Below are 83,756 nucleotides of genomic sequence, written 5' to 3'. Positions count from 1 at the left end.
CAAGTCAACCTCAATGGTACCCAAATCGACGAAAGCACTCAACTTAGTCAAAAATGGCTCTTAGTGCAGAAAATCGTCACTCAAGGTGCAAAAGGGTGGGATTTGAGTCATGTAGACTTAAGCTGTGCCAGCTTTGTGAGTGTTGACTTCACTGATGCGGATCTCACAGGCGCGAACCTAACCGGAACCCACTTCAGCAGCGTTGATCTCAGCAATGCTAAAGTCAAAGATGCCAGTTTTATCGGCTGTACAGGGTTATCAAAATCCACTAAACTTGCTCTGAAAGAACAAGGCGCAATTGTTGACGATGAGTTGATCCCCGCAGAAATGAAAGTCAATTAAACCTTAACGCAGGGCTTGTAGATCCTGCCAAGCTTGAATTAGATTTCCCTGCATCAAAGCTGCAATTCCCCTTAACGCTTGGAATTCACTTTGATCGGGGTTTAATTTAATCGCGGTTTGAATAGCTTTTTCTGCGGCTTGGGGATGCAAAGCATACAGATGAATAAAAGCCAAATAAGCATAAGCGTTTGGGTTTTGGGGATCGAGTTGGGTGACGTGTTCTAAAGCGGCGATCGCAGTGGGTGCATCTTGTTGTAAAACCGTTGCTAAAGCCAAAGCATAAGTATAATCTAAATTGTCGGGTGCAGTTTGTAAGCGATAACTTAACGTCTTTTCTGCGACAACAGTATAATCTTGAATTGGATCATATTGGTTAATCCGTCCGACTTGATCAAAGACAGGTTCGAGTCCGGGTATTCCTTGGGGTAAATTCAGCGCCAACTGACGCAGTTGAGAAACGAGATCTAATTCGGGTGCGGGTAATTTAGCTGCTTGGGGATCAATTTCAACGGTAACAGACGGAACGGCGATCGCATAGGTTTCTCCGCTTTCTCGGTTTAAATAGGTCGCTTCTAGGCGGTAAGTTCCGGGTAAAATATTTTCAGGCGGTAACATTCCCATCCGTTCGAGAACTTGAAACCCCGTTTTTTGTTGATTATTTTCTAAGCTTCCCGGATGTAATGTCCCCATGGCGATCGCATGATCATGTAACCACTCAGACGAACCTTTTGTCATTGAAGGCGTTTGCAATTTCCAGGTTAAAAGAACTAACCCCGAGTGAAGCTGTTCCCAAGAACCCGACCACACATAAATAATCGGAATCGTTGCATTGGGGGGAACTTTTGGGGATACAATCACTTGAGACAGTTGAACCTTTTCTGACGCATTGGGTTGAGGAGAAACTTCAACATAAGGAGTCTGACGGTGATAAAGATTTAAAACGGTATTATCAGGTAATAGCCAGCGTTTATGTAACTGAAATTGTCGCCCTTGTTCAATTTCTCGGACAATGGCAACTTGCGCCTCTCCAATGCGTTCAACCATTCCTTGTTGACCTGTTTTCGTCACAAACCAAGACAGGGATAAAGAGTCTTGACCAACGTGTTCTAAACGAGTTCCGACTTGACGCCCATAAACCTGTTCATCCCGCAAAGCGCCGTAATAATTGAGGTTGTGTTGATTAATATCTGGTGTTGACGGTAACACGCCCAAGGTAGACTGTAAATAGGGTTCAGTTTGAATAATTTCATCAATTACCCGTTCATGGGGCCATTGTAAACCGAGATGGGCAATGCGATCGCCTCCGGGACTCAGAAAAGCTGCCATTCGTCGCCCCCAAACGCCGCCAATCGGCCATAAATTGAGTAACATTAAAACAATGGCTAAACTGAGGGTTAGTCCTCGGACGGTTTTCCCCCAACGTTGCGGCCATAACGTCAAACCGTAGGCGAGAAAAATTGCAGAAATGGGTAATAAGGGTAAACTGTAGCGAAAGTCTTTATTAATATTCAGCGAACATAACAAATAACCCCCGATCCAAAATATTGCTAACCAACGCAAAGCTGAGAAATTAATCGGTTTTGAGAAGAATTTTGGATAGAAAAGATAGAGGAGAAACCCAACAGTGGGAACAATTAACCACAGCCAAGAAATATGATAGGGAAGTAAGTTCCAATAGTATGTCCAAGCGTCTAAGGTATTTAAGGCGGGATCACCTTCAGCTATTGCCGAGTCAAGGGTGGCGCGTTTTCCAGAGGTTAGCATGAGTAACCAGTTGGTTGTTACCCAAGGGATTAAAATTAGACCGGATAACAGTAAGGCAACGGTTAACTGAATTAAGCTTTGCCAACGTTTGTGTTTGAGACTGTCTACACTCACCCAAACTAGGGGAAAAAATAAGAAAAATAGGGCGGTTTGTTTGACAAACATTGCTAACCCAAAGGATACACCGAATGCGATCGCCCAAACCCATTTTTTTTGGCTATATTTCCACTGAGTTAGACAACAAAAACTCAACGCAACCATGACGGTCGTTGGATAGTCGGTGAGGTATTGCAGACGATAAACGTAGAGTCCGGGTAACAATGCAGAAATTATACAAGCCCAGAGTGCAATTTGTCGGTTAAACAGTTGAATCGCAATTCCATAGACCGAAGCGAGTAGAATACCACTAAAGAGTAAATGGACGAGTGTTCCTTGTGCTGTCCCTGTCCCAAACAGGTTGTAAAACGGTACCGTCAGCAGGTAAGTCAGGGGAGGAACTTTCGGAGATAGCATCCACACCTGTTCCCACCACCCGGAAGAAAACCACTGGGGATGTTGTAGCGCCCGCCAATAGTTTAACGAATTTGTTAGGTAGTCCGCCTGATCCCACGCGGGAACCGAACGATCCAATGCAAACCAAAGGCGATCGCTAATTCCCGCAAACAGCCAAATGAGCAATAATGGAACTAAGCTGCCGAATTTGTTTTTGTCCGTCACCAACTGTTACCTCTATTCCCCATTTCTCAGATGCTACACCTAAGCTGAATTCATCGTCTAGTCTATGGTTCCGTCTTCGCATCGGGAACAGAAAAAAATTTTGTCAAACTACTTGCAAGATTTAAAACAGATCTGCTATCCTAGTTAGGCAGTGAACGAAAGCCGGGATAGCTCAGTTGGTAGAGCAGAGGACTGAAAATCCTTGTGTCGGGAGTTCAAATCTCCCTCCTGGCATTTATTATAATTCCTTTTCTATATCCTTATTTCAGATTTTAATTTGTATTTTATCACTGCGGGTGTAATTCAGTGGTAGAATGTCAGCTTCCCAAGCTGAACGTCGTGGGTTCGAGTCCCATCACCCGCTTTTCAACTACTACATTTTATTTGAAATATATACATATACTCAAATTATTGTATATATTCTTGTTAGCACGGTTCAACATTTAGTCCGCCGAAATAAATATCAAAATTACGATTAAGAGCATTTTGAGTTTGCGGTTTTCAAGGAGGATAAATTGTGCAAATTATCAAATTAAAAGCTCGGGTTGATGCCGAAGGAAAAGTAATTTTACAAGTTCCTCAAGGTTTGGCGAATCAAGAGTTGGAGATTGCGATTGTCTATCAGCTTGTTTCTCCAAACCCTCCCACCCAAACCCCCGAAGAATTGGGCTGGCCTTCCGGTTTTTTTGAACAAACCGCAGGTTGTTTAGCCCAGGAGCCGTTGGTGAGATATTCCCAAGGTGAATATGAGACGAGGGAACCAATCGAGTGATTTATTTGTTGGATACGAATGTCTGTATTATTTACTTGAACCGTCGAAATTCTGGGGTGCGGCAACATTTAGAACGGTTATCTCCGGGTGATATTGCCGTTTGTTCTGTGGTCAAGGCTGAATTGTTTTATGGGGCAATGAGAAGCTCAAACCCGACTCGGACACTGGAACTACAGGAAGCTTTTTTAAGTCAATTTGTTTCTTTACCTTTTGATGATGCCGCCGCTCATATTTTTGGAAGAATTCGCACTCAATTAGCTGCTTTAGGTACGCCCATCGGCCCTTATGATTTGCAAATTGCGGCGATCGCTTTGGCGAATCATTTGGTTTTGGTGACTCATAATGTGAGTGAGTTTGGACGGGTGGAAGGGTTACAAATAGAGGACTGGGAAGCAGAGGGATGAGGTGTTATGAGTCAGGAAATAACTAAAGAGTTTTTATTATATCAATGGAGAAGCACTTTATGTTATTATCAAAGTTTGAGGGAAAAACTAGATTTGTTGGAGTTTGACCGTGAGAAGGCGATCGCATTTCTTCGCTTTCTGATTCTTAGAGTTTAGCAGCAATACTATAAAATTTTAGATTTCCAACTCCTCAAAGGCAATAAAATTGTTTATTGAAGTAATTCTTGGAATTCTGGCTGTTCTCGAATTAAAGCAAAATCTTGGTCGGTCTTGGCTTGATCCTTGTATTTTGGATTATAGGCAATAGCTTTTTCCAAATGGCTCACTGCTAATGATAAGTTTCCTTGTATTCCATAGATACAAGCCTTGTTATACCATGCCTTGTCATAATCACGCTTATACCGCAGTGCTTGATCGTAAGAAGAAATAGCTTCTTCGTATTTTCCTAAATAAGCCAAAGCAACTCCTCGATTATACCAAGCACCATAATCGTCGGGTTGATATTGTAGAGTTTGATCAAAAGAAGCAGTGGCTTCCTCGTATTTTCCTAAATGACCCAAAGCAATTCCTCGATTATTCCAAGCATCATAATCGTCGGGTTTGTATTGTAAACCCCGATCATAAGAGGCAACGGCTTCTTCGTATTTTCCTAAGTCATCCAAAGCATTTCCTCGATTATACCAAGCATCATAATCGTCGGATTTATACTGTAAACCCCGATCATAAGAGGCAACGGCTTCTTCGTATTTTCCTAAGTCATCCAAAGCATTTCCTCGATTATTCCAGGCTTCATAATCGTCGGGTTTATAGAGTAAAGCTTGATCGTAAGAGGCTATGGCTTCAGTATATTGACCCAAACTTCTTAAAACTAATCCTCGATTGTAATGTGCGTGTGAATAATAAGGGTTAATTTTAAGACTTCGATTCAAATCTTCTAGTGCTTTTTTACTCTTTCCCAAATAAAACAATGCCAGTCCTCGATTATTCCAAGCATCATAATCTTTTTTCTTGGGATCTAATTGAATAGCTTTCGTAGAATCTTTAACTACGCCTTCATAATCTTTTAAAGTTCCTCTTGCATATCCTCGTTTAACATAAGCATCTATATATTTGGGATTCAAACTAATAGCTTCAGAAAAGTCTTGAACGGCTTCCTCATATTTTTCTAGCTCTAAGTAGACCGATCCTCTGCTAAAGTAAGCGTCGTAATAATTGTTATTAATGTCGGTGGCAATGGTAAAATTTTCAAGGGCTTTTTGATTGTTTCCTTGCTCAAAATAAAGATTTCCTAATCCGATGTAAGGTTCAACTAAATTTGGATCAATATCTACGGCTTTCTGGTAATCTTGAAATGCTTTTTCTACCTGTTCTAGCTGAGAACGTGCATAGGCTCGACTAACGTAAGCCTTAGAAAAATAAGGATTAAATTGGAGGGCTTTTGTATAATTTATTATGGCATCTTCATAATTTTTTTTACTGGCTTTTTCTAAGCCAACATTTAAAAGCTGACTTTCAGGAGGTAAATTTCGGGATTGATCCGTTTGATATTCATAAAGACGAACTTCTATTCCTTTATCAATTCTTATAATAGAATCTACTTTAACTAAAGAATTATTAGAGAAAAATTCCAAATTGATATTTTGGGCGGCAGCAGGATTAATATTCGGGAGATGCACACCCCAAAAAACTATAAACAATAAACTAATTTTAACTGAGTAAATGATGGCTCGGGAAAATTGTTTAAAATAGAACATAGCTGTTATTTCTATTGACAAAAAGTACAAAGGGTAAGTTCTAAAGTCCCAACTCCTCAAAACTTTCGGTAATCACCTCAGTTTAAGAAATCGGTTTAAAAAATTATCCTATAGAGTTGTCCTAGCATCACACCATCTCAAGCCCTCTATCTGTAAATCTTAATCTATGTCATCCTAGTATTTGACAACCGATCGCGAGATGACATGAGGGAGGGCAGCAAGTACCAGCCGCTCCTGGACTATTTGCACGAATGCGACAAGGGCGAAGTGATTCTAACGTTCGCCGAAATAGAGGCATTGATGAACAATCGACTCCCGGCTTCTGCGCGAACGAAACGGGCTTGGTGGAGTAACCGCACAAAAGGGGCGTTACAGGCGGAAGCTTGGATGGAGGGGGGTTATCGGGTTGAAGATGTGGACTTGGACGAACAAAAAGTTACGTTTCGCAAAGCTAACCTCAAACCCCCCGTTCAACGGGTTGGGGATACGGTTCTTTGGAATGCAGAACTGATCAAAGCGTTACGGCGACACATGGGGTTAACTCAGGCGGAATTTGCAGAACGGTTGGGTGTGCGTCAGAAAACGGTGAGTAACTGGGAAAATGAACTATATCTGCCTCCTCGTTCAACCTGCAAACATTTAGAATTACTTGCTGATACGGTTGGATTTAGATACGAGGAGTAGCGAGAACATTTTGAATCTACTGTTGACATTTTAGTAATTTATTTCTTATATTGTCAATATAGCACAAAACAAGAACCAGCACCATAAACCTTGGCGCTGGCTACGAAATTCACTAAATTTTTCACCATGATACAACGCTTCGGAACTCCGATACCAATTACGGCGCGAGAACAACGACTGATCGAACTTTACGTTTATTGTCCCCTGGCGATGACACCCGAACAGTTTTATACCAAGTGGGATGTCAAACAAGAAGCGATCGCCGAGATCTGTTTTCGTTCGGTGTCAATGGTTCGGCGTTGGTTTGCGAGGGGACGCAGCCATTATCATCCCCACCCGAATGATCTTCGCCATCTAGCATTAATGGATTTTCTCCTCGAACATTTTGAAGAAATTCCGCCGGAACTTTGGGAACGGCTTTGTTCAACTCCCCCCCAAGATTAAACCATCAAACGACTGCAAAAGCTATCGAAATTTTATATTTCTTTTGAGCCGCCTTACTTTTAAGGTGGCTTTAGTGCGATTTAGAGAACATTAATCCGATGAAAAAATCCAAGCCGAAAAGCTACGCTCAACAACTGAGTCCCTGGTGTTTGCTGCGACTTTTTCCCGACCGAAAACCAATAATCGTCGGCCGTTTTCGCAGTTATAATGATGCCGAAGGATATTTAAAAACCTTGCGGGGTTTAATTCCAAACGCCAGTGATAAAATAATATTCGATCTCGGCGTTCAACGACAATCAACCTCAGAAGATTAAGAAAAATTCAAGAAATAGAAAATAAGCTCTACACACAAGTCTAACCAAAGGCAGTGTTTCCAGACTGAGACACAAACAATTAGTTAATATAGCATTTCTCAGACTCATAAGGTAAAGATTAAACTAATTTAACGTTGATAATACCTTTAAAAGCGATCGCTGATTCAGTTTGTGAGTATTTTAACGTTTTTGCTAAACTTCTAACTGAGACTATATGAACATAAAAAGATGAAAAAAGTATTATTCATTTGTAGTCAAAACCGCCTACGCAGCCCAACCGCAGAAGCAATATTCTCTGAATATCCTGAGTTAGAAGTAGACTCAGCCGGATTAGATCGAGACGCTGAAATGACTCTTTGTAGCGAAGCTGTTCAGTGGGCTGACATTATTTTTGTGATGGAAAAGTCTCATCGGCGTAAACTTTCTAATCAGTTTCAGCCTTGGCTAAAAAATCAGCGTGTGATTTGTTTAGATATTCCTGATGAGTATGAATATATGGAACCTGCTTTAATACAGTTATTAAAGAAAAAAGTCTTACCTTTACTGGGAATTTTTGAGTAAAGATAAGACAAATACTGAATGTTTGATGAGATTAGCGATAATTTGGAGTTTGAATATTTCTCAAACGCGCTTCAGGACGTTTAAACCGATCTAATTGTGCTTCAAAAAAGTCACGATTGGCTTGTAAATGTCGAGGGTTTGGATCATCTAAAGGATACAACAACGCCGTCCGTAATGCTTGAATGACCGCAGAAGTCACACAATACATCGAACGTTGAAAAGTATTAGCAAGCTGAATCAACATATCCTCCTCCCCCCGACAATGTTTTTGGTAATATTCTACCAAATAGGGCGGTAGGAAATGAAACATATCCTGCATTAATAATGTGGGTGGAATTCCCGCAGTTCCCACCGGAAAAATATCAGCATAAAGAATTCCATAATGAAAGTCTTTTTGATCTTGGGGAACTTCTTGGGCTTGGGCGTTGTAAGACTTCGTGCCTCGGAAGGGTGCAGTGCGATAAAACACTGCTTCGACATAGGGAAGTGCGGCTTCATACAACCACATAAACCCTTTAGATTTAGGAATAATTTCGTAGCATTCCCCATCAATATAAACGTGATGATAAATAGGGCGTCCTGCAATGGCAAAAATTCCATTGACAAGAAAGTTCATTGCTTCGGGAACAGTGGTAATTTTTCCCTCGTCATACAAGTCACTCATTTCAAAGAAAACCGGTGCCATGACTTCCCAGAATAGTCCTAAATTACTGTAATAGGAAAGCTGACGAACTTGTTCGAGAAACATATCGGGGAAAAGCTGATATAAGCTTAACATCACCGGATTATTTTTAAAGTAAGCTTTGATGGCGCGATCAGCATTGGCTTTGTATTCATCGGTATCAAGATATGGGTCAAATTTACCCCCCATTTCTCGATGCCAAAACATCGCCCGCATACAAGCTTCTGCAAACTCCATGTTAATCCGATCATGCCACAAATGATGCAGTAATTTAGGAATTTTTGACGTTTCGCCTTTTTCAATAAAAGCCAATAATTCTGGATGTACGGTTGCTTCTCCTCGCCAAATTCTTAAGTCTGCATCATCTCCTGCATAATGATTATGCAAGTCTAAATACTCTTGGGGGAGGAAGTATTTAAAAAAGGGTAAAGGGTCTAAAAAGACCCGTTCAGCGATGTACAATAAATCCCGCCAATAGAAATCCATCGGCACCGCATAGGCTTTATAAATCCCGATAATTTGCATTAAATTCTCAGGAGTATCAGGAAGCATCGCCCCTCCTGCTTCCAAACGATGAATAATCTCAGAAAATTCGTGAGTCGAAGGGGGTAACTTAGCTGATTTAGTTTGAGTTTGCATTTCGGTTGTGACCGTCATAGGATGTTCAAAATTTAGTGTTAAAAATGAGAGTTAACACAGTTAAAAATTAAGGCTCTAGGTGAATTGAAACTTGAGTTTGAGTCTGGTTTTTCAAGGTCATTACCATGGCTTCAGCCGTCGGTTCACTCCACCGCAATAACCAACTCGGTTGCACACCCAGAAAGAAAATTAAAACCGCTAAAATGAGAGCAGGAGCCTGTTCAGAAAACTTCACTTTAGGATAATAAGCTAACTCATTATTTAGCTTGCCAAAACAAGTGCGATTCAGCAGAATTACAAAATAAACAGCAGTTAAACCCGAGGCAATAATACAAAGTAAACATTGGATTGGGAAAACGGAAAATGTGCCTTGAAAGACCAAAAATTCAGCTACAAAACCGACTAATCCTGGAATTCCTGCACTTGCCATTCCAGACATAATTAACAATGCACTGACCAGGGGTAAACCCCGAATGGGGTTCATTAAACCGTTGAGAATTTGTAAGTCACGAGTTCCGACTTTGGCTTCCACCACACCCACAAGATGAAACAATATTGCCAGAATTAAACCATGAGCAACCATCTGAGAAATTGCCCCAATTAAACTGATAGAGGTTCCGGCTGCTGCTGCTACAATGATATAGCCCATGTGACCAATTGAACTGTAAGCAACCATTCGCTTAATATCTTTTTGAGCAATAGCAGTTAACGCTCCATACATCACACTAAAGACACCAATAATTGAGAGTCCAGGTGCAATTAATTCCCAGGTTTGGGGAAACAGTTGTAAGCCAAATCGAATTAAACCGTAAGTCCCTAGTTTTGCTAAAATTCCCCCTAATAAAATAGTGATTGGAGCGGAAGATTCCACATAAGCATCAGGGAGCCAAGTATGGAGAGGAACCAAAGGGATTTTGATGCCAAATCCAATTAGTAAAACCGATAACAGAATTAGTTGAGCGGTTTGAGATAAGCTTTGAGTGTTGATGACATTGTAATCAAAATTTGTTGAACCACTCAACCAAGTTATCCCCAAAAATCCTGCTAAGATTAGGATTCCTGACAACGCCGTATAAATCAAAAATTTAGTCGCGGCATAACCCCGTTTTTCACTTCCCCAAATCGCAATTAATAGATAAAGGGGAATCAGTTCTAACTCGTAAAACAGAACAAACAGTAACAAGTTCTGTGCCAAAAATGCACCCGCAATTCCCGCATTAACAAGCAGAATCAGAGAATAATACAGGCGCGGACGTTCAAGTTCAGGGCGAGTGCTAGCAATGGCAATAATCGTTAAAGTGGCATTTAATCCCATCAAGGGTAACGATAAACCATCAACTCCTAAACTGTAGGATAAACCCAATTGAGGAATCCAATCAAGATATTCAGAAAATTGAAAGTTGGGGTCACTTAAGTCAAAATCTGTGGCAAGTTTTAGGGTCAATCCTAAAATAGTAATCGCCACAATCAAAGCGACAGAGCGAACTTGACGACTGATTAACTTTCCGGGTAGTAAGCTAACCACAATTGCCCCAACAACAGGAATTAAAATGAATAAACTGAGCATAAACTACTGATTCAAAAACATTTGTAGGGTTGATCTGAAAATTGATGGGTTGCGTTTACAGGGTTTTTGTTCCTGACGAAAGTTTTTGACTCCAAAGAAATCAAACCCAAGTTTTATCCCTCTAAAAAAATGCAAAAGCAAGGAGTCCCATAATTGCGGTAACTCCAAGCACAATTGTCAGGGCATAAAACTGGGTTTGACCGGAAACATTATACCGTAAACTTTGACCGCTGAAAATTGTCGCAAAACCGACTAAATTGACGAAACCATCCACCAAATAACGGTCAACCCAAAACATCACTTTAGAAACCGAACCAACAACCGCGATAATCGTCAAACGATAGAGTTTTGCCGTGTAAAAATCGTAAGCAAAAAAGTCTTGAACTGCTTTTGAACCCAATTGAACAGGTTTTTGCCAATTGTCATTGAGATAAATCAAACAACCCAGTCCACAACCACTCAAACTAGACAATAGCAATACACCTGCAACTGTTTTGTTAATCGTGGTAAATTCGGGTAACAAATTCCAATTTGCTAACAACAGGGGAACGTGTAAACAAAACCCTGCTAAAAACATCATGGGTAAAACTAAAGCCCAAAGACCTTCAGGAGATCTAACTGTCATTTGTTGGGGCTTTCCGGCAAAAATTAAACCAAATTCTCGCGTCAAACTAAAGGCGGTTAAACCATTAACAATTAACACCGTCCAAGCAATAGCGGGTTCAGTCGTCCAGAGATTTTCAATTAATTGTTGTAACGTCCAAAACCCGCCGAAAGGAGGCATCGCAATTAAAGCAAAAACACCGACAATAAAACACAATCCTGAAATCGGACGACGTGACCACAAACCGCCATATTGGGTTAAATCTTGGGTAATATTATTGAGGATAATTCCGCCCGTACTCATCACCAATAAAGCCATTGCTACGGCGTAGGTCAATAATAAGAGTAAAGCCGTTTCCGTTTGTTCGGTGCCAACAGCAACAAATGCAATCCCCATGTAGGAACTCACCGAGTAAGAAATCGCCCGTTTAATGTCAATTTGAGCCATCGCAATTAAACTGGTGCCGACTGCTGTTGCTAGCCCAACAACAACCGCTGTTGACAGGACTGTTGGGGAGAGGGCTAAAACAGGTTCAAGCTTTACTAATATCCAGGCACCGGATGCAACGACAACTGCATTCCGTAAAATTGTACTGGGAACTGGGCCTTCCATCGCTTCATCTAACCACAAATGAAGGGGAAATTGAGCGCATTTACCCATTGGCCCGGCGAGTAATACTAAACCTAATAATGTGGCAACTTTGGGGTCAATATTGGCTGTTTGCGCCCATTGGGCTAGTTCTCCAAAGTTCCAAGTTCCTGCTAGGGGATACAACGCCACCACCCCCATTAACAAGAACAAATCCCCTACCCGTTTGGTGAGAAAGGCATCTCTAGCCCCGGTGACAACCAGTGATTGATTAAACCAAAAACCGACTAATAAATAGGTTCCCAGCGTCAAAATTTCGAGGATAATGTAGCTGTAAAAGAGGGAATCACACAGCACTAAAGCTGATAGTCCGGCTTCAAATAAACCCAGAAGACAATAAAATCTTGCCCATCCCCAATCCATTTCCATGTAACCAATGGTATAAATTTGGGCGAGTAAGTTTAACCCGGTAATTAATAGTATTGCTCCTAGAGTTAGAGTTGAGATTTCTAAGGGAATCGAAAAATCGAGATCAACAACTTGTAGATAAGGAATAATCAGTTGTTGGGCGGGTTTTTCCCAGATTATATTCAGAGCAAATAAGCCATGAAAAAAGGCAATTAGAGTCAGGAAAATATTAAGATAACCTGCGGGTCTTGGCCCTGTTTTACGGATGATTCCCGGCGACCAAGGAATTGATAATATTGCCCCAATTAAAGGATAAAGGGGTATCCACCAAATCGTTTTTAGGAAAACTTCTGACATTAATATTGCCTCGACTTTCTGCTGAAGTTGTTAAGAATTGAGTTAACTATTGAGTAAATTCCCGACACAAAACCCAGAGTATTGACTTGTTTAGGGACTCGAAAGACTAGATCTCTGTTGGATCAACCCAGTTAGTCCGAAAATTTACATAGACTTTTTAAAACAATATCATGGTTTGACATAGATTTTAATCTATAGTTGATCTTTCCGTGAACATAAGATTAAGAAATATTTCTAATGAATTAGTTAATCAAAACTTATCAAGTTCGTCTCTAGTCTGGCTTGTCGTGTCTCTGTGTCTGATCAGTAGTCGGATACAATTAAAGTTAACTGTGAGGGTAGCTGATGTGAAATACTTAAATATTTGCTACAGATGAAGGGCGGAGGAGGCGGGGGAGACGGGGGAAGTTGAGGAAATGATATGTAGCATTCTTTTTTAGATTTGATCTCAATTTGGCAACAGGCAATATTTTCTCACTTCTCTATCTCTCCAGCAATCAAATCAAAAAGCAATCAACTGAACAGTTAAAAAGTTGATCGCTATCCTAAAAAGTTATCTATTTTTCCTTTTAAAAAAGCCTTAAAAACAGACCTTTAACTATCCTTAAAAAGGAATAGGATCATAGTCTGGGTTTTCGGGGTCAGTCGGAGGCTCAAAATCCGGTTCAGATTCCACCTCCGAAGGCGCAGGCTGCATCGGTTCAGAACTCGAAGAATTACCCCCCGATGAACTCCGGTTCCGAGAACTCAAATGAACGACATTATTGGGAGTCGAAGCCGCTTCTGACATCTCCTCATCTGAAAAATCCGATGAAGAATTGGTCGTGGGAATATCTAGCATATAAATTCTTCGTGCCGTCATTTCGGCTCGTTTTTCCTTAAATCCTTCGGGTCGCTCAATCACATTCATACCCAAACGACCTTCAACAATAACATGATCGCCTTGATGGTATTTTTCATTAATTTCTTGCGCTAAATTTCCCCATCCCACGACTTTTAACACGGCAAAAGAATCATCCCTCAAGTTGGAAAACTTAACCAACATTTCTGCAATCGGAGTCTGATTATCAGCCGTGTAGCGCAGTTGAGGCGGTTGGACAATTTCTACCATTAAAATGCAATTATTCATGGATTTAATTCAATATTTTTCAGCAATTTGTCAATTAAATTTGTCAAGCTAAAGTTCCAAACAATCAGAATGATTTTTGAGTCAACCCTTTGAGTGTAGCAAACTTTAAAGGTAATGCTCATCCCCTCGATTGATTCCTTGAGATTGGTTAACAAACTCTTGTACGAGATTGCGGTATTCTCTGATAGTCGTATCTACCCAATCGCGATCGTGGCTATTGGCATAGAGATGAACAAGAGGCTCACCTGCATCGGGTAAAACCAAGATCCAGTTATCATCTTGAAAATTTAACAACTTGACTCCATCTATTAATTCTAAATTATCGGTGGTGTGAGTTTCCACCAAATGACGCATTAAAGTTCCCTTCACCGACCAGGGACAGCGGACCGTATGACAACGGTGAATAACATAAGGCAAATCCGCCCGAATTTGGGCCAGACTTCGCTCTTGAGTCGTCAGCATTTCAACCATCTTAGCGATCGCAAACATAGCATCAAACCCCGGATGAAATTGGGGAAAAATAAAACCCATCTCCCCACTTCCCCCCATGACAACATTCGGGTTGGTGTGACAAGCTTCCATCAAAGCCGTCGGATTAGCCTTAGTGCGAATCACCTTCGCATCGTGACGACGAGCAATCTGTTCAACCGCAGAAGAAGCCTGTACCGGAACCACCACCGAACTTCTCGGATTAGAAGTTAAAACCATATTCACCATCAAAGCCGTCAGCAGTTCACCACGAATCGGGCTTCCGGTTTCATCAACCAGAATAAACTGTTCACCATTGGCATAAACCTGAACCCCAAAATGCGCTCGCAGGGCTTCGACAACCCGACTCAGTTGATCGAGAAGATTTTCTCGTTCTCGGTTAGACACCGAAGTTTGACTCAAACTAGCATTGAGAACCACCGCATCACAGCCAAACTTAGACAGTAAACGGGGTAAAATAGCACCCGAAACCGCATAAACATAATCAATCACAATTTTGGCGTTACTGTGGCGCAGAGCTTCAACATTGAGATGCTTCTCAAAACTAATGCTGTAATTATCCACCACTTCCGCCGGATAGACCACGTTCCCAATTTCAGGAATTTGCGCCCGTCGTAAGTCCTCCTTAAAATAAGCCCCCTCGATTTTTTTCTCTTTCGCTTTGGTGATATTAATCCCCTTACTATCGATAATTTCAATTAAAATTTGATCGGCTCGATCTGGAGATAGACGAACGTGCAATCCTCCGGCAACATTCAGCGTGGGAATCACCGCCCGAGCTACTGGAATGGCTGTAGATTCGAGGTTAAATACATTCACACCCACCGACATTAAACCCGAAATCAGCGATCGCGTCACCATGCGAGAAATACGGCGTTGATCCCGTGAAACCACAACCGTTTCGCCCTGTTTGAGAGTCGAACCATAAGCCGCACCCAATTTCACAGCAAACTCAGGAGTAATATCAATATTGGCTAACCCCTGAACACCTCGTTGACCAAACAGATTCCGTTTAGCCGTATTTCCCCAAATCAAGTTAATGTTGAGGGTAGCGCCCGATTCAATTTTTTTGCTCGGCCAGACTCGTACACCCGGACTAATTTGTGATTCTTCGCCAACTGTCGAGAGCGATCCCACCACCGCCCCTTCTAGGATATGAGCGCGTCGATCTACCCTTGTTCCTCGGGCAATTACACAAGCCCGTAGATGAACATCATCTCCAATAATCGCCCCATTCCAAATAATTGGCCGTTTAATATTGGCATCAGCACCAATTGTAATATTATCCCCTAGCACCGATCCGGCAGCGATTTCGGCTCTCGGCCCAATCCGACAATTATGACCAATTAAAACCGGAGTTTCGATCTGAGCCGTATCATCAATGTAAGTATTTTCTCCCAACCACAAACCTGGCGATCGCTCCTCATAGGAGACATCCAGTTTAACTTTACCTAACAGGGCATCATATTGAGCTTCTCGATAAGCATCGAGATGACCGATATCACACCAATATCCGTCTGCAATATAACCGTACATGGGAATGTCTTTTTCCAGGAGTAACGGGAACAACTCTTTAGAAAAATCAGACTCTTGGTTGGGCCGAAGATACTCTAAGACTTCGGGTTCAAGAATATAGGTTCCCGTGTTCACCGTATCGGAGAAAATTTCGCTCGTGGAAGGCTTCTCTAGAAATCTGCGAATGCGATAATTTTCATCAGTAATCACCACACCAAACTCGAGAGGATTTGGCACCCGAGTTAAGACCAATGTAGCTTTGGAGTTGTGTTTGAGATGAAAATCAATCGCCGCACTGAGATCAAAATCTGTGATGCAATCACCACTGATCACCAAAAAGGTATCATCAAGGAGTTCGGCAATATTTTTTACACAACCTGCGGTTCCTAAAGGTTGATCTTCTTCGACCGCATAAGTCATTTGCACTCCAAAGTCTGTACCATCGTGAAAATATTCCCGCATAACATCTGGGAGATAATGAAGGGTGGCAATCACTTCATAAATTTGATGTCGTTTGAGTAAATTGATAATATGTTCAGCAATGGGGCGATTTAAAATAGGCACCATCGGTTTAGGGAGATCACAAGTTAACGGTCTTAGTCGTGTTCCCGATCCACCAGCCATTAACACTGCTCGCATAGATCCTCCAAAAGTTGTGTAGGTGTTCTGAAAATTAGGCCCCGCCTGCTCTCACTTTGATTGAACAGTCAGTAAGATTTTGAGGTAGAGCCAGACTCCTGAAAGCATCTCTAATTGTTCGGACAGGGAAGAAGTTCGACGTTGACCCTGTGCTTGTTAAGATCTTAAAACCTCTAAACTGACCGTGCCTTGAGCCAAAGACGCAGGAGGAAAGCTCAGGGGAAAAGCATCGACTGCACCCGCTACGCCCGCTTTCAAAGTGCTATTGCCAAGAAGCCAGAGGGCTTGTTAGTATACTATCTATCTCTATTCCTAGCGTTAATTTTATCATTTTCGTTGTACATCCCCCGTATTGGCGTACAATTGCGCTGATTCATCAACTAACTTGACAACTTTGAAGCCCAACAGAGGGAAGAAGCTCACGATTATTGAGTAAAACTGCTAACATATAGAGAATACGCAACCCTTGCTTGAATTTACACAAATATTTAGAGAGTAACTACATTATGAGTGCGCTCATCACAATTGCTTTACTGGCTCTCTACGCGGGTGGAGTCTGGAAGTTCTGGAGTGGGTTTGAGCAAACTAACTTTGTCAAAAGCTCCGGAAATCGTCTCTACCTGTCGTTGCTATGGCCTGTATTCTTCACGGCTAACCGATCATATCGGAAAAATTTTACGAAGGCATTAAAGGGATCAAAGCGGTAGGTTTATCTAGTTGGTGGCTGTTGCCGCCAGACAGACTTGCATCTCGACTATCTAATCTGGTATCCTAGCCTAGAATTTGGGAAAGTTAGTCTCGATAGCTAAGTTATTTGTTTGAGTAGGGCTGAGAAGTTCCACCTGTTCACAGTCAACCTCAAGCTGAGTCGCTGTAATTCGAGTCAGTTCGAGCCAACAGTCTGGCATCTTCCCCCCCTTTCCACTCCATTTAAGGGGTTGCTGTGATCGATAAGCTTTTACGAACCCTCAAACGGAAGTGGCCAGACGCGACAGAATTCTCCATTGTTGCGACTGTAACTTTTGTCTCGATCGTCGTGTTACTTGGAGTGATTCATCTCGGAGGACTCCAACCTTTTGAACTGGTTGTCTACGATCAAATGATGCGGTTGCGAGTAAGTTTACCGCCTGATCCCCGCATCTTAGTCGTTGCCATTACCGAAGAAGATATTCAAACCTATAACCGCTTCCCCCTTTCTGATCAACTGATCGCCTCACTCCTCGAAAAGCTATTAGAACTTCAACCCCGTGTAATTGGTCTTGACCTCTACCGCGATATTATCTACGAACCTGGACATCAACAACTGGTTGAGCAACTTAAATCCCCCAATATTATCGCGATCAAAAACTTAGGTGATCCAGATACTCAGGGTGTTCCCGCTCCTCCTGGGATTGAGCCCAGTCGGGTAGGGTTCAACGACATCCCTTTAGATTACGATAACGTTGTTCGCCGCAATTTGTTTTTTGCAGATTCATTAACAGGAACTTCATTTTCCTTTTCCCTTCAGTTGGCTCTCTACTTCTTAAAAAGTCAAGGCATCCAACCCCAAAATGATCCCGCTGATCCGGATCGAATTCGGTTAGGAAAAGCAATATTTGTCCCCTTAAAAACCGACTCGGGAGGATATCAAAATATTGATGCTAAAGGCTATCAAATCCTCTTAAACTACCGTTCAGGAATGGATGGTGTAGTTACAGTAAATGTTTCAGAAGTGTTAAATGAATCAATCGAACCGGACTGGGTGAAAGACAAAATCGTTTTAATTGGTACAACCGCCCCCAGTAGTAAAGATCTGTTTCTCACCCCCTACAGTCCCGGTAAAAAAAATAGCCCAAGAACGCCTGGTGTGATTATTCATGCCCAAATGGTCAGCCAAATTCTCGATGCTGCCACAGGAGAGCGACCCTTATTTCAATTCTGGCCGCAATGGGTTGAAATTATCTGGATCAGTAGTTGGGCAATTATCGGGGCAACTTTGGCTTGGCTGAGTCGTCATCCGTTGATTTTAGTCTTGGGGAGTCCCCTTTTACTGGGGATTTTATTTACCCTATCGTTTATGCTGTTTTTAAACGAGATCGGAAGAGCCGGTGGTGAGTCCTGGTTTGGCTTTTTTACTGACCAGTGCGACCCTTATTTCCTATCGGGCTTTCCAAGCCCAACGTCAACAACAAATCATGATGCGGCTACTGGGTCAAAATGCTTCTCCTGAAATTGCGGAGGCGTTGTGGAAAAGTCGCGATCGCTTAATTTTTGATGGCAAGTTACCGGGCCAAAAGTTAACGGCAACCATACTGTTTACCGATATTCGGAACTTTAGTACCATTTCTGAACAGATGCCCCCTGAGAACTTGCTGGAGTGGCTGAACGAATATCTCGCCATGCTTACCCAGACCATTCACAATCATCACGGCATTATCAACAAATTCACTGGAGATGGGATCATGGCAGCTTTTGGTGTACCGATGGCACGGTTCAGCGAAAACCAAATTGCCCGAGATGCTAGAGCGGCGGTTTCCTGCGCCTTGGAGATGAGTGAACAACTGCAAAAGTTAAATCTAGTCTGGCAACCGAGAGGTTTACCTGTGATTCAAATGCGGGTCGGTATTTTCACCGGGCCGATTGTTGCGGGGAGTTTGGGGGGTCGCGATCGCTTAGAATATGGTTTACTCGGAGATAGTGTTAATATTGCTTCTCGCCTCGAAAGTTGTCAGAAAGAACGTCAATCGAGTGTTTGTCGGATTTTAATTGCTTACCAAACTTTACAGTATGTTGATCATCAATTTGAAGTCGAATCTTGGGGGTTAATGCCGTTAAAAGGAAAACAGCAGATGGTTGATGTTTATCGGGTGATTCGCAAACTTTAGAACCAGATGAGATGGCTTTTAAAATTAAAAATATTGACCGATTTTTCCAGCTTGTACAGATAGGATTTGAGTCTGCTGCAACCACTGAGAATCAAAAGCACCAAGATGAGTTGTTGTAATTAAGGTTTGAAAGCGATCGCCAATGGCTTCTAAAAGTTGATTTTGACGGCTGAGATCGAGTTCGGCTAAAACATCATCTAATAGCAATAAAGGGGGTTCACCAATCACGGCTTCAATTAATTGTAGTTCTGCTAATTTTAAGGCTAAAACAAGAGTTCTCTGTTGACCGGAAGATCCATACTGACGAGCGGGTGTTTGGTTAATGGTAAAGATAATATCATCTCGATGGGGGCCAACTAGAGTTGTTCCTTGCTGTTGTTCTGCTAGAGTCCGGGTGGATATTTTTTGGAGAAAAGCTTGCTGAACGTCTTGGGGAGAGAGAGCGGATAAACGAGTATTTTCGGCTGTAATAACCTGAACATTGGGTTGATAGGTGAGGTGTAAATTCTCGGTACTTCCACTAATGAGATGATGCCAGGTTTGAGCGAGTGGAATCAACCGTTCTAAGACTCGATATCGTCGTCGAATCACACGCGCCCCAGTGACGGCAAGTTGAGCATCCCAAACCGCTAATTCTGAGTTTAAGATGGGTTTTTGGGAGTGTTCTTCCCCAGATGAATGGGATTGAGAACGAGCCGTTTTGAGTAAAGCATTTCGTTGTCGTAAAACTTGATAATATTGTTGTAAAATATAGGCATAAACAGGTTCAAGTTGTACTAATAATCGATCAATCCAACTCCGGCGGCGTTCTGGACTTCCTCGCACTAATTCTAAGTCTAAACTTGAAAATTGTACCACATTTAGAATACTGAGAAAGTCGAGTTGACGACGGAGAGACTGACTATTTAATAGCACAGTACGGCGTGCTTTACTTCGTAAGATCAGCCCCAGTTCTATGCGTCCAGTTTCTCGTTCTAGATTTCCGGTAATTTGTCCATTGTCTTGAGTGTCTAAAATCAGTTCGCGATCGCGACTGACTCGATGACTTTTTAAGGTCGAGAGCAACTCAACTGCTTCTAAAAGATTAGATTTTCCTTGAGCGTTATCACCAACAAGGATGGTTTTAGGAGCATCAAACGCTACTTTTTGATCACTATAGTTCCGAAATTGTTGGAGGTGTAGCGTTTTAAGATACATAGCAAATCAAGCCAAAAGTCAAGATCAAATAGTAAGTGTTGAATGATACACTCAATGGATCAGATTTGACAATCTATCCGATTGTTGCCCGGAGAGGATGAACAGGTCGAGTCCAACCCCTGTCAATGTAAATGAAATCTTTCAATATTGGCGACAGATGAGCGATAGGGAGGTGGGGAGGGGGGAGTTTAGGAAAAAGATGTGTAGCATTATTTTCTGTCTGTGATGTAAACAAATGTTAAAGAAGCGGGATTCAAATCCCTGATCAACGGTAAAGAGCTGGAATCCAACCTCTTTACACTTAGCGAAGTTTTAATACTCTAGAGCCGACATCTGACCCTGAAACCTTTAAGATCAAAGAGAGACTAATCGTAGCATCAGCTACACTTAATAGGTTTGTGAAAGGTTTGTCCCCAAGCGATCGCGAATCGCAGGTTGTTCAAACCGTTGTTTGAAAAAGGAGTTCCAACATTGAAAAGTGCAGCACCACAGCAGGGTCTTCCTGCAATTATCTTAGGTATTATTCTCTCCGCGGCTCTTTTAATCGGACTCAATTCATTTGTGATCATTAATCCGGGTCAGGCGGGAGTATTGAGTATCTTAGGGAAAGCCCAAGATGGCAGTCTATTAGAGGGTCTTCACTTTAAGCCCCCTCTGGTTTCTGCGGTTGATATTTATGATGTGACAGTACAAAAATTTGAAGTTCCGGCTCAAAGTTCCACAAAGGATTTACAAGAACTTTCGGCGAGTTTTGCGATTAACTTCCGTCTTGATCCGGTACAAGTGGTGAGAATTCGGCGAGAACAGGGAACGTTACAAAATGTAGTTTCTAAGGTGATCGCCCCTCAAACTCAAGAATCGTTTAAAATTGCCGCAGCCAAACGAACGATTGAAGAAGCGATTACCAAGCGCGATAACCTCAAAGCCGACTTTGATGAAGCACTCAATAGCCGACTAGATAAGTATGGCATTGTGGTATTGGATACCAGTGTCGTTGATCTAGCGTTTTCGCCTGAGTTTGCCCGAGCCGTCGAAGAAAAACAAATTGCCGAACAACGGGCGCGACGGGCGGTTTATGTGGCACGAGAAGCCGAACAACAAGCGCAAGCCGATATTAACCGAGCCAAGGGTAGAGCAGAAGCTCAACGTCTGTTAGCAGAAACCTTGAAAAATCAAGGGGGCCAGTTAGTTCTGCAAAAAGAAGCGATTGAAGCTTGGAGACAAGGCGGATCTCAGATGCCGAATGTTTTGATTCTCAATGGAGATTCTAACAGTAGTGTGCCGTTCTTGTTTAATTTGAGTGAGTTATCAGAAGATGCAATGGCTAACTAAGTTGGATTGAGATCGGGCGGGGATAATTGATCAATTATCCCTCCAATGACAGGTGATTGATCACGGTATGTTATCCTGTCCCAAATTCTGAGATGATGATAGGGCGAATATTATCGATTCTCAACTCAGAAGCTACTTTCTATGCGAGTCGCTCTTTTTACTGAAACTTTTTTACCGAAGATCGATGGCATTGTCACACGGCTATGTCACACTGTTGACCATTTGCGTCGGGCTGGTGACCAAGTTCTCATTGTTTCTCCAGAAGGAGGAATCAAAGAGTACAAAGGATGTCAAATTTTTGGGGTGGAGGGTTTTCCCTTACCCATGTATCCCGAGTTAAAGATTGCTATTCCTCATCCAGGTGTGGGTACGAAGTTAGAGGCTTTTCGACCGGATCTGATCCATGTGGCTAATCCTGCGGTTTTGGGGTTGGGTGGGTTATATTATGCTAAAAAGTTGAATTTGCCTTTGGTTGCGTCTTACCATACTCACTTACCTCAATACCTACATCACTACGGTTTGGGGATGTTGGAGGAGGTACTGTGGGGGCTGCTACGTTCGGCTCACAATCAGGCAGATTTAAACCTTTGTACTTCAACGGCGATGGTCGAAGAATTATCCTCTCATGGCATTGAGCGGGTGGATTTGTGGCAACGGGGCGTTGATACTGAACTATTTCAACCCCATCAAGCCACGGCAAAAATGCGCGATCGCTTAAGCCAAGGCCACCCGGATTGTACATTATTACTTTATGTGGGGCGTTTGGGTGCGGAAAAAGAAATTGATCGTATCAAGCCTGTTTTAGAAGCAATTCCCAATGCGCGTCTGGCACTGGTGGGTGATGGCCCAAACCGCCAAACTCTAGAAGAATATTTTGCTGGAACTCCAACTTATTTTGTAGGATATTTACGCGGACAGGAACTAGCGGATGCTTATGCTTGCGCTGATGCGTTTATTTTCCCTTCTCGGACAGAAACTTTAGGGTTAGTCTTGCTAGAGGCAATGGCGGCGGGAACTCCGGTGGTCGCGGCTCGTTCCGGGGGGATTCCCGATATTGTCACCGATGGGGGGAATGGTTATCTCTTTGATCCAGCTGATGAGGATGGGGCAATTTCTGCGACTCAACGGTTACTGTCTCACCAGCTTGAACGGGAAACCTTACGCCAAAACGCCCGTCTAGAAGCGGAACGTTGGGGATGGGCCGCAGCGACTCAACAGTTGCGACGCTACTATAGCACGGTTTTAAGCCGTCATATTCTGCCATCAGTTGCTTAGTTTGGTCTGGACGCTTAGACTGAAGACAGAGAAAATGGCAGTTGTGATCAGTAGCCCGTTGTCAGCGCGAACTCCCCTCTTGCGATTTCCAGTGAGACTTAGTTTGTAAGAGAGGAAGTTCGCAAAATAGTTAACAGTTATCAGGGACCGATCACTTATTTTCAGATCTCGATTATCAGTATTAGAGGGGTAAATGGATCAGGTGAATATCAATTTAAGCGTGAATATTTCATCAAAATCTACTCCTAAACTGTTTCCTTTTTCCTGTTGTCTGTTTTCTGTTAACGGGTTTCTGTTTACCCCAAAGCAGATCTCTGATTTGCCATCTTCGTTGAACAACTATCTCTCCCATGACCTTTTCTAATGCTGGTAGCATCCTCGCTACACTGACTCAAGTTGATCGCATGGGTTTGTTGGCAGATCGTGTCAAGAATATGCCAATTGGGGAGTTTATATGTATATTAGATTTTATCACCGCAGAGTTTCAACAATTTCTTCGAGCGATCGATCTGATCAATAATGAAGCACTCGAAATACTCCTCGAACAACTTCTGGATGCCTTCACTCTCAAAATTGGTCAGATTATTCAAGCGGATCGCACGACGATTTTCTTAATTAATCGCAGTAAAAATCAACTCTGGTACAAAACAGTTCAAGAAGAAACAGGGGAAACTCAAGAAATTCGCTTTCCGATGAATGCCGGAATTATTGGTCATGTCGCGAATACTGGCGAAACGGTAAATGTGGCGGAAATTAACACAAATTCAATGTTTGATCCAGAAGTTGATCAACCTCTAAATTATGCAGTTGAAAATATTCTCTGTATGCCAATTTTTAGCTCTCACAATACAGAGGAAATTGTTGCCGTTGTGCGTCTTTTGAATAAATCAGAAGGGGCGTTTAATGACGAAGATGAACAGCAATTTCGCTCCTTTGCTGATTCGATTGGGATTATTTTAGAAAGTTGTCAATCCTTTTATATTGCGGCTCGAAATCAACGGGGTGTTGCGGCGTTATTAGAAGCGACAAATACTTTAGGTCGAAGTTTAGATTTAGAAGATACGTTGCTTTCGGTGATGGAACAAGCTCGTCGCTTGATGCACGCTGATCGCAGTACAATATTTTTGTACAATAAAGAAACCAATGAACTGTGGACAAAAGTAGCTAAAGCCGATGGGAAAACGATGATGGAGCTGCGTATTCCAGCCAATCGTGGAATTGTTGGTTTTGTGGCTTCGACAGGTCAAGTTCTCAATATTACGGATGCTTATACTGATCCTCGTTTCGATCCTTCGATTGATCAACAAACGGGTTATCGAACTCGTAATATTCTTTGTATGCCTGTTTACAATTCTTCGGGAGAATTGATCGGAGTAACCCAGTTAATTAATAAACATAAAGGTAGTTTTATTAACTCTGATGAGGAGTTTTTACGAGCTTTTAATGCTCAAGCCGGAATTGCATTACAAAATGCTCAACTGTTTGAAAATGTGATGCTAGAAAAACAATATCAGAAGGATATTCTTCAAAGTCTTTCTGATGTCGTTATTTCTACAGATATGCAAGGGAGAATTGTCACGATTAATGATGCAGCTTTGGAACTTTTAGGGTGTCCGAGACGGAAACCGGAAAATCGAGAAATTAGGGAGTTTTGGGAATACAAACTCAAAGGCCGATTAATTTGGGAAGTGGTTCCGATTGAAAATTTAAAGTTTTGGTTAGAAAGTAGCTTACATCATGGTTCTCGTCATTTTGTTCCCGAACAAAATCTAACAGTTGGCTTGGTTAAAAAACAAGAAAAAGAATGGCAAAATGATGATGAAATTCCCGTTTTAGTGGTGCCGAATAGTCTCAATTCAACTGCTTATTTTATCTGGGGAGAATTGGATAATCATCATAGTTTTGATCTCGAACAAATTCAACCGATTGAACGGGGAATTAATTTAACCGTTAATCCTTTAACAAATCCAGAAGGCGGCGTGCGAGGGGGGTTGGTTGTTCTTGAAGATATTAGCCGCGAAAAACGGATGAAAACGACCATGTATCGTTATATGACGCCCGGTGTTGCTGAACAGGTGATGGCGTTGGGTGAAGATGGATTAATGAAGGGTGAACGCAAGGAAGTAACAATATTATTCTCGGATATTCGGGGTTATACAACCATTACCGAAAATCTCGATGCGTCTGATGTGGTTGCATTACTCAATCAATATTTTGAAACGATGGTTGAAGCGGTTTTTCACCATGAAGGAACACTGGATAAGTTTATTGGCGATGCGTTGATGGCGGTATTTGGGGCGCCGCTTCCTTTACGACAAAATCATGCTTGGATGGCGGTAAAATCAGCTTTAGATATGCGTAAGCGTTTGAAAGAATTTAATCATTCTCGTCCGAATGAACCCCAAATTAGAATTGGAATTGGGATGAGTTCGGGTGAGGTGGTTTCAGGAAATATTGGTTCACAAAAACGGATGGATTATACTGTGATTGGTGATGGCGTGAATTTAAGTTCTCGTCTAGAACAACTGACTAAAACTTACGGTTGTGATATTATTTTGAGTGAGATGACCTATCAGCTTTGTGGGGATAAAATTTGGGTGCGAGAGTTAGATAAAGTTCGGGTAAAAGGGAAAAATCAAGCTGTTAATATTTATGAGTTGATTGATGCACGTTCTGAGCCTTTGATGGCGGAAACTGAACATTTTTTAGAGGCTTATAATCGCGGTAGAGAAGCTTATCTTCAGCGTGATTTTAAACAAGCGATCCAACATTTTGAAACGGCTCAAGATATTCGTAAATCTGATCAAGTCGTACAGATTTATATTATGCGATCGCTCCAATATTTGGAAAATTATCCCCCTGAAGATTGGAATGGAATTCAAACCATGACCACGAAATAAAGACAGAGAATAAAAGTGTCTTGCTGGCGATCGCCGAGTCTGAATCTAAAACCTGATTTATTCAATTCTACGAGCCGTCATATTAATCCGATCAGAAGGCTGACCATTATTTGAATTGCGATTATTGTCTGCATTCCGATACCGTAAACGCTTCATAATCTGTTCTAAATTGCGATCGCTCATGGCTTCTTCTCGATAACGGGGATTAAGTGCGATCGCCTGTTCTAAATGTTCCATCGCTAAATCCAACTTTCCTTGAACCGCATAACAACTCGCCGTATTGTAATAAACATCAGCATATTTCGGTTGCAGTTTCATCGCTTGATTTAAACTTTCTAAAGCTTCTAAATCCCGTTTTAACTTCATCAAGGTGTACCCTTTATAGTTCCAAGCCTTCGCTGAATTGGGATCAAGTTCTGTGGCTTTCTCAAAGGAAATCGCGGCTTCATCAAACTGTTCTAACACCTGTAAAGCCATCCCTCGGTTTAACCAAGCGACTGGATCATCGGGTTTAATTTGCAACGCTCGATCAAAAGATTCATAGGCTTGTTGATGTTCCTGTAAAATCCCTAAAGCAACACCGCGATCTATCCATGCTTGACGATAATTCGGCTCAATTTCTAACGCCCGATCATAGGAAGTGACGGCTTCTTGAAAACGTTTCATTCGTCGTAAACTCATCCCCCGATTTAGCCAAGCAGTGTGACGATTGGGTTGAATTTGAACGGCTTTATCAAACATTGCAAAGGCTTGTTCAAATTGCCCGTCTGCGATCAAACTGATTCCTTGGTTTTCAAAGTCTTCTGCACTTAAGAACAACTCGGGTTGATTGGATTTGAGACGTTCAAGCTGTTCGGAAAGGGCTTGAATTTTTTCTAACATTTCTGCCACTGCGCCTTCTGCAATGGACGCGGGAGAAATATCTGCTAACTGCTTGAGGATTTTAGCTTTTTCTGCCTCTGCGTTGGCTTGTAATTCTGATAATTGTTTGAGAACTTTTTCCTGTTCAGTTTGAATATTTCCCGGCAATTGAGACAATTGTTGCAGGATTTTGTCTTTCTCGTTTTGGGCGTCGGCTTTGATTTCTTCGACTTGTTGGGCGAGGGTGGTTTCAAAGCGATCTAATCGCTCAAAGGTAGCATCTCGCCGGGTACGAATATCAGACTTAAAGGCAGAAAGTTCACTTTCCAGTTCATTTCCTGAGTTTTGAAATTGTTTGAGAAGCTGTTCTTGTTCGGCTTGTGTGGTTGATTTTGCTTGAGATAATTCTTCGATAAATTCAGAAGAAGATTGTCGTAAATTCTGAAGTTGCTGTTCTCTTTCGGTTTCGACTCCTGATTTTGACTGGGAGAGTTGTTCGACAAATTCTGTTGCTAATTGTTGGAAGTTTTGTATTTGCTGATCTTTTTGAGTTTCTACCCCTGACTGTGCTTGTTTAACCTGTTCGATAAATTCGGCTTCAAGCTGTTTGAGGGCGTTATACTTTTCTCGAACTCGCTCTTGAATTTTCCCTTGGGCTTCTGAGAGTTGCGCTTCTAGTTCTCCGCCATAGTTCTCAAAATTAGCCAGCATTTCATCGGTACGTTGTTTTGCTTTTTGTTCGGCTTGGGTGCGAATTTCAGACAATTGCGGTTCAAAATCTGACTCTAACTGACGTAAGTTTTGCAGTAAAGAATCTTGATGACTTTGGGCTGAATTTTGCAGTTCGGATAACTGAGTTGAAAAATCTGTTTCGGCTTGCTTTAAGTTCCGAACAGTTCCATCTTTTTGAGTTTGAATGTCAGCTTCATAACTCGATAGCTTTTCTGACAAATCTATCCCCAACTGATCGATATTTCTGATGACTAAATCTCGTTGTTGTTGGGCGGTTTGCTTGAGTTCGGAGAGTTGGCTGGAGTATTCGCTTTGGGAGGAATTCAAATTCTTCAGCGTTTCGTCTTGGCGGGTTTTGACTTGGTTTTGTAGTTGAGAAAACTCGGAGATCACGCCTTGACTGGAACGTTCTAAGTTTTGTAAAATCTCATCTTGTTGATGTCGGGCTTGTTGGTTCAGTTCCCCGAGTTGGGCTGCAAATTTACTTTCTAACTGTTTACGTTCTTGGATGGCTTGCTTAACTTGATGTTCTAATTCGGCGATTGTTTGTTGTTGAGAATGAGAGAGATGAGAACGCATTTCATCAACTTTTTGACGTTCTAACTCCAGTTCTTTTTGAAATTCATCGGAATGTTGATACAAATCATTGATGTGAGTATCCGTATCGCGCAGAACACTTTGAATTTTACGATTTGCACTAGAAATGCGATTTTCTAAGTCTCCCAGTTCGTTAAGGTGAGTTTCGACAATTCCCGTCACTTCATGGATAACCGAACGTCGCAACACCCACAACGCCGCTAAACCCACCCCCAATAACACCACCAAAACCCCCAACAGGAGGTTAAACAACGTCATGGTGCGGCTAAAAATGCGGTTCGCCTCGGCTTGGACACCCTCTTGAATTTCTCGTTCCCGTCGCAACTGTTCCAATTCTTGCTCTGGGGTGAGGACTTCGGTTTCCGCTTCTGTATCGCCTGTAGGTGCGGGAGACTGGGAAAAAGAGGGGCTGGCGACACCCAATAACAGTAGGATGGTTGAGAGCAAAACACCGCTTCTGTACGCTAAAGTTAAAACTGCTTGATTTTGACGGTTCATCGCAACTCCTTTTGCCCGTAATGGATGTGCCAAGGTCGATTTTGCCTCGCCAGTCCCGTTTGATGGCGACTGCAATCTCAATTTTTTCTAGTTTACCGAATCATGGTCGTAAAAAATGCGCTTTGTCGGGGGTAGAATGCCGAACTTCATCCCTCAAACCTCAAGATAAAGGAGTCTTTGGGGTTTTTCAATTGTAGCGGAAATCCCTCAAGATTGTAAATTCTCGTTTAAATTCCCGTGAATGGCTAACCAAATACAAGGGGGGTTGGTACTGGTGTATTCTACTCGATGTTTTTGATGGGCGCGAATCAGTAAATAGTCCCCCGGTTTGAGTTGAATTTGTGAACCATCGGAATCAGAAAGGGTTGCTTCTCCCTGCAAAAGCATAACCCATTCATCTTGTTCTTGATTGTACCACTCTCCCTCGGGGGTTGTTTGTCCGGTGGAAATAATCCGTTCTATTAATAGAGATTGATTTTGAATTATGGGTTCAAATTGTTCTGAGTTGGGGAGGGGTTCGGGTAGGGTGTAGATATTTTTCATTTAATTTTTTCTTGATCTAAAGGTTAGTTAATTGGTTTTCGTTGCGACTCCCATATATGTATAACTGCCAACTTTAGGAAAGTTCTCGATGTCAAATTTATCTAAGGTAATTTCCTGAAATTGTTGTTCAACTAAACGCTGAATATTGCGGTTGAGATGACAACCATCAGCGATAATTTTTTGGAGAGGAGTCAAGCGATTTTGCCAAACTTGTATTTGGGGTTGATCGCTGAGTCCATGTTCAACAAAGAAGAATTTTCCACCCGGTTTAAGAACTCGATAAATTTCTTGTAAGGCTGTTTCAACTTGGGCAATACTACAGAGTGTCCAGGTACTAACAACACTATCAAAAGTCGAGTCCGCCATCGGTAAACTTTCACTATTCAGTATCCGATTTTCTACCTTTATTTTTGAGGCTTGTATTCGCTTTTGGGCGAGTTTGTTCATACCGGAGTTGGGATCTATTGTTGTAATTTTTTCGATATGATGGGGATAATAGGAAAGGTTTAGTCCTGTCCCAAAGCCGATTTCTAGAATTTCTCCTTCGACATTGGCTAGGACTTGTTGACGATATTGGGTAAAAGCTGGATCAGCCATTGTCCAATCCAGCAAACGAGGTAAAATCACTCGGCTATAGAAACCCATTCTCTACATCTCCATATATTAGATCCTGAGATTTTAAACCTCATTGAACTAATCTATTTTACAGAATAGGTAACAAAATTTCAAATTCTGTGCCTCGTCCGACTTGGGAGATCACATTTAATTTTCCTCGGTGTTTTTCAGTAATAATTTCATGGCTGATAGACAAGCCTAAACCTGTGCCTTTATCGGGAGGTTTTGTGGTAAAAAAGGTTTCAAAAATACGTTCTAAAACAGGGGCTGGAATTCCAGGGCCATTATCACTGATCCGAATTGAAATGCAGCAAGGTAAGTGATTAGAGGGTTTTGTTTGACAGTCACAATTAGAATTCGGTGAACTGGAATGATCAAAATACTCAGCAGGATAGTCTAATCGTGTTTCCATCGGAGAATGAGAAGGAATTTTAAGCGTCTGCTTTTCGATCTCAGAACACTCTCGAACTTCTGTTTTAATCGTTATTTTTGCTAGATGTGGATGGTCTTGGCTTATATCTTCTAGAGCATCAATCGCGTTGGAAATGACATTAAGAAAAACTTGACTAAGTTGATTGGGGTAGCCATAGATTGGGGGAACTTTTTCGTATTTTTTAATCAAGTTTATTCCCGGTACAAATCGATTTTTTAAAATTAATAGGGTATTTTCTAGACAATAGTTTATCTCTACTTTTTCTGGTTTAGAACTATCAACTCGGGAAAAACATCGGAGACTGTTAACAAGGTGAGTGAGTCGTTCAGAAGAAATTTTGATGCTGTCTAAAACTTCGGGTAAGTCTTGTTGAGTAAATTCAAAATCTATTTCGTCTTTGTAGTCTTCGATAGCTTGGGAAGGTTGCGGAAATTCTTGTTCATAAGTTTCGACTAAACCCATAAAATCTTGATAATAATTAGAAAGACATTGAAGATTTCCTAAAATACAAGCAACCGGATTCCGAATTTCGTGAGAAACTCCTGCTAACATTTGACCCAAAGTTGCTAACTTTTCAGTTTGAATGAGTTGGGCTTGAGTTTTTTGACGGAGGAGTTCAGTTGCGAGTTGATGAATACAAGATTGAGCAATCAGAAGTTGTTGAACTTCCAGTAGGCGATATTCAGTAGAAGAAAGTTTGACAACAATTGGTTCATAAAGAAGATGGGGAGAACGACGGATAGCTTGTTGGGCAGCTTCCACAACGGGGGTATCTCCTGATAATAATAACAAATCGGTTTGAGCAAAATTGTAGAAAATATGAAGCGATCGCCCTAAAAACAATTCTCGGGCGTAGGGGCGACTCATCCGTTCAAAAAATCGCCGTTGAGAAATCATTCCAATGAACTTTTTTCCATCCATCAAAATCACACCGGGAATGGTGGAATCAGACTCAAAAAGTTGAGTAACAATCACTCCTCTTTGATTAATATCAACTTGAATTTCAAACAAAGAAAGATCTTCTAAAGTTGACTCTAGATGGAGATTTTGAGCAGAACGGTTGAACTCGATGGTGTGAGAGTGATCGGGGGAGTAGGTATTTAACATGGGTTAGTTGATCAAAGTTCAAGATTTTGTTAAAGTAAGCTGTGCAGATCCACCCGAAATATACGGACTCTCTTTTATTTTAAGTAAAGACGGGAATCCTTGCACAGAAGGTTTCCAAGATTAATCTCTGCTTAACTAAAGCTTAAACTTTTACATTACATTAATTTCTGTTGCTCGCTGTGGCACTCTCTGCAATGATGATAGAGCTAGAAAAAATCGGAGAATGATGCCATGACACCATCGGGGTATGAGTTTAGCAGCAGTCAAAATGAGTTAATTGGTGATTTAGCCAAAAAAATGAATTTTGTAGCGATTCTATTAATTGTGATTGGTGTGTTGGGAATTGTAGTGGGAGTTGTGAATTTATTTACGGCTCTCGCGGCTTCTGAAAAAACAGTTATTGTTCTGAATAATCTGATTCAAGGATTTTTCTCATTACTAATTGGTACCTGGACTAGAAATGCAGCAAAAGCATTCAAACAAATTGTCACAACTGCGGGAACAGATATTGAGAATTTAATGATTGCTTTGGGTGAACTTCGTAAACTTTATACTTTGCAATACTGGTTAGTGATTATTGCTTTAGTGTTCTTCGCTATCTTATTTGTTCTGGGTATAATTGCGGCAATTGCTGCTTCAACTTAATCTAATTTGCGGAGTTTAAATCGGTAGTTTAATCCTAAATTCTGTTCCTTTTCCCCGTTTAGAATGACAGAGAAGCTGTCCTTTGTGCTTTTCTACAATAATTTGATAACTAATTGATAAACCTAGACCCGTTCCTTTTCCAACGGGTTTTGTTGTGAAAAATGGATCAAAGATTTGTTCTAATATTTCGGGTTTAATCCCTGAACCATTATCAGCAATCCGAATTTCAATGTGATCATTGATCACCGTTGTACAGATATTAATTTCAGGATTGTTCACTTGATCATCTGGTTCTAAAGCATCAATTGCATTGCTGATAAGATTCATATAAACTTGATTAAGTTGACCAGGATAACAGTTCACGAGAGGCAGTTTACCATATTGTTTAATGACTTTAATTTCAGACCCTTCTGATTGAGATTTCAGGCGGCTTTGTAAAATACGAAGGGTGCTTTCAATTCCTTGATGAATATCAACCTGTTTTTGTTCAGATTCATCTAGTCGAGAAAAATTTCGCAGAGATAAAACAATATCTTTAATCCGTTCAGATCCGTCCTTCATAGAATTTAATAACTGCACAAAGTCTTCTTGAATAAATGCTAAGTCAATTTCCTCAATTTCATCAATAATTTCTTGAGAGGGCTGAGGATAGTTTTGTTGATAAAGCCGAATTAAATTTAACAAATCCTGAGCATATTCATAAGCCGGTTCTACATTTCCATAAATAAAGTTAACGGGATTATTAATCTCATGGGCAATTCCAGCAACAAGCTGACCTAAACTTGCCATTTTTTCTTGTTGAACCAGTTTAGTTTGGGCTTTTTTCAGTTCTTTTAAGGTCGCTTCTAAATCTTGATTTTTGTGACGAATTTCCTGCGTTCTCTGCTCAACATTTTCTTCTAAGGTATGACTATAATCGGCTAACTGTTGATAGGATAATCTCAACTGTTTGATCATCTGGTTAAATGTACCCGCTAGCACTCCAATTTCATTATTACTCAGTACAGGTGCTGTTTGATTCAAATCTCCTTTACTCACTAAACGAGCCGTTTGAGCAATTGCTTTAATCGGTTTAACAATTTGACGACCTAATATTAACATTCCCACTGCCATTAGACTCGATAAAAATAAACCACTGATTAAAATTGAAGTGGCTAGTTTTCGAGCCGGAGCAAATGCTTCGACTTGAGTTTGTTCTGCAATTAAAGCTAAATCTTGTCCAGGTAAAGCATAATAAACTCCAATCACAGGTGTACCCCGATAATTTAGATAAAATCCGCGACCACTTTTTCCCTGCATAGCTTTTTGAATTGACCAACTTTCAATGCCTTCAGAAAATTCTTTTAAGTTTGATTTTTGAGTAGAGAGAAAAACATAACGACTGGATAAACTGCTCCCCACGTTTCCTACTAAATAGGTTTCTCCTGTACTTCCTAAGCCTGTATTTTGACGAATAATTTGATCAATTCGATCTAAATTTAAATGAGCCGCAAGAATTCCCTGTTGTTTATTTTCAGCATTTAAAAGCGGAATTGCAAAGGTAATTTCAGGCTGTCCAGTCTCCGGTGAACGATAAAAATTAGAAATAAATCCTTCTGTTGAGTCCGGCGTGACTAAACTATATTGAACTAAAGGTTTATATAAGCCAATTTGAGTCGAATTATTTGAAGCTAAAACTCGACCCGAACGGGAGAGAATAAAAATCTCTTTTAAGCCTGTTTGATGCTTGATAAAAGCTGTTAAACTATCTTGTAAAAAACTTTGATTAGATTCCCTATCAGAGTTACTTAAAAGAGCTTCTGCTTGACTACGGATTTCGGGCAACTGAGCTAATGATAATACCGTCAGGCTTTGATCTCTTGCCCAACGATTTAACTCTTGTTCTTTCAGGGAGGCAGCTGAACTCAGTCGATCAAAAACGGATTGCTTTAAAGAGGCTTTAGCTTGATAAAAAGCAACAGAACCCACTAAAGCAACAATCACCAACGAGAGGAGCAAAAATGAGCCAACAAGCTGTACTAATAGACTTTTTTTCCAGAATTTCATTCTTAAGTTAATTCCTATTTAAGTAGTTTTCCATTCAGCAAAAATTTCTTTAATCCGTTCAATTGCTTGATCAACGGCAACACTTGGCAAAACATCATTAACGACAACTTGCTGAAGGGCTTCACCCCAAATATTTTCAGTAGAGACTTGAGCGTAAGCGGGATTTAAAACTTGATACAAAGAACGAGTTTTACCCTGCCGTAGTTGTTTCGCTGCTTCATAAACATGAGGATTATTTGGATTATTCCAAAATGGATCAGAAAAGAGTTCCGGCATGACTGGAAAATATCGTCCTGCGGCTCCTTTAATATATTGTTCTAAATGATCCGGTTGGACTAAATAAGTCAGAAATTCTTGGGCTAGGGTTTGATTGGGAGAAGCGGCAAAAATCAAAGCTTGTTTTATTGAAGTTAGGGATTTCATCGGCTCTCCACTCGGTTTATTCGGAAATTGTATCGTTGCCATTTGATTGAGATAGATATCTTCATCTTGTTGTTGTGAACCGGGAATGGATAAACTCACATTTAAGGTCATTAGGGTCATTTTATTGAGGAAAGTGGTGTTATTATCTGCATTTAACCAGTTAATAGAATTAGGCGGGATATATCCGGCTTTATAAAGATTAGTCAGCCATGTTAACGCTTCGGTAATTCCGGCTTTAACTTGAGGTTTATCGAGTTTAAGTTTACCCTGAGAATCAATCAGTCGAACATCATAAGCTTCGAGAATCTGTTCAAATACCCAATAAGTATCAGAAGAAGCCACAGATATGGGTATGCCCATCGCATAAATATCGCTTCGTCCTTGCAGTAATAAAGTTTCTTGAGCCTGTTTCCAATAATTCCAAAACCCTTGCCAATCTTGAGGAATTGAGTCTTGTAAACCTATTTGTTTAACTAAGTCTTTCCAATAGTGAATATGAAGACTTTGCTGCATCAAAGGAACAGCATAATAAGAACTTTTCTTGGTGACATCATTATCAAGTGAAGCTGATTTCAAGGCAACCGGAGTGTATTGAGCTTTAATCGACTCAATCACGGGTGAAACATCAGCTAGTTTTCCATTTTTTGCCCACAGAGGAGTCAAAGTATATTCTGCTCTTTCTGAAAACAAAATATCGGGTGGATTGTTATTTTCTATTGCTTTAATTGCTTTAGAAAGAGTTTCATCTTCACTAAAAAACAATAACTCTACGGAGTTGTTAGTTTGCTTTTGCCAATCAGAAACAAGTTGTTCTATTGCTTCATCTTGTTGGGGATAATAGCCCCGATTCCACCAAATTGTTAAAGGGCGATCACTAATGTTTATCGAAGTTTTTTGGGGTAGCATTTCTCCGCTACAAGTGGATAAAATCAAACTGAATAAAAAGAGGAAGATAATTATCAATTTTTGCTTCATATTTTTTCTCCAATTTTTAACTGTTTCCATTGAGCAAATATCGTTTTTATTTGTTGAATAACCTGATCGGCTGCGGTCTCTGCTGAGACTCCTTCAACGACAATTTTTTCTAAGGCTTGACCCCAAATATTTTCTGCAAAGAGTTGAGCATAAGCCGGATATAATATGGAGTTTAGCGGACGAGTAGAAGCAAATTGTTGACGAGCAACTGAAATATGGGGATCATCTAAATTATTCCAAAACGGATCAGAAAGGAGTTCAGGCATAACAGGAAAATAACGCCCTGCTGATTGTTTTAAATATTCATTGATGACTTCAGGTTTAACGATAAAAGACAGAAAACTTTTCGCTCCCTGTTCATGGGGAGAATCGGCAAAACTCAAAATCTGTTTAACGGAAACGAGGTATTCGGGTGAACTCCCATCCGGATTTTGAGGCAATTCTAAAGTAACAATTTGATCATGATAAACAGGCTCATCGGAACGTTGAGAAGCGGGAATTGAGAGAGTTGGATTTAATGTCATGACCAGTCGGCGATTGAGGAAATTAACGTTATTATCTGCCGGAAGCCAATCAACAGAATCTTCAGGAACATATCCCTGTTTGTAGAAGTCTGTAAACCACTCTAACACTTGAATTAAATCTTGGCGAACTTGAGGATTTTCAACTTGCAATTGACCCTGATCATCCAATAAATTCACTCCATAGGCCGCTAAAACCTGTTCAAATTCATAAAAAGTATCATTAGCTTCGGCTGAAAAATTCAAACCAATTCCATAAATATCTGCTTGTCCTTGTTCACGCAGTTTATCTTGAACTTGTTGCCAAAAGCTCCAAAACTTATCCCATTCTCGAGGAATATCGCTATCTGTAAATCCAGCATCATTTAATAAATCTCGCCAGTAGTGAATATGCAAGGTTTGTTGATGAATTGGAACTGCATAATACCCGGAATTTTTAGTGCGAGTATTGTATAAATAGGTCGAACGAACTGCACTCGAAGTATAGCGCTCTTGAATCGGTTCTATGACGGCTGAAACTTCACTCCCTTTTCCTTCCCAAGCGACACGAGGATTTAGTGCAAATTCTGCTTTTTGATTGTAGACAATATCAGGTGGATTATTATCTTCTAGGGCGGCTTGGATGCGTTGGAGATTAACTTCTTCCGCTGAAAAATTCAGTTCTGCTTTAAAACCGCTTTCATCTTCCCATTGACGAACTATTTGCTGAATGGCTTCATCTTCTTCTGGATAATATCCATTCGTCCACCAAATACTAACAGGTGTATTATTGTTATTGGTAGAAAGAGATGCAGAATGGTCGGGAGTTGACTGGGAACAAGTCACCAAGACTAAACTCAACAGAAAACATAAAATGACAGTCAGTTTAAACTTCATTCTAGAAATAGGCTCTAACTCAGAGGGTTTAACATTACTCTTCCGTTATAACCTGCAATTTTCAATCTGAAACCCTGAATATTGTTTGAAAAACCAAATTAACAGCAATTGCGATGATACTTAAAATGAGTAAAACGAGGGTGAACCAATCTCCCCACCGAACATACAACGTTTGGGTTTGTTGGGGTTGAATTATCCCGATATGAAGTTCATAGGTATCCATTTGTGATTTCCAAAGGGTTTTTCCATGAGGATCAACCACCCCAGAATACCCTGTATTTGTTGCTCTGATTGCCCACCGATCTGTTTCTATTGCTCGCATCACATCTTGAGCATGGTGTTGAGCTAACATTCCTGCTGAATAATGGGAATCATTAGAAGCAGTTAAGATAAATTCTCCTCCAGTTTTGGCTTGACGGCGAAAATGTCGAGTAAAGGTTGAATCATAACAAATCCCAACAATGGCTTGACCGAATGGAGTATTAAATTGTTGATTGGGATCGCCTTTAACCAGATGAGAATCTAAGGGTGATAATCGATTGATAAAGCGACCTAAAATGGATTCAAACGGAATATATTCCCCCAAAGGAACCAGGTTCACTTTATTGTATTGGCTGATAATATTTCCCTCGCTATCGACGGTAAATAAACTATTACTGATCCGATTTCCTTCTTGACCATAACTTCCCACCCAAGCGACAACTTTTTTCTCTAAAATGGCTTGATAAAATGAACTTTGATCACGAGCGGGTGTTTTCCATAAAAAAGGAAGTGCAGTTTCGGGAGTGAGTACCGCATCTACTCCTTGATCGGCTAGGGTTATGTATCCGGTTGTGTAGCCTTGTAATGCTTGACGCCATCCCTCAGAATAGAGTTTAATTTTGTTAGGAATATTACCTTGAATAATGCCAATTTTTAACGCTGTTTCTGGGTTGGATTTTAAGGGTTGGCTATAGAGATAAAATCCGATTAAATGGGCGAGGGAAAAACATAAAATTGGGAGTAAATAAATTATGATTTTTGTTCGGATTTCTATTTTGTTTTTTAAGCGGTTAATTAGCCATGCTTCTGTGATCAATCCATTAACCGCAACTAAAGCCGCAGTGACAGTATTAGGGCCAGAAATTTGACCCAGATGCAGAATCACTAAATTCCCAAAACTTTGAGTGAGAGAGAGGGATGACCACCACAGAGAACCTTGACTCCAAAACCATTCTAAACTACACCAAAGGGCTGTTCCAACTAACACACGAGTTAAGAGATGATTGAGATTTTGACTCGGAATTTGGCGGCTGACAATGGATAATATTTTCGCCCAAACAATGACTAATCCAACGCCCCAAAAAGTAATAAAAATCCAACAAAACAGTGCAATCGCTAAACTAGCTAACCAAGGAACCCCTAACCAAGTCATGGGGTGAACTCCCGTGATCCAAAATAAAACGGTGCCGTGATAACCAATTCCCCAAGCGATTGCAAAGGGTAAAGTCGAAATTTTGTGAGTTTTTGACTGAAGAACAACAAGCCACAAGGGAACTAACGCCACCCATGCTAATAGCCAAAAGCCTGTCGGTTCTGCGGCTAGACCCATTAATACACCAGCAAACAAAACTAATCCAAGTTGGTAATTTTGTTTAAAATAATCTAAAATAAATTGTATAACGCGAGAAAATTCAAGGGTTTTGGGTTGAACTTTATGGGATTTAGTTTTCATTACGATCAGCAAAAATTGATCACATTTCTAGTAAAGTTGTAGAACAAGAATAGACTAAAGGTAATTTTACTACAAAAGTGGTACCAACCCCGACTTCACTTTCAACCGCAATTTCGCCCCCATGAGCCTCAACACAGCGCTGAACAATGGCTAATCCTAAACCTGTACCGGAAATTTTACCGACGTTACTGGCGCGATGAAAAGCTTGAAATAATTTTACAAGATCATGAGGTGGAATGCCAATCCCGTGATCAATGAGATGAAAAATGGCAATATTATCTTGAGCCATCACTTCTAACTGAATCATACCGCCTTGAGGAGAATATTTAATCGCATTGGCGAATAAATTACTAAAAATATGTCGTAACAGGCTTTCATCCCATAATGTTTCTGCAAATTCTCCTTGCATTTTTAATTCGACTTGGTGTTGAGAACTGGCTTCCAGTTGGGCTTCTTCGACTAATTGTTGACAAAAAGATTCTAAATCTAGAGGGGTCGGTAAACATTCTAAGCGATCAACATCGGCTTGACCGACTAAAATCACTTCATCTAATAATTGAACCAAATTTTTACCCGCAGAACGAATGCGTTGAAAGATCGAACTTTTTTGCTCTTTGCTTAAACTTTGTTCCCAATCTCGCAATAATTCTGTTGACAATAAAATGGTACTTAAGGGATTGCGAAAATCGTGAGACATCATCGAAACAAATTCTGAGGTGAGTTGATGTTGTTCTTTGGCTTTCACTAACTCTACTGTCTGTTCTTTGACCCGATGAGATAAGCTTTGATTGACTTCCCGCAAAGATTCCATTGCTTGTTTCCGTTCAATCGCATAACGCAGAGAACGAACTAATGTTTCGACATTAACTTGTCGTTTCACCAGATAATCTTGCGCTCCTTGTCGAACAGCTTCGAGAGCAAGTTCATCATCATTAGTATTTGTTAAAACGACAATCGGAACACTCGGAGCAAATTGCAAAAGGGGCTGAATTGATCCGAGTCCCTGACTATCGGGGAGAGTTAAGTCAAGTAAAATCACATCATAGACAAGGGCTTGTTCGTCGGTGAGCAGATGAACGGCTTCAGTCAGTCGTTTGACATGAATCAGATTACAAGAGTCTAGCTTGGAACCTTTGAGCAATTCTTGCAGGAAGCGGGCTTCAGCCAAGCTATCTTCTATCAATAGAATATTTACCAAACTTGCAGGCATCATTTCCTTGCTTTTCCCCTCATACGGCTCCATAACACGGATAGAACACGTCATCAACTGACGTTCTGAGATTAACTTTTGGTTGCTGGCGCTGTTCAAAAAAAACAAATGGGAAAAGTTTTATTTCTATTTTTTCACCCCCTCATACTTGATTTTATTTAAGATACCTTATTGAGTCGGGAGAGTGGCAATTTTTAGCCAAAATTCCTCAATCCCCTTGACAATCTCAAACAACTGACTCAGGTTGCGAGATTTAGTGATGTAGCAGTTGACGTGTAAGTTGTAACTTTGGGAAATGTCATCATCATTTTTAGAGGTGGTTAAAACGACAACAGGAATCCGTTTTAAGTCCGGGTCTGCTTTAATTTCGGCTAACACTTCCCGTCCGTCTTTGCGAGGCAAATTCAAATCCAATAGGATTAAATCTGGTCGGGGAGCTTCGCTATACTCCCCTTCCCGATGTAGAAAAGACATCGCATCCATCCCATTTCTCACCGTCACAACTTCGTGTTGGATGGTACTCCGTTTTAGGGCTTCTTGAATCAAGCGAATGTCGCCTCGATTATCCTCAACTAAAAAGATGATTTTGGTTCTTTCCTGGGCTTCGCCGATCACGCGCTTGTCCTCCGACTGGAATCGTAAAATAGAGTGTTGTACCTTGACCAAGTTCAGACTCAACCCAAATTCGACCTCGATGACATTCAACAATTTTTTTACAAATTGCTAAACCCATCCCAGTACCTGCATATTCATCACGGGTGTGCAAGCGCTGAAAGATGATAAAAATACGTTCAGCAAATTGAGGGTCGATACCAATCCCATTATCTTTGACTGAAAATAGCCAAGCATCTTCGAGTCGTTGCGCTCCGATATAGATTTCCGGAGGTTCACAACTGCGGAACTTGAGAGCATTACCAATTAAGTTTTGAAATAATTGCATCAATTGGGTACTATCAGCCATCACCGTTGGCATCGGTTCAGAAGTAATAATAGCACGAGTTTCACTGATGCGGCTTCGCAGGCTACTCAACGCTCGTTCGAGAGCTGTTCCGACGGAGGTGAGTTCAAATTCAACTCCTTGGATATCGACTTTAGAGTAGGCTAAGACATCATCGATCAGGGTTTGCATCAGACTGACTCCCTCAACCGCAAATTCGATGAACTCTTTGGCATCTTCGTCGAGTTCTTCTTGATAGCGCATCTCTAACAATTGTACATAGTTTGCCACCTGGTTGAGGGGTTCTTGTAAGTCGTGAGAGGCGACATAAGCAAACTTTTTCAATTCACCATTGGAACGTTCGAGATCATGAGCGAGTTGGGCTAGTTCATCGGCTTGACGCAGGACAATATTAACAATTGCTTTTCGCAGTTCTAAAGCAGCATTAATTTCAACCGGTTTCCAGGGTAGAGATTGGAGTTTAACTGTTTCTTTCCACAGTTCAAAGGATTTTCGGGGCGATAACTGTACCACGCCTTCGGACTGGGTGGCTTCAATAGCTTTGGAGGGATCTCCGCCCCAGTTCACCGTTTGAATGACTTCGGGGCGGAACCATAAGACATAATTGCGTTCGGAAATGGTAATCGCAAGTAAACCACTGGCGACTTCTTTAAACCGTTCGGCATCAGAATAAAGGCGCGGTAAACAGTTCGTTGAAAAGACTTCTTTTTCGGTATTTTTCTTCAACCACTGCACTAAAAAGTTGAGATCTTCTTCTTTGGGAGTTGCACCCAGAGTTGTCCACTTTCCCCCAAAGTAAATGGCAGCACCTTGAGCATTGGCGAGGTCGAGAAGATTGGGTTGATGGCGAATTAAACCTTCGATAAAGTTCTCACCTTGAGACATGAAATCAATCAAAGCGGATCGAATGTAGGTCAGTTTCATTCGATAGTCATAGTCTTCAGTTTCTTCGCGAGAAGACAGTTCAGAGAAGATGACTCGACCTAAAAATTCACACGCTTTCCGCAATTCATAGGAGACATATTTGGGGGTACGATGATGACAAGCAATTAAGCCCCAAAGTTCTCCGTCTTTAATCAGGGAGATAGTCAAAGAAGCGCCGACTCCCATATTCTTGAGGTATTGTAAATGGCAAGAAGAGGCACTTCGCAGCGTGGAATGAGTGAAATCTAATGGACGTTCGATCTGGGGGTTTTTATAGGGAAATAAGGCAACGGCTTGGGCGCTCGCATCGGGAATAATTCTAATCCAATTTGCACTCAATAATTTCCGAGCGGGTTTGGGAATATCAGATTCGGGATAATGAAGTCCGAGATAGGGTTCTAACTCCTCTATTTTTTCTTCAGCAATGACAACGCCATGCCCTTCTTCATCAAATTTGTAGAGCATTACTCGGTCAAATGCGGTGACTTTTCGGACTTCCTGGACAATAATTTGACAAAATTCATGCAAACTGGCGGTTTCTTCCAGTTGGTTAATTGACATTCGAGCTAAGTGATAAAAGCTCAAAAAGGGAATGTTTTCTTGAGAGGTTGCAGGTTCTAACTCAAGAATCAAAAAATGATCAGGGTTGCGATGAAAGACTCCATCAAATACAACATATTCGTCGCCTCTGATTCTCATCCAGATTTTCGTGGGGTTGAGATAGTCTAGACTGTCTTGAAATAATCCCGTTTGAATTCGTTCGATTTGAAAGGGATCGAGCAAATCTTCTAAGGTTTTTTCGAGCATCTGTTCTGGCGAAATCCCCAGAATAGATTGAGTATTTGTACTAACTTGTAAAATTTTTAGATTCGGTTCTTCCAATACCAGAAGAATGCCATGAGGCTGCACTTGACCGGAGATTTGAATCGGTTCTTGATCCAAACGAACGAGATTACGGGCTTTCAGTTCGACATCGATATCTTTCATGATTTTTTGATCCCATTAATTGAGAATAAAATATTGAACTTTAATTATATATTTCTAAAAATTTAATGAGTTGAAATTCCGAGAACTGATCAGAAGCTCTATCCGCATAATTACTCAAAAGTTTCTAACTGTTCCCCAATCTTTATCCGCTGCGATTGACTCGTTATCAAAAAAGATTTGCGCTCAATTTTTCCTTATTTTCTAACTGTTTTGAGTATATCACAGTCTTCTCTTGTGCTGGGCAGGTCAACTCTTGAGAAAGTCTTAAAACAGAAAACTTCAAAGGAAAACTGAGATTAATTAACTCTTATTAATTAAAATAAACTTTTTTCATTAAAGTTTACAACTCTATGGGCTGAGTTTAGCGATCGCTGTGCTAAAGTGAAACTTAAAAAATGAGCAGACAGAAAACAGAAGTTCTGATTTTGTCCTGAACACTGCTCACTGTCTACTGGTCATTATTAATGGCTTAGAGTTGCTTGTTGAGTCGCTTAGAAATTTGACCGATAATACCGCTTAAAATCGCTCCTCCCATTAAAATCCCCAAAGCGGGAGTAAAAACAGGTTCCCAGAGCTTGTACCACAGGTCTAGACCCAAGGAGAGATCGAGAGAACGACCAATAACGGCAACCACTAACCAAAAAAAGCTGAATAAAACCAAAAAAACATCAAACACTAACAGACGATTTAACCAAGTGAGAAATAACTCTTTCATTAGACTAAAATCAACCTAAAATCTATTGATCTTTGTGAACTTTTATAAGAATTTTACCATTTTTGCCCTTGATTAAGTTAGGAATCCCCAGAATAGTTGTGATTTTTGTTAAAATTTTTAAGTAGAATTTCGGTGCCGAGAGAGGAAAATCTCATGCAACTTCCGCCCACTTGGGCTATTCCCGATCAAATTCGCGATCAATTTGGCTAAAAAAGTGCAGGAAAACAACGGGCGATGGTGGCTGATAGTCATTGACTCTTGGTTTTGCATCAAGCCCCTCAACCGGGTAGTCATCAACGAGAAGCAGTTTTTTTTGGCATCAGCCGGATGGTCGTTGGGAAACGAGTCAAAGCGGTGTCGGTTTTCAACTGTTAATTCAACACATCAAAGCCTACAATTAAATATAATATAAAACCCAGTAAAACCCGATTCTTAATGACTGATCTCGATCCACTTTTTAATATTCCTTAGCGTTGTGAAATGGCGATCGCGAATTCCTAATTTTATTGATATCTTGTATAAGCTGCACTTAACAGGGTCAAATCCGAGCATTTTTACTCCCTTTTATGTAAAGTTTAGTAACAAGTCTTATTAAAATGTTTAGAATTTGCTCTCCACCTGTGTATCGCTTTAACCTTAAAAATTAAAGCAATGTTGTCAAAAAATTCAGTCCAACTTCTTAAGCTGATTAAGAAGCTGTCGTCTGTGGTCTTGAAAGCCGTTTGCTAAATGCCAGCGACAACTCGATAGACTCAACAAACAAAACTAACTTGTCCAAACTCCCCATTCCCAACTCAGGGGGGGAAAGAATCGTAACGAGGAAGTTCTAATGAATAACCTGCAAAAATATCGTTTCCGTTGTACTCTAAGCTTTGGTGATATTTACGCTCAAATCATGATTTGGCTGATTGTCATCTTTCTCACTCTTGCATCTGCTTTAGCATTGTGGAGTACCTCTCGCCAAATCTACGCCTTAGCAACAGTCGGTTTAATCGTGGTACTCTCTTTACCCTTTCTGCTGTTTGCATTTGTCACCACTCTACTCAACCATATCGAAATGATGCCGATTGATTCGACCGAAGACGAATTCTCCGATGCTAACGATATGATTACCCCACGACCCGCAGAAGCCGCAGGCTAGAGTAAAGCCCTAATTTCTAACGACCAATCTTTATTTTTTTGTTAAAACTTCCCTGTTTTTGGATAGGGAGGTTTTTCTGTGAGTCAACATAGAAGAACGAGGAGAACTCTATTCACGATTCACCAACTATGCTAGAACATGATGTCATAATTGTCGGTGGGGGTTTAGCAGGAAGTCGAGCTGCGGTAGAAATGGCTCGTATGAACCCCAGTCTCAACATTGCGATGGTTGCCAAAACCCATCCCATTCGTTCCCACTCCGTTGCCGCCCAAGGGGGAATTGCAGCCAGCCTAAAAAATGTTGACTCTGCCGATACTTGGGAAGCTCATGCTTTCGATACCGTCAAAGGTTCAGACTACCTTGCAGACCAAGATGCGGTGGAAATTCTCGCCCAAGAAGCCCCAAATGTGATTATCGACCTCGAACACATGGGCGTACTGTTTTCTCGCCTAGAAGATGGTCGTATCGCTCAACGGGCTTTTGGAGGTCATACTCATAACCGCACCTGTTACGCAGCCGATAAAACAGGTCACGCCATTCTCCACGAACTGGTGAATAATTTACGGCGCTATGGCGTACAAATCTACGATGAATGGTACATCATGCGTTTAATTTTAGAAGACGCTCAAGCCAAAGGCGTCGTGATGTACAACATCGAGAATGGTGAAGTTGTCGTCATGCGAGCAAAAGTGGTGATGTTTGCCACAGGCGGTTATGGACGAGCGTTTAACACCACATCAAATGATTATGCGTCTACAGGCGACGGGTTAGCGATGTCGGCATTAGCCGGAGTTCCATTACAAGATATGGAATTTGTCCAGTTTCATCCGACGGGGTTGTATCCAGTTGGGGTGCTGATTTCCGAAGCGGTTCGGGGTGAAGGGGCCTATCTGATTAACAGCGAAGGGGAACGCTTTATGGCCAATTATGCCCCCAGTAAAATGGAGTTGGCGCCCCGTGATATTACTTCGAGAGCCATTACCCTAGAAATTCGCGCCGGACGAGGAATTCATCGAGATGGGAGTCCGGGTGGGCCGTTTATCTATCTTGATTTGCGGCACATGGGACGAGAAAAAATTATGAGTCGGATTCCGTTTTGTTGGGAGGAAGCTCATCGACTTGTGGGGGTGGATGCAGTCCATGAACCGATGCCTGTTCGTCCGACGGTTCACTATTCTATGGGCGGCATTCCGACTAATACTGATGGTCAGGTGATTATTGGGCCGGGGTTGCCTGTTGATTTTAAGTTTGACCCCAAAGACAAGTCTGTTAATCCCCGTAATAATCTTGTTGATGGCTTTTTTGCTGCCGGAGAAGCGGCTTGTGTATCGGTTCATGGCGCTAACCGTTTGGGGAGTAATTCGTTACTCGAATGTGTGGTTTATGGAAAACGCACCGGGGCGGCTATTGCTCGATTTGTTGAGGGTCGAAAGTTACCAGATATCGATGAACAGCGTTATCTTCAGGATGCCAAAGAACAAATTCAAGCGTTATTAGACCGACGAGGCGGTTATCGGATTGGCCAAATTCGTCAAGAGTTTCAAGATGCAATGACCGAGCATTGTGGGGTGTTTAGAACTCAAGAAATCATGCAAGAGGGATTAACTAAAATTCAGCAATTACAAGATAAATATCAACAGATTTATCTCGACGACCAAGATAATGTTTGGAATACAGAGATTATTGAAGCGTTGGAATTGCGGAGTATTATGATTGTCGGTCAGATGATTTTGACATCAGCATTAAACCGTTTAGAAAGTCGAGGGGCGCACAGTCGAGAAGATTATCCGAAACGGGATGATCCTAATTTCTTGAAGCATACCCTAGCCTATTATTCACCGGCTGGCATTGATTTGTCTTATCGTCCGGTGAGTATTACTCGGTTTGAACCCCAAGAACGCAAGTATTAAAGCAATTTAAGTCGCGGTAATTTATGTAGGGATTATTCATAAATTACCCTTCTTTTCTTGTTTAAGCTGTTAGACCTCTCTCGAGGCAATTGTTGTCCTAGAATTGACCGCAATAGTCGTGTTAGAAACGGTGAAGTCTACACTTCCATCGGGGTTAACTTTATCCCCCCTATCATCACGACTGACCCCTCTGGTTAATAAGAGGTTAATTTTTCCGTATCCATTCGATTAATTTCTGAACTTGGCTATCGGGGACAAATCGGGAGACTCCTTCCCATAGAGACTGATAGCCATAAAAAATGCTTAACCCCCAATTTGAATTCTTTATATTTGGGTGTACCATATTCCCCTATTCTAAAGGTGGGTTTGACTATACCTGCGATCACAAGCATAGAGTTAAACCTTTATTGGACTTTGACAAGGTAACTTATGCCATTTTCAATCGATTCAGCTCGCAACATCTTCCCAAACACGTTGGCTGCTGATACCGTTCCTGCTACGATTGCTCGGTTCACTCAGCTGAGTGCAGAAGACCAACTGGCTTTGATTTGGTTTGCTTATCTTGAAATGGGTAAAACCATTACCATTGCGGCTCCTGGAGCGGCAAATATGCAGTTTGCTGAGATCACACTCAATGAAATTCGCAAAATGGGGCCTCAAGAACAATCCCAGGCAATGTGCGACTTAGCAAACCGTTCAGATACCCCTCTTTGCCGCACCTACGCAACTTGGTCTCCAAATATCAAACTTGGTTTTTGGTATCAGCTTGGACAATGGATGGATGAAGGGCAAGTAGCTCCCATTCCCGAAGGCTATCAGCTTTCTGCAAATGCGACGGCAGTATTACAAGCCATTCGCGGTTTAGAGTCGGGTCAGCAAATTACAGTTTTGCGGAATTCAGTTGTGGATATGGGGTTTGATACCAGTAAATTAGGGAGTTACACCCGTGTTGCTGAACCTGTTGTTCCCCCGACGGATATGGCAAAGCGCACTCAGGTCAAAATTGAAGGCGTTACCAATGCAACGGTATTGGAATACATGAATAATTTGAATGCAAACGACTTTAATGCGTTGATTGAGTTATTTGTACCCGATGGGGCGTTGCAGCCTCCTTTCCGTAGACCTGTTGTCGGCAAAGAAGCGGTTCTGCGGTTTTTCCAAGAAGAATGTCAGAATCTGAAGTTAATCCCAGAACGAGGCGTTACTGAACCCGCAGACGAGGGTTATACTCAAATCAAAGTCACAGGTAAAGTGCAAACTCCCTGGTTCGGTGCGGGTGTAGGTATGAATATTGCTTGGCGGTTTTTACTGAATGCTGAAGACAAGATTTTCTTTGTTGCAATTGATTTGTTGGCTTCACCTAAAGAGCTATTAAACTTAGCTCGTTAGAAAAAGATTAGGCAAAAATACTGTTTAATTTTGGATGAGCGTCTGAGTACAAAGGACGCTTTCTTATTTTGAGGCTAACCCTATTATCGGTTAACATAGATTAATAGCACATATTTTAGGTTTCATGATACCCGTGAGTGATATTGAGTGGTCTACCGCCGAGAAAGAAATTGCTCGGCAGGCATTTAAAAAAGCTTATCAGCGAGAAATTACGGCTTTAATTCAGGTTGTTAGAGAACAAGCAGGCGAGATTACAAAGCTTGATGATATTTGGCTTCTACATGACTTTTTAAGTGCCAGAAGACATGATATTGATGGTAAGTATGATCACAGAGATTCTCTCCTCATTTTTACCTTTGCTCAGTTAGTAAAAGAAGGATGGTTGCATCTCGATGAACTGAAAGGTTTAGATGCTGAGAAGATTAGTAAGGTTTCTGTACTCACACGAATGTAACACTTTCAAGGGAGTTTGAGTGGGTTGGAGAAAGGGCTTGATTTGAAAGGTTTTTGGTTCACTGAAACTCAACTCCCTTGTGTAAAGGATTAAAATAATTGGTCAAAATAGACAGAAGTCTAACTGTCCTATTATCATCCTCTTGAAAGTACAGAATTGATGGAGTGATGGCTATTGGGGTTGCAGACAATTGAATTTTTGTCTCTTTTTCTCAAAATTAACAGATAGTTCGGGTGAAAACAGAAAGAGTTCAAGATTACTTCAACCCAGAACCATCACCATGAAACTCAAAATTACATCGATTCTCAAAACTTTAACATTTGTTGCGATCGCCAGTGCATTTTTAGCTACTTCTGCTTTAGCTGATACCTTCACAGGTGGTAATTTTACCGTTACAATTGACGGATCACGAAGTTCTGCTTCCTATACAGGTTGCGACGCAAAAGAACGTTGTGTTCATATTCCCATGGCTTCTAACTACAGTCAAGGACGTTACGCTTGGGAACGCAAGGGTTATACATATAGTATGATTCCTGAAGCCAATAAAAGCCAGTATACTTTAAAGGTTTTTGACCCGAAAAATAAGGTGTTGCTATCTCAAAAAATGACACCTATCGCCCAGTCTAACCCTGATTATGTTCAAGAATTAGCTGAGAATAGCTTTTGTTCATTTATTATCACCAACCGAGTTAATAGCAAAGTTAATATTCGTCAAAACCCAGACTTAAAAAGTGACGTGGTTTTACAACTGAAACGGGGTGATGGTGTGCGGGCGGTTTCTCGTCGGGGAAATTGGGTGAAAATTGTTGCTTTGGTTGATGGATTTCCCCCCAATGAAAAGTTTACTCCGTTTGTTGGTTGGGTAAATAACCGCTATATCAATGGATGTTCTGAAGATAAATTTGAGATGTGGCGATAATTAAACGTTAAAATAATACAATGCGATCGTACTCGGTTCAATCATTAATTTCAGGTGTCACTAATTGCTGCGGATGTACAACTGTAATGCTTGATGTGATTGAAAAATCAGTGGGATTGAACGTCAGAAGATGTGTAACTCCATTGGCAAACATAGCGGCAATCAGACGGGCATCGTGAGTCCGTTTACCCATAATTTTATTAGTTGTAACTAAGTCTAACCAATGGGGAAAAATCTGTAAGGATTCTTCTAGTAATGGGAAGCGAATAATAAGCTGGTCTATTATGTTTCGCGTTTTTTCTGTAGTCCATCCCAAGCCATTCACTTCAACGGGTCGGGTTGCAACTACCCAAAGCTCAATCAATACTTGTGTTGCAAGAAAACATTCATCCCCTCGGTTTAGCAAACAAAATATTGCTTCTGTAGCGAGATGATTTTGCTGGTCAGAAGGATTACAAAAACGCAGAATAACATTGGTATCTAGTAGATATTTTGTCATTCTTCGTAAATGCGATCGCGGCTAAATGCTTCATCAGATAAACTCACACTGGTTCTGGGAAGTTGAGAAACCCAATTGCGAAACTCCCTAGCCCGTTCTGCGGGTGTTGCTGTTTGCCAAAATGGAGTTTTATATGATGTCAATTGCTCGGACTGAGATTGTATTAAGCTGATGAAATCGGCTATTTTTTGAAGCTGGTCTTCATTGAGTCTGTCTATTTGCTGTTTCAATTGTTCTCGCAGCATAACTGATAGTTAGGTGAAAACATATTTATTATAGCCTTAAATTGGAGATTTTACCCAATCATCATCACACTACAGAGAAACCATATCTTTACGATGAAACTCAGTTGATGAGCGTTCAGAAAGGGATCACTCTTAGGGCTATCGGTTCAATTTTTGTATTGAAATTAAAAACATATGTTGGGTTTCCTGGGGTCAACCCAACCTACAAGGAAAAGCGATAGGCTTAATGGCGTCACGGCTTGCGCCTACGCGATCGCAATCTGTTCAATTATTGTGTTGAACCGCGTGTGTTGCGTAATCGATACAAATATTTGTATTAACTTGAAGCCCTTTATTGGTATAATCAAAAAAAAGCATTATCAAACTGCCGAATCAATTGCGACAGTCAGCCAACAGCAATTAGAAATAAAACAAGAATTATTAGAATAATTGATGGCAGTTTGGTGAATTACCGGAGTCAATTCAATGCCAGCAACGCCCGAAAGTCTTCAATCTTTTGTAAATTATTGTCAGCAACACCTCAGAGGCGATGAAAAAAGTGAGGCTCAGACTTTTCTGACCAAGTTTTTTCAGGCGTTTGGACACGAAGGAACGAAAGAAGTTAGTGCAGAATTTGAAGACCGTTTAACGAAAGGAAGTGCAAAGGGAAAAACAGGATTTGCTGATTTAGTTTGGCGATCGCGTGCGGGAGTTCCCGGTGTTTTAATTGAGATGAAATCAAAAAGAGAAAACCTCAGTAAACACTACGCTCAACTCGAACGGTATTGGATGCGAATTGCTCCCAACAGACCCCGATATGCAATCCTTTGTAACTTTGATGAATTTTGGATATTTGACTTTGAAAACCAAGTCGATGAACCCGTCGATCAAGTTCTGTTAGAACAGCTTCCCCAACGCATGGGAGCGTTTAGTTTTATGGAAATTGGCGGTTTGTCTCCCGTTTTTAAAAATAACCAAGTTGCTGTTACTGAACGCACCGCCAGAAGAATGGGGGAATTGTATCAACTGATTTATGAAAGAGCAAAGAAAACGGGATTTCGAGATTTTAATGAAGAACAACTTCAGCGATTTCTTTTGCAGTGTGTGATGGCGATGTTTTCAGAAGATCGGGGTTTACTTCCCTCTAATTTATTTGTAGGTTTAGTTCAAGATTGCAAAGATAAAAAAGCAAGTTCCTACGATATTTTGGGCGGTTTGTTTCAAGAAATGAATCGACCCGGAGTTACACCCGCAGGACGATATAAAGGAGTTAATTATTTTAATGGCGGGTTGTTTGCAAGCGTACAAGCAATTGATTTAACTTCAGAAGAACTCGGCTTGTTAGATGCTTGCGCTCGTGATAACTGGAGTAATATTCGACCTTCTATTTTTGGGAATATTTTTGAAGGTGCGATTGACCCGGAAAAACGCCACGCTCACGGGATACATTTTACCAGTGAAGTTGATATTCGTCAAATTGTTCGACCGACCATTAGCGATTATTGGGAAGACCGAATTAATGCAGCCAATACTATCGGAGAATTAAATACTTTGCAGATGGAATTGCAAGGATATCGGGTACTTGACCCCGCTTGCGGTTCGGGAAATTTTTTGTATGTGGCTTATCAAGAATTAAAACGGATTGAAAGGCTATTAATGGATAAAATTGCCGCACGGAAACGTTCAGAATCGACTGTGGCGGCGATCAGTTTTGTGACTCCGATGCAATTTTTTGGAATGGATACAAATCCCTTTGCTGTGCAGTTGGCTAGGGTGACGATGATGATTGCTCGAAAAATTGCCATTGATAAATATCAACTCACCAATGAACCGGCTTTACCTTTGGATACATTAGATCAAAATATTGTCTGTGAAGATGCTTTATTTGGTCGGTGGGTGAAGGCAAATGCTGTGATTGGAAATCCTCCCTTTTTGGGCGGAAAACACCTGAGAATGACGCTAGGAGATGAATATATTGATCGGGTTTTTAACAGGTTTTCAGATGTGAAAGACTCGGTAGATTTTTGTGCGTATTGGTTTCGGTTGGCTCATCATCATATTAGTGAAACAGGTCGGGCGGGATTAGTTGGAACAAACTCTATTAGTCAAGGAAAAAGTCGCAAAGCTGCGTTAGAATACATTACCCAAAATGGCGGATATATTCACGAAGCAATTTCTACTCAACCTTGGTCTGGTGAAGCAAATGTTCATGTTAGTTTGGTGAATTGGTGCAAGCAGCAACCGCAGGTTTATCATCTCGATAATCATCCCGTTCAACAGATAAACTCCTCACTACAATCTGTTATCGATGTTTCTCAAGCTGTGCGTTTAAAGGCTAATCTCAATCAATGTTTTCAAGGTATTATTCCCGTGGGGAAAGGGTTTATCATTACCGAACAACAAGCCGAACAGTGGATAAAATCGGATTCAAAAAATCAAGAGGTGATCAAGCTATTTTCGATGGGAAGTAATCTCGCTAAAAAACCCCTGGGAAAACCTGATCGCTGGATTATTGATTTTAATGATATGAGTTTGGAAGATGCAATTGAATACAAGCTTCCTTTTGAATGGGTCAGGGCTAATGTTAAGCCAGAACGAGATAAAAATAGAGATGCCAAAGCAAGAAAATACTGGTGGAGATTTTTACGATTCAGAACAGAAATGAGAGACGCACTGGCTTCATTATCCGGGTATTTTGCAGTTCCAGAAGTGTCAAAGTGGGCAATCTTTATTTCTTGTGCTTCAGATTGGCTACCAGGAAACAAAACTAAAGCTGTTGCTTCAGATGACTTCTATATTTTGGGTGTACTTTTATCCTCAGTTCATCGAATTTGGATGAACGCTCAAAAGTCAACTCTTAAAGCGGATATTGCTTACACTCACAATACTTGCTTTGAAACCTTCCCCTTTCCTCAAAACCCCGATACTAAATTAATCAAACAAATTAGAGTTACAGCAACAGAACTGCACGAATATCGCAGCGAACAAATGCAAAAGAAAAAATGGGGAATCACACAACTTTATAATGCTTTTTTTAATGAACCGAGTAGCCAACTTTATCAACTTCATGCTAAACTGAGTAAGTTGGTTATGCAAGCCTACGGTTTTAATGAAAATGATGATATATTAGAAAAATTATTAACCCTAAACCAAGAACTTGCCGCCAAAGAAAAACAAGGTGAATCTATAGTTGGGCCTGGTCGTCCTGTGGAATAAATTTCCCCCGTTAATCGTGAAAGTCGATTTTCACCGAAATTAGATCGGTTTAGTTCGGGCGATCGCACTTGTTTATCATCATAAAAAGTGATTAACTTCCAAAAATTTGTTCAACTGTTAACATTAGATTGGATAAAGTCGGGGAAAATAAGCGATCGCTAACTTTAAATTGCTGTAATTCATATTCTCCATCCACCAATTGACCGATTGTAATCGTCGGTTGTTTGGGATTACCAATAAAGCGCCGCCCGCCCAATGCAGCATAATCAACAATCCAATATTCCGGGATACCCAAAGCTTCGTATTCTCCCAGCTTCATAAAGTAATCATCGCGCCAATTACTAGAAACAACTTCTACAATAATTTTAATCGATTTACCCAAAGTAATTATAGAGCCACTTTCCCAATTGGATTCATCTATCAGTGCAGGTTCATCGAGAACAATCACATCCGGTTCATATCCAGAATTCCCATCAAGAGAACGGACAATGCACTCTTTTGGGATAAAATAAGGTAAGTTCGCCTGACGAATGGCAGTACCGAGATCGTAAGCTAAATTGCCAGACACTTTTGAATGTTTCCCCCTCAGTTTTGGCATCTCAACAATCACTCCACGATGTAATTCATAGCGGCATTCAGAAACGGATGGTAGCCACTCGATAAACTCATCAAAGGTAATCGGTTGTTGTAAGATTTGAATCATAGATTGACTTCCCTTATCTTGACTGATTGCCGTACAATTATTATTACTCAGTTCGTCATTGTTGCTTCAGTCTGAGGTTTGGTGCGCTAAAGCGCAACGACAAGCTTTTTTAATCACAACTTTAATTACAATGGGTTTTGGGCTGATGTCATCATCCCCTACAGAATTGGGTAGAATTTCAACCCGTGACAAACTAACCCTTGTCTACTGTCCCCTCTGTGGTTCACAATGAACATAAAGGATCGCACCAGGAGAGGTAGAGTGAGTGATTTTGATTACGATTTAGTGATAATTGGCGCAGGGGTGGGTGGACATGGTGCTGCCCTCCACGCCGTTAGCTGTGGCTTAAAAACCGCGATTGTGGAAGTTGCAGAAATGGGCGGAACCTGCGTTAACCGAGGCTGTATCCCATCAAAAGCCTTGTTAGCTGCGGCAGGACGGGTGCGAGAGTTACGCAATACTCATCATCTACAAACGTTAGGAATTCAACTGGGACAGGTTAGCTTTGACCGAGGAACGATTGCGGGTCACGCCGAAAATATTGTCACGAAAATTCGCGGTGATATGACCAATAGCCTCAAACGTTTAGGGGTTGATGTGATTCAAGGTTGGGGAAAAGTCGTCGCCCCGCAAAAGATCACAGTTGAAACGTCGAAGGGTGACAAAACAGTGACGGCGAAAGATATTATTTTGGCGCCGGGTTCTATTCCGTTTGTTCCACCGGGAATTGAAGTCGATCACAAAACGGTTTTTACCAGTGATGAGGCGCTAAAATTACTATCGTTACCCCAATGGATAGCCATTGTTGGCAGTGGTTATATCGGTTTAGAATTTTCCGATGTTTATACCGCTTTAGGGTGTGAAATTACCATGATTGAAGCGTTGGATCAATTGATGCCCACTTTTGATCCTGATATTGCTAAATTAGCCCAACGGGTGTTAATTTCGCCGCGAGATATTGAAACTCGGGTGGGTAAATTGGCAATGAAAGTAACGCCGGGTTCTCCGGTGATTATTGAATTAGCCGATGCCAAAACCAAAGAAGTTGAAGAAGTGTTAGAAGTGGATGCTTGTTTGGTGGCAACTGGGCGTATTCCATACAGCAAAAACTTAGGGTTAGAATCAGTTGGGGTGGAAACAGATCGACGCGGTTTTATTCCGGTTAATGATGATTTAGCGGTGGTTTCTAGCGGTGAACCGATTGCTAATTTATGGGCGATTGGAGATGTAACGGGTAAAATGATGTTGGCGCACACCGCATCTGCCCAAGGGATGGCAGTTGTAGAAACCATTTGTGGTCGCCATCGCCAAGTCGATTATCGCAGTATTCCGGCTGCGGCTTTTACTCATCCTGAGATTAGTTATGTGGGTTTAACTGAACCTGCGGCGAAGGAATTGGGTGAAAAAGAAGGCTTTGAAGTTGCTTCGGTGAAAACCTATTTTAAGGGGAATTCTAAGGCAATTGCCGAAGGAGAAACCGACGGGGTTGCTAAGGTGATTTACCGCAAAGATACGGGTGAAATTTTGGGGGTTCATATTTTTGGGTTCCACGCGGCGGATTTAATTCAAGAAGCAGCAAATGCAATTAGTAATCGTCAGTCGGTGCAAACTTTGGCGTTTTCTGTGCATACGCATCCGACGCTTTCTGAGGTGTTGGATGAAGCCTATAAACGGGCTTTGAGTGCGACGCATTAATCTGATCCAAAAGTTGTCATTAAGCTGTAAAATATCGGGTGGGTTGAGAACAAATATATCTTCTCAATCTACCCTAATCAATGATTGATGGTAAATCCCTAATTCCTAAAAATGCAAATTCGTCGTCGTCGTCCGAACCCGTCTGTGAATGTCGCTAGTTTACTTTATACGGTGGCAGTACCGGATGATCAACCCCAAAATATTCTCGAAGAAATTGTCTGGGAAAAAGAGAAAGAAGTTGATAGAAGACGGGAACGTTTACCGTTATTGCAGTTACGGAGTCGGCTTGAAAATTTACCCCCAGCCAAAGATTTTATCGCGGCGTTGAAAGCAAGTCCAACTCAACCTGCTATTATTGCCGAAGTCAAAAAGGCATCACCGAGTAAAGGGGTAATTCGCGAAGATTTTGATCCGGTGAAAATTGCCCAAGCTTATCAAGAAAATGGGGCTTGTTGTCTTTCAGTTTTAACAGATGAAAAGTTCTTTCAAGGTAGCTTTGAGAACTTAGGAAAAATTCGCTCTGCTGTTGATATTCCGTTGTTGTGTAAGGAGTTTGTAATCTATCCGTATCAAATTTATCAGGCTCGAATTTATGGGGCAGATGCAGTTTTATTAATTGCTGCAATTTTATCTCAGCAAGATTTACAATATTTCGTTAAAATTGTCAAGACTTTGGGGATGACTCCGTTAATTGAAGTTCATACCCTTGAAGAACTCGAACAAGTTCTCTGTTTGCAGGGTGTGAGTTTAATCGGGATTAATAATCGCAACTTAGAGGACTTTTCGGTTGATCTTGACACAACTCGTCAACTGTTAGACGCTAAAAAAGAGCAAATTCAATCTCAGGAGATCTTGATCGTCAGTGAGTCGGGAATGTATACTCAAGATGACCTCAACTTCGTGAAAAATGCCGGGGCGAATGCCGTTTTGATCGGGGAGTCTTTGATCAAGCAACCTGATCCCGGAGAAGCATTACAACAACTCATCGGTCGTGACTAGCCAAATGCGATCGCTATCCGGTACTATAAGTAGCTGATCAGATGCTAATTTTGAGGTTCCACAATATTAGCTTATAATCTCACCCTATGGAACCGATTCCTTTACCCTCTTACATTCATTACGAACTGCTGCTACAACTGCTAGAACGCAAAACGCGAGTCGCACTTTACCACAATTCTCGACAGTATGAACAAGTCAATCAGCTAATCATCACCCTTCGCAAAGCGCTCGCCCTACAAAAGCAACTAGAGCAAAGCTGTATACACGCAAATTTGCCAACGGAGTCCTGTTGGTCTTTAAATGAGATTAACCCAGAGGCGAATAGCAGCTCATTCCCTGATAATTAACTCATAAACATAGACACACAGATTAACGCTATGGATGACAAATTAATGCTGATGATTCCGGGGCCGACCCCCGTTCCTGAACAGGCCCTTCTAGCGATGGCTAAACACCCCATCGGACACCGCAGTGGGGACTTTAGCAAGATCATGGCGGAAGTGACGGAAAACCTCAAGTGGTTACACCAAACTCAAAACGATGTGCTGGTCTTAACCGCCAGCGGTACCGGGGCGATGGAAGCCGGAATGATTAACTTTTTGAGTCGTGGCGATCGCGTTTTATGCGGAAGTAATGGTAAATTTGGAGAACGTTGGGCTGAAGTTGCCAAAGCCTATGGTTTAGAAGTCGATGTCATTTCTGCCGAATGGGGTACACCGTTAGATACTGAAAAATTCCGCGAAAAGTTAGAAGCCGATACCAAAAAAGAGATTCGGGCGGTAATTCTCACCCACAGCGAAACCTCAACCGGAGTCCTCAACGATCTCGAAACCATTAACCGTTATGTCAAAGCCCACGGGGAAGCGTTGATCATGGTTGATGCGGTGACCAGTTTGGGGGCGGTGAATATTCCCATTGATGAATGGGGTTTAGATGTGGTCGCCAGCGGTTCTCAAAAAGCTTACATGATACCGCCCGGGTTGGGATTTGTTTCTGTGAGTGCCAAAGCCTGGGAAGCGTATAAAACCTCTGATTTGCCTCGTTACTATTTAGATTTGGGGCCTTACCGCAAGTCAGCGGCTAAAGATACAACTCCGTTCACGCCTCCGGTGAATTTGTTCTTTGCGTTGCAGGCGACGTTGAGGATGATGAAGGCCGAAGGTTTGGAACAGATTTTTGAGCGTCATCAGCGTTTGACGAAAATTAGTCGGGCGGCGATGAAAGGATTGAATTTACCTTTATTAGCGCCTGATGATGCAACCAGTACAGCGGTGACAGCGGTTCGACCCCCAGAAGCTGTTGATGCCGAAAAGGTGCGTTCAGTGGTCAAGAAGCAGTTTGATATTGCCCTCGCAGGTGGACAAGATCATCTTAAGGGCAAAATCTTCCGCATTGGTCATTTGGGATTTGTTAGCGATCGCGATATTTTAACTGCGATTTCTGCGATCGAAGTGGCATTGCGAGAGTTAGGCTATGAAGGCTTTACACCGGGCGCTGGAATGGCTGCGGCGACGAGAGTTTTAGCTGAATCTTAATTTGTTTAATCAAGGAGTGTAGGTGTTTTTAACTTGAGTAAGTTAGAGACAAGACTTCTTTTTTCTAAGCGTTTTTCAGCGAGAAATTGACCCCAAAGATACAGAGAAACCTGAGAATTAATCTTCGTGACTTTGTATCTTTGGGATTTTTTCTTAGATTGTTGTAAAGTCGTCTTCGGTAATCAAGGTTGAATTAATCCGGTTGAGTGTGACTAAAAGCTGACCCTCAAAGCGAATTAAGGTTGCTGTTTCACTTTGTTCAATTGTGAGTTCATCGAAACTCAAACCAATAGACAAACCGAGTAAATCTTGGCTGTCAGTAAAGTCTACAATCACATCAGAACCCGAATCTAATAGGAGGGCAAAAATATCCGACCCTTCGCCACCGAAGAGAATATCATCTCCGCCATCACCTGACAAGAAATCATCCCCTTCACCGCCAATTAAAGTATCGTTATCTTCACCACCGTAGAGGCTATCATTGCCTTGATTTCCATAGACTACATCTGCACCTAAATCTCCATAAACTTCGTCATCGCCATCATCACCAAATAGTAAATCATCACCCTTACCCCCGGCTATAAAGTCATTTCCCTCGCCGCCACTGACGGTATCATTACCCTGATTTCCGAGTAAGAAATCATTGCCTTCGCCACCAACAATGGTATCATTCCCCAAATCTCCAAATATGGTATCATTTCCGGCTTCTCCACTGGCGAGGTCATTATCTTTCCCACTATAAATGAGGTCATTTCCTTCCCCTCCAATTAACGTATCTTGACCTTGATTTCCAGATAAAGTATCATCTCCTTCACCGCCATCTAAAAGGTCTTCACCGTCTGTATCAGGTAATACTAGATTGTCTGAACCGCCAACCAAAGAATCATTTTCTGAACCCCCAATTAACGTATCACTCCCAAAACCCCCGACGAGAACATCTTCTCCGCTACCCCCATCAGCGACATCATTTCCATCCCCTGCATTGAGGGTATCACTGCCAATATTACCGAAAAGATTATCACTTCCGCCAAAAGCATTAATTTGATCATTTCCGGCTAAACCGACAATTTGTTCACTGATTTCAACACCAACTAAAATGTCATTAGTTTCAGTTCCTTCTATGGAAGTTTCAACCGCATTCAAAGCAATCGATTCGCTAATAAAGCTGTAGGATTGAGAAAGTCCGGCGAGTGTAGCTGTAAATACTAAAAACTCTAACGAAATATCTGTCGGAAGGGTGAGAATCTGAGAAGAAATACTCGGAACTTCTAAGGTAATTCGGCTAGCCCTCGAAGTGAATCCAATACTATTGGTAGCCGTATAACGGAGTTGAAATTGACCAGAAAATGTCGGAGTCGGAACAAAACTGAGTTGAGAAGCCTGTTCAATTGTTATTTCTGTAACTTGGCTAAGACGAGTAACAACAGTACCATTTAAAAAGAGTTGACCTTGTGCTTCTAAAGGTAACTCCTGTAGTGAGAAACTGACAATTTCTCCATTGATATCATTTGCAGTTAAAGGTGGAATTTCAATCGCTGTTCCATTATTCGGAATTTCAGGAACAATGATTTCATCCGCGATGGGTTCAGACTCGGGAATATCAAAGTCGATACTGGGCGTTCCAACTAATACATTAATACTAATTTCAGCCGGTTCAGAACTTTGACCATCGTTGTCATTGGCGACATAATTGAGAACAATATCTCCGACAAAATTTTCGTTGGCTTCAAACCGCAAACTTCCCGCTTGTTCGGGTGTAATTTCACTAACTTGAGTGAGGTTAAAGACTTCAGTATTACCGAGGAATAATTGACCCTGAGAAGGACTCGGAATATTTTGCAGGGTGAAGCTAACAACGTCACCATCTTCGTCACTACCAACGAGGGTGGGAACAGAAACAGCAAAGCCAGTCGGGATAATACTGGGAAGTTCTAACGGTTCAACAGTCGGTAAGATATTGGGAAGAATAAATAACGAGACTTCTCCAACTTGGCTAGAGGTAATTCCGGCTGTATCTGTCGCCGTAAATTTAAGAACAGTTGAACCACTAAAATCGAGATTGGATGTAAATGTGAGTTGTCCGGCTTGGTCAACAGGAATGACTTGATTGACTGTAACAGGTTCACCATTGAGGAAAACTTGTCCGCCGATGGGAAGTTCAACTAAGGTAAAACTGGCCGCATTTTCAGTATTAAAAGTGGTTAAAGGCGGAAGCGGAACTTGAGTGGAAATATTTTTCAGTAACGGCGTCCCCTGGTTGGTGGGTAGAGGCGGTACATTCGTGACATTCACCACCAGGTTGTAAGTGGCGGGTGTCTCATCAGTACCCCCTTGGTTATCCGTCGCCGCATAGCTAAATTGGGTTAAACCGCTAAATTCAGCGTCGGGGGTAAAGGTGAGTTGGTCGGCTTGGTCTGCGGGAATGACTTGATTGACTTCAACCGCCGTCCCACCCAATAACAGTTGACCCCCAACAGGTAATTCTGTAACCGTGAAACTGGCAATATTTCCATCGGCGTCGGTTCCCTCCAAAGCGGGTAAAGCAACCGGTGTAGGTACATTCGGAATAATTGGCCCAATTTTATCGGCGGTAACGGGGAGTATATTCTCAGTTGTTAACGCCGGGAGGGTAACGGTTGCAGGTGTCGGGTCTTCATTATTTTGAGCGTCAATGGCGGTATATTGGAAGCTATCTCCGGTAAAATTTCCTCCACCCACATAGGTGAGGTTTGCTGCGTCTGCAACCGCAATTTCGGGAGTCGTTAACGGCTGACCGTTTAATAACAGGGTGCTATTTTTGGGAAAATTAGTGATGCGAAAAGCGGTGATGTTGCTATCGTCGGTTGCGGTTAATTCGGGAATAGGAATGGCTGTGTTATTACCGGGGTTGGGAGTGGCTATTTTATCTGCGGCGACGGGAAGTTGATTGGTACTATTAACCGGAATAACAACGGTTGCAGGGGTTAAATCGGACGCATTATTATCATCAAAAGCAGTGTATTCAAATTCTGCTAATCCGACAAAACCCACTTCGGAAGTAAAGGTGAGATTTCCGCTATCTTCGAGAGAAATGGTTTGATTTGCAGTGACCGTTTCTCCGTTGAGTTGGAGTTGACCGTTTCGAGGTAAACGGCTAATTTGAAAATTCGTAATTGTACCATCAAAATCTGTTGCCGTTAAAGCCGGAATTGCAACGGTCGTCGCCGTATTCGGAATAATTTCTGTGAGTATATTTTCGGTAACTGGCGGTTGATTGGTGTCGGTATTAACCGTAATTGAAATTTCTGCGGTTGCGGATTCTTCTCCGTCATCTTGGACGCTGTAGGGAATATTAACGCTTCCGGTAAACCCAGTTTCAGGGGTAAAAGTGAGATTCCCTTGTTCGTCTACCGTGGCACTTCCTTGATTATTTAAACCTGTTACATCCAGTTCAACGGTACTCGGATTAATGATACCATCCGGGTCAAAATCGTTATTAGTAATATTGAAGGTAATTGGGGTATCAATTCGAGTAATTACGGTGTCATTGTTGGCGACTGGGGGACTATTAACTGCGATCAGATTAACCGTTGAAAAAGCCGTGTTGCTAGGGTTTGTTCCATCACTGACAATAATCTCAACTTCGCGAGGTTTGGTATTGGGTGTAGCAGACGTATTGTTATAAACAATTTGGGATAATGCGGTTTGATAGTCGGCTAAACTTGCATCTCCGGTTAAAGTTAATTCTCCGGTAAAGGGATTATAATCGCTGGCGGTAATATTGGCAGGTAATGAACCAACAATAGAAAGGGTTTCGGTTCCTGGGTCTAGAGGATTTTTTAAGCTAATACTGGCAGTGGTTAAAGTTGTGCTATCTGCATCGGTAATGGTAATATTGTTAGCGATCGCAACAGATTCTCCCCCTTCGGTAAAGTTAATATTATCTGCTTCTAAACTGAGGACAGGCGAAACGTCATCATCGAGAATATTTGCAGTTGCAGTTAAGTCACTATTTTCAACATCAATTCCATCAAGATTGGTGAGGTTAATGCTAAAACTTTTGTCAGGTTCTTCTAAACCATCATCGAGTAAAGGAACATCAAAACTAACAGTCGTTTGTCCGACAGGAATGGTTAAACTTCCGGTTGTTGCGGTGTAGTCTAAACCTGCTGCTGCGGTATCATTGCTAGTTGCATAATCAAAACTAGCTGCAAAACCACTAATCTTAGAAGCGGTGACGGTAAAAGTAGCTGTTCCGTCTCCTTCGTTAACCGTAATATCGCTAACGGAAATGCTAGGAGGTGCGTCATCGTTAGTAATGGTTCCTGTTACTGAAGGAGTGATAATATTGCCATAACTCGCATTATCCAAACTAACGTTAAAAACTTCATCCCCTTCAAAAGTTATATCACCATTAGCCTGAACTGTTATCGTTTGACTCGCAGGTGTTTCAGCAAAGGGATTTGCCGCAAATGTTAAGCTACCATCATTATCAACATAGTCATTATCGGCGACGGTTGCGGTATCATCATTGGTGGTGTAATTAACAACAATATTCTGGGTTGTGGGTTGATTCAGACTAACAGTATAAACGTAGTCAACAGTACCCTCATTGCCTTCATTTTGAGCGAGATTTTCAGTGATTGTAATTTCAGGTAAACTGACATCTACCCCAGTCGAAAATTCTGACGTGTTGTTATTGGGGTCTGTTGCAGTTGCGGTAATGAATTGACCGGATAAATCACCAGTTTCGGGTAAATTGGCGGTAAATGTTGCATTTCCTTCCGCATCGGTTGTGACTTCTGTTGTGCCGATAAAGGCTTGACCTTGACCATTACCAACCGGATCAACTTCAACGTTACTAAAGAATTCTAGGCGATAAGTGGTATTCGGTAAACTGTTTAAAATTCCAGCAATAGCCGTATTATTATCAACCGGTTCAGCTAACACCAATTCTGGATAATTTTGGAGTGTATTCGGTCCCGTATCTTCGTCTAACGGGTCATTAGCGGTTACGCCATCGTTGGCGAGATCAATCCCAATTTCAGTATCCTCTTCTGCACCATTGGAGAAAATACTATTCCCCAAAATCCCATTATTAATCGCCGTATCGTTGGTGACAGTAACACCATCTCCGCTATTGAAAGCGATAGTATTACCAACTCCGGCTTCTAGTCCACCAATAATATTATTAGCCGCATTATTAATGAGAATTCCACTGTTAATATTTGCCAGTCCACTCGTTCCATCCGCAGCAACTCCAATGCGATTTCCTTGAATTTGGTTGCCGCTAGAAGCATTAACAATTGAAACCCCATTAACCGTATTACCCGAGATGAGATTTCCAATTACACCATTGCCAGTCGAGTTATCAAGTTCTAAACCATTATTAACATTAGCAACCGCAGCGTTACCCGCACGATTTGTTCCGATGAAATTTCCTAAAACTTGATTGTCATTAGCTGTGCTTAAAACTAAACCGTTAATTCCGTTTCCAGAAATCGTATTTCCCTGATTTGCCTCGCTTCCCCCAATCGTATTTCCTGCGGCATTACTAATTAAAATACCGTTGCTTTGGTTGGGAACTGCTGTGACTCCGGTGGCATCCAAACCCATTAAATTACTTTGGATTATATTGGCGGTTGAATTCAATTCAGGAGTCGCATTTATCCGGATTCCATCAACAAGATTCCCCGAGATTGTATTCTGTTCTCCGGGAGTATTTCGACCGATAATATTATTGCTAGAATTGCGAATTTCTACACCAATTCCGCCATTAATTACCGCCGGGTCGTCGGTCGCTTCCCCGTTAGGAATGGCAGCATTTCCGGCCGCATTGGTTCCAATAAAGTTACCCAAAACTTTGGTTTCGTTGGAACTATTGGTAATCAATACTCCGTTAATTCCATTCCCCGAAATAACGTTGGGGTTTGTTCCGGCAATCTCAGGATTTTCGAGTCGATCTAGTCCGATATCATTATTCGTTGAACCGTCGATCCGAATCCCATGATTTGCATTTGGAACTGCCGCATCACCCGCAGCATTAACACCGATAAAATTCCCTAGAATAGTGTTTTCGTTGGCTGCATTTGTAATCGATATACCATCGACACCATTTCCCGAAATCGTATTCCCTTCACCGGGATTAACACCGCCAATTGTATTCTGGGTAGAAGCATCAATTTGAATCCCTTGTCCGGTATTCGGAACTGCCGTATTTCCACTTTGGTCAACGCCGATATAGTTGCCTAAAATCTGGGTATTCGTGGTAGGAATCGGAGCATCTACCTCGGTCTGAAGTAAAATTCCATTCCCATTATTACCTGAAATAATATTGCGATCTTCGGCAGTAATTCCACCGATAATTGTTCCCGTTGTATTTCGGATGATGATCCCATCACTATTGTTGGGTAATGCTGTTGTAGCATCGGGTGCAACGCCAATAAGATTACCTCGAATTACGGTATTATTTGAACCTTCAGAAACGAGAATCCCTTCAATTCCATTGCCGGAAATAACATTCTCAATCACTTGAGTTCCTGTTGCTCTGGCAATTTCTATACCTTGATCACGATGTCCGAGTTGAGGTGTACCATTTGCATCAGTACCAATAAAGTTATTGATGATTTGAACATTGGTTATTGTTTCAGCAGGGTCAGCATTATTAGGCGTAAATACAAAGATAGCATTCTCTTGTGCGTCTGGAGTCGTTGAAATAAATGTATTCCCTTGTATAACACTATTACTACCCGACAGAGAAACACCCCGACTAGTATTATTTTGTAGGGTACTATTGGTTAGTACCAGTCGGCTGCGACTCACAATTCCAAACTGAGTATTATTGGTAATTAAGCTGTTATCAATTTCTAATATACCTTCCCCACCACCATACTGAATTCCAGTGCGAGCATTTTGAACAGTTAAGCCTGAAATGCGGACAACAGTTTCTGGGTTAGAAGTATTAACTTGAAAAACAAAATCATCACCGGTACCATTAATGATTAAGTTCTCTGCTCCTGGGCCGTTAATGGTGAGATTATTTCCATTATTATCGTTTATATCTAATCGATCAGTTAGGTTAATTGTTTGACCAGACAAAGCCGGAGCAAAGTCAATAATATCAGCTTCGTTGTTAGCGTTAGCTTGTTCTATTGCATCTCGTAAGGAACCCGCACCCGCATCATTAGCATTGATAACGGTAAACGTTGCTAACACTCCAGCATAGCTTTCTCGAACCGACTCAGTAAAGGCTAGAGGCGATAAAATCTTATCGGTTTGTACGTCTAACTGCCAATTTCCGCCTAACTTGTTGTTTCCTATTTTTGTGGATGAAGCGGCTATCTTCGCGGCTGTAAGTTGTTGTATCTTTTGAATAAATGGTGAAACAGATGAGTGAGGAAATGCTGATTGATTGGTGAGATTAAAATACGGATAGGATTTTTGACTTTCTTTTTGACCAACGTCACACCCATAGAGTAAAATCTCTGTATCCTGGGTGAATGCACCTCTCCACTGTTGGAGTTGATCCGCGTAGAGATCTAATGTATCGACATTGAGTTGAGTGTTCCCCAGATACAAACATCCTGGCGAACCATGACTCACAATATGTAATGTTTGAATAGGGGATGACGGATGGCGACGAATACGATTGCGTAAATGTTCCGTAATTTGTTCAACCCCATCCTGATTTGAATTCAGGAGAATGACCTCAGACCCTAGTAGAACCCCCTGACAAAGATATTTGTAGTCTTCAACTTTAGCGTCAATGCAGATCAAATTTTGGCTAGGAGTGAATGATACCATTGTCAGTTTTTATTAAATACTCAACTAGCTTTTTATTGTAAATGCAAATTCACCATAAAGCCAAACTTTTCTTAGGAAAACTCGAATTGATTTCGGATTACTATGTTTTCTGGTTGTAGTTGATCAAACATATCCTAGACGACTCCCAATGCAATTTGTTTCTACCTTTCTTTCTTGTCAAGAATATATTTATTAATGGGTTGACAATTAGCCCACTTTATGTATTGTTCACAAGTATTTCGAGAAAAAAATCAACCTAGTTTTGTAAAGATTGAGAATAGTTTTATAAATTTTTGGTAAAGTTAGCTGGGTTTATACTTTTTAGTAAGCTTGAATATTGAGTAATATACTCATTGGAGTTTCTGACCAATAAAGGAAAGGGTACTGGGTCTGTACCCCGGTGACGACTTTAAGCTGCTTGTGGACGACTCGGTAACGAAAGACTCGACGCCAACAAAATAGGCGGTTCTGAGGGAAAGGTGCTTAAGTCGAACCAAACAAAAGCAGTCCCGTCTGAGTTGGGTTGTTCTCCAAACTGAATAGAACTTTTTTGACAGGAAAGCACAGCACTACAATATCACTGGAGTTTAGACTAAAGATTGAATAATCAGTTAATATAACAGTCAGATTAAGATCGATATTTTCTCGGATTCCGATCTTAATCTCGATTATTTTCTCAATTTCCTATTGATGAAATAGAAAACTGGAAACAACAAAATCGCCCCAACAGTTAAATAATGATTTAACTATCTTCATCTGAGAGAATTAAATTTAACCCTTGATGCAAAATCGCTTCTTGATTAACTTTTTGTTTTAACTCTCTCGAATCATAACGCCCTTCTTCAACTTCTAGAGAAGCTTGATCGATCGCGTTTAAATAGGCTTCTTCTAAGGTTTTGAGTAATTCATCTTGATTGAGATAATAACCCCCGGCTTTCCGACGTTTATTTTTTCGTCTAACCTCTCGAACTGAATTGCGAATGGAAACATCCCAAGAGCGAGTTGTGCGATTTTCGGCTTGTTGTTTAATCAGATAAAGGAGTAAAATAATCCCATGACTGCGAATATTATTAATAATATCATCTCGACTCATTTCTTCTAATTCCTCAACAATCGCGAGTGAACCTTTGATGTCGCCTTTGAGCAGTAATTCTTTTAACTCTAGAATTTCTTCCATAACATCAGAATCAGGAGAGGATAGATTAATATTAGCGTTTGAGTGCAAATTGTAGAGTTCTGATACACAAGCTACGCGATCGCAATGCCTAGAAACGTTATGCTTGAGAAAGAATGGCTATATGATTATCAATAAACCCGTTAAACTCCCCCTCCCTGCGATATGCGGCTGCAACGCCAGTTCACCGGACAGAAAATCACCCTAGATACCAGCAACCTGATCGCCAGTGGTGGAGAAGGTCGCATATTTCCGGTTGTCGAAGATTCCTCATTGGTTGCGAAAATCTATCATAAACCGACAGAGGAAGACGCCGACAAACTCACCGTCATGTTTAATAACCCGCCTCAGACGTTAACGGTAATGCCCGGAGTCACGGCGATCGCATGGCCTGTCGATCTTCTCTGTACCCCCGACAACAAGCGAAAAATCGTCGGGTTCTTGATGCCCAGTGTAACGCGATCGCTACCCGTCCATACCTTTTATACCCCCAAAACTCGGCGGGAACGCAAACCCCTCTTTAACTACCTCTACCTACATCGTACCGCCCGCAACTTAGTCGCCTCCGTCACCGACTTACACGCTAGTAACTACGTGATCGGCGATGTCAACGAGTCCAATATCTTAGTCTCCGATACTGCTTTAGTCACCCTAGTTGATACAGACTCCTTTCAAGTTCGAGATCCCCAAACCAAAACCGTTTATCGCTGTCCCGTCGGAAAAGCTGAATTTACCCCCCCAGAATTACAAGGTCAAACCTTTCGCGATCGCGATCGTACCTCAGAACATGATCGGTTTGGGTTAGCAGTGTTAATCTTTCAACTCTTAATGGAAGGAACACACCCTTTTTCTGGTGTTTATAAAGGGAGTGGTGATCCGCCCGCAATTGAAACCCGCATTAAAGCTGGTCATTTTGTCTATGGAGACAACCGGGTTCCCTACAAACCGATGCCGTTGGCACCTTCATTTGAAATCCTCCATCCCAAACTGCAAGAATTATTTTTGCGGTGTTTCCAAGATGGACACACAAACCCCAAAGCCCGACCTGATGCCAGAACTTGGCTATTAACCTTGATCGAAGCCGAAGAAAACCTTCTCACCTGCGACAAATACAGTCAACACCGTTATGGTCGTCATTTAAACACTTGTCCGTGGTGTGAACGCACCTCCAAACTGGGCGGACGTGATCCCTTTCCCTCTCGCGAAGATGTTCAACAGGGACTCCCCCTCAAACCCCTCAAACCGAAGCGGAAAAGGCGTTCAACGCTGCGATTGGCTTCGCCACTACGCTCCGCGCAATCACTGATTCCGACACAGACCGCTATTCAACCTCGGGCGACCGTCAGACAAGCCGTTACTTCCTCTCGTTCTCGTTATCGTCCTCGTACCCGAACAATTTCCAGAGGGTTATCGCCACAAATTCAATCTTTGATGTTGAACTTGATGCAAGGGGCGATCTTGGGCGGAATTTGGGGTGTAGCTTGTTCTTCAGCAATTATGGCGATTATGTTTGGGTTTTTCCGAGGAACTGGCGGTATTCTCGGGGGGATGTTTGTGGGAACGATTTGGGGGGCGTTTTTTGGGGTTTCGATTAGTATGTTTTTACCGCCTCCGAGGGGTTTAAATCGCTGGAAAGCGTTTATTGTGGGCAGTTTTTGCGGGGCGATGATTGCAGCCGCGATTTCGGGTATTTTGTTTGGGGCGTTAACGGGCGAGATGGTTGTTGGTCAAACCTTGCTTTGGGGGGCATTTTTGGGGTTAATTTGGGGATCGATCTGGTGTGTGTTTAAACCCCCTTTATCGCTGCCGACAACTGGAGGAGTCAGAGGCTTGAGGGGGGCGGTGTCTGGCAGTGTTTGGGGGGCGTTGTTGGGGTCGATCACAGGGGCGGTGTTGGCTATTGGGGCAGTCTTGTGGGGAGAATGGCAAATGCAGATGAGTTTAACGCTGACGCCGAAGTTGATGTCACAAATGTTGGTAATGGCGACGGTGGCGGCAGGTTTGGGGGCATTAGGTGGAATTCTCTCCGGGGCAACGTTTGGGAGTATTGGGGGAGTGCCGCCTTTACCCTTGTCGATGAAGATGGTGGGGACAAAAGGAGCGATTGTGGGCGGAATTTGGGGGAATTTTTTGGGGGCGATCGCTGGGGCGGCTGTCGGGGCGATCGCAGCAGTCGTATTTCCTGATTTTCTCAGTAGTACATCGGGAGAAGCGATGCCGATGTTTTTAGGGGCGATGGTGGTTTCTGCCGGAGTCGGAGCGGTTTGGGGTACGATTTCGGGTATTGTCTGGGGAGCGTTGGGGCAGTTTTAAATCCTCCTTTAGTTAGATTTACGGATGGATTAATATCTAATTTTGGTTATTTTCCGAAGTGGGACGAAATGATTTTGTAGGTGCGGTTAACTGCACTCTCAAACAACTTGACTTCGGTTAAGGCTGTGTTAAGATGCGCTAAGTTCGATAAAGATTCGTTACTTTTATCTACGTGGTATAAACAGTTATGAACAAAATGACTCAGATGACAAAACGCCTTTTCGTTCTATTTGCTGCTTTAGCCAGTACAACTGTATTAGCTGCTTGCAACTCACCCACTGCAACCAATACCACTGAAGAACCTGCTACTGAACAGGCGAGCGAACCGACAGAACCCATTGCTGTAACGGAAGCGCCGGAAGTAGAACCCGCTAGTGAGGCTTTGGCAACTGACAACACCGATACAACTGCAACCCCCACAGCAACAGAAGCTGAGGGAGAAAATATTGTTGCCATTGCCAGTGGAGATAGTACGTTTAGCACGTTAGTTGCGGCGATTAATGCGGCTGACTTAGCCGAAACTTTATCAGCTGAAGGCCCCTACACTGTATTTGCACCGACAGATGAAGCTTTTGCTGCATTACCAGAAGGAACCGTTGAAGACTTGCTGAAGCCTGAAAATAAGGATAAGTTGGTTCAAATTCTCAAGTATCATGTTGTTCCGGCGAAGGTTCTGTCTACTGAAATTCAACCCGGTGCTGTTGAAACCGTTGAAGGAGAAGCGCTAGAGATTTCTGTTAACTCCGACACCAACGAAGTTCAAGTCAATAATGGCAAAGTCACTAAGACTGATATTGTCGGCAGTAATGGCGTAATTCATGTTATTGATACTGTGCTGATGCCTGGGGCTGAATAATAACAGTAATTCAACTCAAAAAACTGAATAACGATTAACTTTCCCGGTTTGTAAGGTTGTGACTTGCAGACTGGGGATTTTTTATGGGGTTGACCGCAGAATCACGCAATATAGCGCTACTTGAATCGGGAACAGGGAACAGCGCTTGCCTTGCGGCCCGGCGGTTTCCGGCGAGACTTAGTTTGCAATCTTAGGGAACAGGGAACAGTAGACTGTGAAAGGGTTTTAGGATCTAGAAATGTCCTAACTTAAATGCGTAGTGCAATATTTTCTGCATCAAAAATACACTCATTCAAAATTCGCGAGTTTTTACGCAATTACTAAAGTTAAAATTTATACAATAATTTAATAAAATACTTACGTGTTTAAATCGGTAAACTGGATGAACAAATTCCTTGAGGATATAGGATATCAACCTTTTTTCTGACTCACTCCGTGATTAATTTGCTTTAATGAGGTGACAAAAATCACAGTCCGTTTTCTAGACCCCCTTGATAATAGGTTCTAGATTTGACACACACAAAAACATCACTCGATTAACAACACACGACACCTAAACCCCTATGACTAACTCATTCATCAACCCTAAACTCATCGCAGGTTTAACCACCGTAACGACATTGACAGGCTTAATAGCGACGGCTGGCGTTGCAAATGCTGCGATGATGACAAAATCCTACAGTGACACTTTTGGACTCGCTACTACAGATATTGAAGATGCACTGCTGTCGGTTCAAAAGTTCGATGTTAGTCTAGGAACACTCAAAAGCGTTAAAGTTAACTTTGATGGACAAATCGTTGGGAATGCAAATGTTGAAAACTTAGACGCCAAAGACCAAACCCTAACGTTTGATTTATCCGGTAATCTACAGTTAATGGGGTCTGAGATTTTAGGGACTTTATTTGATGAAACAGCAAACAAAGCAGATTCACTCAACGCCACCGCTTATGATGGGACGTTTGATTTTGGCGGAACTTCGGGGGGTTCCTTCTCCGGATTAACTGCTGTAGCTTCGGGCGAAAAAACCTATACAGACCAAAGTTTCTTAAATGCTTTTATCGGAGACGGTAATATTGATTTCCTATTTTCCGCTTTCACCAACTCCAAAGTTACGGGGTCAGCAAATATTGTTTCTCAAATTAACACCCAAGGCGGTGCAATGGTTTCTGTCGTTTATGAATACGAGAAAACTCAAGAAGTTCCTGAACCCTCGGTTATGCTTGGTTTAGGATTGGTTGCAAGTGCAGGTTGGTTATCGCGCAAAAAAATCACTTCATCTCACCAATAATTCTCTTGATTGATTCTCTCGTTGAAGACGTTAAAGTTTGGTTAATTTTCAATATTAACAACAGTTTTCCTGATGGTTTGATATTAATACTTCGTCTAGGCATGATTAAATTCATGCTTTTTTATTGCTCTCATCAGAAGACAAAAGGTAAAAGGTAAGAAGCAGAAGTGAACACTTTCTAACAAACTAAGTCTCGCCGGAAATAACCGAGTCATAAGTTTGTGCTGATAACAGGTCACTGAGAACTGTCTCCCTACCTCCCCATCTCCCTACCTCCCTACCTCCCTACCTCCCTACCTCCCCACAAATCAAGTTTTAGGGGGAAAATGAAACGGCTTTGGGGGTTGCAGGGGGCAAAGGATCGGAGTCAGCAAGGGAAGTCCAGAAATTGATCTGTAGCATTATTTTTCAATTTCATATAAGGTGGCATTTATTGTCTTTTTGCTTGTCTGACCATCAAGTTTTTTCCAAGGGAAGTTTTAGCCGCCACCGCCACCTCCACCGCCTCCACCGCCACCACCGCCTCCACCGCCACCTCCACCTCCACCGCCGCCACCTCCACCTCCACCGCCGCCTCCGCCACATCCACCGCCACCACCACCTGTACTTCTACCTCGACGACCTCCACTTCCGCCACCGCCAAATGTACCGCTACCATATGCACTGCTACCACCATCGGTACTTATACCTCTCATAATGAAAATTAAAGAGAACAATGAAATATAGAACAAAGAAACATCTAAAACAGCTTTTAAGAAGGAAAAACGTTGCCAATTGGGTTTCGGTATATCCAGAATATTTTGAGGAAAAGCAATAAAAACTTCTATTAGCTGCGCCGGATAAATGGGTTGTTGAGCAACAAATTCAAAAGTGTAGGGATTAATCTCACGAATATTGGTTGAGACACCATAACTTGTATATTCTAGAATGTTTCCAGACAATGCTTGAGGAAGTTTGACGACAATTTTGCTCTTTTCAATCCGAGTATTTCGTTCAGGAAAAATCGCTTTCCAATAAACCCGAATATTATCCTCGTTAAATTGTAGACCTCCAATCACTCGATATTTCAAAACAAAAGTGTGTGCTTCCGGCGGATTAAGCTCATGTTTCCATCGAATCCAAAGTTGATTATTTTCAACACCCGTTTCAGCCGGAATTTGTTTTTCATTTTCAAAAACGGCAACATCCGTAATCTCATCTACCTTATCTAGAGGAATATATCGATATCGCTGATTGGAATGAGATTGAGTAAAAACATATTTTTGAGTTTCACTAATCAGCATATCTCCATTCTCTTGAACCTCCATTTCTACATTAATAAAATCCCAATAAAACGGAGATTTTTCTTGTGCGACAGTCTTGATTAGGGGAGTTAAACTGAGCAAAAATGAGAGTAAAAAAATTAGGAATCTCTGCCATTTTACTCGAAATCTTATCTTGTACATCATTTTTGGAAGGAGTAAGCAAATCTATAGCAATTCCAAATCGTTTTGATAAACGGTAATCTGGCGATGCTGTTCAAAACACGCACAACAGTTCGTCATCTAAAATCGAATCGCTGGGCTCGTTCCCGACTAACTCCTGTTAGAGTAAACTTATGCAAGTTCTGCCAATTATTTCTGCGGTTGACCCAGATCTGCATGAGTTAAAATCTTCAGAGACTAGGGGAAATTGTCATGTTGAGAAGAATCAATTTTGAGTCCTAGCCCAATGGAGAGATCGTACATGGAGGTTCCGAGCTACAAATACTGGACATTACGCAGGATCGATTTTGTCAGCTATGATGCGCCTAATTTTCAGAAGGGATATCAAGATCAGGTATTACCGCTGGCCCGGCAACAGTTTCAAGCTTGGTTTCCCTATGAGGGTGAACCCCAGGAACTCTCCAGTCAACAGGATCGAAAGATTCAAGCGATTTTGTTATCTCACTTTCTCAATCAACATTGTGATCCTTCTCTGTCATCGATTCCCGCTTGGGCAATAGCAGGGCTTTGTTTGCGGTGCTACGTTTCCCACGCAATCGTTCAAGCCTGTCAAAAGCTGGCTCAACAATTCGGTGAACGCTATGGCTTTTCTACTCTCGATTTATTGCCCCTAGTGCTAACTGATGATGGTAAAACTTGGGTGGGGCTAGACTCAAACCGCCAAACTCAAATTATTCTAGACAATCAGGGAACCGTTCAGCCTTCAGTCTACTCCTATTTTTCGGTGGAGATTCTCGGAAGCTTCAATCAAACGAAAGGGGATCTCTGGAAGTGGGCTTATTTACTCACTCGTCGCCATCGAGAGTTAAACCGAATGTTATGGGTGGAATTCAGGCTATCACTGACTACACCTTGGGCGAGACTGAATGAGATTAAACATTACCAAACCGAAACCCTTTCACCCGATGATCAAAGTTTAGTGGAGGTGTTTCATGGAGTTTATCGGCGTGACAGGCGATTGTCAGGAGCAAGGGGCAAATGTCCAGAACCATCGGAAGCTCAACTCCTGGAAATGCGCGATTATTTAGCGAAACGAGGAATTCAATGTCATTCTCCCCCTGAACTGTTGGATCGATTGAAAACTATTGCTCAGTTTCTACAGGAACAAGTTGTTAACCCCACTCCGACTTTACAACCTTCTAATTCACCCGCAATAGAGCTTGAATTTCTAGACGAATATCGCAGTCGAGCTATTATGGAAGCGATTGAGCGGGTGCTTTCCCAACGCCTGCATCAACTCCAAAAAAATACCTGGTATGCTGATTATGCTGTTAATTTTTTACCTAGCTTACGACTGATCTATTTTGAAAATAAATCTCAAGGTGAGGTGGCTCGGGAATTGAATATGAATAATCAATCCCAAGTTAGTCGGATCTTAAAGTTTAAGCAAATGCTCAATCAAATTCGAGAACAGGTTATGGAACAGTTGATTCAGGTTTTGTTGAATAAAGCAGGATTAAATTCGCCGGATGGGGTTATAGATACGAATGCTTTTGATTCTTTAATTCAACATTTAACTCACTATTTAGATGAAACTGTATTTCTAGATGCAGCCCGAGAAATTCAGGCGGGTCAATGTCGAAAAATGACCAGTTTATTTGCTGAAAAAATGCGCGATTATCTAAACTATGAATCCAACCATTAAGAACACAAAAAGATGAGTTTATTATTTTTTAAAAGCAATTTATAAAAAATATAACCCAATCAATAACTATTAAACCCAACGCTTAACTAGGAGAATTGACATGAATTTTGATCTTGATTCTGAACGCTCGAAAGGAAACGCTAATTCACTATCTTACCGACAATTACAGTTAGAAACGGTTGATCTAGAACCGGAAAATTTTCAGCAAGCGACTCTCCTCAGTCGTCACTTTAACAATGAACCCCAACAATGGCAAGCTTATTTGAATGCACTGGCTGTCTTCGCATTAGAACAATGGTTAAGCGATCGCCATTTAACATTGACTTATCAAGTGGATTCTCTCATTAAAACTCAAGTTCTATCTTCGGAAGCAATCAGCCCTCTCCAAGTTGGGAATTTTAAACTTTGCTTACTTTCCAATGCGAGTTTAGAAGATCAAGAAATTAAAATCCCTAAAAATATGATTGATTCTCCTGATTTTGCCGCCCATTTTTATACGATAATTCAAGTATTTATTGAGGAATATCAAGTCATTGTAGTTGGATTTTTACGATATGACCAGTTAATCAAAAAAAATCTAAAAAATACAAAAGAAAATTACTACAAACTGTCTTTAGAGGCATTTAACGCCGAACCCAGCCACTTAATTTTTAATCTCAAATATTTAAGTCCAGCCGCAATCAAACTCCCTGAAAATAGATTCATTGAAAATACCTTTGAACAGTTAACACGCTGGTTAGATCAGACTTTTACAAAAGACTGGCAACCGATAGAAGAACTGTTAGGGAAGCGTAGACCGATTATTCAGATGTGTTTGAGGTCAGACGAAGCAACATATCAGTCGTTTATAAATGCTGTACAAAAATTTCTGAAACAATTCTCAACTCCCCCAATTCAGGAAGATAAAAATCAGGTCAATTTAGCCGAATCTGAACTCTCATCAACTGAAGTCAGTCACGCTCTTGTGCAAGTTTTAGAAACAACAGAAGATGAAGAAACACGCTGGCAAGCCGCAGAATTGTTGTGGGAAATTGCTCCGAGTCATCCGGCTATCGGTGTACGACGAGCTATTGATTTGGGAATGCAATTATCAGGCATTTCTGTAGCACTAATGATAGCGATTTTACCTAGAGCCAACCAACGAATAGCAATTCTTTTGAGAATTTATCCACTGCAAGAACAATCCTTTTTACCTGCCAATTTAAAACTGATTGGTTTAGATGAAATGGGTCAGTCCTTATTTGAAGTTCGTTCTCGGGAGCGGGATGATTATATTCAGTTTAAATTCACCGCCGATCCGGGCGATCAGTTTAGCCTTGAGATCGTTCTCAATAATGCCACGGTGACAAAACACTTCATGGTTTGAATAAACTGAACTGAATCCTATGATATTACAGTACAGGAGTTTTCTGAATTACGACTAAAGCAATTGAGTAATTATGAGCAAACAAGCTGTTATTAAGATAGAAGGGGGTAGTTTTGAATCCGGGTTTCCCGTTTTCTTAGAGTTTTGGCAAGATGGCAGAATCATTGCTACAGATAGTAATTGCCCTCAACTCCCACCCAACCCCCAAATTCCTCAAGTTTATGAGGAATGGAGAGAAATTTATACCCACTTGGGAGACCGAATTATTAAGATTCCAGATGGGCAAACTACCCATGCTTCTACTTTGCAAGACTGTCAATCTGCGACTCAAACCCTAGAATCTACAGTAGAAACTTGGTTTAGTGATCCCATCTTTGGGGATATTCGAGGGCGCATTGTTGGGCAAGTCAAAGACGGAACATCAACTGAATCGGTACGAATTATTCTCGATACCTCAAATGCTTATCTGCGTAAATTATCCTGGGATCGCTGGGATTTATTTGATAAATCCTATTTTTTACCCCAGGCAGAATTAACTCTTTTGTCTTCATATAATCGACCAACAGAAATACTCACTACACCCCTAAAAATTCTAGCAATTTTTGGCAGCCATCAAGGGGGATTGAAACTTCAAGAGGATCGAGAACTGATTGAAACCTTAAAAAAATACGGAGCAAACATTACTGCGATTCCCCGGAAGGGAAATTTTCTAACTCCACAAGAACTATTTGATAAACTCTGGATGGGAAATTGGGATATTATTTTTTATGCTGGACATAGTTCTGAGAAACAAATTCAGGTCGATCATTCCTTGAATTTATCAATTGAAGCGTTAAAAGAAGCTTTAAAAAAAGCGGCTAAAAATGTTAAGTTAGCAGTCTTTAATTCCTGTGATGGACTCGGTATAGCTGAATATTTAGCGGATTTTGAGATTCCCCATTTGATCGTCATGCGAGAACCCGTTCCCGATCAAGTGGCACGAACTTTTTTAAAGTTTTTCCTTGAAGAATTTATTCAGGGTAAACCGCTTCACGCTGCTGTTCGTTCGGCTCGGCAACATTTGCAACAAATTGAAATTCCCACCCATACAGATAAACTGTTCTATCCAGGAGCATCTTGGCTGCCTGTGCTGAGTCAAAATCCGGCTGCATCTGAACTTTATTGGCCTCAAACTCAACCCGATCATTTACTGAGAAAACCTTTAATAAAACCCTGGCAATTCATTCCATTGTCGTTGGTTTTAATGGGAACTGTGCTTTATGGAGTTTCACAAATTGTGAGTTCTGAAAAAATGGGAGATCAGATTAGTCAAGGTGAGGAAATTTTAACTCCTTTTCAACCCCGAGATAAGCAAAGGGGTGTGAAGCCTGTGGCAAATTGTCAGCGCCCCTGGAGTGATTTTTTACCCGTTTGGAATGGTTATGTTCGACAACGGTGGATTGATTGTTTTATTAGCCATCAAAACTCTCAACAGGCTGTTCGTAATCTGCAAGAAAGCTGGCAGGAAGAAAGAAAAGATCCAGAAACTTTAATTTATCTCAATAATGCACTGTTAGAAGCGACAGGAGCCGATTACTATACGATAGCCGTTGTGGTTCCTATTTTAAAAAAAGAGGTTATAGATGCAGAAATTGCTGAAGAACTTCTTCGAGGTATAGCTCAAGCCCAAACCGAAGTTAACTTAAGTTTATTCAATCAGAGTAAATATTCTGATATTGTTTTACCGGGTTCAAATTTTTTAGATCGTAACAATTTGAATGGAAAAGGCTTAAAAGTAATTATTGCTGATGATTCTAATTTAGAAAGTCAGGCGATAACAGTTGCTACAACTCTAGCCAAACGCTCAGAAATTCTAGGCGTTGTCGGTCATTATACGAGTGAAATGACGATGGCAACTGTAGATATTTATAATCAAAATAAAAAGGTCTTAGTTTCTCCAGGTACAACAACCTCTGAACTCAGCACACAACCCCGAAAAATTTTCTTCCGAATTCCAACTGTTAACCATGTGCAAGCCAATGTCATGGTTGATGTCTTACTCAATCAAATCAACCAAAAAAGAGTGGCTATTTTTTACAATCCGGCGAGTCCCTATTCTAGTGATTATAAAAAACAATTCAAAGAAAAATTTCTAGAAAAAGGAGGATATATCATTGATTCCTTTGATCTTTCTACTCCAGATTTTAATGCCGAACGTGCCATCCAAAAAATTAGAGATTCTGGAGAATCAGCCATTGTTTTAATGCCAGATGGTCAGGTGACTAATTCTCTTGCTCGTTCCCTAGAAGTCATCAAAGAAAATCTTGGTCAAAGCTCAATAGTGGGTACTTTGTCTCTCTACAGTCCTAAAGCTTTAAAAATTGCCAAGCCCAAACTTTTAGAAAAACTGATTTTACTGGTTCACTGGCATTATTTGAGCAGTCCTAACCCAGATTTTTCCAAAACCGCTTTGCAGCTTTGGGGTGGGCCAGTTAGTCCCCGCACTGCTCTAGCCTATGATGCGGCTTTGGTACTGATCGAAGGAATACGCCAACATCCAACCCGTCGCGGAGTTCGTCAGGCGATCGCAGATCAGACTTTCGGTGTGGAGGGAGTGACCGGGCCAATTGAGTTTATACCGGGGATAGGCGATCGCAAACAGCCCCCTGTGAGCCGGGTTAGGGTTGTTGCTTGTCCTAGCCGAGAGTTCGGCTTCGCATTTTTGCCGATTCAGTTTGCGACAGCAGAGGCGGCAGGTTTGAACTGTTCAAATCCTTAACCGTAGCGATCGCATTTGCGAGAAATTCGGGGCTTAACCTATTATCATTTGAGAGTGGTCTTATTTACAAAAGTTTATTAAATGACGCTTTCTACCCAACAACCTGTTTCTAAATTTCCCCTAAACTTGCAAACTTGGCAATGGCAGGGACACTCTATCCAATACACGGTTCAAGGAAACGGAAATCCTCTGATGTTAGTGCATGGTTTTGGTGCTTCTATCGGACATTGGCGGCAAAATATCCCCGTACTCGCAGAAGGAGGTTATCAAGTTTTTGCCATCGACTTACTGGGGTTTGGGGGTTCGGCGAAACCTGCTATTGATTATTCGTTGGAATTGTGGACTGAACTGTTGCATGATTTTTGGGCCGAACATATTCTCAAACCAACTGTTTTTATCGGAAACTCTATCGGGGCGTTACTGAGTTTGATGATGGTGGCGGAATATCCTGACATTTCCGCTGGGGCGGTATTACTTAACTGTGCAGGGGGTTTGAACCATCGCCCAGAGGAATTAAATCTGCCCTTACGATGGATTATGGGAACATTTACTAAGATGGTGGGTTCTCCGGTGATTGGTTCGTTTGTGTTTAACCAAGTGCGTCAAAAACACCGCATTCGCAACACTTTGCGTCAGGTTTATGGAAATAAAAAAGCGATTACCGATGAATTGGTCGAATTGCTTTATCAACCTTCTAATCATGAAGGCGCTCAGAAAGTTTTTGCTTCAATTTTAACGGCTCCGGCTGGCCCTCATCCCACCCAGTTATTAACAAAAGTCAAACAGCCTTTACTCGTCATTTGGGGTGAAGATGACCCTTGGACTCCAATAAAAGGAGCCAAAATTTATCAAGATTTAGTTACAGCGGGACAACCTGTTCAATTTGTTTCTGTACCAAAAACGGGTCATTGTCCTCACGATGAACGTCCCGAAGTTGTTAATCCTAAAATCTTGGATTGGTTAGCAACAGTGGATTTTAATCTCTAGTTATTGTTTGACGTTTGGAAAATCAGTTTGAGAAACCTAGTTAATTATTAACTGGGTTTCACTTTTCATTAACCCTAAAAAAAGATTAATTAACCCGTCAAAAAGTAGATGATAGTAAACAGTGAGCAGTAGAAGTTCAGAAGTTTAGAAGTTTAAGTGAGAACTGATAACTGACTCCTGAAAACACTGCTCACTGTCAAACTGATTATTGAAAAAAATCTGCGCCGACTTTATTCTTCTTTTAAAATCTTAGGAACTTTAAAATAATCCCCATCTGATTCGGGCGCACTTCCTAACAGAGAATCTCGATTTTCATAGGGTTTTAACTGATCAGAGCGGCTAATATTACTGACATCAATTGCCCGAGTTGTGGGTTTAACATTCTCAGTCTCGAGTTCTTTAAGCTGTTCAAAATATTCTAAGATACTGCCGAGTTCAGTTGTAAACTTTTCTTCTTCTTCGGGTGTAACTTTCAACCGAGCTAAATGAGCAACTTTGCGGACTTGTTCGCGATCAATCATTGTTTAATCCAGAGAAAATATAGGGAGTCAGAACATCAAAAATTGTCAGCGTTAACTGCAACAATCTTGCCAAACTACAGGTCACTGACCTCAACTTAATCAGAGCTTAGAAGTACACATCAATATTAGAGCGTCCGGTGGTTTTGAGCCAGTTTTGAGCCTCAATATAGTTATTAGGAGCAAGACGAATGGCTTGTATCCAATGTTCGGCAGCTTGACGATAATATTCTTCTGCTTTATCCTCATCTCCAGCTTCTTTTTCTCGTTCGGCTCGATAATGATACATCACCGCAATATTATTTAAAGCTTGAGGCATTCGAGGATTGAGATCAATTGCCTGATGATAATAGCCTAATGCCTTTTCATGTTCACCGTTACTGGTATGAATCAACGCGATATTATAGAGGATGTAGCTACGATCATTAGGGTCATCTTCGAGTTTAAGGGCTTCATAGTAGTTGTCTAAAGCCTCTGCATATTCGCCGTCACCTTGGGCGGACATTCCATCACGATAATAGGCGAAGGCTTCTTTAGATTTTTGATTCGTCGGCAGAATTTTGAGGATGATATCTGCCATTACTGTAAAGGTCTTATCGATGAAGTTGTCGTTACGTTGTGATCTGGGCATTGACTCGATTCTCCAGTGTTGAGAGTTGTGCGATCATTAATTTAACTTGAATTTGCCCTTGATTACCGTTGAGTTTACACTCACGCCGTTCAAAGAGCCTGTTCTATCATGCTAGCTTGTCGTTTACTTTTTCTGAAGCCCGGCCGAAAAATTGCTCTCGGATGTCGCCAGAGGACTGCTATACAAGCCGCTTACCAACACAGGATTCAACCGACAATATCAACAATCCACTCAACAAGCGTCTATTTTTATCACTGATAACTCTCTTTGGGAATGTGAGTTTAAAAATCCTCCATTAGGACAAAGCTTCACGGAGGAAGTATGTCAAACTAGAAGTAAGTATATGGAGAAAGCTTTAGGGCAGAAAAACGCGCTATGACACCAAACCCTTCGATCATGAAATCGGTTGAGCAGTTGGGCTATCGCGTCACAGTGGGGGACGTAGCCGCCCAAGCTGGAATAGATGTTAATATCGCTCAACAACAACTTCTCGCATTGGCTTCTGATGCGGGAGGACATCTTCAAGTCGCCGAGTCTGGGGAAATTGCGTTTCAGTTTCCGCAGGATTTTCGGACTGTTCTTCGCAATAAATTTTGGCGATTAAAGTTGCAAGAATGGTGGGAAAAAGTTTGGCGTGTGTTATTTTATATCATCCGCATTTCTTTTGGGATTTTGCTACTGGCTTCTATTGTGCTGATTTTTGTGAGCATTGCCATTATTTTGATTGCGATTAATTCCAGTCGAGATGGTGATGATTCCGGTGGCAGTAGCAATAGTGGTGGTGGATTTATCTTTGTTCCTCGCTTGTGGTTTGGCCCAAACTGGTATTGGTTTTTGTATTGGGATGACAATGATTATTACAATCAACGACGTCAACGTTCCGCTAACCTCAAAGACAATCAGTACAACTTTTTAGAAGCTGTCTTTTCTTTTCTCTTTGGAGATGGGAATCCGAATGCTAATTTAGAAGAACGACGCTGGAAAACGATTGCTACCTTAATTCGTAACAATCAGGGGGCAGTTATTGCTGAACAGGTTGCACCCTATCTCGATGAAATTAGTCGTCAGGAGGAAGAATACGAGGACTATATGTTACCTGTTTTAACTCGATTTAATGGTTATCCAAAAGTGAGTCCTCAAGGTGAACTGGTTTATCATTTTCCCGATTTACAAACGACTGCTACTCAATATCGTCCTCAAGGGATTGTGAGTTCTCTCAAAGAACAATTGTGGAAGTTTAGCCAAGCTAGTTCTGGTCAATTAATGTTAGCCGCAGGTTTGGGTGTTGCTAATATTGTCGGTGCGATCATTTTGGGGAATTTATTACAAGATCAGACTCTAGTTCAAAGTTTGGGTGGCTGGGTTGCCTTTGTAGATGTTATTTTCCCGCTTTTGTTGGTTTATGGGATTGGATTTTTAACCGTTCCTTTGATCCGTTTTATTTGGATAAAATGGCGTAATGCTCGCATTGAAGTTCGCAATCAAAACCGACAAGAACGGGTAGCAATATTGAATCAAGCTCAGGATTCTATTAAACAAAAACTGAGTTTTGCTCGTCAATTTGCCGCAGAAACAGTGATCGATCAAAAAGATTTAGCTTACACCACCGAATCTGATTTAGTCGAACAAGAACTCGAACAAGTAGATAAAATTGATGCCGAATGGCAAAAACGCTTAAATGAATCTAATTCTTGATTGGAATTTCAGGGTTTGAGATCAGTTGACATACATGAATTGTAGAACGTTAGGAGGGCGAAGGCGAAAATAATATTTCAAATACTCTCCGACGTTCTCGGGGTGCATCTGGAGTAAAATAACTCCATAGGGTTTCCCAGTAAAAGAAAGACATTCCTTGAAAGTTATGATCGCGAACGTCTTGAACTTGTTGCTGAATTTGTTCGATCTCAACAGGATGTCCCATTGTACCGCTTAAAATTCCAATTCCGACCGGAATTTTACCGCGAAGTTCTCGAATTGCTGGATCGTCTAACTCGCTTAAAAAAGCTTTAGGGCTATCTCGATAAACTTGTAAGATTAACTCCTCAATTAAACCCTGTTTTACCCAAGTTTCCCAGTCTTGTAGAGATTCGTTATAAGCAAATTCACGGGGGTTGGGGGCGAGAGAAATCAGACAGTCCGGTTTAACAGCTTTAATCTGATCATGTAAGGTTTTCATAAAAGCTGTAATTTTATCCGCTCTCCACTGCATCCATTCGGGATCTGCGGGATTATTCGGCGGAAGTTTACCCTCATGTTCTTGCTTATAAATTTTACGAGTATACCAATCATAACCCAGTTCTATTGGCATTCCAAAATTATCATCAAATTGTATACCATCAACATCATATTTAATCACGACTTCAATAATTAAGTCTTCTATAAATCTCTGAACTTGAGGATGCAAGGGATTTAACCACACATTTTTAATCCCCAACCATCCGGACAATTTATTACTCGGTGGAAAGTTGGGAAGTAAAGCATCGTTTAAATCTTGTAGAGAAGGAATGGCTAAAAATTTAGAACTTTGGGGTAAAGTAATCCATTCTGGATGGCGTTGGACTAGCTGAGAATTTATCGGTGCCATCAACCCATATTCAAACCAAGGAATTACTCTTAAGTCTCTTTGATGTCCTTGACTAATAATATCAGATAAAACATCTTTTCCAAAATGAATTAAGTTTAGCAATGAATCTTGAAAGCGTCCTGTAACTCGACGGGCGGTAGCACTTGGATAAAAGGTTGTTCCTCGATTCCAAAACACCGGATAAACGGTATTAAAATTTAATTGTGAAAGTTGATCTAATGCTCGTTGAACTCCACCGGGAACAAACAAAATACCACTATTGACATTAGTAATCCAAACGCCCCGAATTTCATCGCTAGCTGTCACTGAAGTTTGAGAGATTGTAGTCGGATAAAAATGAGTTAATGTCAGAGCAACGCTTAAA

63 protein-coding genes and 2 tRNA genes are annotated in these 83,756 nt (G+C 41.4%); 34 read left to right on the top strand and 31 right to left on the bottom strand.

The genetic code is table 11. From position 1 onward, the window contains the following. Positions 1-342: pentapeptide repeat-containing protein (locus M595_RS12725; protein ID WP_023066658.1), on the top strand; the 342-nt coding region annotated here is incomplete at its 5' end. 3 nt (positions 343-345) lie between these two features. On the opposite strand, the gene M595_RS12720 is transcribed toward M595_RS12725, so the two are convergent. Next, complete coding sequence (locus M595_RS12720; protein WP_040484038.1) at positions 346-2,823, bottom strand: phospholipid carrier-dependent glycosyltransferase; 2,478 nt, start codon at positions 2,821-2,823, stop codon at positions 346-348. Positions 2,824-2,984: 161 nt separating this feature from the next. Between M595_RS12720 and M595_RS12715 the strand changes: the two genes are divergently transcribed. From M595_RS12715 to vapC, 4 genes are all read left to right on the top strand, one after another. Next, positions 2,985-3,057: transfer RNA gene (locus M595_RS12715), tRNA-Phe, on the top strand. Between the two features lie 58 nt (positions 3,058-3,115). Further along, positions 3,116-3,187, top strand: a tRNA-Gly gene (locus tag M595_RS12710). Positions 3,188-3,340: 153 nt separating this feature from the next. Further along, entirely contained in the window at positions 3,341-3,595 is a 255-nt protein-coding gene (locus M595_RS12705) for a hypothetical protein (protein WP_023066637.1), read from the top strand. Next, the gene (gene vapC, locus M595_RS12700; RefSeq protein ID WP_023066624.1) at positions 3,592-3,999 is read left to right on the top strand and encodes a type II toxin-antitoxin system tRNA(fMet)-specific endonuclease VapC; all 408 of its coding nucleotides are present in this window, start codon (positions 3,592-3,594) and stop codon (positions 3,997-3,999) included. Before M595_RS12705 ends, vapC begins: the two co-directional genes overlap by 4 nt. Before the next feature lie 209 nt (positions 4,000-4,208). Here vapC and M595_RS12695 read toward each other — a convergent pair whose 3' ends face one another. Beyond that, positions 4,209-5,753: a tetratricopeptide repeat protein gene (locus M595_RS12695; RefSeq protein WP_023066663.1), complete on the bottom strand. Its 1,545-nt coding sequence runs from the start codon at positions 5,751-5,753 to the stop codon at positions 4,209-4,211. 204 nt (positions 5,754-5,957) lie between these two features. Here M595_RS12695 and M595_RS12690 point away from each other — a divergent pair, with 204 nt between their 5' ends. The 4 genes from M595_RS12690 (at position 5,958) to M595_RS12675 (ending at position 7,756) form a co-directional block, all read left to right on the top strand. Then, positions 5,958-6,437 carry a helix-turn-helix domain-containing protein gene (locus M595_RS12690; protein WP_040484037.1) on the top strand — a complete coding sequence of 160 codons (480 nt, stop codon included), beginning with the start codon at positions 5,958-5,960 and terminating at the stop codon, positions 6,435-6,437. 126 nt (positions 6,438-6,563) lie between these two features. After that, complete coding sequence (locus M595_RS12685; RefSeq protein ID WP_023066619.1) at positions 6,564-6,881, top strand: hypothetical protein; 318 nt, start codon at positions 6,564-6,566, stop codon at positions 6,879-6,881. 98 nt (positions 6,882-6,979) lie between these two features. Then, positions 6,980-7,195 carry a hypothetical protein gene (locus tag M595_RS12680; protein WP_023066659.1) on the top strand — a complete coding sequence of 72 codons (216 nt, stop codon included), beginning with the start codon at positions 6,980-6,982 and terminating at the stop codon, positions 7,193-7,195. A 228-nt stretch (positions 7,196-7,423) separates the two neighbouring features. Continuing rightward, the gene (locus M595_RS12675) at positions 7,424-7,756 is read left to right on the top strand and encodes a low molecular weight protein tyrosine phosphatase family protein (protein ID WP_023066664.1); all 333 of its coding nucleotides are present in this window, start codon (positions 7,424-7,426) and stop codon (positions 7,754-7,756) included. A gap of 31 nt (positions 7,757-7,787) precedes the next feature. Here the strand turns inward: M595_RS12675 and M595_RS12670 are convergent, their stop codons facing one another. The 6 genes from M595_RS12670 to M595_RS32725 all read right to left on the bottom strand — a co-directional run bounded on the left by M595_RS12670 (position 7,788) and on the right by M595_RS32725 (position 17,281). Next, positions 7,788-9,095 (bottom strand): CO2 hydration protein CupA, encoded by a 1,308-nt coding sequence (locus M595_RS12670; RefSeq protein WP_375339243.1) that lies wholly within the window; start codon positions 9,093-9,095, stop codon positions 7,788-7,790. A gap of 49 nt (positions 9,096-9,144) precedes the next feature. Further along, positions 9,145-10,644 (bottom strand): NADH-quinone oxidoreductase subunit M, encoded by a 1,500-nt coding sequence (locus tag M595_RS12665; RefSeq protein WP_023066635.1) that lies wholly within the window; start codon positions 10,642-10,644, stop codon positions 9,145-9,147. A 121-nt stretch (positions 10,645-10,765) separates the two neighbouring features. Continuing rightward, the gene (locus tag M595_RS12660) at positions 10,766-12,601 is read right to left on the bottom strand and encodes an NAD(P)H-quinone oxidoreductase subunit F (RefSeq protein ID WP_023066621.1); all 1,836 of its coding nucleotides are present in this window, start codon (positions 12,599-12,601) and stop codon (positions 10,766-10,768) included. A 604-nt stretch (positions 12,602-13,205) separates the two neighbouring features. Further along, positions 13,206-13,730, bottom strand: a complete 525-nt coding sequence (locus M595_RS12655) for a single-stranded DNA-binding protein (protein ID WP_040484036.1) — start codon at positions 13,728-13,730, stop codon at positions 13,206-13,208. A gap of 105 nt (positions 13,731-13,835) precedes the next feature. Further along, a complete protein-coding gene (locus M595_RS12650; protein WP_023066679.1) occupies positions 13,836-16,373 on the bottom strand; it encodes a mannose-1-phosphate guanyltransferase in 2,538 nt (845 codons plus the stop codon). A gap of 776 nt (positions 16,374-17,149) precedes the next feature. Then, positions 17,150-17,281: a hypothetical protein gene (locus M595_RS32725; protein ID WP_023066641.1), complete on the bottom strand. Its 132-nt coding sequence runs from the start codon at positions 17,279-17,281 to the stop codon at positions 17,150-17,152. A gap of 35 nt (positions 17,282-17,316) precedes the next feature. Between M595_RS32725 and M595_RS12645 the strand changes: the two genes are divergently transcribed. Continuing rightward, positions 17,317-18,582: a CHASE2 domain-containing protein gene (locus M595_RS12645; protein WP_238987075.1), complete on the top strand. Its 1,266-nt coding sequence runs from the start codon at positions 17,317-17,319 to the stop codon at positions 18,580-18,582. Then, the gene (locus M595_RS32310) at positions 18,548-19,237 is read left to right on the top strand and encodes an adenylate/guanylate cyclase domain-containing protein (protein WP_238987074.1); all 690 of its coding nucleotides are present in this window, start codon (positions 18,548-18,550) and stop codon (positions 19,235-19,237) included. The genes M595_RS12645 and M595_RS32310 overlap by 35 nt, the downstream gene beginning before the upstream one ends. A gap of 24 nt (positions 19,238-19,261) precedes the next feature. On the opposite strand, the gene recF is transcribed toward M595_RS32310, so the two are convergent. Beyond that, complete coding sequence (gene recF, locus M595_RS12640) at positions 19,262-20,434, bottom strand: DNA replication/repair protein RecF (RefSeq protein ID WP_023066645.1); 1,173 nt, start codon at positions 20,432-20,434, stop codon at positions 19,262-19,264. A 471-nt stretch (positions 20,435-20,905) separates the two neighbouring features. Between recF and M595_RS12635 the strand changes: the two genes are divergently transcribed. From M595_RS12635 to M595_RS12625, 3 genes are all read left to right on the top strand, one after another. Further along, complete coding sequence (locus M595_RS12635) at positions 20,906-21,766, top strand: prohibitin family protein (protein ID WP_023066613.1); 861 nt, start codon at positions 20,906-20,908, stop codon at positions 21,764-21,766. A 141-nt stretch (positions 21,767-21,907) separates the two neighbouring features. Then, positions 21,908-23,041 (top strand): glycosyltransferase, encoded by a 1,134-nt coding sequence (locus tag M595_RS12630; RefSeq protein WP_023066667.1) that lies wholly within the window; start codon positions 21,908-21,910, stop codon positions 23,039-23,041. Between the two features lie 350 nt (positions 23,042-23,391). Next, complete coding sequence (locus M595_RS12625; RefSeq protein WP_023066682.1) at positions 23,392-25,941, top strand: adenylate/guanylate cyclase domain-containing protein; 2,550 nt, start codon at positions 23,392-23,394, stop codon at positions 25,939-25,941. A gap of 57 nt (positions 25,942-25,998) precedes the next feature. Here the strand turns inward: M595_RS12625 and M595_RS12620 are convergent, their stop codons facing one another. Continuing rightward, a complete protein-coding gene (locus M595_RS12620) occupies positions 25,999-28,662 on the bottom strand; it encodes a tetratricopeptide repeat protein (RefSeq protein WP_023066656.1) in 2,664 nt (887 codons plus the stop codon). A 29-nt stretch (positions 28,663-28,691) separates the two neighbouring features. Between M595_RS12620 and M595_RS32720 the strand changes: the two genes are divergently transcribed. Next, on the top strand, positions 28,692-28,826 hold the full coding sequence (locus tag M595_RS32720; RefSeq protein ID WP_023066626.1) for a hypothetical protein: 135 nt from the start codon (positions 28,692-28,694) through the stop codon (positions 28,824-28,826). A gap of 10 nt (positions 28,827-28,836) precedes the next feature. On the opposite strand, the gene M595_RS12615 is transcribed toward M595_RS32720, so the two are convergent. From M595_RS12615 to M595_RS12605, 3 genes are read right to left on the bottom strand one after another with little or no spacing between them, the layout of a single operon-like run. Then, a complete protein-coding gene (locus tag M595_RS12615; protein ID WP_023066657.1) occupies positions 28,837-29,172 on the bottom strand; it encodes a cupin domain-containing protein in 336 nt (111 codons plus the stop codon). Between the two features lie 27 nt (positions 29,173-29,199). Then, positions 29,200-29,817 (bottom strand): class I SAM-dependent methyltransferase, encoded by a 618-nt coding sequence (locus M595_RS12610; protein ID WP_023066642.1) that lies wholly within the window; start codon positions 29,815-29,817, stop codon positions 29,200-29,202. 58 nt (positions 29,818-29,875) lie between these two features. Next, entirely contained in the window at positions 29,876-31,327 is a 1,452-nt protein-coding gene (locus tag M595_RS12605) for a sensor histidine kinase (protein WP_023066648.1), read from the bottom strand. Positions 31,328-31,558: 231 nt separating this feature from the next. Between M595_RS12605 and M595_RS12600 the strand changes: the two genes are divergently transcribed. After that, complete coding sequence (locus tag M595_RS12600) at positions 31,559-31,972, top strand: hypothetical protein (protein ID WP_023066655.1); 414 nt, start codon at positions 31,559-31,561, stop codon at positions 31,970-31,972. Positions 31,973-31,987: 15 nt separating this feature from the next. Here M595_RS12600 and M595_RS12595 read toward each other — a convergent pair whose 3' ends face one another. From M595_RS12595 to M595_RS12560, 8 genes are all read right to left on the bottom strand, one after another. Continuing rightward, positions 31,988-34,018 (bottom strand): HAMP domain-containing histidine kinase, encoded by a 2,031-nt coding sequence (locus tag M595_RS12595; protein ID WP_023066670.1) that lies wholly within the window; start codon positions 34,016-34,018, stop codon positions 31,988-31,990. 18 nt (positions 34,019-34,036) lie between these two features. Next, positions 34,037-35,416, bottom strand: coding sequence for an ABC transporter substrate-binding protein (locus tag M595_RS12590; protein WP_023066634.1), 1,380 nt, complete (start codon positions 35,414-35,416; stop codon positions 34,037-34,039). Next, positions 35,413-36,813: an ABC transporter substrate-binding protein gene (locus M595_RS12585; protein ID WP_023066662.1), complete on the bottom strand. Its 1,401-nt coding sequence runs from the start codon at positions 36,811-36,813 to the stop codon at positions 35,413-35,415. Before M595_RS12585 ends, M595_RS12590 begins: the two co-directional genes overlap by 4 nt. A 61-nt stretch (positions 36,814-36,874) precedes the next feature. Then, positions 36,875-38,527 (bottom strand): apolipoprotein N-acyltransferase, encoded by a 1,653-nt coding sequence (gene lnt / locus M595_RS12580; RefSeq protein ID WP_203419075.1) that lies wholly within the window; start codon positions 38,525-38,527, stop codon positions 36,875-36,877. A 19-nt stretch (positions 38,528-38,546) separates the two neighbouring features. Continuing rightward, on the bottom strand, positions 38,547-39,740 hold the full coding sequence (locus M595_RS12575; protein WP_023066625.1) for a hybrid sensor histidine kinase/response regulator: 1,194 nt from the start codon (positions 39,738-39,740) through the stop codon (positions 38,547-38,549). Positions 39,741-39,905: 165 nt separating this feature from the next. Then, positions 39,906-40,352, bottom strand: a complete 447-nt coding sequence (locus M595_RS12570) for a response regulator (RefSeq protein WP_023066669.1) — start codon at positions 40,350-40,352, stop codon at positions 39,906-39,908. Further along, positions 40,306-42,606, bottom strand: coding sequence for a sensor histidine kinase (locus M595_RS12565; RefSeq protein WP_023066630.1), 2,301 nt, complete (start codon positions 42,604-42,606; stop codon positions 40,306-40,308). Before M595_RS12565 ends, M595_RS12570 begins: the two co-directional genes overlap by 47 nt. 469 nt (positions 42,607-43,075) lie before the next feature. Beyond that, on the bottom strand, positions 43,076-43,321 hold the full coding sequence (locus M595_RS12560; RefSeq protein ID WP_023066628.1) for a DUF8620 family protein: 246 nt from the start codon (positions 43,319-43,321) through the stop codon (positions 43,076-43,078). A gap of 829 nt (positions 43,322-44,150) precedes the next feature. Here M595_RS12560 and M595_RS12555 point away from each other — a divergent pair. The 5 genes from M595_RS12555 (at position 44,151) to M595_RS32305 (ending at position 49,134) form a co-directional block, all read left to right on the top strand. Next, the gene (locus M595_RS12555; protein ID WP_023066680.1) at positions 44,151-44,462 is read left to right on the top strand and encodes a hypothetical protein; all 312 of its coding nucleotides are present in this window, start codon (positions 44,151-44,153) and stop codon (positions 44,460-44,462) included. Between the two features lie 128 nt (positions 44,463-44,590). Then, entirely contained in the window at positions 44,591-46,372 is a 1,782-nt protein-coding gene (locus M595_RS12550) for a succinate dehydrogenase/fumarate reductase flavoprotein subunit (RefSeq protein WP_023066668.1), read from the top strand. 429 nt (positions 46,373-46,801) lie between these two features. Continuing rightward, complete coding sequence (locus M595_RS12545; RefSeq protein ID WP_040484035.1) at positions 46,802-47,761, top strand: orange carotenoid-binding protein; 960 nt, start codon at positions 46,802-46,804, stop codon at positions 47,759-47,761. Between the two features lie 124 nt (positions 47,762-47,885). Then, positions 47,886-48,215, top strand: coding sequence for a fluorescence recovery protein (frp, locus tag M595_RS12540; RefSeq protein ID WP_023066673.1), 330 nt, complete (start codon positions 47,886-47,888; stop codon positions 48,213-48,215). A gap of 280 nt (positions 48,216-48,495) precedes the next feature. Next, positions 48,496-49,134 carry an SH3 domain-containing protein gene (locus M595_RS32305; protein ID WP_023066650.1) on the top strand — a complete coding sequence of 213 codons (639 nt, stop codon included), beginning with the start codon at positions 48,496-48,498 and terminating at the stop codon, positions 49,132-49,134. A gap of 37 nt (positions 49,135-49,171) precedes the next feature. Here M595_RS32305 and M595_RS12530 read toward each other — a convergent pair whose 3' ends face one another. Beyond that, a complete protein-coding gene (locus M595_RS12530; RefSeq protein WP_023066678.1) occupies positions 49,172-49,633 on the bottom strand; it encodes a type II toxin-antitoxin system VapC family toxin in 462 nt (153 codons plus the stop codon). Then, positions 49,630-49,878 carry a hypothetical protein gene (locus M595_RS12525; RefSeq protein ID WP_023066661.1) on the bottom strand — a complete coding sequence of 83 codons (249 nt, stop codon included), beginning with the start codon at positions 49,876-49,878 and terminating at the stop codon, positions 49,630-49,632. Before M595_RS12525 ends, M595_RS12530 begins: the two co-directional genes overlap by 4 nt. A 465-nt stretch (positions 49,879-50,343) precedes the next feature. On the opposite strand from M595_RS12525, the gene M595_RS12515 reads away from it, so the two are divergent. Continuing rightward, positions 50,344-53,073: a DNA methyltransferase gene (locus tag M595_RS12515; RefSeq protein ID WP_023066610.1), complete on the top strand. Its 2,730-nt coding sequence runs from the start codon at positions 50,344-50,346 to the stop codon at positions 53,071-53,073. A 91-nt stretch (positions 53,074-53,164) separates the two neighbouring features. On the opposite strand, the gene M595_RS12510 is transcribed toward M595_RS12515, so the two are convergent. Then, positions 53,165-53,776: a Uma2 family endonuclease gene (locus tag M595_RS12510; RefSeq protein WP_023066647.1), complete on the bottom strand. Its 612-nt coding sequence runs from the start codon at positions 53,774-53,776 to the stop codon at positions 53,165-53,167. A gap of 228 nt (positions 53,777-54,004) precedes the next feature. Between M595_RS12510 and lpdA the strand changes: the two genes are divergently transcribed. The 4 genes from lpdA to M595_RS12495 all read left to right on the top strand — a co-directional run bounded on the left by lpdA (position 54,005) and on the right by M595_RS12495 (position 58,005). Continuing rightward, on the top strand, positions 54,005-55,471 hold the full coding sequence (gene lpdA / locus M595_RS12505) for a dihydrolipoyl dehydrogenase (protein ID WP_052001767.1): 1,467 nt from the start codon (positions 54,005-54,007) through the stop codon (positions 55,469-55,471). Positions 55,472-55,582: 111 nt separating this feature from the next. Continuing rightward, positions 55,583-56,470, top strand: a complete 888-nt coding sequence (trpC, locus tag M595_RS12500) for an indole-3-glycerol phosphate synthase TrpC (RefSeq protein WP_023066649.1) — start codon at positions 55,583-55,585, stop codon at positions 56,468-56,470. 86 nt (positions 56,471-56,556) lie between these two features. After that, entirely contained in the window at positions 56,557-56,817 is a 261-nt protein-coding gene (locus tag M595_RS29255) for a DUF5340 domain-containing protein (RefSeq protein WP_023066633.1), read from the top strand. Between the two features lie 30 nt (positions 56,818-56,847). Next, on the top strand, positions 56,848-58,005 hold the full coding sequence (locus M595_RS12495) for a pyridoxal-phosphate-dependent aminotransferase family protein (protein ID WP_023066616.1): 1,158 nt from the start codon (positions 56,848-56,850) through the stop codon (positions 58,003-58,005). A gap of 153 nt (positions 58,006-58,158) precedes the next feature. Here the strand turns inward: M595_RS12495 and M595_RS12490 are convergent, their stop codons facing one another. From M595_RS12490 to M595_RS12485, 3 genes are all read right to left on the bottom strand, one after another. Further along, positions 58,159-65,787, bottom strand: a complete 7,629-nt coding sequence (locus M595_RS12490; RefSeq protein WP_040484034.1) for a DUF4347 domain-containing protein — start codon at positions 65,785-65,787, stop codon at positions 58,159-58,161. A 409-nt stretch (positions 65,788-66,196) separates the two neighbouring features. Continuing rightward, on the bottom strand, positions 66,197-66,352 hold the full coding sequence (locus M595_RS31165; RefSeq protein ID WP_023066627.1) for a hypothetical protein: 156 nt from the start codon (positions 66,350-66,352) through the stop codon (positions 66,197-66,199). 177 nt (positions 66,353-66,529) lie between these two features. Then, on the bottom strand, positions 66,530-66,964 hold the full coding sequence (locus M595_RS12485; protein ID WP_023066611.1) for a DUF29 family protein: 435 nt from the start codon (positions 66,962-66,964) through the stop codon (positions 66,530-66,532). 162 nt (positions 66,965-67,126) lie between these two features. On the opposite strand from M595_RS12485, the gene M595_RS12480 reads away from it, so the two are divergent. From M595_RS12480 to M595_RS12470, 3 genes are all read left to right on the top strand, one after another. Further along, positions 67,127-69,274 carry a kinase gene (locus M595_RS12480; protein ID WP_023066677.1) on the top strand — a complete coding sequence of 716 codons (2,148 nt, stop codon included), beginning with the start codon at positions 67,127-67,129 and terminating at the stop codon, positions 69,272-69,274. A gap of 187 nt (positions 69,275-69,461) precedes the next feature. Continuing rightward, positions 69,462-70,130, top strand: coding sequence for a fasciclin domain-containing protein (locus M595_RS12475; RefSeq protein WP_238987073.1), 669 nt, complete (start codon positions 69,462-69,464; stop codon positions 70,128-70,130). 563 nt (positions 70,131-70,693) lie between these two features. Next, on the top strand, positions 70,694-71,419 hold the full coding sequence (locus M595_RS12470; protein WP_052001766.1) for a choice-of-anchor E domain-containing protein: 726 nt from the start codon (positions 70,694-70,696) through the stop codon (positions 71,417-71,419). A 479-nt stretch (positions 71,420-71,898) separates the two neighbouring features. Here M595_RS12470 and M595_RS12465 read toward each other — a convergent pair whose 3' ends face one another. Beyond that, the gene (locus M595_RS12465; protein ID WP_238987072.1) at positions 71,899-72,804 is read right to left on the bottom strand and encodes a DUF2207 domain-containing protein; all 906 of its coding nucleotides are present in this window, start codon (positions 72,802-72,804) and stop codon (positions 71,899-71,901) included. Positions 72,805-73,144: 340 nt separating this feature from the next. Here M595_RS12465 and M595_RS12460 point away from each other — a divergent pair, with 340 nt between their 5' ends. The 4 genes from M595_RS12460 to M595_RS12445 all read left to right on the top strand — a co-directional run bounded on the left by M595_RS12460 (position 73,145) and on the right by M595_RS12445 (position 79,659). After that, complete coding sequence (locus M595_RS12460) at positions 73,145-74,548, top strand: sigma-70 family RNA polymerase sigma factor (protein WP_023066681.1); 1,404 nt, start codon at positions 73,145-73,147, stop codon at positions 74,546-74,548. 100 nt (positions 74,549-74,648) lie between these two features. Then, entirely contained in the window at positions 74,649-75,914 is a 1,266-nt protein-coding gene (locus M595_RS12455) for a DUF1822 family protein (protein WP_023066653.1), read from the top strand. 73 nt (positions 75,915-75,987) lie between these two features. Next, positions 75,988-78,672, top strand: coding sequence for an ABC transporter substrate-binding protein (locus M595_RS12450; protein WP_023066615.1), 2,685 nt, complete (start codon positions 75,988-75,990; stop codon positions 78,670-78,672). A gap of 81 nt (positions 78,673-78,753) precedes the next feature. Continuing rightward, positions 78,754-79,659, top strand: a complete 906-nt coding sequence (locus tag M595_RS12445) for an alpha/beta fold hydrolase (RefSeq protein WP_023066671.1) — start codon at positions 78,754-78,756, stop codon at positions 79,657-79,659. A 230-nt stretch (positions 79,660-79,889) separates the two neighbouring features. Here the strand turns inward: M595_RS12445 and gatC are convergent, their stop codons facing one another. Both gatC and M595_RS12435 read right to left on the bottom strand, forming a co-directional pair. Continuing rightward, positions 79,890-80,180: an Asp-tRNA(Asn)/Glu-tRNA(Gln) amidotransferase subunit GatC gene (gene gatC / locus M595_RS12440; RefSeq protein WP_023066617.1), complete on the bottom strand. Its 291-nt coding sequence runs from the start codon at positions 80,178-80,180 to the stop codon at positions 79,890-79,892. 106 nt (positions 80,181-80,286) lie between these two features. Further along, complete coding sequence (locus M595_RS12435) at positions 80,287-80,808, bottom strand: photosystem I assembly protein Ycf3 (RefSeq protein WP_009787104.1); 522 nt, start codon at positions 80,806-80,808, stop codon at positions 80,287-80,289. A gap of 375 nt (positions 80,809-81,183) precedes the next feature. Here M595_RS12435 and M595_RS12425 point away from each other — a divergent pair, with 375 nt between their 5' ends. After that, positions 81,184-82,503: a hypothetical protein gene (locus M595_RS12425; protein WP_023066638.1), complete on the top strand. Its 1,320-nt coding sequence runs from the start codon at positions 81,184-81,186 to the stop codon at positions 82,501-82,503. A gap of 49 nt (positions 82,504-82,552) precedes the next feature. Here M595_RS12425 and M595_RS12420 read toward each other — a convergent pair. Next, positions 82,553-83,756, bottom strand: a 1,204-nt coding sequence (locus tag M595_RS12420) for a glycoside hydrolase family 10-like protein (protein WP_023066675.1), incomplete at its 5' end; no start/stop codon positions are given.

This window comes from Lyngbya aestuarii BL J (assembly GCF_000478195.2).
Lineage (GTDB): Bacteria > Cyanobacteriota > Cyanobacteriia > Cyanobacteriales > Microcoleaceae > Capilliphycus > Capilliphycus aestuarii.
The sequence above is the reverse complement of the archived record's forward strand: the minus strand, read 5'-3'. Positions and strand labels throughout refer to the sequence as shown.

Coding starts and splice junctions, on each gene's coding strand:
- lpdA (WP_052001767.1), top strand. CDS start 54,005: ATGAACATAAAGGATCGCACCAGGAGAGGTAGAGTGAGTGATTTTGAT.
- M595_RS12545 (WP_040484035.1), top strand. CDS start 46,802: ATGCCATTTTCAATCGATTCAGCTCGCAACATCTTCCCAAACACGTTG.
- M595_RS12530 (WP_023066678.1), bottom strand. CDS start 49,633: ATGACAAAATATCTACTAGATACCAATGTTATTCTGCGTTTTTGTAAT.
- M595_RS12450 (WP_023066615.1), top strand. CDS start 75,988: ATGAGCAAACAAGCTGTTATTAAGATAGAAGGGGGTAGTTTTGAATCC.
- M595_RS12510 (WP_023066647.1), bottom strand. CDS start 53,776: ATGATTCAAATCTTACAACAACCGATTACCTTTGATGAGTTTATCGAG.
- M595_RS32725 (WP_023066641.1), bottom strand. CDS start 17,281: ATGCCAGACTGTTGGCTCGAACTGACTCGAATTACAGCGACTCAGCTT.
- M595_RS12485 (WP_023066611.1), bottom strand. CDS start 66,964: ATGGAAGAAATTCTAGAGTTAAAAGAATTACTGCTCAAAGGCGACATC.
- M595_RS12610 (WP_023066642.1), bottom strand. CDS start 29,817: ATGGGTTTCTATAGCCGAGTGATTTTACCTCGTTTGCTGGATTGGACA.
- M595_RS12690 (WP_040484037.1), top strand. CDS start 5,958: ATGAGGGAGGGCAGCAAGTACCAGCCGCTCCTGGACTATTTGCACGAA.
- M595_RS32310 (WP_238987074.1), top strand. CDS start 18,548: ATGATGCGGCTACTGGGTCAAAATGCTTCTCCTGAAATTGCGGAGGCG.
- M595_RS12650 (WP_023066679.1), bottom strand. CDS start 16,373: ATGCGAGCAGTGTTAATGGCTGGTGGATCGGGAACACGACTAAGACCG.
- M595_RS12685 (WP_023066619.1), top strand. CDS start 6,564: ATGATACAACGCTTCGGAACTCCGATACCAATTACGGCGCGAGAACAA.
- M595_RS12490 (WP_040484034.1), bottom strand. CDS start 65,787: ATGGTATCATTCACTCCTAGCCAAAATTTGATCTGCATTGACGCTAAA.
- M595_RS12555 (WP_023066680.1), top strand. CDS start 44,151: ATGAATAACCTGCAAAAATATCGTTTCCGTTGTACTCTAAGCTTTGGT.
- M595_RS12480 (WP_023066677.1), top strand. CDS start 67,127: ATGCGGCTGCAACGCCAGTTCACCGGACAGAAAATCACCCTAGATACC.
- M595_RS12475 (WP_238987073.1), top strand. CDS start 69,462: ATGAACAAAATGACTCAGATGACAAAACGCCTTTTCGTTCTATTTGCT.
- M595_RS32720 (WP_023066626.1), top strand. CDS start 28,692: ATGGCGACTGCAATCTCAATTTTTTCTAGTTTACCGAATCATGGTCGT.
- M595_RS12435 (WP_009787104.1), bottom strand. CDS start 80,808: ATGCCCAGATCACAACGTAACGACAACTTCATCGATAAGACCTTTACA.
- M595_RS12595 (WP_023066670.1), bottom strand. CDS start 34,018: ATGAAATTCTGGAAAAAAAGTCTATTAGTACAGCTTGTTGGCTCATTT.
- M595_RS12680 (WP_023066659.1), top strand. CDS start 6,980: ATGAAAAAATCCAAGCCGAAAAGCTACGCTCAACAACTGAGTCCCTGG.
- M595_RS32305 (WP_023066650.1), top strand. CDS start 48,496: ATGAAACTCAAAATTACATCGATTCTCAAAACTTTAACATTTGTTGCG.
- M595_RS12445 (WP_023066671.1), top strand. CDS start 78,754: ATGACGCTTTCTACCCAACAACCTGTTTCTAAATTTCCCCTAAACTTG.
- M595_RS12425 (WP_023066638.1), top strand. CDS start 81,184: ATGACACCAAACCCTTCGATCATGAAATCGGTTGAGCAGTTGGGCTAT.
- M595_RS12495 (WP_023066616.1), top strand. CDS start 56,848: ATGGATGACAAATTAATGCTGATGATTCCGGGGCCGACCCCCGTTCCT.
- M595_RS12615 (WP_023066657.1), bottom strand. CDS start 29,172: ATGAAAAATATCTACACCCTACCCGAACCCCTCCCCAACTCAGAACAA.
- M595_RS12560 (WP_023066628.1), bottom strand. CDS start 43,321: ATGAAAGAGTTATTTCTCACTTGGTTAAATCGTCTGTTAGTGTTTGAT.
- frp (WP_023066673.1), top strand. CDS start 47,886: ATGATACCCGTGAGTGATATTGAGTGGTCTACCGCCGAGAAAGAAATT.
- M595_RS12585 (WP_023066662.1), bottom strand. CDS start 36,813: ATGAAGTTTAAACTGACTGTCATTTTATGTTTTCTGTTGAGTTTAGTC.
- M595_RS12470 (WP_052001766.1), top strand. CDS start 70,694: ATGACTAACTCATTCATCAACCCTAAACTCATCGCAGGTTTAACCACC.
- M595_RS12630 (WP_023066667.1), top strand. CDS start 21,908: ATGCGAGTCGCTCTTTTTACTGAAACTTTTTTACCGAAGATCGATGGC.
- M595_RS12660 (WP_023066621.1), bottom strand. CDS start 12,601: ATGTCAGAAGTTTTCCTAAAAACGATTTGGTGGATACCCCTTTATCCT.
- M595_RS12575 (WP_023066625.1), bottom strand. CDS start 39,740: ATGATGCCTGCAAGTTTGGTAAATATTCTATTGATAGAAGATAGCTTG.
- M595_RS12525 (WP_023066661.1), bottom strand. CDS start 49,878: ATGCTGCGAGAACAATTGAAACAGCAAATAGACAGACTCAATGAAGAC.
- M595_RS12675 (WP_023066664.1), top strand. CDS start 7,424: ATGAAAAAAGTATTATTCATTTGTAGTCAAAACCGCCTACGCAGCCCA.
- M595_RS12565 (WP_023066630.1), bottom strand. CDS start 42,606: ATGAAAGATATCGATGTCGAACTGAAAGCCCGTAATCTCGTTCGTTTG.
- M595_RS12625 (WP_023066682.1), top strand. CDS start 23,392: ATGACCTTTTCTAATGCTGGTAGCATCCTCGCTACACTGACTCAAGTT.
- M595_RS12695 (WP_023066663.1), bottom strand. CDS start 5,753: ATGTTCTATTTTAAACAATTTTCCCGAGCCATCATTTACTCAGTTAAA.
- M595_RS12670 (WP_375339243.1), bottom strand. CDS start 9,095: ATGACGGTCACAACCGAAATGCAAACTCAAACTAAATCAGCTAAGTTA.
- M595_RS12605 (WP_023066648.1), bottom strand. CDS start 31,327: ATGTTAAATACCTACTCCCCCGATCACTCTCACACCATCGAGTTCAAC.
- M595_RS12665 (WP_023066635.1), bottom strand. CDS start 10,644: ATGCTCAGTTTATTCATTTTAATTCCTGTTGTTGGGGCAATTGTGGTT.
- M595_RS12455 (WP_023066653.1), top strand. CDS start 74,649: ATGAATTTTGATCTTGATTCTGAACGCTCGAAAGGAAACGCTAATTCA.
- M595_RS29255 (WP_023066633.1), top strand. CDS start 56,557: ATGGAACCGATTCCTTTACCCTCTTACATTCATTACGAACTGCTGCTA.
- M595_RS12590 (WP_023066634.1), bottom strand. CDS start 35,416: ATGAAGCAAAAATTGATAATTATCTTCCTCTTTTTATTCAGTTTGATT.
- M595_RS12600 (WP_023066655.1), top strand. CDS start 31,559: ATGACACCATCGGGGTATGAGTTTAGCAGCAGTCAAAATGAGTTAATT.
- M595_RS12460 (WP_023066681.1), top strand. CDS start 73,145: ATGGAGGTTCCGAGCTACAAATACTGGACATTACGCAGGATCGATTTT.
- M595_RS12655 (WP_040484036.1), bottom strand. CDS start 13,730: ATGAATAATTGCATTTTAATGGTAGAAATTGTCCAACCGCCTCAACTG.
- M595_RS12515 (WP_023066610.1), top strand. CDS start 50,344: ATGCCAGCAACGCCCGAAAGTCTTCAATCTTTTGTAAATTATTGTCAG.
- M595_RS12550 (WP_023066668.1), top strand. CDS start 44,591: ATGCTAGAACATGATGTCATAATTGTCGGTGGGGGTTTAGCAGGAAGT.
- trpC (WP_023066649.1), top strand. CDS start 55,583: ATGCAAATTCGTCGTCGTCGTCCGAACCCGTCTGTGAATGTCGCTAGT.
- recF (WP_023066645.1), bottom strand. CDS start 20,434: ATGTATCTTAAAACGCTACACCTCCAACAATTTCGGAACTATAGTGAT.
- gatC (WP_023066617.1), bottom strand. CDS start 80,180: ATGATTGATCGCGAACAAGTCCGCAAAGTTGCTCATTTAGCTCGGTTG.
- lnt (WP_203419075.1), bottom strand. CDS start 38,527: ATGAAAACTAAATCCCATAAAGTTCAACCCAAAACCCTTGAATTTTCT.